This is a genomic window from Halomonas sp. hl-4 (assembly GCF_900215475.1).
GTDB lineage: Bacteria > Pseudomonadota > Gammaproteobacteria > Pseudomonadales > Halomonadaceae > Vreelandella.
The window spans coordinates 224186-338232 of the sequence record NZ_LT907845.1; the positions used below are offsets into that span (position 1 = coordinate 224186).

Annotated in this window: 110 protein-coding genes and 1 riboswitch (1 of these 111 cut by a window edge); of the genes, 63 read left to right on the forward strand and 47 right to left on the reverse strand. The window is 55.5% G+C overall.

What is annotated here, in order from left to right; genetic code table 11:
• Positions 1-960: the 3' portion of a hypothetical protein gene (locus CPH17_RS01170; RefSeq protein WP_096297916.1), read on the forward strand. The gene continues 216 nt to the left of window position 1, outside the view; 960 of the gene's 1176 nt are visible here — the last part of the coding sequence; its start codon lies off the left edge, out of view; its stop codon occupies positions 958-960.
• A gap of 84 nt (positions 961-1044) precedes the next feature.
• On the opposite strand, the gene CPH17_RS01175 is transcribed toward CPH17_RS01170, so the two are convergent.
• From CPH17_RS01175 to CPH17_RS01195, 5 genes are all read right to left on the reverse strand, one after another.
• Positions 1045-1662 (reverse strand): hypothetical protein, encoded by a 618-nt coding sequence (locus tag CPH17_RS01175; RefSeq protein WP_096297918.1) that lies wholly within the window; start codon positions 1660-1662, stop codon positions 1045-1047.
• A gap of 42 nt (positions 1663-1704) precedes the next feature.
• Positions 1705-2595 (reverse strand): NAD-dependent epimerase/dehydratase family protein, encoded by an 891-nt coding sequence (locus CPH17_RS01180; RefSeq protein ID WP_096297920.1) that lies wholly within the window; start codon positions 2593-2595, stop codon positions 1705-1707.
• Positions 2596-2707: 112 nt separating this feature from the next.
• Positions 2708-3472: an ABC transporter ATP-binding protein gene (locus CPH17_RS01185; RefSeq protein ID WP_096297922.1), complete on the reverse strand. Its 765-nt coding sequence runs from the start codon at positions 3470-3472 to the stop codon at positions 2708-2710.
• Positions 3469-4536 carry a FecCD family ABC transporter permease gene (locus CPH17_RS01190; RefSeq protein ID WP_096297924.1) on the reverse strand — a complete coding sequence of 356 codons (1068 nt, stop codon included), beginning with the start codon at positions 4534-4536 and terminating at the stop codon, positions 3469-3471. Before CPH17_RS01190 ends, CPH17_RS01185 begins: the two co-directional genes overlap by 4 nt.
• A gap of 37 nt (positions 4537-4573) precedes the next feature.
• Positions 4574-5587, reverse strand: coding sequence for an ABC transporter substrate-binding protein (locus CPH17_RS01195; RefSeq protein ID WP_096297926.1), 1014 nt, complete (start codon positions 5585-5587; stop codon positions 4574-4576).
• A 62-nt stretch (positions 5588-5649) separates the two neighbouring features.
• Positions 5650-5841, reverse strand: a riboswitch (cobalamin riboswitch).
• Positions 5842-6195: 354 nt separating this feature from the next.
• On the opposite strand from CPH17_RS01195, the gene CPH17_RS01200 reads away from it, so the two are divergent.
• The 9 genes from CPH17_RS01200 to cobJ all read left to right on the forward strand — a co-directional run bounded on the left by CPH17_RS01200 (position 6196) and on the right by cobJ (position 18339).
• A complete protein-coding gene (locus CPH17_RS01200) occupies positions 6196-7917 on the forward strand; it encodes an AAA family ATPase (protein WP_096297928.1) in 1722 nt (573 codons plus the stop codon).
• Positions 7914-8507, forward strand: a complete 594-nt coding sequence (cobO, locus tag CPH17_RS01205; protein ID WP_074396058.1) for a cob(I)yrinic acid a,c-diamide adenosyltransferase — start codon at positions 7914-7916, stop codon at positions 8505-8507. The genes CPH17_RS01200 and cobO overlap by 4 nt, the downstream gene beginning before the upstream one ends.
• The gene (locus CPH17_RS01210; RefSeq protein WP_074396059.1) at positions 8507-9880 is read left to right on the forward strand and encodes a cobyrinate a,c-diamide synthase; all 1374 of its coding nucleotides are present in this window, start codon (positions 8507-8509) and stop codon (positions 9878-9880) included. Before cobO ends, CPH17_RS01210 begins: the two co-directional genes overlap by 1 nt.
• A complete protein-coding gene (cobW, locus tag CPH17_RS01215; RefSeq protein WP_074396060.1) occupies positions 9867-10964 on the forward strand; it encodes a cobalamin biosynthesis protein CobW in 1098 nt (365 codons plus the stop codon). Before CPH17_RS01210 ends, cobW begins: the two co-directional genes overlap by 14 nt.
• On the forward strand, positions 10964-14815 hold the full coding sequence (gene cobN, locus CPH17_RS01220) for a cobaltochelatase subunit CobN (RefSeq protein WP_096297930.1): 3852 nt from the start codon (positions 10964-10966) through the stop codon (positions 14813-14815). The genes cobW and cobN overlap by 1 nt, the downstream gene beginning before the upstream one ends.
• The gene (locus CPH17_RS01225) at positions 14805-15953 is read left to right on the forward strand and encodes a cobalamin biosynthesis protein CobG (RefSeq protein WP_096297932.1); all 1149 of its coding nucleotides are present in this window, start codon (positions 14805-14807) and stop codon (positions 15951-15953) included. Before cobN ends, CPH17_RS01225 begins: the two co-directional genes overlap by 11 nt.
• A gap of 243 nt (positions 15954-16196) precedes the next feature.
• The gene (locus CPH17_RS01230) at positions 16197-16826 is read left to right on the forward strand and encodes a precorrin-8X methylmutase (RefSeq protein WP_096297934.1); all 630 of its coding nucleotides are present in this window, start codon (positions 16197-16199) and stop codon (positions 16824-16826) included.
• The gene (locus CPH17_RS01235; protein ID WP_096297936.1) at positions 16823-17548 is read left to right on the forward strand and encodes a precorrin-2 C(20)-methyltransferase; all 726 of its coding nucleotides are present in this window, start codon (positions 16823-16825) and stop codon (positions 17546-17548) included. The genes CPH17_RS01230 and CPH17_RS01235 overlap by 4 nt, the downstream gene beginning before the upstream one ends.
• A complete protein-coding gene (cobJ, locus tag CPH17_RS01240; protein ID WP_096297938.1) occupies positions 17545-18339 on the forward strand; it encodes a precorrin-3B C(17)-methyltransferase in 795 nt (264 codons plus the stop codon). Before CPH17_RS01235 ends, cobJ begins: the two co-directional genes overlap by 4 nt.
• Here the strand turns inward: cobJ and CPH17_RS01245 are convergent.
• Positions 18282-19028 (reverse strand): cobalt-precorrin-6A reductase, encoded by a 747-nt coding sequence (locus CPH17_RS01245; RefSeq protein ID WP_096297940.1) that lies wholly within the window; start codon positions 19026-19028, stop codon positions 18282-18284. The two genes, cobJ and CPH17_RS01245, sit on opposite strands and share 58 nt — an antisense overlap.
• Here CPH17_RS01245 and cbiE point away from each other — a divergent pair.
• The 7 genes from cbiE to rho all read left to right on the forward strand — a co-directional run bounded on the left by cbiE (position 19021) and on the right by rho (position 28576).
• Positions 19021-20250, forward strand: a complete 1230-nt coding sequence (gene cbiE / locus CPH17_RS01250) for a precorrin-6y C5,15-methyltransferase (decarboxylating) subunit CbiE (RefSeq protein WP_096297942.1) — start codon at positions 19021-19023, stop codon at positions 20248-20250. The genes CPH17_RS01245 and cbiE overlap by 8 nt on opposite strands.
• Positions 20247-20627, forward strand: a complete 381-nt coding sequence (locus CPH17_RS01255; RefSeq protein ID WP_096297944.1) for a cobalamin biosynthesis protein — start codon at positions 20247-20249, stop codon at positions 20625-20627. The genes cbiE and CPH17_RS01255 overlap by 4 nt, the downstream gene beginning before the upstream one ends.
• Complete coding sequence (gene cobM / locus CPH17_RS01260) at positions 20624-21427, forward strand: precorrin-4 C(11)-methyltransferase (protein ID WP_096297946.1); 804 nt, start codon at positions 20624-20626, stop codon at positions 21425-21427. Before CPH17_RS01255 ends, cobM begins: the two co-directional genes overlap by 4 nt.
• Entirely contained in the window at positions 21424-22188 is a 765-nt protein-coding gene (cobF, locus tag CPH17_RS01265) for a precorrin-6A synthase (deacetylating) (RefSeq protein ID WP_096297948.1), read from the forward strand. Before cobM ends, cobF begins: the two co-directional genes overlap by 4 nt.
• 73 nt (positions 22189-22261) lie before the next feature.
• Positions 22262-22702: a YtoQ family protein gene (locus CPH17_RS01270; RefSeq protein ID WP_096297950.1), complete on the forward strand. Its 441-nt coding sequence runs from the start codon at positions 22262-22264 to the stop codon at positions 22700-22702.
• Between the two features lie 650 nt (positions 22703-23352).
• Positions 23353-27261: a hypothetical protein gene (locus CPH17_RS01275; RefSeq protein ID WP_157742934.1), complete on the forward strand. Its 3909-nt coding sequence runs from the start codon at positions 23353-23355 to the stop codon at positions 27259-27261.
• A gap of 358 nt (positions 27262-27619) precedes the next feature.
• Positions 27620-28576, forward strand: a complete 957-nt coding sequence (gene rho, locus CPH17_RS01280; protein WP_096297954.1) for a transcription termination factor Rho — start codon at positions 27620-27622, stop codon at positions 28574-28576.
• A 55-nt stretch (positions 28577-28631) separates the two neighbouring features.
• Here the strand turns inward: rho and CPH17_RS01285 are convergent, their stop codons facing one another.
• Positions 28632-29828, reverse strand: a complete 1197-nt coding sequence (locus CPH17_RS01285; protein ID WP_096297956.1) for a DEAD/DEAH box helicase — start codon at positions 29826-29828, stop codon at positions 28632-28634.
• A 576-nt stretch (positions 29829-30404) separates the two neighbouring features.
• Between CPH17_RS01285 and CPH17_RS01290 the strand changes: the two genes are divergently transcribed.
• The 3 genes from CPH17_RS01290 (at position 30405) to CPH17_RS01300 (ending at position 31406) form a co-directional block, all read left to right on the forward strand.
• Complete coding sequence (locus CPH17_RS01290) at positions 30405-30647, forward strand: type II toxin-antitoxin system Phd/YefM family antitoxin (protein ID WP_027336017.1); 243 nt, start codon at positions 30405-30407, stop codon at positions 30645-30647.
• Entirely contained in the window at positions 30644-30907 is a 264-nt protein-coding gene (locus CPH17_RS01295) for a Txe/YoeB family addiction module toxin (protein ID WP_027336016.1), read from the forward strand. Before CPH17_RS01290 ends, CPH17_RS01295 begins: the two co-directional genes overlap by 4 nt.
• 82 nt (positions 30908-30989) lie before the next feature.
• Positions 30990-31406, forward strand: a complete 417-nt coding sequence (locus CPH17_RS01300) for a hypothetical protein (RefSeq protein ID WP_096297958.1) — start codon at positions 30990-30992, stop codon at positions 31404-31406.
• Positions 31407-31442: 36 nt separating this feature from the next.
• On the opposite strand, the gene soxR is transcribed toward CPH17_RS01300, so the two are convergent.
• The gene (soxR, locus tag CPH17_RS01305) at positions 31443-31925 is read right to left on the reverse strand and encodes a redox-sensitive transcriptional activator SoxR (RefSeq protein WP_096297960.1); all 483 of its coding nucleotides are present in this window, start codon (positions 31923-31925) and stop codon (positions 31443-31445) included.
• A gap of 104 nt (positions 31926-32029) precedes the next feature.
• On the opposite strand from soxR, the gene CPH17_RS01310 reads away from it, so the two are divergent.
• The 10 genes from CPH17_RS01310 to CPH17_RS01360 all read left to right on the forward strand — a co-directional run bounded on the left by CPH17_RS01310 (position 32030) and on the right by CPH17_RS01360 (position 38226).
• The gene (locus CPH17_RS01310) at positions 32030-32455 is read left to right on the forward strand and encodes a VOC family protein (RefSeq protein ID WP_096297962.1); all 426 of its coding nucleotides are present in this window, start codon (positions 32030-32032) and stop codon (positions 32453-32455) included.
• Between the two features lie 304 nt (positions 32456-32759).
• Positions 32760-33185, forward strand: a complete 426-nt coding sequence (locus CPH17_RS01315) for an N-acetyltransferase (RefSeq protein WP_096297964.1) — start codon at positions 32760-32762, stop codon at positions 33183-33185.
• Between the two features lie 282 nt (positions 33186-33467).
• Complete coding sequence (locus tag CPH17_RS01320) at positions 33468-33911, forward strand: Replicative DNA helicase (RefSeq protein ID WP_096297966.1); 444 nt, start codon at positions 33468-33470, stop codon at positions 33909-33911.
• Entirely contained in the window at positions 33901-34386 is a 486-nt protein-coding gene (locus CPH17_RS01325; protein ID WP_096297968.1) for a DUF1456 family protein, read from the forward strand. Before CPH17_RS01320 ends, CPH17_RS01325 begins: the two co-directional genes overlap by 11 nt.
• A gap of 52 nt (positions 34387-34438) precedes the next feature.
• On the forward strand, positions 34439-34957 hold the full coding sequence (locus CPH17_RS01330; RefSeq protein WP_074396084.1) for a class IV adenylate cyclase: 519 nt from the start codon (positions 34439-34441) through the stop codon (positions 34955-34957).
• A gap of 69 nt (positions 34958-35026) precedes the next feature.
• On the forward strand, positions 35027-35404 hold the full coding sequence (locus CPH17_RS01335) for a nuclear transport factor 2 family protein (protein ID WP_082934220.1): 378 nt from the start codon (positions 35027-35029) through the stop codon (positions 35402-35404).
• Between the two features lie 59 nt (positions 35405-35463).
• A complete protein-coding gene (locus CPH17_RS01340; protein WP_074396086.1) occupies positions 35464-35910 on the forward strand; it encodes a hypothetical protein in 447 nt (148 codons plus the stop codon).
• A 29-nt stretch (positions 35911-35939) separates the two neighbouring features.
• Entirely contained in the window at positions 35940-36356 is a 417-nt protein-coding gene (locus CPH17_RS01345; RefSeq protein ID WP_157742935.1) for a RidA family protein, read from the forward strand.
• Positions 36290-37306, forward strand: coding sequence for an IS30 family transposase (locus CPH17_RS01350; protein ID WP_027336024.1), 1017 nt, complete (start codon positions 36290-36292; stop codon positions 37304-37306). Before CPH17_RS01345 ends, CPH17_RS01350 begins: the two co-directional genes overlap by 67 nt.
• 371 nt (positions 37307-37677) lie before the next feature.
• Positions 37678-38226 carry a GNAT family N-acetyltransferase gene (locus tag CPH17_RS01360; protein ID WP_231898063.1) on the forward strand — a complete coding sequence of 183 codons (549 nt, stop codon included), beginning with the start codon at positions 37678-37680 and terminating at the stop codon, positions 38224-38226.
• A 6-nt stretch (positions 38227-38232) separates the two neighbouring features.
• On the opposite strand, the gene CPH17_RS01365 is transcribed toward CPH17_RS01360, so the two are convergent.
• The 8 genes from CPH17_RS01365 to CPH17_RS01400 form a co-directional block, all read right to left on the reverse strand.
• Positions 38233-38544, reverse strand: coding sequence for a type II toxin-antitoxin system RelE/ParE family toxin (locus tag CPH17_RS01365; RefSeq protein WP_096297972.1), 312 nt, complete (start codon positions 38542-38544; stop codon positions 38233-38235).
• A 2-nt stretch (positions 38545-38546) separates the two neighbouring features.
• Positions 38547-38783 carry an addiction module protein gene (locus tag CPH17_RS01370; RefSeq protein WP_096297974.1) on the reverse strand — a complete coding sequence of 79 codons (237 nt, stop codon included), beginning with the start codon at positions 38781-38783 and terminating at the stop codon, positions 38547-38549.
• Between the two features lie 163 nt (positions 38784-38946).
• Complete coding sequence (locus tag CPH17_RS01375; RefSeq protein ID WP_231898065.1) at positions 38947-39891, reverse strand: GlxA family transcriptional regulator; 945 nt, start codon at positions 39889-39891, stop codon at positions 38947-38949.
• 43 nt (positions 39892-39934) lie between these two features.
• Positions 39935-40501, reverse strand: coding sequence for an isochorismatase family protein (locus tag CPH17_RS01380; RefSeq protein ID WP_074396088.1), 567 nt, complete (start codon positions 40499-40501; stop codon positions 39935-39937).
• Between the two features lie 159 nt (positions 40502-40660).
• Positions 40661-41404: a class I SAM-dependent DNA methyltransferase gene (locus tag CPH17_RS01385; protein ID WP_074396089.1), complete on the reverse strand. Its 744-nt coding sequence runs from the start codon at positions 41402-41404 to the stop codon at positions 40661-40663.
• Positions 41405-41583: 179 nt separating this feature from the next.
• On the reverse strand, positions 41584-41772 hold the full coding sequence (locus CPH17_RS20345; protein ID WP_082934225.1) for a YrhK family protein: 189 nt from the start codon (positions 41770-41772) through the stop codon (positions 41584-41586).
• Complete coding sequence (locus CPH17_RS01395; RefSeq protein ID WP_074396090.1) at positions 41772-42224, reverse strand: carboxymuconolactone decarboxylase family protein; 453 nt, start codon at positions 42222-42224, stop codon at positions 41772-41774. The genes CPH17_RS20345 and CPH17_RS01395 overlap by 1 nt, the downstream gene beginning before the upstream one ends.
• Positions 42225-42275: 51 nt before the next feature.
• Complete coding sequence (locus CPH17_RS01400) at positions 42276-43082, reverse strand: helix-turn-helix domain-containing protein (protein ID WP_074396091.1); 807 nt, start codon at positions 43080-43082, stop codon at positions 42276-42278.
• 220 nt (positions 43083-43302) lie between these two features.
• Between CPH17_RS01400 and CPH17_RS01405 the strand changes: the two genes are divergently transcribed.
• Positions 43303-43710: a DUF4019 domain-containing protein gene (locus tag CPH17_RS01405; protein WP_074396092.1), complete on the forward strand. Its 408-nt coding sequence runs from the start codon at positions 43303-43305 to the stop codon at positions 43708-43710.
• A gap of 14 nt (positions 43711-43724) precedes the next feature.
• Here the strand turns inward: CPH17_RS01405 and CPH17_RS01410 are convergent, their stop codons facing one another.
• Positions 43725-43925: a hypothetical protein gene (locus tag CPH17_RS01410; protein ID WP_096297978.1), complete on the reverse strand. Its 201-nt coding sequence runs from the start codon at positions 43923-43925 to the stop codon at positions 43725-43727.
• Between the two features lie 352 nt (positions 43926-44277).
• Between CPH17_RS01410 and CPH17_RS01420 the strand changes: the two genes are divergently transcribed.
• Both CPH17_RS01420 and CPH17_RS01425 read left to right on the forward strand, forming a co-directional pair.
• Positions 44278-45651 (forward strand): NfeD family protein, encoded by a 1374-nt coding sequence (locus CPH17_RS01420; RefSeq protein ID WP_074398477.1) that lies wholly within the window; start codon positions 44278-44280, stop codon positions 45649-45651.
• A gap of 54 nt (positions 45652-45705) precedes the next feature.
• Positions 45706-46494 carry a slipin family protein gene (locus tag CPH17_RS01425; RefSeq protein WP_074396095.1) on the forward strand — a complete coding sequence of 263 codons (789 nt, stop codon included), beginning with the start codon at positions 45706-45708 and terminating at the stop codon, positions 46492-46494.
• A gap of 26 nt (positions 46495-46520) precedes the next feature.
• Here the strand turns inward: CPH17_RS01425 and CPH17_RS01430 are convergent, their stop codons facing one another.
• Together CPH17_RS01430 and CPH17_RS01435 are read right to left on the reverse strand one after the other, a co-directional pair.
• Positions 46521-47126 (reverse strand): YqaA family protein, encoded by a 606-nt coding sequence (locus CPH17_RS01430; RefSeq protein WP_074396096.1) that lies wholly within the window; start codon positions 47124-47126, stop codon positions 46521-46523.
• Between the two features lie 13 nt (positions 47127-47139).
• Positions 47140-47955, reverse strand: a complete 816-nt coding sequence (locus CPH17_RS01435) for a DUF1206 domain-containing protein (RefSeq protein ID WP_074396097.1) — start codon at positions 47953-47955, stop codon at positions 47140-47142.
• Positions 47956-48127: 172 nt separating this feature from the next.
• Between CPH17_RS01435 and CPH17_RS01440 the strand changes: the two genes are divergently transcribed.
• Positions 48128-48958: an AraC family transcriptional regulator gene (locus tag CPH17_RS01440; protein ID WP_074396098.1), complete on the forward strand. Its 831-nt coding sequence runs from the start codon at positions 48128-48130 to the stop codon at positions 48956-48958.
• Between the two features lie 10 nt (positions 48959-48968).
• Here CPH17_RS01440 and CPH17_RS01445 read toward each other — a convergent pair whose 3' ends face one another.
• The gene (locus CPH17_RS01445) at positions 48969-49568 is read right to left on the reverse strand and encodes a LysE family translocator (RefSeq protein WP_074396099.1); all 600 of its coding nucleotides are present in this window, start codon (positions 49566-49568) and stop codon (positions 48969-48971) included.
• Between the two features lie 150 nt (positions 49569-49718).
• On the opposite strand from CPH17_RS01445, the gene CPH17_RS01450 reads away from it, so the two are divergent.
• Positions 49719-50423: an aspartate/glutamate racemase family protein gene (locus CPH17_RS01450; RefSeq protein ID WP_096297980.1), complete on the forward strand. Its 705-nt coding sequence runs from the start codon at positions 49719-49721 to the stop codon at positions 50421-50423.
• Positions 50424-50437: 14 nt separating this feature from the next.
• Here CPH17_RS01450 and CPH17_RS01455 read toward each other — a convergent pair whose 3' ends face one another.
• Entirely contained in the window at positions 50438-51358 is a 921-nt protein-coding gene (locus tag CPH17_RS01455) for a glutaminase (protein ID WP_074396101.1), read from the reverse strand.
• 166 nt (positions 51359-51524) lie between these two features.
• Here CPH17_RS01455 and CPH17_RS01460 point away from each other — a divergent pair, with 166 nt between their 5' ends.
• Complete coding sequence (locus CPH17_RS01460) at positions 51525-52382, forward strand: bifunctional transcriptional activator/DNA repair enzyme AdaA (protein ID WP_074396102.1); 858 nt, start codon at positions 51525-51527, stop codon at positions 52380-52382.
• Here the strand turns inward: CPH17_RS01460 and CPH17_RS01465 are convergent.
• Genes CPH17_RS01465 through CPH17_RS01490 form a run of 6 tightly spaced genes read right to left on the reverse strand, consistent with a single transcriptional unit; the run spans position 52379 to position 58093 of the window.
• Entirely contained in the window at positions 52379-53245 is an 867-nt protein-coding gene (locus tag CPH17_RS01465) for a phosphodiesterase (RefSeq protein WP_074396103.1), read from the reverse strand. The genes CPH17_RS01460 and CPH17_RS01465 overlap by 4 nt on opposite strands.
• Complete coding sequence (locus tag CPH17_RS01470) at positions 53238-54320, reverse strand: ABC transporter ATP-binding protein (RefSeq protein WP_074396104.1); 1083 nt, start codon at positions 54318-54320, stop codon at positions 53238-53240. Before CPH17_RS01470 ends, CPH17_RS01465 begins: the two co-directional genes overlap by 8 nt.
• Positions 54321-54343: 23 nt before the next feature.
• The gene (locus CPH17_RS01475) at positions 54344-55132 is read right to left on the reverse strand and encodes an ABC transporter permease (RefSeq protein WP_074396105.1); all 789 of its coding nucleotides are present in this window, start codon (positions 55130-55132) and stop codon (positions 54344-54346) included.
• Entirely contained in the window at positions 55129-56025 is an 897-nt protein-coding gene (locus tag CPH17_RS01480) for an ABC transporter permease (protein ID WP_074396106.1), read from the reverse strand. Before CPH17_RS01480 ends, CPH17_RS01475 begins: the two co-directional genes overlap by 4 nt.
• Before the next feature lie 2 nt (positions 56026-56027).
• Positions 56028-57059, reverse strand: coding sequence for an ABC transporter substrate-binding protein (locus tag CPH17_RS01485; protein WP_096297983.1), 1032 nt, complete (start codon positions 57057-57059; stop codon positions 56028-56030).
• A 32-nt stretch (positions 57060-57091) separates the two neighbouring features.
• Positions 57092-58093 (reverse strand): substrate-binding domain-containing protein, encoded by a 1002-nt coding sequence (locus CPH17_RS01490; protein WP_074396108.1) that lies wholly within the window; start codon positions 58091-58093, stop codon positions 57092-57094.
• Positions 58094-58335: 242 nt separating this feature from the next.
• On the opposite strand from CPH17_RS01490, the gene CPH17_RS01495 reads away from it, so the two are divergent.
• Positions 58336-59802, forward strand: coding sequence for a cobyric acid synthase (locus CPH17_RS01495; RefSeq protein WP_096297985.1), 1467 nt, complete (start codon positions 58336-58338; stop codon positions 59800-59802).
• Here the strand turns inward: CPH17_RS01495 and CPH17_RS01500 are convergent.
• The gene (locus tag CPH17_RS01500; RefSeq protein ID WP_074396110.1) at positions 59762-60160 is read right to left on the reverse strand and encodes a RidA family protein; all 399 of its coding nucleotides are present in this window, start codon (positions 60158-60160) and stop codon (positions 59762-59764) included. The genes CPH17_RS01495 and CPH17_RS01500 overlap by 41 nt on opposite strands.
• A gap of 127 nt (positions 60161-60287) precedes the next feature.
• Between CPH17_RS01500 and CPH17_RS01505 the strand changes: the two genes are divergently transcribed.
• On the forward strand, positions 60288-60851 hold the full coding sequence (locus CPH17_RS01505; protein ID WP_074396111.1) for a hypothetical protein: 564 nt from the start codon (positions 60288-60290) through the stop codon (positions 60849-60851).
• 26 nt (positions 60852-60877) lie between these two features.
• Here the strand turns inward: CPH17_RS01505 and CPH17_RS01510 are convergent, their stop codons facing one another.
• Together CPH17_RS01510 and CPH17_RS01515 are read right to left on the reverse strand one after the other, a co-directional pair.
• The gene (locus CPH17_RS01510) at positions 60878-62059 is read right to left on the reverse strand and encodes a vWA domain-containing protein (protein WP_074396112.1); all 1182 of its coding nucleotides are present in this window, start codon (positions 62057-62059) and stop codon (positions 60878-60880) included.
• Between the two features lie 3 nt (positions 62060-62062).
• Positions 62063-62917 (reverse strand): AAA family ATPase, encoded by an 855-nt coding sequence (locus tag CPH17_RS01515; RefSeq protein ID WP_074396113.1) that lies wholly within the window; start codon positions 62915-62917, stop codon positions 62063-62065.
• A 200-nt stretch (positions 62918-63117) separates the two neighbouring features.
• Between CPH17_RS01515 and CPH17_RS01520 the strand changes: the two genes are divergently transcribed.
• The gene (locus CPH17_RS01520; RefSeq protein WP_066319191.1) at positions 63118-63378 is read left to right on the forward strand and encodes a type II toxin-antitoxin system Phd/YefM family antitoxin; all 261 of its coding nucleotides are present in this window, start codon (positions 63118-63120) and stop codon (positions 63376-63378) included.
• On the forward strand, positions 63378-63758 hold the full coding sequence (locus CPH17_RS01525; protein ID WP_074396114.1) for a type II toxin-antitoxin system VapC family toxin: 381 nt from the start codon (positions 63378-63380) through the stop codon (positions 63756-63758). The genes CPH17_RS01520 and CPH17_RS01525 overlap by 1 nt, the downstream gene beginning before the upstream one ends.
• Before the next feature lie 29 nt (positions 63759-63787).
• On the opposite strand, the gene CPH17_RS01530 is transcribed toward CPH17_RS01525, so the two are convergent.
• A complete protein-coding gene (locus tag CPH17_RS01530; RefSeq protein ID WP_074396115.1) occupies positions 63788-65767 on the reverse strand; it encodes a sigma-54-dependent Fis family transcriptional regulator in 1980 nt (659 codons plus the stop codon).
• Between the two features lie 290 nt (positions 65768-66057).
• Here CPH17_RS01530 and CPH17_RS01535 point away from each other — a divergent pair, with 290 nt between their 5' ends.
• The 3 genes from CPH17_RS01535 to CPH17_RS01545 all read left to right on the forward strand — a co-directional run bounded on the left by CPH17_RS01535 (position 66058) and on the right by CPH17_RS01545 (position 70087).
• Complete coding sequence (locus tag CPH17_RS01535) at positions 66058-67866, forward strand: NAD(P)/FAD-dependent oxidoreductase (RefSeq protein ID WP_074396116.1); 1809 nt, start codon at positions 66058-66060, stop codon at positions 67864-67866.
• Between the two features lie 16 nt (positions 67867-67882).
• A complete protein-coding gene (locus CPH17_RS01540; protein WP_269457720.1) occupies positions 67883-68953 on the forward strand; it encodes a 2,3-butanediol dehydrogenase in 1071 nt (356 codons plus the stop codon).
• A gap of 522 nt (positions 68954-69475) precedes the next feature.
• A complete protein-coding gene (locus tag CPH17_RS01545; RefSeq protein WP_172822096.1) occupies positions 69476-70087 on the forward strand; it encodes an OmpW/AlkL family protein in 612 nt (203 codons plus the stop codon).
• Between the two features lie 78 nt (positions 70088-70165).
• Here the strand turns inward: CPH17_RS01545 and pepQ are convergent, their stop codons facing one another.
• From pepQ to CPH17_RS01600, 11 genes are all read right to left on the reverse strand, one after another.
• Positions 70166-71470, reverse strand: a complete 1305-nt coding sequence (gene pepQ / locus CPH17_RS01550; RefSeq protein ID WP_096297987.1) for a Xaa-Pro dipeptidase — start codon at positions 71468-71470, stop codon at positions 70166-70168.
• A 9-nt stretch (positions 71471-71479) separates the two neighbouring features.
• The gene (locus CPH17_RS01555) at positions 71480-72394 is read right to left on the reverse strand and encodes a LysR family transcriptional regulator (protein ID WP_096297990.1); all 915 of its coding nucleotides are present in this window, start codon (positions 72392-72394) and stop codon (positions 71480-71482) included.
• 34 nt (positions 72395-72428) lie between these two features.
• Positions 72429-73508, reverse strand: coding sequence for an ABC transporter ATP-binding protein (locus CPH17_RS01560; RefSeq protein ID WP_096297992.1), 1080 nt, complete (start codon positions 73506-73508; stop codon positions 72429-72431).
• On the reverse strand, positions 73505-74521 hold the full coding sequence (locus tag CPH17_RS01565) for an ABC transporter ATP-binding protein (protein ID WP_096297994.1): 1017 nt from the start codon (positions 74519-74521) through the stop codon (positions 73505-73507). Before CPH17_RS01565 ends, CPH17_RS01560 begins: the two co-directional genes overlap by 4 nt.
• A gap of 7 nt (positions 74522-74528) precedes the next feature.
• On the reverse strand, positions 74529-75470 hold the full coding sequence (locus CPH17_RS01570) for an ABC transporter permease (protein ID WP_074396122.1): 942 nt from the start codon (positions 75468-75470) through the stop codon (positions 74529-74531).
• Positions 75467-76516 carry an ABC transporter permease gene (locus CPH17_RS01575; RefSeq protein WP_074396123.1) on the reverse strand — a complete coding sequence of 350 codons (1050 nt, stop codon included), beginning with the start codon at positions 76514-76516 and terminating at the stop codon, positions 75467-75469. Before CPH17_RS01575 ends, CPH17_RS01570 begins: the two co-directional genes overlap by 4 nt.
• Positions 76517-76687: 171 nt before the next feature.
• Entirely contained in the window at positions 76688-78271 is a 1584-nt protein-coding gene (locus tag CPH17_RS01580) for an ABC transporter substrate-binding protein (RefSeq protein WP_096297996.1), read from the reverse strand.
• 247 nt (positions 78272-78518) lie between these two features.
• Positions 78519-78905 carry a glutaredoxin family protein gene (locus tag CPH17_RS01585; RefSeq protein ID WP_096297998.1) on the reverse strand — a complete coding sequence of 129 codons (387 nt, stop codon included), beginning with the start codon at positions 78903-78905 and terminating at the stop codon, positions 78519-78521.
• Positions 78906-79063: 158 nt separating this feature from the next.
• Positions 79064-81259 (reverse strand): DEAD/DEAH box helicase, encoded by a 2196-nt coding sequence (locus CPH17_RS01590; RefSeq protein ID WP_231898066.1) that lies wholly within the window; start codon positions 81257-81259, stop codon positions 79064-79066.
• Entirely contained in the window at positions 81259-82602 is a 1344-nt protein-coding gene (locus tag CPH17_RS01595) for an ATP-binding protein (protein ID WP_096298002.1), read from the reverse strand. The genes CPH17_RS01590 and CPH17_RS01595 overlap by 1 nt, the downstream gene beginning before the upstream one ends.
• A gap of 6 nt (positions 82603-82608) precedes the next feature.
• Positions 82609-84927, reverse strand: coding sequence for a TerB N-terminal domain-containing protein (locus tag CPH17_RS01600; protein WP_096298004.1), 2319 nt, complete (start codon positions 84925-84927; stop codon positions 82609-82611).
• A 231-nt stretch (positions 84928-85158) separates the two neighbouring features.
• On the opposite strand from CPH17_RS01600, the gene mpl reads away from it, so the two are divergent.
• Genes mpl through CPH17_RS01615 form a run of 3 tightly spaced genes read left to right on the forward strand, consistent with a single transcriptional unit; the run spans position 85159 to position 87830 of the window.
• The gene (gene mpl / locus CPH17_RS01605) at positions 85159-86544 is read left to right on the forward strand and encodes a UDP-N-acetylmuramate:L-alanyl-gamma-D-glutamyl-meso-diaminopimelate ligase (RefSeq protein ID WP_096298006.1); all 1386 of its coding nucleotides are present in this window, start codon (positions 85159-85161) and stop codon (positions 86542-86544) included.
• On the forward strand, positions 86544-87203 hold the full coding sequence (locus tag CPH17_RS01610; RefSeq protein ID WP_096298008.1) for a flavin prenyltransferase UbiX: 660 nt from the start codon (positions 86544-86546) through the stop codon (positions 87201-87203). The genes mpl and CPH17_RS01610 overlap by 1 nt, the downstream gene beginning before the upstream one ends.
• A gap of 3 nt (positions 87204-87206) precedes the next feature.
• A complete protein-coding gene (locus CPH17_RS01615; protein WP_172898682.1) occupies positions 87207-87830 on the forward strand; it encodes a LysE family translocator in 624 nt (207 codons plus the stop codon).
• Here the strand turns inward: CPH17_RS01615 and CPH17_RS01620 are convergent.
• Positions 87816-88748, reverse strand: coding sequence for a diguanylate cyclase domain-containing protein (locus tag CPH17_RS01620; protein ID WP_096298010.1), 933 nt, complete (start codon positions 88746-88748; stop codon positions 87816-87818). The two genes, CPH17_RS01615 and CPH17_RS01620, sit on opposite strands and share 15 nt — an antisense overlap.
• Positions 88745-89599 carry a hypothetical protein gene (locus CPH17_RS01625; RefSeq protein WP_096298012.1) on the reverse strand — a complete coding sequence of 285 codons (855 nt, stop codon included), beginning with the start codon at positions 89597-89599 and terminating at the stop codon, positions 88745-88747. Before CPH17_RS01625 ends, CPH17_RS01620 begins: the two co-directional genes overlap by 4 nt.
• Before the next feature lie 192 nt (positions 89600-89791).
• Between CPH17_RS01625 and CPH17_RS01630 the strand changes: the two genes are divergently transcribed.
• From CPH17_RS01630 to lipB, 11 genes are all read left to right on the forward strand, one after another.
• Positions 89792-91099: a glutamate-5-semialdehyde dehydrogenase gene (locus tag CPH17_RS01630; protein WP_096298014.1), complete on the forward strand. Its 1308-nt coding sequence runs from the start codon at positions 89792-89794 to the stop codon at positions 91097-91099.
• Entirely contained in the window at positions 91096-91749 is a 654-nt protein-coding gene (gene nadD / locus CPH17_RS01635; protein WP_096298016.1) for a nicotinate-nucleotide adenylyltransferase, read from the forward strand. Before CPH17_RS01630 ends, nadD begins: the two co-directional genes overlap by 4 nt.
• Positions 91750-91816: 67 nt before the next feature.
• Positions 91817-92197, forward strand: a complete 381-nt coding sequence (rsfS, locus tag CPH17_RS01640) for a ribosome silencing factor (RefSeq protein ID WP_074396132.1) — start codon at positions 91817-91819, stop codon at positions 92195-92197.
• On the forward strand, positions 92194-92661 hold the full coding sequence (rlmH, locus tag CPH17_RS01645; protein ID WP_096298018.1) for a 23S rRNA (pseudouridine(1915)-N(3))-methyltransferase RlmH: 468 nt from the start codon (positions 92194-92196) through the stop codon (positions 92659-92661). Before rsfS ends, rlmH begins: the two co-directional genes overlap by 4 nt.
• A 63-nt stretch (positions 92662-92724) precedes the next feature.
• Positions 92725-94632, forward strand: coding sequence for a penicillin-binding protein 2 (gene mrdA, locus CPH17_RS01650; RefSeq protein ID WP_096298021.1), 1908 nt, complete (start codon positions 92725-92727; stop codon positions 94630-94632).
• 2 nt (positions 94633-94634) lie between these two features.
• Entirely contained in the window at positions 94635-95792 is a 1158-nt protein-coding gene (gene rodA, locus CPH17_RS01655) for a rod shape-determining protein RodA (RefSeq protein WP_096298023.1), read from the forward strand.
• Positions 95793-95839: 47 nt separating this feature from the next.
• The gene (gene mltB / locus CPH17_RS01660; RefSeq protein ID WP_096298025.1) at positions 95840-96892 is read left to right on the forward strand and encodes a lytic murein transglycosylase B; all 1053 of its coding nucleotides are present in this window, start codon (positions 95840-95842) and stop codon (positions 96890-96892) included.
• Positions 96892-97842 carry a septal ring lytic transglycosylase RlpA family protein gene (locus CPH17_RS01665; protein ID WP_096298027.1) on the forward strand — a complete coding sequence of 317 codons (951 nt, stop codon included), beginning with the start codon at positions 96892-96894 and terminating at the stop codon, positions 97840-97842. The genes mltB and CPH17_RS01665 overlap by 1 nt, the downstream gene beginning before the upstream one ends.
• Positions 97843-97909: 67 nt before the next feature.
• Positions 97910-99109 carry a D-alanyl-D-alanine carboxypeptidase family protein gene (locus CPH17_RS01670; protein ID WP_074398479.1) on the forward strand — a complete coding sequence of 400 codons (1200 nt, stop codon included), beginning with the start codon at positions 97910-97912 and terminating at the stop codon, positions 99107-99109.
• A gap of 58 nt (positions 99110-99167) precedes the next feature.
• Positions 99168-99479, forward strand: a complete 312-nt coding sequence (locus tag CPH17_RS01675; RefSeq protein WP_074396138.1) for an HP0495 family protein — start codon at positions 99168-99170, stop codon at positions 99477-99479.
• Complete coding sequence (gene lipB, locus CPH17_RS01680; RefSeq protein ID WP_074396139.1) at positions 99479-100147, forward strand: lipoyl(octanoyl) transferase LipB; 669 nt, start codon at positions 99479-99481, stop codon at positions 100145-100147. Before CPH17_RS01675 ends, lipB begins: the two co-directional genes overlap by 1 nt.
• 21 nt (positions 100148-100168) lie before the next feature.
• Here the strand turns inward: lipB and lipA are convergent, their stop codons facing one another.
• A complete protein-coding gene (gene lipA, locus CPH17_RS01685; RefSeq protein ID WP_074396140.1) occupies positions 100169-101224 on the reverse strand; it encodes a lipoyl synthase in 1056 nt (351 codons plus the stop codon).
• A 445-nt stretch (positions 101225-101669) separates the two neighbouring features.
• Between lipA and CPH17_RS01690 the strand changes: the two genes are divergently transcribed.
• The 6 genes from CPH17_RS01690 to CPH17_RS01715 all read left to right on the forward strand — a co-directional run bounded on the left by CPH17_RS01690 (position 101670) and on the right by CPH17_RS01715 (position 109068).
• Positions 101670-103967 carry a DUF3141 domain-containing protein gene (locus tag CPH17_RS01690; RefSeq protein WP_074398480.1) on the forward strand — a complete coding sequence of 766 codons (2298 nt, stop codon included), beginning with the start codon at positions 101670-101672 and terminating at the stop codon, positions 103965-103967.
• 291 nt (positions 103968-104258) lie between these two features.
• The gene (gene topA, locus CPH17_RS01695) at positions 104259-106889 is read left to right on the forward strand and encodes a type I DNA topoisomerase (protein WP_074396141.1); all 2631 of its coding nucleotides are present in this window, start codon (positions 104259-104261) and stop codon (positions 106887-106889) included.
• Positions 106886-107347: a DUF6586 family protein gene (locus CPH17_RS01700; RefSeq protein WP_096298029.1), complete on the forward strand. Its 462-nt coding sequence runs from the start codon at positions 106886-106888 to the stop codon at positions 107345-107347. The genes topA and CPH17_RS01700 overlap by 4 nt, the downstream gene beginning before the upstream one ends.
• A gap of 55 nt (positions 107348-107402) precedes the next feature.
• The gene (locus CPH17_RS01705) at positions 107403-107867 is read left to right on the forward strand and encodes a hypothetical protein (RefSeq protein WP_074396143.1); all 465 of its coding nucleotides are present in this window, start codon (positions 107403-107405) and stop codon (positions 107865-107867) included.
• Positions 107868-107959: 92 nt separating this feature from the next.
• Positions 107960-108592 (forward strand): L,D-transpeptidase family protein, encoded by a 633-nt coding sequence (locus tag CPH17_RS01710; protein ID WP_074396144.1) that lies wholly within the window; start codon positions 107960-107962, stop codon positions 108590-108592.
• 212 nt (positions 108593-108804) lie between these two features.
• The gene (locus CPH17_RS01715) at positions 108805-109068 is read left to right on the forward strand and encodes an Lpp/OprI family alanine-zipper lipoprotein (protein ID WP_074396145.1); all 264 of its coding nucleotides are present in this window, start codon (positions 108805-108807) and stop codon (positions 109066-109068) included.
• Between the two features lie 113 nt (positions 109069-109181).
• On the opposite strand, the gene CPH17_RS01720 is transcribed toward CPH17_RS01715, so the two are convergent.
• Positions 109182-110390 carry a L,D-transpeptidase family protein gene (locus tag CPH17_RS01720; RefSeq protein ID WP_096298031.1) on the reverse strand — a complete coding sequence of 403 codons (1209 nt, stop codon included), beginning with the start codon at positions 110388-110390 and terminating at the stop codon, positions 109182-109184.
• A 68-nt stretch (positions 110391-110458) separates the two neighbouring features.
• Complete coding sequence (gene mfd / locus CPH17_RS01725; protein ID WP_096298033.1) at positions 110459-113908, reverse strand: transcription-repair coupling factor; 3450 nt, start codon at positions 113906-113908, stop codon at positions 110459-110461.
• Between the last annotated feature and the right edge of the window lie 139 nt (positions 113909-114047).

Genomic DNA, 114047 nt, shown 5'->3' on the forward strand with positions numbered 1-114047 from the left:
GACTATTATGACTACGCCATGATTAATGAAGCGCGCTGGTCAAAGTTCGTTGATGAAGATATTAGCCTTCTTTACCGTTTTTTGCGCTTTTGGTTTGTGGTCATTTCTCACGGGTTTAGTTTTATAGGTGGGGGTGGGTACTTTGTTTTCGCTCTAGCCGTTATAACCTCGGTCGTTGGAGTGATCGCTCAATTCTTTTCTGCCACACCAGAATATCCACCGCTTATTTTGACATTTCCGCTTGGAGTGGCTGCATTCTGCGGAGCAGCTACCATACTTCGAAGACTTTACGAGAAATACAGCATCCGCTTTTACAAAAGCAATAAAAACTGGTCAGATGATATCGCTTTTTGTCGGTGCACGGGTATGGTGAAGTCCTTCCGTGGTGAGTTCCCTTTTTATGAGTTCGATGCTTTTATCGAAATGCGCGCTGATATGAAAGGCAACCAGTTCCATAGCCTCAAGGTACGTCATCGCTATCCGCAGCACAGTAAAGACGAGCGCAACGGTCTACCGCTTGATTTCGATTTTCCGGCCGACGGAAGTATTGCCCAGTTATATGCCATGTGGGACATGCTGGGCCGCTATATGGACGTCAGCCAGCCATTGCCGGACATTCCCCGCCTGGAGCCGTTCCGTCATCTCGACCCCACCACCAAGGCCTTCGATGAGGCGGGTAAACGTGGTCGTCCGGCCACCTACTGGCGTGATCTCTATGCCAAGGCCAGCGAAAAAGAACTGAAACAACTCCGCGAAGAGCACCGCCAAGTGGTCGACGCCGCCCCTTGGGGCAGCCGCCCGGACCTAATGGCCCAATCAGTGCCCGGCTATGGCGACAGCTATACCGCAGAACCCGAAGACGTCAACGCCTACGGCCGCTTCCCCAACAAGTCGGACCGCTTCGTCGAGCGCGGTGAAGCAAAAGACGCATCCCCGCAGAACAATCCCGACAATCATTAACGGCACTGGGCTAGCCGTTATCTACCTATTCATTAAAAGGCCGTGAGGGACAGGCGGTTGCAAGGCTATAGTTGATGTATCTCATCAGTAGCGACGCCGCCAACGCTGCCAGCCAATCATCAGCAGATGCACAGGCAGGTAGACCACTACCGGCCACAGCAGCGTCAGCAGGAACAGATACAGCAACGGGTCCAGGCTATCCTGGGATTGGCCGAAGGGGCCGTGTACCCAGTTGATATTGCGCTCGGCTTCGGTGAGCAGATAGCTCAATGGCACCACGATCCAGGTCAGCAGGGTCTGCCATAGAAGGGCGCGACGCGAGTAGCCCAGTTTCGCCACACCGATGCCCGCCACCAGCGGCAATACCACGTGGTAGAGCGACATGGCCCGCGCCAGGGGCGGATGCTCGGGGTCGAACATATACTCAGTGCCGCCGATGGGGTGCACGCCAGTGAGCGCTGCCGTCGCCACATCCAGGCTCCATGTGCTGCCCACCAGCGCCACCGCCAGCCATTGCATCGACATCAGGGTGCGGTGTTCCGTCCACAACGCCACCAGCAGCAGGAAGCTTGCCACGTTGCACAGCCAGAAGAAGTTCTGGGCGCCCAACAGCACTACATAGCTCGGTGCCCAGATCAGAATCCACAGTGTAAACGCCAGCTTAAGCCAACGCGGCACACCGCCTACCGGGGAATCGGCCATGGTCGTCTCCTTATCGGTGCGGTGTTTTTACTCTAGCACTCCTTACTTCTTCAGCTCATCCCGCCAGGAATGGCGCGGTGCGAAACCGACCAGACGGCGCGCTTTCTCGATGCTATAGAAGGTCTCGAACTCGCCCATTTCGCGTTTGATTGGCACCTCTGGGTAGAAACGTTCGATGACCTGGGGATTGGTCAAGCCCACCGATAGGTCGTCATTGGCGACGTTGAACACCTGGTAGCCCAGGCCATCGGTTTTAAGACAGCAATCCACCATTTGGCCCAGGTCGCGGGCGTCGATGTAGGCGAAAATATTGCGACGACGCAGGGCCGGGTCATCCATATAAGCCGGGAAGTTCTCGCGATACTCGTGGGGCTCGATGACGTTGTTGATACGCAGGCCGTAGATGTCGATGCCTGAACGTGCTTGGAAGGAGCGGGCGGTGACTTCGTTGACCACCTTGCTCATCGCATAGCTGTCCTGGGGCACGGTGGGATGTTCTTCGTCGACCGGCAGATACTCGGGCTGCACCTCACCGTCGGCAAAACAGACGCCATAGGTGGTCTCGCTGGAGGCAAAAATCACCTTGGGAATGCCCAGCTTGGTGGCGGCATCCAGCACGTTGTATGTGCTCAGTGTATTGATGCGGTAGGTCTCGTTATCCGGCCGGTGCAGGATGGCAGGTATCGCCGCGAAGTGAACAATCGCATCGTAGCGTGGCACCCCGGTGCCCGGTTCCAGCTCGTCTATCCCGGCGTAGGCATGGCAGGCGTTGAACACCTGGCCTGCATCGGTGAGGTCTGTCTTCAGTGTGGTAATGCCGGGCACGTCGGACGCTACCCAGTCCAGGTTGGTAACGCGGTGGCCCTGGTCGCGCAGATAGGCAGTCGCATGGCGGCCAGCTTTTCCGCTGCCTCCGGTGAATAAAAGGCGCATAGGCAATCCTTAATGAGTGCAAGGTAACGGTTAATGACATTCAACGTATCATGTCACCATAGCAAACAATGCCTTAGCCCGCTGATTGCCATTGGGCGATGCCCCTCAATGCTTAAATTGCGTTGCGGAAACGCATCACCTGGCTGCCGTCGATGGGGTCGGCGAAGATGTCGGCGTAGACACCAAAGGTCTGGCGTAGCCGGAATGCCGTCAGCACCTCTTTAGGCGGGCCGCAATCGACCAGGCGGCCGCCGTCCATCACGCCGATGCGGTCGCACTCCATGGCGTGGTTCAGATCGTGCAAAGAGATAATCACCGTAACGGGAAGCTGCCTGACCAGCTCAAGGATCGACAGCTGGTGGCGTATATCCAGATGGTTGGTCGGCTCGTCGAGCAGCAAGATTTTGGGCTGCTGCGCCAGTGCGCGGCCGATGTGCACACGCTGACGTTCACCGCCGGACAGCGTGTGCCATAGCCTATCGGCCATATGGTGCATGTCCACATCATGCAGTGCCCGGGTGACGATCGCTTCGTCCTGCTCGGACCAGGGGCGTAGCGCTGAAAGAAAGGGCGTCCGGCCCAGGGCCACGACGTCATGCACCGTGATGCGGTCGGTGGTTTCCGCCTGCTGCTCCACCAGCGTCACCGAGCGGGCGATATCGCGCTGACGCATGCGCTCCATCGGGCTGTCATCCATCAGCACACGGCCCTGTTTCGGCTTACGCAGCCCGGCAAGCAGCCTGAGCAGGGTGGTTTTGCCCGAGCCGTTGGGGCCAATCAGGCCAAAGGTCTGGCGGGGTGGGATCGACAGCGACACGTCCGTCAGCAGTTGCGTGCCGTGCACGGCCCAGTTGAGGTGTTCGGCGGTCAGTTTCATCGTGCCCTCGTACCGCGGATCAGGATAAGGGCAAAGGCGGGCGCGCCGATCAGCGAGGTAATCACGCCGATGGGCAGCACCTGCCCGGCGACCAGAATGCGCGAGAGAATATCGGAGAAAATCAGAAATACCGCACCGGCCAGCGCCGTGGCGGGCACCAGTCGTGTGTGACGACTGCCGACAATAAAGCGCATGGCGTGCGGGATCACCAGGCCGACAAAGCCGATCGCCCCGACCATCGAGACCATGACCGCGGTGACCAGCGCCATGGCGGTGATCAAGATACCGCGCACCGGGCGCACCGAAATACCCATGGAGGCGGCGCTGTCGGCACCAAAGGTAAAAGCGTCCAGCGCCCGCCGGTGCCAAAAGCAGATGGTCAACCCCATCAGCGCAGCGGGGATGGCCAACACCACATCGTCCCAGCGCACGCCGGATAGATTGCCCATTAGCCAAAACATAATGCCTCGCGCCTGCTCGGCGCTGGCCGATTTGGCGATAATAAAGGCAGTGAGCGCGTTGAACAGCTGCGACCCGGCAATCCCCGCCAGGATGATCGAGCCTGCGGCCTGTACGCCGCGCTCGCCACCGGTGCCGCTGCTGGCGGCATGAGCGAGCAGAATCACCAGACCAAACGCCAAGACTGCCCCAGCAAAAGCCCCGGCCGAGAGCGAAAGGGCGCCCGCGCCAAGCCCAGCCACGGACACCGACACGGCGCCCGTCGACGCCCCGGCCGAAATCCCCATCAGGTAAGGGTCGGCCAGCGGGTTGCGCAGCAGTGCCTGCAGGACCACACCGGCCAGCGCCAGCCCGGTGCCGCAGCAGGCGGCGACAATGGCGCGGCTGAAGCGGTAATTCCAGATAATCCCTGCGTCGATGCGGTCGACGGCGTAGTCCGCGCCAAACAGCTGGTTGGCGAGTACCTTGAGGATCGTCTCAACCGGAATCGAGGTTTCACCGATGGCGGTGCCCGCAATCAGCGCCGCTACCAGCACCACCGGCGTTATCCAAAGCCAGCGTAACCAATCGCCCGTCGGGAGTGACCGTATAAGCGCGATGCTCATCAGCGAAGGCACATGAACATGTTAGCCAAAAGAGCCATTAGTCAAAGGTCATCTCTGATAGTGCCTCGGCCAGGGTTTCAAGGCCGTACAGGGTCCGCATGGTGGCGCTCATGGCATGGGCATCCATTTCCACGATGCGGTCGTTTTTGACCGCCGACATTTCCCGGGTCACCGGGTCGTTTTGTAGAAACTCGCGCTTGGTCTCGACATCGTCGGCAGGAAACCGGCGGCGATCCATGGTGGCGATAACCAGTACATCGGGGTCCGCCTGGGCGACCGTTTCCCAGCCAATGGTGGGCCATTCTTCATCGGAGTCAACCACGTTACGAATGCCCAGTTTATCCATCATATAGCCCGGTGCACCCAATCGGCCTGCGATGAACGGGTCGGCTTCGAGCTCGGTGGAGGAGAACCAGAAGGCGGCGGAGAGATCGTCCGGAAGATCCAGGCTACCGGCAAGTTCGATAGCCTCTGCTTCACGGGTCTTGAGGTCGTCTACCAGGGTGTCGCCAGCGTCCTGAACGTCATAGATCACGGCCAGTTCGGTCACTCCTTTATAGATGGAGTCGGACGAAAAGGCCGCTGTTCGCGTGCCGTCGCCGCCGGTGGAGTTATCTTTGGTGTCGCAGTCGGCGGGCATCACGTAGGTGTCGATGCCCAGCTCATGAAACTGATCGCGGGTGGCCACGCTGCCGCTGGGGCCGATATGCCACTCGTACTGAATGGCCACCAGGTCCGGGCGTTTATTCACCACCGATTCAAAACTCGGATCATCATCGGCAAGCCGCTCGATTTTCGCGTTGGCGTCCTCAAACTCAGGCAATACGGGATTGAACCAGACCGAGGTGCCGTTGACCTTGTCGGCCAGCCCAAGCGAGTAGAGAATTTCGGTGGCCGATTGCCCGACGGTGATGGTCCGCTCCGGGGGCGAGGCCACGCTGATCTCTACGCCGCAGTTGGTTAGCGTAAGGGGGTAGTCGGTGGAGGCGTAAGACGCCTGTGCAAAGCCAACAGCGCTCGCGGCGATGGCCGTGGTCAATCTCAACATCATGTACACTCCCGTGCATGATGAGCTCCGCATCCGGACAGACAACACTGACCGAGCCACTTCGCTCAATGTAAGTTATGTCGGCAGTTCTCCTGACTGACGGGTCTTGGCTAGCTCGCCTTCCCAGACGCTATGTCCAGTGGCATCAAAGAGCATCGCTCGCCGCCTACAGTTGCGGGGGCAGTTCCGTTTCGCGGCAAGCCGCGGCGGATTCTCTATTAAGTTCCGTAGGGAACACCGGCACTGGCCATTCTAGATGGCAGGGGGATAGCGAACAACACAAAGCCTAAGGATCTTATGAAACTCCGTCATAAAAGCAATGTTATAACATAATACTTCGAGAGCGTGTAAAAAATCCAGGGGCATTCTTAGCGTCAGCTGATATACGCCTTCGCTAAGTTAATAGCTTGTAACAAATTGGCCTCGCCGCCCTGCCTTCCTCTATACTGAACCCCTTTTATAGTCCCACTTCTTTATGAATGGTTTTATTATCACTCAGCTAGCTACCATGAATCATATTCAAGTCCCAAGCTCCCCTGATCAGTTGGCTAATAGTGGTCAGTTGGCTCATGGTGACCGGTTAGTGGGCTTGGCCAGCACGGGAGGTGCCGGTGAGTGAGTTTCCCTTTGCGGCGGTGGTTGGCCAGGAAGCGCTGAAAACTGCGCTGATTCTTAATGCCATTAATCCGCGTATCGGCGGGGTGCTGGTTAGTGGGCCAAGAGGCAGCGCCAAGTCGACCTTGGCGCGGGCTCTGGCCGCTATTTTACCTGGCGATAGCGACGGGCAGCGTGCTCCTTTTGTGACTCTGCCGCTGGGGGCCAGCGAAGACAGGCTGGTCGGCAGTCTGGATCTACAGAAGGTGCTGGCAAATGGCGAAGCCACCTTTCATGCCGGGCTGCTCGCTAAAGCTGACGGTGGGGTGCTTTACGTGGACGAGGTCAATCTACTGCCGGACACCCTGGTTGATTTGCTGCTGGATGTGGCCGCCAGCGGAACGAACATCGTCGAGCGCGACGGCATCAGCCATGCCCATCCGGCGCGCTTTAGCCTGATCGGCACCATGAACCCGGACGAAGGCGAGCTTCGCCCTCAGCTGCTCGACCGCTTTGGGCTGTGCATCGAGCAGGCCGCGACCATCAGCGTTGAGGAACGTATCGCCATCGTCCAGCAGCGCGAAGCCTTTGACAGCGACCCTGCTGGGGCGGCCCGTGGCTTTGAGGAGGCCCAGGCTGCACTGACCGAGCAGATTCATCAGGCGCAGCGTCAGCTCGCCGAGGTCACAACCCCGTCTTGGGTGTACCAGACCATCGCCTCACGCTGCGAAGCGGCCGGGGTGGAAGGGCTGCGCGCGGATGTCACCTGGCACCGCGCCGCTCGTGCCCACGCCGCCTGGCGCGGCGCTGGCGAGGTGACGCAACAGGATATCGATACCGTTGAACCCTGGGTGCTGGACCATCGGCGTACCCAACCGCCCGAGCAAACCCCGCCGTCTTCGCCGCCGCCGAAGGCACCGCCTTCGAGAGGCGAGGGTGGTTCGTCATCAACGACTACTGCGTCGACCGGCGGATCATCCGAGCAGCGCAGCGAACAGGGGCAGTGGGGCGCGATGCCGCCCCAGGCTCAGTCAACCATCCAGCAGGCGGCGCCTGAACTGGCGAATACGCCAAACGGTTTTGGTCAGGCGAAAACGGCGATGACTTCGGCGTCCGGTGAAAAAGGGCAGGTATCAGGCAAGGGGCGCTCGCGGACTGAAACGTCTCGCCTGGACGGCTTTGCCACCCTGATCGCCAACCGCGGCCAGTGGCCCTGGCGAACGCTTAAAATGCGCAAGACACAGGCCGGGCAGCCAAGGGCGCATCTGGTGTTGCTGGATACCTCCGGCTCTACCCTGGGGCAGCGCCTGCTGGGCCAGGCTAAGGGGCTAGTAGAATCGCTGGTGCGCCAGGCCTACGCGGCACGCGAACAGGTCGCCGTCGTCGGGTTCGGCAACGGCGGCGTGGTGCCGCTGCTCTCCCGGCAACGTGCGCCCAAGCGCGTACAGGCGGCCCTGGAGGCCGCCACCGGTGGTGGCGGCACACCGCTGCGCGAGGCGGTGATCGAGGCCAAACGCCTGATCCATCAGTGGCAGCGACGCGAGCCCGGGCTGCATATTCGTACCTATCTGATTACCGACGGCCGTACCCGCGAATCCGTCGCCGACCTTGGCCCGCTGGGCGACTGTGTCCTGCTGGATACCGAGTCATCGAAAATCAAGCGCGGCCAGGGCGCTCGCATCGCCCAGCAACTTGGGGCGCGCTACGCGACACCTTTTTCTGGACAGGAAACGCCATGACTGACGATCGCCATACCCACCGCATGCAGCGTAAAAAGGACGTGGTCGACGAGCGCATCAGCCGCGCCACGGAAGAGCGCGGGGTGTTGATCCTGCTGAAAGGCAACGGCAAGGGCAAAAGCAGCTCGGCGCTTGGTACCATGGCGCGGGCGCTGGGCCACGGGCAGCGCTGCGCGGTGATCCAATTTATCAAGGGGCGCCGTGAAACCGGCGAGTATTTGTTTTTCCGCGATCAGCCCAACCTTGACTGGCACATCATGGGCCAGGGGTTTACCTGGGAAACCCAGGACCGCGAGCGCGATATTGAAGCCGCTCAGTCGGCATGGGCGGTGGCCAAGGGGCTGCTCGAGAACCCTGATTACCACCTGATCGTCCTCGATGAAATGAGCTACATGTTTAAGTACGGCTACCTCGACCCGCTGCCGGTGGTCGAAGCGCTTAACCAACGCCCCGCGCATCAAAACGTGATCATTACCGGGCGCACCATGGCGACGCCGCTTCAGGAAATCGCCGACACCATCAGCACGGTGCAGGACGAGCGTCACGCCTTTCGTGGCGGTGTTAAAGCCCAGGCGGGGATCGAATACTGATGAGCACACCCACTGCAAGCTGCCCGGCGCTATTTATTACCGCGCCTTCTTCAGGGCAGGGCAAGACCACCTTTACCGCCGCGCTGGCCCGGGCGCTTCGCAACCAGGGCAAGGTGGTGCGCGTGTTTAAAACCGGCCCCGACTACCTGGACCCCCAGGTGCTGGCGCAAGCCGCCGGCCAGCCGGTGGATCAGCTTGACCTCTGGATGGCGGGCGACGCCTACTGCCGCCAGCGCTTTTACGAAGCCGCCCAGACGGCGGACATGATCTTGGTCGAAGGCGCCATGGGGCTGTTTGACGGCGAGCCTTCCAGTGCCGACCTGGCCGCGCGGTTTGGCTTGCCCATGGTGGTAGTGATGGACGTCAAGGGCATGGCGCAAACCGCGGGCGCGCTGCTGGCGGGGCTGGCGGGCTTTCGTGACGATATCCGCATTGTCGGGCTTATTGCCAACAGCTGTGGCTCCGAGCGCCACCGCGAACTGATCGAGACCACCCTGCCGCAGGGTATTCCGTTACTCGCTGCCATCGCGCGCAATCCTGAGCTGTCGCTGCCCGAGCGCCATTTAGGCCTGGTGCAGGCCGACGAGATTCGTGACGACCTGGAAGTGCGCTTTGAGAAGGGCGCAAGTGTTATCGAGGCGGAAAACCTGCCTCAAACGCTGCTTGCGCTGCCGCCGGTGACCTTTACTGCCCCGGCAGACGTCGTGACCGCCGACTTGCCTTCGCTTGCCGGGTGCGCCATCGGCGTGGCCAAAGACGCCGCGTTCAGTTTCATTTACCAGGCCAATCTGGACCTGCTCGAGCAGATGGGCGCGCAGCTGCGCTTTTTCTCGCCGCTCACCGACAGCGCCTTGCCCAGCTGCGATGCGCTGTGGCTCCCCGGGGGCTACCCGGAAATTCATGCCGCGACCCTGGCGGCCAATGCGGCCATGCACGCGGCGATCAGGCAGTTTTTTGCCGACGACAAGCCGATTCTTGCCGAGTGCGGCGGGCTGCTTTACTGCCTGGAAAGCCTGACCGACTACGACGACACCACCCACAGCATGCTCGGCCTGCTGCCGGGTCACGGTGCCATGCGCGGGCGACGGGGCTGCCAGGGGATGCAAACCGCCGCGTTGCCCGAAGGCCCGGTGCGCGGCCATGCCCACCACCGTTCGATGGCCGAGGGAACGCCTGAGCCCATTGCCCATTGCGAACGCCAGCGCCACCCTGCGCCGGGGGAAGCCATTTTTCGTGAGCGTGGATTGACGGCCACCTACTTGCACCTGTTTTTTGCCAACAACCCTGCCGCGATCGCGCTGCTGTTTAGCGGCAAAGCGTCGCCAGCGCGTCAGCCTATCGAATCTGAGGACGAGACCCATGCAGTTAAATAAGATACCCGCCACCGTGGTCACCGGCTTTTTGGGCAGCGGTAAAACCACCCTGCTGGCAAGCATTCTGCGCCAGGTGACCGGCAAGCGAATTGCCGTGATCGTCAATGAATTTGGCGAGCAGGACATCGACTCAAGCCTGCTGCGCGGCTGTGCCCTCGACTGCGAAGATGGCCAGGCGGTGGAAGGCGACGACAGCGGCATTTTCGAACTGGCCAACGGCTGTATCTGCTGCACCGTAGAGGAAGAGTTTCTACCGGTGATGAAAAAGCTGGTCGCCCGCCGCGACGATATCGACCACATTCTGATCGAAACCAGCGGCCTGGCGCTGCCTAAGCCGCTGGTGCAGGCCTTCAACTGGCCGGAGGTGCGCCAGCACTGCACCGTTGATGCCATCATTACCGTGATCGATGGCCCCGCGGTGGCGGCCGGTCGCTATGCCAGCGATGTTGCCAAGGTAGAGGCCCAGCGTCAGGCCGATGAAAGCCTGGATCACGACCCCAGCCTGCAGGAGCTGCTTGACGACCAGCTCAGCGCGGCCGATCTGGTGCTGGTCAGCAAGACCGACCTGTTAAGCCCGGACGAGAAGGCGCGGGTCGAGGCGCTGATCCAGGCGCGTGTGCCGGAATCGGTGAAGTGCCTGTTTATCGATCAAACCCTGGCCACCAATACCGTGCAGCTCGAAGCCTTGATGGGTATTGGCGCGGCCAGCGAAGAGAACATCGACTCGATCACCAATCACCACGACAAGCACCACGCCGAGGGCGCGCATCACGACCACGCCCACGACAACTTTGATTCCTGCGTGATCCGCCTGGGCGAAGTCGACGGCGATCTGCTGGCGTCCAAGCTGCAGCACATTGTCAAAACCCAGGAAATCTACCGCGCCAAAGGCTTCGCGGCGATTCCCGGCAAGCCGATGCGGCGGGTCATTCAAGCCGTGGGTGAACGCCTGGATGGCTACTTCGACCGCCTCTGGGCGGAAGGTGAAACGCGTCAAACCCAACTCGTCATCATTGGCAAAGCGCTGGACAGCGACGCGCTGCGCGACGCGCTTGCCGAAGCAGAGGTCAAAACCGCCGCCTAATGCACCTTTTTGCCGCCAAACCCGGCGGCTTTGTTGATGATGAAGGCATTGTCGATCTTCAACAAAGCCCCGCGGATGTCGTGATTCTCTCGGCCGCCGACAGCAACCTCTCGGCCCTGGCCCAGGCGATCGATCGCCTGGGCGAGCGCTATCCGTCGGTGCGTCTGGCCAACTGGATGAACCTGGTCAAGCCCGCCGCCTACGACCTCTATGAGGATCGGGTGCTGGAAAAGGCGCAGTTGGTGGTCGTGTCGATGCTGGGCGGCCAGGCCTACTGGCAATACGGCTACGAACGCCTGTTGGCCTGGCGGAATGCCAAGCCCGGCCGCCAACTGATTCTGGTGCCGGGCTGCGACGCCCCGGACGATGCGCTGCTGGAAGCCTCGAGCGTCGACTATGACAGCGCCTACCGGGTGTGGCGCTACCTGCGCGAAGGCGGCGTGGATAACGCCGAACAGCTGCTGCGCTACCTGGGCAGCGAATGTCTTGAAATGCCTACCATCTGGAAGGAACCCAAGGTGGTGCCCGCGGCGGTGATCTATGCGCCAAGCGATGCCGCAAGCCAGACGGGGCGCCAAGTGATGAGTCTGAGCGAATGGCGGGCCAACCAGCGGCCGGAGCGGCCAGTGTGTTTGCTGCTGTTCTACCGCAGCCATTTGCAGGGAGCCAATACCCTGGTCGTCGACGGCATGATCGAGGCGCTTAAAGGGCAGGGGCTCGAGCCACTCGCCATCGCCGTTGCCTCCTTGAAAGAGGCCGACTGCATCGCGTTTATCAACCACCTCATCGAGCAGACCGGCGCCATGCTGGTGGTCAATACCACCAGCTTCTCGATCAACCGCAATTCCGATGACACCTACCCGCTGGGCGGCGCGATTCCCGAGAGCGTCTTCGTCGGCCAGCCGGTGATCCTGCAGGCGATCCTTTCCAGCAGCACCGTTGAGGACTGGCAGGCCTCAGCCGCCGGGCTGAGAAGCCGGGATGTGGCGATGCAGATTGTACTGCCCGAAATGGATGGCCGGGTGATCACCCGGGCGGTGGGCTTCAAGGCGGAAGCGCTTTATAACGAGCGCAGCCAGCTATCGGTAACCCACCATGCCCTGCACCCGGAGCGTGCTGAGTTTGTCGCCAAGCTGGCGCGCCGGTTCTGCCACCTGCGCACCATCCCCAATCACGCCAAACGGCTGGCGCTGGTGCTGGCGAATTACCCCAACCGCGATGGCCGGATTGGCAACGGCGTGGGGCTGGATACGCCCGCCTCGACGCTGCAGATATTAACTGCGCTGCAAACCGCGGGTTACCCGGTCAGCGATCTGCCCGACAGTGGCGATGACCTGATTCGCCTGCTGCAGGGGGCGGTGACCAACGACCGCAACGTCATCGACCAGCGCATGTGCTGGCAAAGCATTAGCGTTGACGACTACCTGGCCTGGTTCCAAACTCTGCCCGCCGAACTCCAGGAAACGGTATGGACGCGCTGGGGCGCGCCCGCTGATGACCCCAAATGCCGCCAGGGGCGTCTGATGATCTCGGGGATCCGGCTGGGGGAGACCTTCGTGGGTATCCAGCCCGAGCGCGACTTCATCGAGGACCTGACCCAGTCCTACCACGATATGCAGCTGGCACCGCCGCACAGCTACCTGGCGTTCTACTTTTGGCTGCGCGAGCACTACCAGGTGGAAGCGGTGATTCACGTGGGCAAGCACGGCAACCTTGAGTGGCTGCCGGGCAAAAGCAGCGCCTTGAGCGCCGACTGCTGGCCGGATATCGCGCTGGGCCCGGTGCCGCATTTCTACCCGTTTATCGTCAACGACCCGGGCGAGGGCGCTCAGGCCAAGCGGCGCAGCCAGGCGGTGATTATCGACCACCTGATGCCGCCGCTGGCCCGCGCTGAGCTGTATGGCGATATGGCCCGGCTGGAAGCGCTTACCGACGAATATTACCAGGCGCTGGATATGGATCCCCGGCGCGAGGCGTTAATCCGCGAGCAGATTTTGGCGCACCTGCGCGAGACCGGCATCGACCAGGAACTGACCAAAGCGGTCGACAGCCAGGATGAAGCGCTGATCCTGAACGAGCTGGATACCTTCTTATGCGACATCAAGGAATCGCAGATTCGTCACGGTTTGCACATTCTCGGCACGCTGCCGCCCCAGGATAAAGTGGTCGGTACTTTGGTCGCCCTGCTGCGCTTGCCCAGGGGGGAAAGCATTGCCCAGCGCGGCCTGCTGCATAACCTGGCCGATGACCTGGCCCTGCAGGGCGAAAGCCAGACGCCCTTTGACCCGCTGAAGGCCGACGCCGAGCCCTGGATGGGGCCTCGGCCGAGCGTGCTGCGCGAGCTGGATAGTGCCGCCTGGCGCAGCGGCAACGACACCCGCGAGCGGCTGGAAGCGCTGGCCCACCAACTGGTCGAGGATTACGTGATCGCGCCGGGCAGCCTGGAGACGTTGGCCGCCAATTATCCCGCCACCGCCGAGCAGCTGCGCTACGCCCGGGATCAGCTGTGGGTGGCGCTTCAGCAGAGCGCTAAGCTTGAAATCAGCTCGCTGCTTGACGGGCTTAGCGGCCTGTTTGTGCCGCCGGGGCCCAGCGGCGCGCCCAGCCGTGGGCGGCTGGATACGCTGCCCACCGGGCGCAACTTCTTCAGCGTGGACAACCGCTCGATTCCATCGCCCGCTGCCTGGACGCTGGGCGAAAAATCCGCCCAGGCGTTCGTCGAGCGCTACCTGCAGGACAACGGCGACTACCCCCGCCGCCTGGGGCTTTCCATCTGGGGCACCGCCACCATGCGCACCGGCGGCGATGACATTGCCCAGGCCTTTGCGCTGATGGGCGTGCGCCCCATCTGGTCGCTGGGCTCCCAGCGGGTGATCGATATCGAGGTGATTCCCTCGATGCTGCTCAATCGCCCGCGGGTGGATGTCACGCTGCGGGTCTCCGGCTTCTTCCGCGATGCGTTTCCCAACGTGATCCGGCTGTTCGATGCGGCGGTACAGGCGGTGGCGAGCTACGCCGAACCGGGCAACAGCAATACCATCCGCGATGCGGTAATGGCCCGCCAGCAGGTGCTGGAAAGCCAGGGGCTGAGCCCCGAGATGGCCGCCCAGCAGGCGGGCTATCGGATCTTTGGCAGCAAGCCGGGGGAGTACGGTACCGGCCTGAACCGGCTGATCGACAACGGCGCCTGGGAAAATGCCGATGACCTGGCACAGGCCTACCTGGACAACGGCGCCTACGCCTACGGGCAGTCTGCCGAGTCCGGCACCGCCGCCCCGGATGCCTTCGAGCAGCAGCTGAAAGGCCTGGAAGCGGTGATGCAGAATCAGGATAACCGTGAGCACGATATCCTCGACTCCAACAGCTACTACGCCTTCCAGGGCGGCATGGCCAATGCTAGCCGGTCGCTGAGCGGGCAAACCCCGGCGATCTACCACGCCGACCACGCCAACCCGGCCCAGCCCAAGATTCGCACGCTGAAAGAGGAGCTTGCCAAGGTGATTCGCTCGCGGGTGCTCAACCCCAAGTGGATCAACGCCATGCGCGAGCACGGCTATAAAGGCGGCTTCGAGATGGCTGCCACGGTCGACTATCTATTCGCCTACGATGCCACCACCGACCTGGTCGCCGACTACCAGTACGCCCAGGTCACCGACGCCCTGGTGCTGGACGACGCTAACCAACAGTTCCTGCGCGAGCATAACCCCTCGGCGCTGGAAGAAATGGCCGAACGCCTGCTCGAAGCCGCCCAGCGCGGCATGTGGCAGTCGCCCGGTGAGCAGGGCGAGGCGCTGAAAGACCTGCTGCTGGAAATGGACGAGGCCAAGGAGGTCGCGGCGGATGTCGGCTGAGCCTCGCATCAAAGGCTGGTGCCCCGGTGCCTGGCAACCGATGGCAACCGGCGATGGCTTACTGGTGCGCGTGCGCCCACGGCTGGGCCAGCTCGAACGTGGCCAGGTGCTTACGCTGTGCGATGCGGCGGAGGCCTACGGCAGCGGCTTGATCGAACTGACCAGCCGCGCCAATCTGCAGTTGCGCGGCGTCACCGAGGCGAGTTGGCCTGCGCTGATGGAGACTCTGGTCGCCCGCGACTTGATCGATGCCGACCCGGAAGCGGAGCGTCGCCCGCAAATTCTATTGGCTCCCGGCTGGCAAGCGGGAGACGATACCCATAAAATCGCCAGCGCGCTTAACGACCTCTGGCACGAATTGCCGGTGGTGCCCGCCAAGGTCGGGATCGCCATTGATGCAGGCAAGGCGCCTGTACTGGGCGATGCCTCGGCGGACTTTCGTGTCGAGCGCGCCGAGTCGGGCGGCCTGCTGGTGCGCGCCGACGGTTATTCGTCAGGCACCGCTGTTCACTCGATTGACGCCGCCGTGGCGCAGCTTATCCGCCTGCTGGCGTGGTTTGTCGAAAGTGGCGGGTGGGACAGCAAGCGCATGCGGCGCCATCATGTGCCGCTGCCTGACTGGGCCCCGTCCAACGCACGGCCCGCGGAAACGGGCAGCCAGTTGCCCCTTGGCAAGCACGCCCACGGCGCGGTGTATGGCCTGCCGTTTGGGCGGGTGCCCGCTAGGGTGCTATGCGCTGCGGTGACACCTGCTGACGTCACCGCCCTGCAGGTGACGCCCTGGCGGCGCATCTTGGTCGCAGGCGCCAGCGCCGAGGCCATCGACGGGTTGATCAGTGACGAACAGGACGCCCGCCTGCGCATTGATGCCTGCCCCGGCGCGCCCTATTGCGAGCAGGCAAGCGTCGCCACCCAGCCGCTTGCCGAGCGCCTGCGTGGGGTTGCCCAGGGTGCAGTGCATGTATCCGGCTGCGCTAAGGGCTGTGCGCGCCGCGCATCGGCTGACGTTTGCCTGGTCGGCGAGGCTGGCCGGTTTAATCTGATTGTTAATGGTGGTGCCGATAGAACGCCGTTTAAAACAGGCCTCACCGAGAGTGAGGCGTTGGATTTAGTAAGAAAGCTCAGAGTAAGCAGTTAGGTTTATCGAAGTTAAAATTTTGGCTTACATACTCGGTAGCTGAGTGACAGGGCAGGTTGTAGCGAGGGTCTTTTTCCATGGCTGGAAAATGTTCCAGACATTTCCGGCATTTCCGCCATCCATGGCGGTCAGATGGAAAAAGTAGCGCCCAAGGATGGGTTCACAGCGCCCTCGCGGAAACCTGCACTGGCACGGTTGCCTGGCAGACGACCAACTGCGAATTAGTTAATTTGGAGAATTTGGGTGCCTCATAAGTACGAAACAAGCGGCCCGGCGATTTACCGCGAGTCATTTGCCATTATCCGCAGCGAGGCTGAGCTTGCCCGCTTTTCAGCCGAGGAAGAAGCGGTTGCGGTACGCATGATTCATGCCGCCGGTCTGGTGGAGTTGGCTGCGTATATTCACTTTCAAAACGATGTGGTCAATAAAGCCCGCGCCGCACTGGAGCAGGGTGCCCCGATTCTTTGCGATGCACGGATGGTCTCCGAAGGCATTACCCGTAAGCGGCTGCCTGCGGATAACCAAGTCATCTGCACGCTGAATGACGAGCGCACGCCCGCACTGGCCAAAGAGATGGCCAACACCCGCTCGGCGGCGGCGCTGGAGCTCTGGCGGCCGCACCTGGAAGGCGCGGTGGTGGCGATTGGCAACGCGCCCACGGCGCTGTTTCATCTGCTCAATATGCTCGAAGACCCCGACTGCCCCCGGCCCGCGGCGATTATCGGCTGCCCGGTGGGCTTTGTCGGTGCGGCGGAGTCCAAGCAGGCGCTTTTGGAAAGCCAGGTCAGCCCCTGCTGCACGGTGCAGGGGCGCCTGGGCGGCAGCGCCGTGACCGTCGCCGCCCTCAATGCCATCGCGGACCGCACAGAATGACCCAGGGAACCATCTACGGGGTCGGCCTTGGCCCGGGAAGCCAGGACTTGATGAGCGTGCGCGCCGATCGGCTGATCCGCGGTGCTTCGCATGTCGCCTACTTTCGCAAGAAGGGGCGTACCGGGCACGCGCGCGGCATCGTCGAGGGCATGCTGGCACCCGAGGTCACCGAGCTTGCCATGGAATACCCGGTGACCACGGAAATCCCCTTCGATGACCCAAGATACAACGAATTGCTGGCCAACTTTTATGAGCGCAGCGTGGCGCTGTTGATCGAACTGGCCGAGGCGGGGCGCGATGTGGTGGTGCTCTGTGAAGGCGACCCGTTCTTCTACGGTTCCTTCATGCATCTTTATACCCGGCTGCTGGACCGCGTGCCGGTCTCCGTGGTGCCGGGGATCACCGGGATGTCGGCGGCCTGGACCGCCACCGGCCAGCCGATCACCTGGGGCGACGATATCCTCACGGTGGTGATGGCGACGCTGCCGGAGGCAACGCTTGCGGCGCGCATCGCCGAGACCGATGCCCTGGTGGTGATGAAAATCGGCCGCAACCTGGACAAACTGCGCCGGGCGCTGGCCCACGCCGGGCGTGAGGACGACGCCTGGCTGATCGAATACGCCGCCATGCGCCAGGAACGGGTCCAGCCCTTCAATGACGTGGGCGAGAGCGTGCCCTACTTTTCTATTGTGCTGATTCACGGCCACGGGAGACGCCCATGAACGGCTGGCTGAAAATCGTTGGCTTGGGGCCGGGCAGCGAGCAGCTGATGACCCCCGAGGCCTCGGCGGTGCTCGCCGAGGCCACCGATGTGGTGGGCTACGTGCCCTACGTGGAACGGGTCGCGCCCAGAGCCGGGCTTATTCGCCACGGCTCGGACAACCGGGAAGAAATCCAGCGGGCCGAGCAGGCGCTGACGATGGCCGCCGACGGCTGCCGCGTGGCGGTGGTATCCTCCGGCGACCCGGGCGTGTTTGCTATGGCCTCGGCGGTGTTTGAAGCCTTGGAAGCAGGCGATGCCCATTGGCGCTCGCTGGACGTTCAGGTGCTGCCGGGGATTTCCGCCATGCTGGCCGCTAGTGCCAGCGTCGGCGCGCCGCTAGGGCACGACTTCTGCTGCATTAATCTATCCGACAACCTCAAGCCCTGGGCGCTGATCGAAAAGCGCCTGCGCCTGGCCGCCGAGGCCGACTTCGCCATGGCGTTCTACAACCCGCGCTCCAGGGCGCGGCCGGAAGGCTTTGCGCGTACCTTGGATGTTTTGCGTGAAGTCTGCGTTCCGGACCGGCTGATCATTTTCGCGCGGGCCGTCTCGACTCCGGATGAGTCGATTCGCGTGACCACCCTGGGTGAGGCGACGCCGGAGATGGCGGATATGCGCACCCTGGTCATCGTGGGTTCCAGCCAGACGCGGCTCATTGAAAGAAGCGGCCCTGAACAGAGCGAACCGTGGGTTTATACCCCCCGTTCGGTGGGCGCAATCAGCCAGGCCAGCACGTCATCCAAGGCGTGACACTCCCGGCGTGAGGGAAGCGTGGGCCGCTCGATCATCACCACCGGCAGGCCGAGCGTGCGGGCGGCGGTGAGTTTGGACACCGCGCCGTCGCCGCCGGCGTTTTTGCACACCAGGCGCTCAACGGCGTGGTCTTTGAGCAAGGCCAGATCGCCCGCCGTGGTAAACGGGCCGCGTGCGACGGTGATCGTCTGGTGGGGCAGCGGTATCGGCTGCTCGGGGTGATCGACCAGCCGCAATACATAGTGATGCTGCGGCATGGCGGCAAAGGCCTCCAGGTGCTGACGCCCGATGGCCAGCATGATGCGCTGGGGCGGGCCGTCCAACTGGTTCACTGCCTCGTCGATGCTGGTAGCACTCGTCCAGTGATCGCCGGGTTGGGGTTGCCAGGCCGGGCGGGTGAACGCCATCAGCGGGACGTTACACTGTTCGGCTGCGGCCAGCGCGTGGCGGCTCATCTGCTCGGCGAAGGGGTGGGTCGCGTCAATCAGGTGGGTAATGCCCGCTTGCTGAAGGTACGCGACTAGGCCAGCCACGCCGCCAAAACCGCCAATACGCGTCGGCAAGGGTTGCGGCTTGGGGGTGCTAACACGCCCCGCATAACTATAGATGGCCGGGATCGAACGCTCGGCCAGCAGGCTGGCCAGGGCGCTGGCCTCTGAGGTTCCGCCAAGAATCAGGATGTTCATAGTGGTTAACGGTAACGAGGTTCCCTGGCTGACGATAATAGGCTGGGGGGAGAGTGGCACACAGGGTCTCACGGCGGCAAGCCGGGAGGCGCTTGCGCGTGCCGAGGTGGTGTTTGGCGCGCGCCGACACCTGCGCCTGCTCGAACCCCTGAGTGCTGATCCGACAACTGAATTTCGTGAATGGCTGGTGCCGTTTGCCGACGGCATCCCCCAACTGCTCGCCGAGCGCGGCCGCCGCGTGGTGATGCTGGCCTCCGGCGATCCCTTCTGGTTTGGCGCGGGCACCTCCCTCGTCGGCCACCTTGAGCCGCAGGAATGGCAGGCGCTGCCGTCGCCCTCCACGTTCAGCCTGGCGGCTTCCCGCCTGGGCTGGCCGATTCAGGATTGCACCTGCCTGGGCCTGCACGCCAAGCCGTTAACCCGCGTACGGCCCTATCTGCATCCCGGCAGGCGCGTGCTGGTGCTGGTGCGCGACGGCGACGCGGTAGCGGAGCTTGCCCGGTGGGTCTGCCAATTCGGCTTTGCGGATTCAATACTAACGGTGCTGGAAGCCCTGGGTGGCGAGCACGAACGGGTGCGTGCCTTTCCGACATCGGCGACGCTTCCCGATGACATCGCGCATCCGGTGGCGGTAGCGCTTGAGGTCGCAGGCGAGGGGCCCGCATTGCCGCTGACGCCCGGGCTTGCCGATGACTTTTTTGAGCACGATGGCCAGATCACCAAACAATCCATTCGCGCCATGACCCTGGCCGCGCTGGGCCCCAAGCCCGGCGAACGGCTGTGGGATATCGGCACCGGCTCGGGCTCCATTGCCATCGAGTGGCTGCTGGCCCACCCCGACAATCAGGCAGTAGGCTTTGAGCAGAACGCCAGCCGCGCCGCTCGCGCCGCCCATAACGCCCGGCAGTTGGGCGTCGACTGGCTTGAGGTAAAAGAGGGCAGCGCGATTGAGCGCTTAAACGAAGCACCGCCGCCTGACGCGGTGTTTATCGGCGGTGGGCTATCCCAGGCGCTGTTGGAATCGTTATGGCAAATTCTGCCGAGCGGCGTGCGTATCGTCGCCAATGCGGTGACGCTGGAGTCCGAGGCGCTGCTGGCCCACTGGCACCAGCAGGCAGGCGGAGAACTGCTGCGCCTGGAGCTTGCCAGCGCCGCGCCCTTGGGCACCCGCCGCGGCTGGAAAGCCAGCTACCCCATTGTGCAGTGGCGGGGCGTTCGATGAACGGGCAGGCGCTAAAAGTCGTGGGCTTTGGTTTTCGTCGCGGTGCGTCGCTTGCCTCGCTGGCGGGGTTGCTCGATACGCTGACCCAGCGCTTTGGGGCCATCGACGCCCTGGCGGTCACGCTGTCAATGTACCCGCTGGTGCAAAGCCTCGGTCAGGCGCGCTGCCTGAATGTCATCCTGGTCGCCGATGCGCTCCTTCCAAGCGTCACTACTCTCACGCAATCCGCGCAAAGCCTGCAGGCGCGGGGCACGGGCAGCGTGGCCGAAGCGGTGGCGTTATTGGCCGCCGGGCCTGGTGCGCAGCTGCTCGGCCCACGGCATATTTCCGCTGACCGGCAGGCAACGGCGGCCATCGCCATAGGAAGATCATTATGACCGTTCATTTCATCGGCGCCGGGCCGGGCGCCCCGGACCTGATCACGCTGCGCGGCCGCGACCTGATTGCCGCGAGCCCGGTGTGCCTCTACGCAGGCTCGCTGGTGCCGCAAGAACTGCTAGAGCACTGCCCGCCAGGGGCGCGTATCGTCAACACCGCGCCGCTCTCACTGGACGAGATCATTGAGGAAATCCAGGCCGCCCACGCGGCTGATCAGGATGTCGTGCGGCTGCACTCGGGGGATCTTTCGGTATGGTCGGCGGTGGGCGAGCAGACCCGCCGCCTGCGCGCGCTGGAGATTCCCTATACCATTACCCCCGGCGTACCCGCCTTTGCCGCCGCTGCGGCCAGTTTGGGCCAGGAGCTGACCCTGCCGGGCGTGGCGCAATCGGTAGTGCTGACGCGAACTCCCGGGCGCGCGAGCGCCATGCCGGACAACGAAACCCTGGCCAACTTTGCCCAAACCGGTGCGACGCTGGCGATTCACCTGTCAGTTCATAACCTCGCAAGTGTGGTGGCGTCGCTGGTTCCTTATTACGGCAGTGACTGCCCCGTGGCCATTGTGTGGCGTGCCAGCTGGCCCGATGAAAAAATCATCAGAGGGCACCTATCTACCATTGAGGCGTTGGCCGCCAACACGCTGCAGCGCACGGCGTTGATTCTGGTCGGGCCGGTGCTCGAGAGCCAGGACTTCCAGGAAAGCGCGCTGTACGCCGTGGGCTACGACCGCCGTTTTCGGCCACAGTCCGCGGACTCGCCGTTTGCCAACCTGCCAGACGAGGAGGGCCGCGACGGATGACGACGCTTTCGCTGATCGGCATCGGCACGGGCAACCCTGACCACGTCACGCTCGCCGCCGTGCGCGCCCTCAATGACGCCGACCTGATCCTGCTGCCGCGCAAAGGCGAAGCCAAAAGCGACCTGGTCGACCTGCGCCGCCTGCTCTGCCAAACCCTGCTGCGCGAGCCCGAACAGGCCCAAATCGTCGAGTTCGACCTGCCCAAGCGAGGCGAGCGGGGCGATTACCTGGGCGCCGTCGATGAATGGCACCACGCCATCGCTGAGGTGTGGGCATCATTGATGGCACACCACCTGCCCGAAGGCGGGCGGGTCGGCATGCTCATCTGGGGCGATCCCTCGCTATACGACAGCAGCCTGCGCATCGCCAAACGCCTGGACGCCGCCGGGGGACAGGTCGACGTCGAGGTGGTGCCGGGCATCACCAGCCTACAGGTGCTCACCGCCGAACACCGCATACCGCTGAATGCGCTCGCCGAGCCCATCCAGATCACCACCGGCCGCCGCCTGCGCGAACGCGGCTGGCCCAGCGACGCCGCCACCGTCGCCGTCATGCTCGACAGCGGCGGGGCCTTTACCGCGTTGCCCGCCGACGATACCTACATCTGGTGGGGCGCCTACCTTGGCATGGAAAAACAATGCCTGATCAAAGGCTGGCTGAGCGAGGTCAGCGACGACATCATCCAACGCCGCGCCAGCCTGCGAGAACAGCACGGCTGGATTATGGATATCTATCTACTGGCCAAGCAGTCGCTGATATGACGCCGTATCAATATGGAATGTTTTTCCATAAAATAGCTGTATCGACTAAATGACTGCGTTATCAGGAGTGACCATGAGCTTTTACGTATATCTATCAGGCGAGATCCACACCGACTGGCGCGACGAAATCCAACGCGGCGCCGACGCGGCAGGCCTGGATATCGTCTTCACCGCCCCGGTAACCGACCACGACGCCTCGGACGCCGCCGGTGACCACCTAGGCAAACCCGAAAATGGCTTCTGGCGCGACCACCAGTCCTCCAAGGTCAACGCCATCCGCACCCGCACCATGATCGAACAGGCCGACCTGGTCGTCGTACGCTTCGGCGACAAATACAAACAGTGGAACGCCGCCTTCGACGCAGGCTACTGCGCCGCCCTCGCCAAGCCCTACATCACCCTGCACAGCCAAGACATCGTCCACCCGCTAAAAGAAGTCGACGCAGGTGCCCAAGCCTGGTGCACCACCACCGAACAAGTGGTTGAAACCCTCAGCTACGTCCTAAAAGCCTAATACGCCCACCCAGCGAAGGGACGGTGCACTGTAAGGGCCATCGTGCCACCAAACCCGCAATACGGGGTCTGTAGGAGCCCAATTCATTGGGCGATCAGCGTGTAATCAGCCACCAAAAATGATCGCCCGACGAAGTCGGGCTCTTACAGAAGCCCATTGCAATGGGGTTGCAACGGGCCATCCATTGCCATTCTAGAAATCATCACGTCATCAGTGCCTGCGTTGAGGGGTTGTAGGAGCCCAATTCATTGGGCGATCATCATTAAATAAGCCAACGAAAACAGTTGCTTGTAAAAATTTTCCTTCTTCCAAATTGCACCCTATCAACATAGTCCCGCCAAAACTTTACCTTCCCGAAGCGTGACCTAAGCCAAAATTATGAATAGAGTATGAATGATCTGAGCATAACGAGCGTGCCCTCGAATTTTGGGCATACTGCCAGACAGTCAGGCTGCTAGCATATAAATCAGTGGGTTATGGCAAATAAATTGTCGAGATAATATCAATAAACGCGCAGGCACGTTTATCAGTGTTATGTATCAGACTATATGATCGTTGTTATATAATCTTAGCCTCATTGACAGCATGTTGGGCTTCTTTCCTACAGGGCAAAAGATTAGAGTCCTTACTTACTCTAGCGATTTTTAGGATTGAAATTTAAAATGGCCAAAAAAATCATACTAATTCATGGGTTGGGTGGAACTGCGAATAACACTTGGGGACAATTTCCTGATTTTTTAAGCCAAGACAAAGATCTTGGATATGATGTTATTTCTTGCGGATATGAATCGCCTGGCCTATGGAAAATATGGAGACGAGCTCCAAGTGTTTTAAATATCGCAAATGGAGTACTTACAGATATCAAAGCACGCTGCGATATAGCAAATGACGACATTATATTGGCCGGTCACAGCTTGGGAGGCGTTGTTTTAAAGAAAGTTCTACTCCTGCTGGAAAATAAAAATATCGACCACAAGATCGTAAAAGTTTGTTTTTTTGATGTTCCGCATGATGGTTCCGGTTACGCAAATGCAGGGAAGTATTTAGCTTTTAGAAATCGCCATTTGAAGAGTTTAACACGAGACTCGAGTGAGTTAGATGATTTAAATGATCAATGGGTGAACAGTGAGCTAAATAGAAAACTAGAAATATTGAGCATCATTTCGGCAAATGATGATATTGTTTCCTCTTCCAGCTCTAAAAGTATTTTTCGAGAGCATGCGATAGAAACAATTAATGACGTTAATCATCGAACAATTGTAAAGCCTGAGAGCATAGAGTCTTCCTCATATATTGTATTCAAACGTTTCATCTTAGAAAAAAGAAAAGTTGCTAGATACAAAAATTCCGCTTCTCGTGATCTTGAGGATTGGAAGAGTGTAGAGAGAAACCATAGTTACCACTATGCAAGCGATGAAAAGCGGACAAGTGATCTGGAAGCGCTAGTTTCTGCATTGGAGTTAGAGCGGGCTGTAGTAAGACTGACAGGAGCATCTGGATTAGGTAAAACACGCTTATTATTAAAGGCTATTGATGCATCGCCTTTTATTGATGAACAACATGTGCTTGTCTTTGATGCGCCAGGATACGATACAGTCATCAAAGACAGTGTTAGAGCAATGGTTGAAGATTGTATTCATGGTTTGGTAGTAATAGAGAGTTGCAATATTAGCTTACACAATCACTTGGCTAAGGAAGTCAATAAAACTGAGTGCAACCTTAAAGTGGTTACTATTGGTTACTCAGACGAGCAAGTGGATGAGTCTATTCATATTAAGCTCTCTCCTTTGTCAGATGAGGCGATAAAGCAACTTTTGTCACCTATTTTGATTGGTATGGATTCTAGTGATGTTGAGCGTGTAGCTCGATTTGCTCAGGGTTACCCTCTAATGGCAACTCTTATCGCGGAGCAATACCAAAAAGAGGGGCGGTTGCTTGGTTCGATTGAAAGTAGCTCCGTTGTAAGGAAGTTGATTGATGGTGACGGTGGTATTAAGGCTGACGAAAAAGAAGTACTATCTGCTTGCTCATTATTTGATGTCTTCGGCACTGCTGAGGGGGCAGCCGGTGAAGAGGCCAAGTTTATCGCAGAAAACGTTGCAGGGGCTGATCTAAAGGTCTTTGATCGCGTGCTTAGAATATTTACCGGCCGTCAGATCATAAATCGTGCGGGGAGATACGCTAGGCTGGTTCCTAAACCACTTGCTTTGACGTTAGCTTCTGAGTGGTGGGAGGAGGCATCCTATGATCGCCAACAGCAAATAATTGATAGCATGCCTGATTCTCTTATGCAGAGCTTTTGCACTCAGGCGTCATACCTTGATAGCCAACCAAGCGTTCAACGATTTTCAGACCGATTATTTGGAGGAGCTGGCCCTTTTGTCCAAGCGGAAGCGTTACTTACAGAGAAGGGTTCGAAACTCTTCCGCGCATTTGTTGAAGTGAACCCTGAGTCGACTAGCAATGCCCTTTACCATATTTTATCTACATGCAGTCACGGGGAGCTTAATGCTATAGATGGAGACACTCGAAGAAACTTAGTTTGGGGGTTAGAGAAACTGTGCTTTCATGCTGATGTGTTTGATAAGTCGGCTTGGTGCATGTTGTTACTTGCGTCAGCTGAAAACGAAAGCTGGAGCAATAATGCAACAGGTATGTTTGCTCAACTGTTTAGAGTAAATCTTTCGGGAACACAAACGAAACCAAAAATTCGCTTCGATTTGTTAAAGCGCGCCATTGATGTCAATCAGCTCAATATTGACATGATTGTAATTGAAGCTCTAAATCAAGCAATTAATACTTATGGTGGTGCACGAACTGTTGGTGCTGAGTATCAGGGGACTAAAGCTCCTCTAGAGGAATGGCGGCCGGAACAGTGGCATGAGGTTTTCGAATTCTGGCAACAGGCTATCGATCTGATGCTAGTCCTACTAGAGCGGGGTGATGCTCAAAAAGAAAAGGTTCTTTCGGATATAGGTTATTCCATTAGAGGTTTTGTAGCTTATAGCCGAATAAATATGTTAGACGCGGCGATTAAGAAAGTTGTGTCCACCAATGGTCGCTTTTGGCCGGCGGCTTTAAGCAGCATCAAAGACGCATTGGAGTATGATTCCAAAGGAATGAGTCAAGAAAAATTTGATGCGCTGCATAGTTGGTTAGATATCTTAAGTCCTGACCATGCTGAATTGCCCGAAAAGCTGAAAATACTCATAACTAATCCCCCTTGGGAACATCATAAAGATGAAAATGGACATTATATCGATGTGGCAGCTGAAAATGCAAAAGCACTGGCCACAGAACTATCCCGTAATGTTGGTGATCTAATTCCACATCTCGGATCTTTATTGCAGGGAGATCAAAAGCAGTCTTATGTCTTTGGTTACCAGTTGTCTAGAGAAACTTCTGAAATTCATACATTAATTGAAACATCTTTAGATTGTTTGAAAGATATAGAACACCCTGATTACCGACTAATTCTTGGTTTATATCGTGGCCTGTTCGAGAAGTTCCCCGAACTTTGGCAAAATAAAATAGATCTATTGCTTTCTGATGAAAAACTTGTTCGTCTTTATCCTGAGTTTATACGTACTGGAAATATTCAAAAGAAGCATTTAGATAAACTTCTGGAACTCATTCAGCGTGGTGAGTTGTCGCCAAACAGCGCAAATTCGCTGAGCTATGGCAGTGTTACCGCTGAGATTGAGCCTGACGTGATAGCCGAGTTTTGCCTTCATCTGGCCGAGTTGGGTGCCCAAGCAAGTTGGTCAGCACTCAATGTGATATATATGTATTGCTTTGGTAATAAAGGCAGTATCGAAATACTACAAGATCAACTTAAGCTGCTAGTGATTGCCGTTCCTCTAAATAAAGACCAGCAGGATACTTTTATAGATGTACACCATTGGCATGATATGGCTGAAAAGCTATTAAAAGTGCCAGATAAAGACTTTGCGGCTGCACTAACCAAACAGTTAATTGCCGCCTGCAAGTACGGCTTCAACCATGGAGATATCTGGTCTCATATTAAACCTTTAATGCTAGATCTAATGAATAATTACGGTGAAACGCTATGGCCAATATTTGGTAACGCTATTGTTCAAGCAGAAGGAATTGAACGTTATTGGTTGCAACAACTTTTAGACCGCGAGAAAAGTTTATCAGTTAATATGCCAAGCGTGTTTTCAGTTGTTCCAGTTGAGAGCGTCATTAAATGGTGTTCTGAGCTGCCAGACCTTGGGCCTGTTTTTGTTGCTCGTTGCTTGAACGTGTTTGAAACAGTTGATGAGCAGCAACAACCTTCGGTATTGTTTATCGCCTTGCTTGAGAACTTTGGAGATGATCCACGGGTAGCCAATGAACTGAGCGCTAATATGGGAACCCGCGGGTGGTCTGGGTCTCTTGTGCCTTACCTAGAGTCAGACAAATTGGCACTAAGCCCCCTGATAAACCATGAAAATGCTAATGTAAGACTCTGGGTTAAAGACCATATCAATTATATAGAGCGGCAGATAAGTGAAGAATCGAAGCGAGATGAAGAGCATGGTTTTGGACTTTATTAGTGGGTGAATGTCCATCTGTTGTATAACAAGTTGCTGCACATTGACAAATTGCTCGCTGGGCTCCTAATTTCCCAGTGAGCAAGGCATTGAGGTTGTAGAAGGATCCCTTTGGTGGCTGGGTTTTGGTAGGGTTGGAAAAACAGATAAGGAGCGGCCAGCATGTAGCACTTCAAGCCCTATAACCAAGATCAGGCTGCCACGGTGGTGATCAACTACTAAGATCAGTTCCAACCCGGTGCGTTTGAGCACAAGTTAGACTTATCCGTTTTCCGCGCCAAGTGCCGCAATGATGTTCCCAGTCGGCTGGCTATGATTCAATTATTCTTTTAATTCAAGTTTTCAAGGCGCTATCGATATTATGATGAGAAAAACACTAGGTTTGAAGGTGAAAAGACAGGCAGACGCCAAGCCCGCCGACGAAGCTGAAGATCAATTCCCTAATGATCCCGAAAAACGTTTTTTAAATGGCGTCGCTATTCATCCTTCCCCACGTATTGTTTTAGCGCCTGGCTCTCAACAGCGTACGGTGCGAGCGATGGATTTGATTACGCCCATAGGGATGGGGCAACGTGGGTTGATTGTGGCGCCGCCAGGCTCTGGCAAAACGACGATGTTAAAACATATCTGTCAGGCCGTGGCCGAGGCTCATCCTGACATAAAGCTGTATGCCTTGCTGATTGATGAGCGTCCTGAAGAAGTAACCGATTTTAAGCGCAGTGTGTCGGCAGAGGTACATGCCTCGTCGTCAGACGAAACCTACACACACCATGTGCGTATGGCCGATAAGCTGCTTGAGACGGCGCGTAAGCAAGCAGGCGAGGGGCATGATGTGATGATCGTGATCGATTCGCTTACCAGGCTCTCGCGCGTTCATAATGCCGAGCAGCGGGGCAACGGTCGCACCATGTCAGGTGGGCTGGATTCCCGCGCGATGGAAATACCACGAAAACTGTTTGGCGCCGCGAGAAAGATCGAAAACGGTGGATCGCTGACCATTCTGGCCACCGTGCTGGTGGATACGGGAAGCCGTATGGATCAGGTGATCTTCGAGGAGTTCAAGGGCACGGGCAATATGGAGCTGGTGTTATCCCGCGACGTGGCCAATCAACGGATCTTCCCTGCAATAGATATTGCCAAAAGCAGCACACGTCGAGAAGAGCTTTTGATTGATGAAGGAGATATTGAAAAGGTAAGGACATTGCGTAGAGCGTTGACAACCCTTAAGCCAGTAGAAGGCGCGCAGAAGTTACTTGGGTTATTAGAGAAGTATCCCACTAATGCCGAGCTATTGGATGCGTTTTTACCCGCCTCGTGACATGTCTATAATCAACAAGCCCACCTCTTAAAAAGGTGGGCTTGTTTGGTAAGTATTAACGGTTACGTTGTTTGCTATAGTTCAAGTGTGACGCGGGTACTGTTTTTTTAACCGGAAAGCCTGCAATTTCTTTGCGCTCAATCGTGTTTTTCAATCGCCTTTCAATAGCACAAAGGTTTTTAAAGTCACTGATGTCTACAAGCGAGATGGCTTCACCTGAGGCACCCGCACGGCCGGTTCGGCCAATGCGGTGGATGTACTCTTCGGGCTGGAAAGGTAAATCGTAATTCACCACACGGCTCAGCTCTCCAATATCCAAACCCCGTGCGGCCACCCCCGTGGCGACTAGGTACTTGAGCTCGCCCGTTTTGAACTGAGTTAACACCTGTTCGCGCATGGCCTGGCTTCTGCCGCCATGAATGGAATCCGCTGTAATACCGCGTTTTTCCAGTTGGGCAACCAGCTTGGCCGCACTGTGTTTTTTCTCGACAAAAATAAGCGCCTGATCCCACGCTTGCTCGTTGATCAAATGGCTCAATAACGCGGACTTGGTGTCTTTGTCTACCGTGATCAGCCACTGTTTGATCGTGGCGGCGGCGCGGACGTTGGGCGTAATGGCGATGTCAGCCGCCAGGTCGGTCATCTTGCTGTCTGAAAAAGCGTGGGCGATGGCGCGAACGTCATTGGTCATGGTGGCCGTGAACAACAGGTTTTGACGGTTTTCAGGCAGGCGAACGATGATTTTGTGGATATCATCGACAAAACCCATGTCGACCATTCTGTCCGCTTCGTCCAACACCATCACTTGCAGCTCATCAAAGTGCAGCGCTCGCTGATGCGCCAAATCGAGCAGTCTCCCCGGTGTCGCGACCAGAATATCCACGCCTTCGATTAAGCGCTCTTTTTGCGGCGCGGTATCCACGCCGCCATAAGCTGCCATCGAGGTTAAGGGCGTGTGCTTAGCGTATTGAGCCACACTGGCTTCGACTTGAACCGCTAGTTCGCGGGTTGGTACCAGGATCAGCGCACGAATGCGTTTGCCCCGCAAGGTTTCCGCGTTACTGAAGCGTTCCAGAAGCGGCAGCACAAAGGCAGCGGTTTTGCCTGTGCCGGTTTGTGCGGTGGCGATCAAGTCGTTACCTGAAAGAATGGCAGGAATCGCTTGTTCCTGGATGGGCGTTGGCGTTTTGTAACCGAGCTCGGTAATCGCTTGAACAAGAGGACTGGATAATCCTAGTTTTGCAAATGGCATAAGGCGCTCTGACAGACAGTCGTGAGGGGTGTCGAAAATAAAAAGTGGTGCAGTATAGCGCGAGAGCCGCCGTTCGTTTCTGGAATTATCCAATCAGCGCCGTAGTGTTGCGACCTCACCCCCTGATTGCGGCGTTAGAGGCCCATCTTTGGCTTCACACTTCTAACATGAAGCAGTACAAGGCCGACTTATGCGCATTAACCGGTCTATCGATCCATCCGAGCCCGCTGCTCTGCCTGATCCAGAAGGACTGGGCCGCATTGGCCTAACCTCGCTCGCATCTTGGTTCGAAATTCTTCGCGGCTAAGCAGCTTGGCCTTTCCTTTTTTGACCTTGGTCGCACGGCGAACAATTTCATCGTTCGAGGCTTCGGCTATAGGCCCAGATGGATGTCGAGTCAGAAAGATTGGTTGTGCTAGACACCGCTAGCGAACGTGCGAGTGTGAAGCACTTGGCTTAAAAACGCTTTAGCTAACGCTTCCTCGAATAATGCCGCGGGTCTTTTAACGTCCGTCTTGACGTACGTACCTAAAGGCGTACACTTCAATCGAAAGTTAGACACTCAAGAGGTGCGTCATGACCGGAATCACAGCCACTGAGGCGCGCAGCAACCTATACCGGCTGATTGATGAAACGGCCGAATCTCACCAGCCAATCGTCATCATGGGTAAGCGGAACAAAGCCGTCCTGGTATCCGAAGAAGATTGGTCAGCCATTCAGGAAACACTTTATCTGCTCTCAGTACCCGGTATGCGGGAGTCTATTCGCGAGGGGATGAATACCCCCGTGGACGAATGCGATGAGGAACTGGACTGGTGACATGGAAGCTGGTTTACACCAAACAAGCCCAGAAAGATGCAAAGAAACTGGCCTCCAGCGGCCTCAAGCCAAAAGCCCAGGAATTACTGGCACTGATTGCAGAGGATCCCTACCGTAAGCCGCCTCCGTTTGAGAAGCTCATTGGTGATCTTGCCGGTGCCTATTCACGCCGCATCAATATACAACATCGTCTGGTCTACCAAGTGCTTGAGGATGAGCGATTGGTGAAAGTGCTCAGGCTCTGGAGCCACTACGAATAAAACGTAAACAGCTGTTGTTGCCTTATCTGTCGATTTTTACTTGGACAGCGTTGCCAAACCCGCTGGAGAGCTTGCAAAAGCCATGGCACATTATGAACCCGTCATTCAAGATGAGATATCCGGCTGTGGCATCGCATCATGCGCGGTGCTAGCGGGTATTACCTATGCTCAGGCGAAAGAAACAGCAAACGCCTTGGGTATCTATGCCGAAGACACAGCGCTTTGGTCAGACACCGAGTATGTCCGTAAACTCTTACGTGCGTTCGATATAAAGGCTGCACCCACGGAGACGCCATTCGATACCTGGGAGAGCCTGCCGGACAAGGCGCTGTTGGCCATTAAATGGCGCATGGAACAGGGCAAGCCTTTCTGGCATTGGGTGGTGTTTGTCAGAAATGAGCGGGATGCAGTGGTGCTGGATTCCAAAAGAGCCTTGAAAACAAACACCCGCCGCGATTTTGGGCGCATCAAACCCAAGTGGTTCATCCGTATAGATTGAGGCTTGATGGTGATTATTCACGGTTGCTATTAATGGTTACGAGCTAGCGTTAGGTTGCTGTTCGGCTCTCGCTTTTTGCTCAGCCTGATCCAGAAGCACCGCACCGCTACCCGATTCGGCCAGTATGTCGTCTGGGTTATAGAGCGGGCAACGGGTCATGCTCAGGCAGCCACAGCCGATGCAGCCCGCCAGGTTATCGCGCAGCTTCTGCAGATAAGCAATCCGGCCATCAAGCATCTGCTGCCAGTTTTTTGAGAGCTGCTGCCAGTCCTCAACCGTCGGTGTGCGGTTGTTGGGCAGTGATTCAAAGGCTTGCTTAATCTCTTCCAGGCTTACGCCGACTTTCTGCGCGGCTTTGATCACCGAAATCCGCCTCAGCACTTCTGGTTCATAGCGGCGCTGATTGCCCGCATTGCGCCAGCTATGAATGAGCCCCTGCTGCTCGTAAAAGTGCAGGGTACTGACGTTAATCCCGCAACGCTTGGCGACCTTGCCGACACTCCAGACAGTTTCTGCCATCACTCACCCCTGAATATTTTTTACTATTTTTCAGCAAAAATCGCTTTACCTCAAGTTAAGTTGAGGTTCTATCCTTTCATTTCACTTAACGAAAGGAGACGCTTATGTACTTGGAACACGTTAATTTGGTGGTGGCTGATATGGATGCCATGCTGAAATTTTACCGCGCCGTCTTCCCGCACTGGCGGATACGCGATGAGGGTCATGGCGAGTGGTATGGCAAGCCACGCAAATGGATCCACTTTGGAGACGATGATCACTACCTGGCGCTAAGCGATCATGGGGAAGGGGAGAACCGTGATCTGAAAGGCCACAGCGTTGGGTTGGCCCACTTTGCTTATGTGACCGATAACCTCGATGCCGTTGTCACTCGATTAAATGAAGCGGGTTATGCCGTTGCCAAACCCGGCGCCCCAGAGCCGTTTCGTAAAAATGTCTATTTTGTCGATCCGGCTGGGTTTGAAGTGGAATTCGTCGAGTATCTGAGCGATATACCAGCTGAACGAAATTTAAACCAAGATGCCCAGTAATAAGCAGGCCAGCACCTCCGCAGGTGCTGGCCCAGGATAGGTTTAGATCTTAAGCGCCATACAATACCCTCTGAATAATCTGCTAAAATTCTTGAGCTTCCGGTGTGGTGGAAGCAAAAAAGGCTATGAGTAAGTGACGGGAGGCCTTAATCCTGGGGAAGGGTCAGATCTACCCTGACGAGGGCAAGACATTCCAGCCTTATTTTTATGCAGCTAACAGCCTTGGGGGTACCAACCTATCCCAGGGTTCGCCAGCTTTTCAGTAACGTCTTTGGCGCAGTTGACCATCAGTAGGTACATCTAGATGATTCGCAAATACCGGGAGGCCGATATTGATCAAGTGTTGGATATCTGGCTTTCAGCATCGATTAAAGCTCACGCCTTTGTTGGACCAGCGTATTGGAAGTCAAAAGTTAGCGAAATGCGTGATGTCTACATTCCTGCGTCGGAGACTTATGTATATGAATCTGACGGGCAAGTCGCTGGATTTTATAGCCTCTATGGAAATACGTTAGCTGCGATTTTTGTGTCTCCAAGTTTACAGGGGACGGGGATAGGCTCTGAGTTGATGGATGATGCCAAGAGCAGACGGGAGTGTTTGCAGCTCAGTGTCTACAGCCAGAACGCTCCCGGTATCAATTTTTATAAGCAGCATGGCTTTATTTCACTGGGTGAGCAGATTGATGAACAAACTGGCCACCCTGAGTTCATCATGGAGCATTACTGCTAACAACGCATAGAGAACAAGCGGTTGATTGTGAGCAGATTTGCACTGTGTACCCATGGAGCGCTTGGTGAAAAGTGAATGTCGCTGCGGAGACGGCTAAAGACTACCACTCAAGAAAAACATACCAACACCTCCTCACACAAACCGTGAAATGAGCACCCGTCGAGCCTTTCCCAAGAGGGTACAATGTCATCTGTTACGGTGGGGTGGCTGCTTTACAAATATGGATTTTCAGTAGGTTTGTTTACTTGTCACTATTATTAAATAGATAAAAGGTAGCCACTCATGATTAACACCAAAATATACAAGGCCGTCTATGAACTGGCGGAAAAGCTGATGAAGGCCGCCGCTAAGGACGATAGAGAAACATTTGAGGCGCTGTATGCCGAGCTGCGGGCGATTTGCACTGAGAACGAAAACACTGATAAAGACCACCCGGAACAATGGGAGACGCTGGCTGATTTTACCGAAGAGCTGGAAGACGCGCTGCCGATTTACCAAAAGGCGCTCGATAAGGCCATTGCCAAGCCATCGAATGACCATATAGCATCAATCGGCTTTTCCATGGCGACGTTGCAAGTTGAAGCGGGCCGAACGGACGCGGCTATCGCCAATTTGCAGCGTGCCCAAACCAGTGCCCAGGGCATTGAAGATGACGAGATGAAAGCAGAAATCGACGAGTTTCTTGAAACACTAACTACCGGCCAGGAACCCCATTTTGACCAATAACGATATTTTTCGCCGCATCCGTTATACCTTTGATTTAAAAGATAACACCATCGTGGATATCTTCGCCTTGGCAGAGGTCAGCGTGAGCCAGCCACAGGTAACCGTCTGGCTGAAAAAGGATGACGATGATGCCTTTGTTGCTATGAAGAACAAAGAGTTGGCGGCGTTTTTGAATGGGTTTATCAGCTTTAAGCGTGGCAAGCGTGAAGGCCCGCCGCCCGCGCCGGAAGCCCAGTTGAACAACAATATGGTGTTCCAGAAGCTGCGCATTGCGCTGAACATGAAGGCCGAGGATGTGTTAGCGGTTTTTGAGCGGGTCGGGCTGCCATTGAGCAACCATGAACTCAGCGCCTTTTTCCGTAAGCCAAGCCACAAGAATTACCGTGAGTGCAAAGACCAGATGCTGCGCAATTTCTTGCTTGGCATTCAGCGCCAGTTGCGGCCAAACCCTAACGGTTCAGACTCAGATGTCTGACTTTCGCTACGTCAAAGTCGCCAGCGTGCTTTAGGGTTAAAAGGTTCACCATATGGCCAGAAATATTGAGATCAAAGCTCGTATCGGCAATATCGAAGTGCTCGAATCTAAGGTGGCTAAGATCGCTGATAATGGGCCAACCGAGATATTGCAAGACGATATGTTCTTCCAATGTGAGGCCGGGCGACTGAAGCTTCGGGTGTTTTCAGAAAAGCACGGAGAACTGATTTTTTACCGGCGCGAGAATCAGGCTGGGCCGAAAGAATCGTTTTATGTTCGCTCGCCAACTGATGAACCTGAAACATTGAGAGAGACGCTTTCGCTGGCCTATGGTGTAGCTGGTCGTGTTCGGAAACATCGCACGCTGTATCTTGTTGACAGGACACGTATACATCTCGATAGGGTGGAGGCCCTTGGGCACTTTCTTGAACTTGAAGTGGTACTTGCCTCCAGTGAGTCATCACAGGTCGGTGTTGAGATCGCACACCGCCTATTGAACCAGCTCGGTATCGAGTCATCCCAGCTCATCGAAGCCGCTTATGTCGATTTGCTCGAGGAAAAGGGGAGCTAAGTATTCAGTCTAAGGCTCTAAACAAGGAGCCGCGCAGGTCGGTGAGTTCAGACGTTAAGGTAATTGGCTATGGAGATCGAAGCGGATCTGATAGAAAAAGAAAGAGCCTTGCTCAGCTTTGAGGTGCGCAGTTCACCGGCGAAACTGCGTTCTTTGTTGTCCCCAGATTTTTTGGAGATCGGAGCATCAGGCGATTTTTTCGGGTTAAACAGTGTTCTTGATAGTTTGCCGCACGAGTCCGCGTGGTCGGCTGTATCTCAGGACTTTGAACACAGGAGATTGAGCTCTGATCTCATTCAGCTCTTTTACCGGGTTGCGATCAGTCGTCAAAACGGCTTAATGACAAGCTATTCTCGGCGAACGTCAATATGGAGGAAAGAGGGAAACGAGTGGAAAATGGTTTACAACCAGGGTACGGCTATTTCTCCTTTTGACTTTCATTCTTAATTCGTCGATCCAGCGGGCGTTACACACTTCAATTTTTAAAATTGATAGGAAATAAATCTATGGAACTTGCTAACGTAAATAAAGGAAATATCGATGATCTTTATGACTTAAATGCCAAGCTTGCCGAATCTGAAAAGCAGAGGCATCTTTTTACTGCTGATAGAGAAAGCTATGCCGACGCTTTTTTAGCTACTACGCCTGCTTGTTTTGGGTCTTTAGCTTATCAAGACGAACAGCCCGTTGGTTTCTATATATATAATTTTAAGTTTGCCAGTTACATCGCTTCACGTGTTCTTTATGTTGAAGATATGTACTTAGTCGATGGATTTGATACTGATGAAAATAAAAAGTTGCTTCTGCAACATGCGGTGAGAAGATCACAATCTGAAAAGTGCTGTAGAGTCGAGATGCGCGTTCTTAAAGCGTTTAATCCTGGATATGGTCTTATAAAAAGCGTTGGCTTCAGTGAGATTACAAAATGGGATGTCTATCGTCTAGATCTTTAACCCTCAATAGCATAGATGTGGAGTCTGTAATGAAATCAACCGTAGAAGAGTGTATCCGCTCATTGGGCTTGGAACTACCCGTCGTTACCACGCCAAGGGGCAACTTTCGTTCCTATATAATTTCGAACAATATGCTCTATCTGTCAGGTAAGGGCGCTCCGTTGCGAGAAGAGGGAGTGGCTGTCCCAAAAGTGGGGCAGGAAGTGACTATTGAGCAGGCCCGAGCCTACGCTCAAGAGGTTGGCCTGTATCTCCTCGCACTCATCAAAGAAGCTCTAGGAGACTTTGATCGGGTTCAACGTGTTGTGAAGATGTTTGGTATGGCTTGGCCGCAAATTCTGAGTGCAACACCTGACCAAACCGGTAGGGTGTTGTATCCATGTCATATTCTGAACTCTGCACTGAAGAACGTGCCACGATCCATGTCAGCTTCGCGCAAGGCTTGAGCATCAGGAAGGTAGCGGCCCTGCTCGAGCGCTCCCCGGCAACGATTAGCCGAGAAATACGGCGCAATAGATCGTCCGATGGCAGCTATCGTGCGCCACATGCGCAACAATGCCGTGATCACCGTCGAGACGGTTGTCGACCAAGGCGCAAACTGCTTCCTGGCAGCCCTCGGTTCGCCCTGATTCAGCACATGCTGCGTCGGCGCTTGTCTCCCGAACAGATCAGCGGCAAGCTCAAGCATATGAATATCCCTGACCTTCGAGACGCCTACGTCTGCCGAGAAACGATCTACAGTGCCATCTACGCGTTGCCCGTCGGTGAACTGAGAAAGGAGCTGATCCATTGTTTGCGGCAAGGCAAGCCAACCCGTAAGCCGCGCCGTGGCCAGGTCGACCGGCGCAACCAGATCCCGGACATGGTCAGCATCCATCTCCGCCCTCCAGAGGTGGAAAAACGTGAATTTCCTGGCCACTGGGAAGGCGACCTGATCAAGGGCAAGAACAATGCATCGGCTGTCGGCACCCTTGTCGAACTCAAAAGCGGTTACCTGATCCTAGCGAAGATGAACGATGCGACTGCTACCTCTGCTGTAGAAGGCTTCAGCGCAGCGCTGAATCGCATGCCGTTGGCCGCACGGAAGAGCATGACGTATGACCAAGGACGTGAGATGACGCAGCACGCCAAGGTCACCCAGAATACTGGTGTCGCTATCTACTTCTGTGACCCACACAGCCCATGGCAGAGGGGCGCCAACGAAAATATCAATGGGCTCATACGACAGTACTTGCCCAAGGGAACGGATCTATCGATCTATAGCCAGCAAGAACTGGATGAGATCGCGCTTGAGCTGAACATGCGCCCGCGAAAGCGCTTCGACTTCAAGTGCCCTATTGAGGTGATGAGCGAGGAGCTGGCGAAGTACCATGAGGTTCCGTCATCGACACATTGACGGTGTTGCACTCAGAGCCTGCATCCGCCTGGTTAACGCTGATCCCAACTTTACTTCTCACACTGAAGTCATCAACGGTTGTTCCGACCTGTTTGTTACTGTGCTTGGTGAGCGCGGTGAGCATGCACGCTCTGCCATTGGTGTTGGATCACTGCCGAAGGGGTTTGCTGTGGAGATTGAAGCCATCATTGAGTTTTCTTCGCCACACGATCGCCATGCTTAACCTCTTCATTGAAATGCACCCACGTCTGGTAACTGCTTAACCAAACGTCGAGGGCTTAGGCGCAGTAAAGGCACACTCCTCACGACAATCAATTGTGTTCGGAGCTAGCACGTACCGAAGCATCATCAACAAGGAGGAAATGGTGCAGATGTGCGAAACGGAAAGACTATTTATACGGACATTATCCCTAGATGATGTTCCTGAGTTGACCGCTATCCTCAGCGATCCTGAGGTGATGAAATACTCGATCCGAGGCGTTTGCGATGAAGCGGCGACGCGACGGTTTATTGAATGGTGCTTGGAAATCTATGCAGCTCACAGTATCGGGCCGTGGGCCTTAGTAGAGAAGGTTTCCGGTAAGCTTGTCGGCTTTTGCGGTGTCAGCCCCGAAAAGGTAAATGATGTTGAGGAAAGCGGGCTAGGGTATCGGCTAGCCAAACAGTACTGGAGCAAAGGCCTAGCGTCGGAAGCAGTGCAAGCGGTACTCCATGTGGCATTTAATCAAAAGCAGCTATCGTCGGTGGTTGTTATTATTGAGCCTGAGAATATTGGGTCACTAAAAGTGGCAGAGAAAGCAGGGTTTTCTACTTTCGACACTATGGAATTTCATGGTCGCCTAGTGAGGCTGTACCGGTTAACGTCAAAGCAGTGGAGTGCACTTGATACTCATGAGATGAAAGCAACAATTGCGCGATGAGTAGCATTAAGGGCTGACCCGATTATGCCAGTAACCCGGCTTTCTCGAATGATGGGCGAAGGCAACAATAGTAATTGCTTGGTTATTAACAACAGTCACAAGGGAAAAAGGAAATTGTTGAAGGATCAAACGCTTTGCGCCAAGTTTGCTTGCTTGACCTAAAACAGGAACTATTGGTGGGTTGGGTGCGCTTAGCTTTTTGGTCGCTTGTTCAAAGGTATCAATAAGTTGTTCACCAAGCCCAGGCGATTCAAGTTCATACCAAGCTGTGGCTTCCATCAGTTCTTCAGCAGCCTCTGGGCTAACCTTCACCCTCAAAATTAGTTCCTTATCCGAGCTCGGGCACGTTCAAGAGCTTCGCTTACTTCTAACGACTTGGTTTTGCCAGATTCAAGATTATTGACTCTGCGACATATTTCCTCGTCCCAGGCTTCCGATACACTGATTTCAGCTATGCCGTCCAAGCTTGCGACCAAATCATGAGCGAGTTTGGCCCGTTCCCTCTCCGATAGGGTCATTGCTTCACTCGTGATAGTCTCAAGTTGCGCTGTATTCATTTATGTACCAAGCCTTGTGAAACGGCAATATCAAAATCATGCAGTAAATTACATCTGATGACAAGGCCATCAAGCTACAGTGAAATCAGCCGTCTGGGGTACATTTTCAACTAATGTTAAACGGCATAAAGAGATTCTGGAGTAACGCTGGATAAACCATTTCTCAAAGTAGCTGGGAGCGCCGCCACACGCTAGGCGGTGCTTTTTCCTGGCGAACCCAACTGCGCCTTAGCTGACGCTCATCACCGAATCCGGAGGCTTCGGCTATACGTGCTAGCGTCCAGGTCGTTTCGGTCATTAACGCTTTGGCTCGCTGGAGGCGCAATCCCATGATGTAGTCGCCTACCAGCATGCCGGTAAGACGTTTGAATTGGCGCCGGAAATGACGCTCGCTCATGGCGGCCTGAGCCGCCAGCGTTTCGATAGGCCACCTTTGAGAGGGCGCGGCGCAGATGGCATCTTGAACGCGATGCAGCCGTTCATCTACATGATTACGACCCTCAAGCCAGGCCCCCAACTGAGGCTCCTGACCACTACGGCGAAGATACAGCACCATTTCCCGTGCTATTGCCAGAGCCAGCGAGTGACCACAAGTCCGGGTAAGCCAGTACAGCATGGTATCGATCCCGGTTGAGATCCCAGCGCTGGTTAAATAGCGGCCATCTTCGATAAAAATACAATCGCTTTGCACCTTGGCCTTTGGAGCTTTGGTCTGTAACTGTTCGATTAGCGCGTGGTGGGTGGTACAGCGTCGTCCTTCTAATAGGCCCGCGTCTGCCAGCAATAATGTACCCGAGCAAACGGTCATCAGCGTACCCGCATAGCAGGCATTCATCTTGAGCCAAGCGACGCACTCTTGCTGCGCCAATGGCTCAAGGCTATTGCGATACTGCCCTGGAATCAGCAGTAGATGTTGAGGCGGTAGCTGCTCCGGTAACGGGTCAATGCCGCTAAGGGTTAGTGGCCCTAACCACTGCATGGCTGCTTTGGGGCCGATATAGCGCACCTGAACGTCTATCGAGAGCCGGTCTGCACACTGCAAAACCTGAAGCGGGCCAATCAGATCAAGCGGCACCTGGCCGGGCATCATCAGTACTGCAATCCGCAAGGTTGTGACTCTTTCCGATTGCAGCTGGCTATGTCGTTGCTCTTCACTCACACGTATTTTGCCATTCGTTGATCATGTCTTGTGTATTGATAATACGCGCAAAGCGGTCTTCCAGTACCAGTTCGGTGCGCGCCTTAATATCATCGGCTGACCAGGTGATACCGTGGCGCGTCATGGGAAAGGCTAGGGTAGCATCGCTGATAAAGTCGACGCTAAACCCTAAATCCGACGCCACTCGGGCGGTGGTTTCACAGCACTGCTCGGTACGAATACCGCTAATGGCCAGCCGTTCAATGCCGCGCTGCCGTAACCAGCCTTCAAGCGAGGTGTCGGTGAAGGCGTTATGAACCCGCTTATGAAAGCTCACCGCCGCTTCATCATCAAAATCGTCGAGCGGACGAATCAGGCCATTCTCAGGGTCAAAAGTTCCTTGGCTGCCAGGCTCTTCATGCAGAATACGGACAACGGGAATTTTGTTTGCCTGTGCGGCGTTCAGCACTGCACGCTGCTTGGGACGCCATGCCTGAGCCAGCGATTCTACCCAGTAATCGCGGGCGGGGAAGGAGGCTTGGACATCAATTAATAACAAGGCGGTTTTAGGCTGGGTCATGGCTAATCTCATCGTGTTGACGTGAGGCTATAGATTAGCGTTTATATATTTTGCTAACGATGCGTTGCTCGGTCACAAAGGGGACAATTTCGGCCATATGCAGACAATGTCTTCTACTAATAGCACGATAAAGGGGTGATTCTCAGGACCAAGTGAGGTCTATTTCTTCACACAGACAAAAATAGCGTTTCCGGAGGTAGTGTCCCAGGGAATGATTTTGTCGTAATTGTGTTCGAATATATGAACCTCGAAGTAGGGTTCTAAAAGCGTAACTAACTGCGCAAAGCTCACTGCCACCATGGTGTGTTCATCGTTCCAAACCTGCGTGGCGGCGGCGTTGGTTTTTTCAATGCTCAATCTCAATGACTGTTTTTCACCCTGGCCGCTGTAGTGCCAGCCGGAGCGGAAGGTAAACGTATCGTCTGCCCGCTTGGCGGTGTGCTTAACAAACAGGTCGTTATCGATCTGCTGCTTATCTACCCCGTTAAAGTAGAAAACGCCGCCCGTTGTTAAGGCGCGGTGGGCGCTGGCAATGCACGCTTTAAGCTTTTCAATACCGTCGTTGTAGTGGATCGAGTATAAAAAACAGGTGATTAAATCGAGCGGTTCGCTAACCTCGAATGCGCTCATGTCTTGCAGGGTGAACTGAGCTTCCGGGCATCGGCTGGCAGCCATGTCCAGCATTGGTTGATTGATATCCAGTCCGCGGCTGGCGTAGCCAAAATCCATGAAATGGCGCACGTGGGGGCCAGTGCCACAGGCGAGGTCAAGGTGGCGTGAGCCTTCATTACCGAAAAGCTGGTGCAGCCGCCGGATGGCGTTGCTTTGGGCGTGATAGTCGATGTCAGCGCACATCAAATCGTAGTAGCCGGAAAGGTCGGTATAGAGTGCATTGACGGACATGGTCGCCTGAACGGTGGGGAACTTGGGTGGCGCATAGTAAACGAGCGGGGTGGGTTTGAGAAGTAACCCGCTCTATTGGCTGGTGCGTCATGTTTAGAAAAAACGCATAGCGAATCGACGTTATGCGTTTTTTCAGTATTGCGCCCTACCTTGGGATGCCGCACCCTGTGTGTGCGAAGTTATTGTCTGTTTTTTATATTTATTAGATAAATAATAAACATGATCAACGACCCCGCTATAAAGCACCAGACGCCGAGTGTTGCGTAGACCGCAAACATTGGCAGGAACAGGAAACTACCGAAGAAAAAGCACAAGCTGGACAAGATGCCTAGCAGGTTAGGGAGCTGTTGGCGCAGCGTCATTACCATCAATTTATCTCCGGCGTGAACTGAAAACTTACCGATATCCGGTTCCAGCTGTTCATTTCCAGTATGACGCTGGTGAGTTCCATCATACCTTGCTCGCCAAATGCGGTTATTGCGTTTTGATAGTCGTCATCGCTGACCATTTCCTGGCTGATGAGTGTGAGGGCTTCTGCCCAGGCAAGCGCGGCACGCTCTTCTTCATTAAAGCAAGGTGCTTCTCGCCAGGCGGGTAATACGTCCAGGCGCGCCTGGCGTTCGCCATCGTCTCGGGCCTCTTGGCTGTGCATATGCTGGCAGTAACAACAGTGATTGATTTGTGAAACGCGTAAGTTAACCAGGTGAATTATCGTTTTATGAACGGCTGAATCTGACGCGACTTTGCCTAAGGCATGAAGATGCTTAGGTAGGCGAGGGCACAGACGGTAAACGGATTCAGGGGATAGGCGTTGCAGCATGAGAATGCTCCGGTTAATAAGTTGAGAAGCCAGCTTAAAACCGGAAAACCTTCACGCCTTGTAAATTTGCGACAATTTGCGCTTTCGATAAGCTGCTGGGGTTTCATAGGTGAATTTATGAAAGGCGTGAGAAAAATGCGCTTGGTCGAAGTAGCCGCACTGTAGGCCTATTTCCGCGAGGGGAAGGTGGGGATTGTTAACTAACAGCTGGCGGGCATTATACATTCGGGCATAACCCACTAAATGGCCGGGTGAAACGCCTACTTCTTTCTTTAATTTGCGTTCCAGCGTGCGCCGAGTAAATCCCAGGTTGGCCATTAGCTGCTTCGGGGGCAGTTGTAGCCTGCCAATTTCTTCAACCAGGTTTTGAGTACGGCTAGTGCTGGGTGATTGGCATTCCAACTGGCTAAGCAGCCAAGCCTCTAGTAAGGCAAGGCCCTTGGCTGCATTAACCTGGTAAAGACGCTCGACCAGCGGCATCAGGCTATCCAACCAGGGCGGTTTATCATCAATGCCCAATGAGTGATGGGTATCTGAAAACTGTTGTGGCTCCAAGCCCAGCAGAGCAAAGGCACCTGCCGCTTTGAATCGAATGCTTAAACAGGTTTCCGCTGGGTTAAACGTCTCAACCAGGGTGCTTTTATTAAAGCAAAACGTAATAATTGGCTGGGTGCTGGCAAGTTTGATTGTAAGGCTGGAGCCGGCGTCGGGATAGAGCTTTCCTGTTTGGAGTGGAACAACGCTGCCTTGCCCGGCCATAGACCAAAGGCATTGCACCCAAGGGCGAAGGCGTTCGTCGGGTAAGCGCTGCTGCAAATTCAAACAGGCGGCGTTGCTGGGCAGGATAAATAAAGCCATGGCTTCAACACGCTATCGTTGATGAAAAAAGCTTCATCGCATAGCCCTTATTAAACCTTAAAGCCATAAGCTGGGGAAGTGCAGCTACGTTCGCATGAGTAAATAGACCGAACTGATATTGGCAGATCTTACAAATTCCCTAAAGAAACCCCGCCCATTTCCGATAACTCTCTATAGGACGAATTTACACGATCGTTACCCAACGTCATGAGAGCCTGCCATGCCCAACATCTTGCGCTTTATCATTTCGGCGGCGCTGCTGTCTCTCAGCTCGCATGCCTTAGCCAATACCGACGCGGCGGAAGCTGCAGCGCTTGCCTGGTTAGAAGCGATCGATAACGGTAATTTCGAACAAGCCTGGGAAGCGGCGTCGCCGATATTAAAAGCGCCGCTGTCTCAAGGTATGCTGGCCCGCACCATTGAGCTTGTACGCCGGGATTTTGGCAAGGTGTCGTCTCGCCAGAGGATGCGTGCCAGCCGCGAAACGTCTATGCCCGGCGCGCCGAGTGGCGACTATATCGTGTTTACCTTTCAAACCGGCTTCGAGAATAACGAGCGTCGGGTTGAGACCGTTACCCCTCATCTTGAAGACGGTACCTGGCGGGTGAGCGGCTATTACGTGGAGTAGTCTTAATCTGCCAGCTACCAGCGCTGTGCTTTTTTGCACTGCCTGACGATATGCTGCCGCTGTTGCTGAAGGCTTGCCCAGCGATTGGCAGGTAAACCCGCGCGCTCAAGTGCAAGTTGAAGGTCGACGCTTTCAGCAAGTTCGCTGATGGCGTCGCACAGTCGCGTAATTTCTCGTTTTATAAACGGGTAGCTGAGTTTGCCCATGGCCGCCATGGCTTGCCCGTCGCGCGGCAAAAGCTGTTGAGCAAGGTTTATTTCCCGATAGGGATAAAAATGCCAAGTTGTCGACCAATTGAGATTATTTTCCCTATAAGGAAAATAATGGTATGGCAACTAGTGGTATGAACTTCATTCGTGCATCAAGGTTACTGCCCGGCGCGTCTTTCTTCGCCCTAATCATTACGAAACCCACTACAAATGCTACGTTGAAAGTGGAACCTAATGGCGATATCGGTTGTTCAAAAAATATACAAAGGGTCATTTTTGTAAACAGAAATGATGGCGCAATGGTTGCTTGAAAAAGCGGCTCGATAAGGGTTTCAAGGTGCTAGCGCGGGGTGCTGATATGCGAAGCCTTTCATACAAATCCCCTTGGCTGTGGCTATTGCTGGCAGGCGTGCTGATGCTGGCACTGTCGTTCACCTGGCAGGCCATGGCACAAACGTCATCGCGTAACGCCTTGGTTATGAAGGTTGAAGGTGCCATTGGCCCCACCACGAAAGATTATCTTGAGCGCGGCTTGCGCCAGGCCCGCGAGCAGGGCAGCGAAGTGGTCGTGGTTGAATTAGATACGCCTGGCGGCTTGGTTGATACGACCCGCGATATGATCCGTGAAATGCTCAATGCCGATATCCCGGTGGTAATGTATGTCTCCCCTAACGGTGCGCGGGCGGCAAGCGCGGGCACTTACCTGATGTACGGTAGCCACGTGGCGGCGATGTCGCCTTCTACGCATTTAGGCTCTGCCACGCCGGTGCAGATGGGTGGCTCTGGCTTTCCAGGCAGCGCTGATGAAGAAAACGAAGATGCCGATGGCCAGCGTGAAGGCGAGAGTGGCAGCGCAGGCAGCGCCATGGAACGCAAGGTTATGGAAGATGCGGTGAGCTTTATCCGCAGCCTGGCCGAGCGCCACGACCGCAACGCCGATTGGGCCGAAGCGGCGGTGCGCGAGGCGGTAAACCTCACCGCCAGTGAAGCGCTGGAGCAAAACGTTATCGACGTGGTGGCAAGCGATATCGATGACCTGCTGAGGCAAATTGACGGTATGAGCGTGGTCATGGAGCGCGGCGACCATACGCTTGAAACGGCTGACCTCGCCATTGAGCGCTTTGACCCGGATTGGCGCACCCAAATGCTCTCGCTGATTACCAATCCCACCATCGCTTACTTCTTGTTGATCATTGGCTTTTACGGGCTGATCTTCGAGCTTTCAAGTCCTGGAAGCCTATTCCCGGGCACTATCGGTGTTATTTCGTTGCTACTGGCGTTGTTTGCCTTTCAGATGCTACCGATCAATTATGCCGGCCTGGCTCTCGTCCTGGTGGGCTTGGCATTAATGGTGGGCGAGGCGCTAATGCCCAGCTTTGGTGTGCTGGGAGCGGGCGGTATTGCCGCCTTTGTACTGGGCTCGATCATGCTGATGGATGCCGAATATCTCCCCATTTCGCTAACGTTAATCGGTGGCGTGGCGCTGGTGTCCGGCGGGTTGATGTTGTGGACGCTGACGCGCTTTGCAACGCTGCGCAAACGTCCCGCACACACAGGGATGGAGCAGTTGATTGGCGCAAGTGCCATTGCCTTGGAAGACTTTGAGACTCACGGCCATGTGCGCCTGCACGGTGAGCGCTGGAATGCGGTGAGTAATGTACCGATCAAGCAAGGCGATGAGGTGAAAGTGGAGCGCCTTAAGGGCTTGACGGTCTTCGTGTCGCCCCCGTAGCGCCTGCCTGCCGCGGGTTGTATATCACAGACCAATTGCTAGATGAGGTGCTCTATGTTGCTTTCATATTTAGTCCCTGTCGTGCTGGTGGTGTTGCTGGTCGCTGCCTCCATTCGCATTTTGCCGGAATACAAACGCGGCGTGGTGTTCTTCCTGGGCCGTTTCCAGACGGTGAAGGGGCCTGGTCTGGTCATCGTGATCCCCGCCATTCAAAAGATGCAGGTGGTCGATCTGCGGGTGATCACCATGGATGTGCCCGAGCAGGATGTGATCTCTCAGGATAACGTCACGGTGAAGGTCAACGCCGTGCTTTACTTCCGCGTGATTGACCCGGAAAAAGCAATTATTCAGGTCGAGAATTACACCCAGGCGACCAGCCAACTGGCGCAGACCACGCTGCGTTCGGTGCTAGGCAAGCACGACCTGGATGAAATGCTCTCCGAGCGCGATAAGCTCAACGACGATATCCAGGAAATTATCGATACCCAAACCGATGCCTGGGGCATCAAGGTGGCGAATGTCGAGATCAAACACGTGGATCTGGATGAGAGCATGATTCGGGCGATTGCCCGCCAGGCCGAGGCAGAGCGCGAGCGGCGTGCCAAGGTGATTCACGCCGAAGGCGAACTACAGGCTTCCAAGAAGCTGGTTGAGGCAGCCAACGTGATGCAAGAAAACTCCGCCGCGTTGCAGCTACGCTACCTGCAAACCATGAGCGATATGAGCAACAAGAACGCCTCGACGATCTTCTTCCCGCTGCCCATGGACATCATGGAGGCCTTCAAGGATATGAAGGCTAAGCACATGCCGCCCACATCGGGCACAAAACAAGACGACGCGTAAAGGCTCTTTGCGGGTGGAGTAGGGGATTATGACATCACCAAGCCCGCCAGTGCTTGCATGCCTAATGCCACCGCAAGCACTGCCAAACCGGCCACTAAGCTGGTGATAAAGGCATGGCGCTTCCATAGGTGGATGACGCGGCTACCAAAGCGGTAGACCAGCCAAGCCAGCCCGAAGTAGCGAATGCCGCGCGCGATCAGGGCCGCGAGGGCAAACAGAAGAATAGGGTAGCCGGATAGCCCTGCGGTAATCATCGCAACCTGAAAGGGAATAGGCAAAATCCCCAGGGTGAGAATAGCCACAAACCCATATTGGTCAAAAAAGTCTTGGAACGAGGCGTAAGTGTTCTGCATGCCCATGGTCTCGATAAACCAGCTACCTATCGATTGAAACAGCACCATGCCAACGCCATAGCCAATCAGCGATGCCGTAAGGCACCCGACGGTGGCCGCCGTAGCGATTGCCCAAAGGCGTGATTTATTGATTGCCATCAGCGGGATTAATACCAGCTCAATGGGGATGGGCAGAATGATGGTTTCCAGAAAGGAAAGTATTCCCAGCAGCCAGAGCATATGCCGGGAATGGTTTAAGCGAACCACCCATTGCTTAACGCGTGTTGATGCAAAAGCCATACTGGACGCTCTATTAGGAAGGGTCGACGCGGCGATAAATAGCCGCCAGTAAGCTATAGCAACCAAACGCCAGTAGGCCAATCGCAACAAACCCAAACAGCCATTGCCCGTAGGCTTGGTCCCGTAATGTGCCTAACGCCTCTGCCGTTCCGCCTGCTTCGTTGGGGTCAAATCGATAGGCGGCGATGATAAAGAAGCTACCCACGATCACAAATACGAGCCCACGGACCACCAGGCCGAAACGACATATCGGATAGGCCCATTTTTGGGTTCGCGAGGGCATGGCGAAGTGCTTGTCAAACTTGGCTTTGTAGCCTTTAAACGCGTGGGCGATGCCCGCGCCGATGATGGCGATGCCTACGGCAGCCACCAACCAGCGGCCAAAGGGTTGTTGCATAAGCCAACTGGCAACGCCTTCCGACCCACCGTTGGAGCCTCCTGAAGAACCCGAGGATAGAAAGCGGAAGATGAGGCTGGCGGCAAAAAATGCCAATAATATATGGGTCACGGCACTGACCAATAAGCCTGAGCGAATCACCACGCCTTTGACGCTGGTGCCGTGCTGGTCAGGGTCTTTGAAGGCTTGTATGCAGCGCCACATGGCGTACCCGAGCAGGCCGACGGCGATAATGCCCAACATCACCTTGCCGAACGGGGCGCTCAGCACCGTTTCCAGTGCGCCGCGGCTACCTTCCGCCTGGCCACCCTGACCAAAAGCGGCGAGCGCCGCTAGGCCGCCAACAAGAACGTAAACTAACCCGCGGGAAGCGTAGCCCATGCGGGCAAAGGCGCTAATAGCGTCGTGGTGGTCGGGCGAGCTGCTTGCCATGGTGTCCTCCTGACAAATAAGGCGGTTGCCAATCATCCATAAGCAACTTAAACGAGCGGCGACTATACTGAGTCTGCGTCGTGCTATTGTCTAGCGTAGATTAAGCACGACATGCTGACTAATTAAACGGGTTAAGCCTCTGTATTTTCTTTTATCACTGTTTGAGTAGTGCATGAATCCACCGTCTTCTCCTCTTTTCTGGCGCGATAAGCGCATGCCCCATGTGGAACTGCGTAAAATTTGCGACGCACGGCAAGTCTGCTATGCGCCTCACAGCCATGTGCATTGGTCGCTTGGCGCCGTTACCACTGGCAGAAGCACCTTTAGCTACCAAGGTACGACGTATCAGATTAGCGCAGGTGACTTGGTGATGATGAATCCCCATTGGGTACATGCCTGTAACCCCATTGAGAATCAGCCGTGGGCATACCTGATGCTCTACGTTGATACCGCATGGTTGAGTGAGCTGCGATATCAGATGGGTTTGCTTGAAGCACCTTGCTGGCAGGATATTGCCACCGCTGTGATTACTCAGCCCGAGCTTTTTGCACAATATTGCGATATGGCGTCATGTCTGCTGGACGAGCGTCGTGCTATTGAGGATAAGCAAGTGGTACTAACCGGGTACCTGTCTAGAATTATGCAGATCCTTGCCCAAGAATCTCCCGCGGCATGGCCAACATCTTCCGACACGCTAGAGCAGGTTGCCGTCTATTTACGTAATAATTGTACCGCAGACATTTCGCTTGAAAGTTTATGTCAGCAGTCTGGTTATAGTGCAGGCTACCTGATTCGCGCATTTAAACATCAATACGGGCTAACGCCCCGTGCCTATTTGATCAATCAACGCATCCAGTTAGGGCAACAAGCCCTCAAGCACGGTCAACCTATCGTTGAGGTAGCCCTTAATGCGGGCTTTAATGATCAACCCCACTTTCAACGAACGTTCAAGAAACTAGTGGCGGCCACGCCAAATCAGTATCGCTTTCCGCTGCTCGAATAATATAAGTAACTCAAAATAATAGAAATATTGCGCTGGCGGCCAGGCAAAGAGCCAGCGTGCGGTTAATCGTTAGCAGGATGAACGGGCGGTGAATATAGCGTTTGAGAAAGGCGCCTGCGTATACCCAACTGGCAAGCGATAGCCAACAAATAGGCAGGTAAAGGCCAGCGAATAGCCAAAGCTGGTAGGGTTCGTTGCCGCTGGTATAAGCACCAATGCCAGCGGCAGACGCCAGCCATGCTTTGGGATTAAGCCACTGCATCATGGCGCCTGCCATAAACCCGGGTGCTTTATCGGTGCCTTGCTCATGCAAGCGCCCATCGTGCTGCAAAAGTTGATAGCTGAGGTAAAGCAAAAACAGGACGCCCGCCAAGCGTAAGGTCTCATCCAGCATGGGTACCATATCCAGCAGCGAGTAAAGCCCTGCGCCAATGCCTAAAAAAAGCGCAACAAACCCCAGCGTGGCACCGGTTACAAATATAAGGCCCTGACTAATGGGGTGGTTCGTGCCGCTACTCAAGCAAACGATGTTGACCGGCCCAGGCGAAATCGACGCAGCAAGGGCAAATGCGGACATGGGTAAAAGCAAGGGCAGTTGTAAAGCGTTCATTGTGGTCCTCCTTGGTAGTGCAAGAAGTTTGCAGTGGTATGTGGCTAGTAGATTGAACAAAATTGATCTGCGAATAGATTTTTAGCTAATGTTAAGTATCTTTAATGCTGGCAATGGCGCTTTGAATTTATCGCAAGGAGGCAAAGGGTTATGAAAACTATCGGCTTGCTCGGAGGGATGAGCTGGGAGTCCACGCAGACCTATTATCGTTTGCTCAATCAAGGGGTTGCGGAGAAACTGGGGGGCTTTCACTCGGCGAAGCTAGTGCTCTATAGCGTGGATTTTGCCGAGATAGAAACGCTTCAACGCGAAGGCGACTGGGAGGCCATGGCGAGCATTCTGGCCAATGCCGCCTGCTCGCTGGCGGCAGCGGGCGCTGATTTTCTGGTGATCGGCACGAATACCATGCATAAGGTGGCCGCTGAGGTGGAGGCAGCGTCAGGTTTGCCGCTTTTGCATATTGCCGAGGCAACCGCCGATATTCTGGCCCAGCAGGGATTGGACCGCGTTGGCCTGTTAGGCACCCAGTTCACCATGGAGCAGCCCTTCTACCGGCAGCGACTGGAAGCGCGGGGGATAGAGGTTATCGTGCCTGAGACCGAACAGCGTGAGGCGATTCATCGCGTGATTTATCAGGAGCTCTGCCGGGGAACGATCAACCCCACCTCGAAAGCAGCTTATCTGGACGTAGTGGCGACGCTTGCAGCGCGTGGCGCGCAAGGCGTGATTTTAGGCTGCACCGAGATTGGCTTGTTGATTAACCAGAGCGATACGCCGGTCGCGCTTTTTGACACCACCGAGATCCACGCCCAGCGTGCGGTGGCCTGGGCGCTGGCTGATGAGGTGGCGTCTTAAGCCTCGCTGTTAGTTTAGTGGCCAAACACCGACCAGCCGGTTCGCTGCACAAACATTTCGAGCGCTTGGGTGCCTAGCAAACTGTTGCCGTAGGCATCCAGCCCCGGTGACCATACGGCAATAGAGCCCTGGCCTGGCGCGATGGCCAGTATGCCGCCGCCCACACCGCTTTTACCGGGCAAGCCTACGCGAAAGGCGAATTCACCAGAGGCGTCGTAGTGGCCACACATCATCATCAGCGAGTTGATCCGGCGAGCGCGCTGAGGCGCGACCACTCGGATACCGCTGGGCTTGTTGATGCCATCCGAAGCCAAAAATAATCCCGCATGGGCGAGCTGCTCACAACTCATGGCGATGGCGCACTGGTGAAAGTAGGTGCCCAGCACCTTATCGACATCATGACGTAAATGCCCAAAGGCTTTCATGAAATGCGCTAACGAGGCGTTTCGGTCGCGGTGTGCCATTTCCGACGCCGCGACGGCGTGGTCAAAGTAGATGCTTTCATCGTCGGCGATATAGCGTACAAAGTTAAGGATCTCAGCCAGTGTTTCTTTGGGCTCATGCCCCATCATGATCGCATCGACCACCGCAATGGCCCCGGCATTGATAAACGGATTTCGCGGTTTGCCGCTTTCATGCTCTAGCTGAACGATCGAGTTGAAAGGGTCACCCGAGGGCTCGCGACCCACTTTTGACCACAGTGAGTCACCCGCTTGCCCCAGCGCAATGGTTAACGTAAATACCTTGGAAATGCTCTGGATGGAGAAGGGCGTGGTGGCACAGCCCGCCGAATACACCTTGCCATCCACGGTGGCGAGCGAAATGGCAAACTGCTGCGGGTCAACGTGACCCAGTTCGGGGATATAGTCGGCTACTGTGCCACGCTCCTCTGCTTTCGCCATGGTGGCTGCAATGTCGTCGATTAAGGCTTGCATGGGGGGATCGTTACCGTCAGTTGAGGCGGAGCCACACCCTAGCCGAAAATATTTGTGCTGTCTGCTATAGCAGTCAGCAAGATTCGGGTCGGCAAGGAGCCCGTGAGCACTTAGGCTGTGAAGGTAACGCTTGGCAGTCAATAATGTGACGATGTGAGAGACGACAATGAACGACTATGAACGAATCGAGAAAGCCATGGCTTATATGGTGGCCCAAGCCGCAGCACAGCCTAAGTTGGAAGCGGTGGCCGCGCACGTTCATTTAAGCGCCTTTCACTTCCAGCGCTTGTTCTGCCGCTATGTGGGGATCAGCCCCAAACGCTTTTTGCAGGCGCTGACATTAGAGCGCGGCAAGCAACTGATGCAATCCTCCGCCTCGCTGCTGGATATAGCGCATAGCCTGGGGCTTAGCGGTGGCTCGCGGCTTTACGATCATTTTGTGCAGCTAGACGCCGTCACGCCGGGGGAGCACAAGAGTCAGGGGCAGGGTGTCGAGATTGCTTACGGCGTTCATGCCACGCCCCTGGGCAGTGTGTTCGTGGCGGTCACGCCCCGCGGGATTTGCCGCATGGGGTTTGTGGATACCACCAGCGCTGAATCGCTGCTGGCACAACTTGCCAAGGAATGGCCGCTTAGCACGATTCACCACCATCCTGATGCTACGCGCTATGCGGTGGAGGCGCTTTTCGACAAGCCAGGCGATGACTCAGCTTCTTTGTCGCTGCACGTGACGGGGACTAACTTCCAAATAGCGGTTTGGCGAGCGCTGCTGACCATTCCGGAAGGCCAGTTGGCCAGCTACTCGCATATTGCCCAGGCGCTGGGCACGCCAAAATCTTCCCGCGCGGTGGGAAATGCGGTGGGTGCCAACCCCATTGCACTGTGGATTCCCTGTCATCGGGTGATTCAGCAAAGCGGTGCGCTTGGGGGCTACCGCTGGGGTTTAGAGAAAAAGCAGATGGTGCAGGCCTGGGAGTTGGCAAAGGTCAACAACGAGTCGCTTTCTCCCATGGCCACATCTTAATCAATTAACCCACTGGCATCATAAAACGGAAAAGGGCCGGGGTAGTGCTCGATAAAGCCTTGGTGAGTCACCATGCCGCTAGTCGCCGACCAGTGGTGTAGCAGGTAACCGGGGGGCTCAAGCTGAAAGTGGGCGGGGCCGTCTGGGGTGAGATCCAAACTCACCTGGTGGGAAACTCCAGGGCAGCTGATCGCCAGGGTGTTAGCAAAGCGGGCCTGAATCGAGCGGTGCAGATGCCCGCAGAGCATGCGCTCGACCTGGGGGTGCTGGCCAATGACGTCAGCTAGCGCGTCGGGTCGCTTAAGCGGCTGGCGATCCATATGGTCGATGCCACTCATAAACGGGTGGTGATGCACCATGACCAGCGTCGGTTTATCGGGCTGCTCTGAAAGCGTTGTATCCAGCCACTGCAGGCTTTCATCGCTTAATTCACCGTGGGGTTTGCCCGGCACCGATGAGTCGAGCCCCACTAAGCGCACTGGGTAGTCATCCACGACCCACTGCAGGTAGTCGCGGTGCTGAAACAGGTAGCGATGCTCCGGAAATGCATTACGCAGATGGTGGCGGTCGTCGTGATTGCCAGGGATCAAGTACACCGGAAGCGTCAGGTCGGCCAGGATGTGCTTAAAGGTGGCGTACTCGTCGGGGTGGCCAAAATCAACCAGGTCGCCGCTAATCAGCACCAGGTCGGGCCGTGGGGCTAGCTGATTGAGCGTGCTGAACGCTTGATGCAGCGCATTGGCGGTATCCACCTGGCGGTAAGAGCGTTTACCGCCCGCCTTGATATGCGGATCGCTAATCTGGGCGATAAGGCATTGCTGGGCATGAGGATCTTTCTGAATGTTTAAACTTTGATCAGCCATTGGCCATCTCCTTGGCATCAACTGGGGCAGTGGGCTTATCCGGGTGAAAAAGCACGTGGGAGGGGAGTGCAAGGCCAATCGCGCTGCCGTTGGGCCAGCGCTGGCGGGAGGGTGCCTCAATCTGCAGCGGTATAGCGCCACCGGTATCGACCATTAGACGTTGGCTTTGGCCCAGGAAAATACTCTGCACCACTTCTCCCGTTACATCGGCTTGGTCAAGGGGCACTACCTGAATATCCTCTGGCCGGCAGTAGACCGTGGGTACGCCCTGCAAATGTGAACCTCGGAGCTCACCGCCATGTACCACCAAACCACCATCGGCGCGGGTGCTGATGACGTCCAGGCAGTTAACCGCACCAATAAAGTCTGCGACAAACGCATTGGCTGGCTGATGGTAAATCTCTTGAGGTGTGCCTAATTGGGCAATGCGCCCAGCTTGCATCACCGCGATGCGGTCACCCAAGGCCATCGCCTCGTCCTGGTCGTGGGTGACGTAGACGGCCGTGGTGCCCAGCTCGCGCAGTAGCAGGCCGATCTCGATACGTAAGCGGTCGCGCAGCTTGGCATCAAGAGCCGCCAACGGCTCATCAAACAGCAGTACCTTGGGGCGCACGGCAATCGCCCGGGCAAGCGCCACGCGCTGTTTTTGGCCACCGGAGAGTGCTTCGATTCTCCGCTCACCAAAGCCCTGTAAGTCGACCATGGTCATGACTTCGTCAAGCCGTTGGGCAATTTCTGCCTGCGGCAAGCGCTGTATTTTTAGCCCGTAGGCAATGTTGTCGGCAACGTTCATGTTGGGAAACAGCGCATAGTTTTGAAACACCATCCCCACGTCACGCTTCTCGATCGGCAGGGCAGTGACATCGCGCTCGCCAAACAGTACTTGCCCGCCTTTGTCGGGGCTTTCCAGGCCGCTGATAATACGCAAAGTGGTGGTTTTGCCGCAGCCGGAAGGGCCCAGCAGTACCAGGGTTTCGCCCGCGTTAACGTGCAAATCAAGCGGCTGTAGCGCGGTAGTGCCACCGGCGAAGGTGCGGCTGCACTGGTGTAGGGTAATGCTGACAGATGAACTCATAGCGGATTCTCAAATAATAAAACTTAGCGACGCTGCCCGGTGAGGTGGCCTGCCCACTGAATCGCCACCAGTAAGGGCACCACCATCACCAGAAATATCAGCGTGTAGGCTGAGCCCACTTCAAGGCGCATGGAGGCGTAGCTGTCCGCCAAGCCGACCGGGAGCGTTTTGGTCGATGGGGTATGCAGCATCCAGGTGATGTTGAACTCCCCAATAGAGAGAGTGACTACCATCAGTGCGCCCGCCAGAATGCCACTCATGCAGTTGGGAACGACTACGCCGAAAAAGCGTTGCCGGAAGCTGGCGCCCAGGCTGGCGGCGGCTTCTTCAAGCTGGGGAAGCTTGGCGGTCTGCATCACGGAGAGCACCGCTCGCACCATAAAGGGCAGCGTAAACAGCACGTGTCCGACAAGAATAAACAGCCAACTGCCGCGAAATTCACGGTAGCTGCCATAGGCGAGCAGCAGGGCAAGTGCGGTGGCCAGTCCAGGCACAGCAACCGGTAACAGCAGCAGTTCTTCAATGGCGTTGGCCCACCGGCGGCGGCTGCGCAGCAAACCATAAGCGGCGGGGACGCCGATCAGAATAGTGATCAGTAAGCAGGCGAGCGCTAGTTTAATGGAGAGCCAGATGGTATCAGCGTAGAGGTGCCACACCTCATTGACCCAGCGCAGGGTCAGCCCGCTTTCAATGCCAATAAAGTAGTTCTCGGTCAGTCCCGCCATCACCGACATGGCGACGGGCACGATCATAAATAAGCACACCAGCAGGGTGAAACTGAGTTGCAGCGTGAAGCGTAGGCGCGATTTCATACCGAAGCTCCCAGATTGCCGCCTGCCAACCTACGGGCGAGGCTTAATGCCGTCCAGGTTATCACGCCCAGTACCACCGAAAGCGCAGCCGCCATGGCAAAGTTGGCGTAGTTGGTGAATTCGCCGTAGATATTGAGTGGCAGGATGCTTAGCCGCGTGCCCAAAGTAAACGCCGTGCCAAAGGCGCCCATGCTGGTAGCAAAGCAGATAGCCCCGGTTGAGAGCAGTGCGGGCGCAATGCCTGGAATAATCACGTCTTTGGTGACCTGCCAGGTGTTAGCCCCTAACGAGCGGGCTGCCTCTTCAAGGCTTTGATCCAGGTTGTCGCAAGCCGCCATTACTGTGGTGATCACACGAGGGATGGAGAAATAGAGATAGCCAATAAAAAGTCCTGCCAGTGAGTAGGCGAACATCCAGCGTTCGCCAAACAGCCAAAGGCTGGTTTGCGCCAGGGCCCCCTGGCGGCCGCCCAGCATAATGACCAGAAAGCCCACCACGACGCCAGGAAAGGCCAGCGGAAAGGTGAGGATGGCGACCAGTACGGACTTGCCAAAAAAACGCTGACGGGCGAGGAAAAAACCGGCAACCCCGGCAATGGCCACCGCTACCAGTGACACTACCAGCGAGAGACCAACGGTGGTCGCCAGACTGATCAAGTACTGCCGATGGGTGAGAATAGTCAGATAAGCACTGATGCCACTACCCGGGTCTGCCTCGGTGCCCATTATGATCAGTCGTGAAAAAGGCAGTAGCCAAAAGGCGCAGAAAACCACCAGTGCAGGCAGCAGCGCGCACAGCGCAATCAGGCGTTTACGCCGGGCTGGCCCTGCCATCGCAGGCGGTCGGCTGAGATAAGAAGCAGCCCCGGAGGGCTGCTTGGCTGCCGCTGTCATGATTAACGCACCTCCGAGAGATACCGCTCAGAAAAGCGCCGCTGAGCAGACGCCATGGCGTTATAGTCGACGGCTTCGGCGCGGGCGTAGTCGCTGTCGGGGAGGAAGACTTCGCTTGCCTCTTCGGAGATGGCGCTGTCGCGCACCGGGCGCAGGTAGGCGTCTGCCCATACCGCCTGGCCTTGGTCAGAGAGCACAAAATCGAGTACCTGCTGGCCGTTCTCGGCGTTGGGGCCATCTTTCACCAGACTCATGACGTAAGGCACCACCACGCTGCCTTCCTCGGGAATCACGAACTCCACGTTGGCGCCGTCGCTGTGGCGTGCGCGGTAAGCATTGAAGTCGTAATCAAGCAGGATCGGGATCTCGCCAGAAAGCACCCGTGCGTAGCTGGTCTGCTTGGGCACGATCGGGTCGTTGGCGGCGAGCTCATTGAAGTAGTCGATGGCCGGGGTGAAGTCATTAAGATCGCCGCCCATGGCTTGGTTGACCGCCACGGCACCGACGTAGCCGACAAAGGCGCTAGCCGGGTCAAGGTAGCCCACCATGCCGCGATACTCGGGCTTGAGCAGGTCTTCCCAGGAGGTGGGCACCGGGGCGCCATCCAGGGCATCCACGTTGACCATAAAACCGAGGCTGCCGGAGTGAATGGCAAACCAGTTGCCTTCGGGGTCTTTCAGGCTGTCGGGGATCTCGTCCCAGTTTTCAGGCTGGTAAGGCGTTACCACGTCCTCTTCCATGGCCTGAATGCCGAAGGTCACCCCGTAGTAGACGACATCCGCCACTGGGCTATCCGCTTCGGCGACCAGTTGGGCTAATGACTGGCCGGAGTTTTTGTTGTCTTGGGGCACGCGGATGCCGGTCTCCTGCTCAATCAAACGCAGCTGAGTACCCCAGTCCGCCCATTCGGGCGGGCAGTTGTAACAGATCGCGTTGTTATCTGATTGCGCCAACACGCTCCCCGACGTACTGATGATCGCCGTGGCCAATACCGCTTGATAAAGACGCTTAAGGTTCATGCGTTTAAGACTCATACCAAGTTCCTCTCTAACGTACCGAACGTGGACTAACGGGATGCCGGGGTTCCGGCACTTTCGCCCTTACGCATTGCGTGGGGCAGTGGGGCGGGCGTGCAGCGCTCCCCCCGAATCATGGCTAACAGAGTGTGGACGGCACTGCGCCCGATCTCGGCGCGAGGCTGCTCAATGGTGCATAGCGACGGGTAGAGGTGCTTGCCCAGGGCGATCCCATCGAAGCCCATGACGGAAAGGTCATCAGGCACCCTAAATCCGGCGCGCTGAAGTTCGCCCATCAGGCTGATGGCGAGCAGGTCGTTGGTGCAGATGACTCCCGTAAGAGCGTTAGCCCCTTTCAGCGCTGGCGTGAGGCTGACCAGGTCTGCTTGGGTATGGCGGGTCATCTCTACTAGTGGGCGAGGCATCAGCCCCGCTTCGTCCATCGCGTGGCAGTAACCTTCAAAGCGTTGTTGGGCGCGGTCTGACTGCAGTAGCGGGCCAGCGACCATGCCAATTCGCTTATGGCCCAGGGCGATCAAGTGGCGAGTGGCGTCGGCGCTGGCGGCACGGTTGTCGACGCCTACCGAGGGGAAATCGCTGTTGCCCGGCGGGTTGTAGACCAGCAAGCAGGGGGTGGTTTCCAAGCGCAGCTTGTCCAGCACGGCGCTGTTATCTGCTTCCGCCACGGTAAGCACCAGGCCGTCGACGCGCTGGCGCAGCATCTCCTCGACAATGTCACCCTCGCGGCTGGGCGAGTATTCGCTGGTGGTAACGATCAGTGAGTAACCCGACGCACGGGCAGCCACTTCCATGGCTTGAAGCTGCTCGGCAAACACCGGATTATCGAGACTGGGTACCATCACGCCAATCATCTGCGTGGCCTGCGAGCGTAGCTGTTGGGCAACTTTATTGGGTCTGAACGCCAGTTGCTGTGCCGCGTTTAAAACGCGTTCCCGGGTCGCTGGGCGTACCAGATCGGGGCTTGAAAAAGCCCGTGCTGCAGTTGCCCGAGAGACGCCGGCGAATTTGGCCACGCTGAGTAAATCTGCCATGCGAATACCCTGTTATCGACAAAATGAGATCGATCTCATTTATGGGGTATCAGCCTAGGATGAGGGCGTGACGAATTAATGGCGGTTAAAAGTATTTTTAAAGTGATTATGATGACAGCGCGATTAACAGCTAACTCAGGATCAGCTGTTATTAAAAGTAAGCTCGTTTCGCTGTCGCACATTGCGCTGCTTCCTGGGGCTCGCTACAGTCGCGCTCTTATCCACCTGGGCGAGAAGTCACTATGGCCACTTTGATGATTCAGGGCACCACCTCGGATGCGGGGAAAAGCACCGTTGTGGCGGGGTTGTGCCGTGTGTTGCAGCGCCGTGGTGTCTCGGTGGCCCCGTTCAAGCCTCAGAACATGGCGCTTAACAGTGCGGTCACGGTGGATGGCGGTGAAATTGGCCGTTCAACGGCACTACAGGCTCAGGCTGCGGGCGTTGAGCCGCATAGCGATATGAACCCGGTGCTGCTCAAACCGGAAACCGACCGCGGTTCGCAGGTCATTTTGCGCGGCAGGGTCCACGGCCATATGGATGCCATGGATTACCACGCTTTTAAACGTACGGCCAAAGAGAGTGTGATGGCCGCGTGGCAGGCCCTGGAAAGCCGCTTTGACGTGATTATTGCCGAAGGCGCGGGCAGCCCTGCCGAGATCAACCTGCGCCAAGGCGATATTGCCAATATGGGCTTTGCTGAAGCCGCCGACTGCCCGGTGATATTGGTGGGCGATATTGACCGAGGCGGGGTGTTTGCTCAGTTGGTGGGGACGCTTTCACTGCTAAGCGAAAGCGAGCAGGCACGTATGAAAGGGTTTGTGATCAACCGCTTTCGTGGCGATATCAGCCTGCTAAACCCAGGCATTGAGTGGCTAACGGCGCGCACCAGCAAGCCGGTATTCGGCACGCTGCCGTACCTTCAAGGGTTATTGCTGGATGCCGAAGACAGCATTGGCCTGACCCACGCCCCAACGCAAGGGGGCACTCTCAATGTCGTCGTTCCGGCGCTGCCGCGCATCAGTAACCACACAGATTTTGATCCATTACGTTTGCACCCCCAGGTAAAGCTGACCTTTGTGGGCGCGGACCAGCCGATCCCGGCCGCCGATGTGATTATCCTGCCGGGCAGTAAAAGCACCGCGAGCGATTTGGCTTGGCTAAAGCGCCAGGGATGGGTTGATGCTATTCAGCGCCACCTTCGCTATGGCGGCAAGCTGCTGGGCATTTGCGGTGGTTTTCAAATGCTAGGCGAGTGGGTGGAGGATCCAGATGGTCTGGAGGGTAAGCCTGAACGCGTCGAAGGGTTGGGGCTATTGCCACTGACCACGCGCATGGTGGCGGGTAAACAGCTACGCAACGTCAGCGGTGCGCTGTTCGGCGATGGCGCGGCGGTAACCGGGTACGAAATTCACAACGGCGTCAGCGTGGGCAGAGCGCTTGAACGGCCGCTGTTTGACCTAAGCACGCACCGTGATGGCGCCATTAGTGACGATGGGCAGGTGATGGGTACTTACCTGCACGGTTTGTTTGATCACCCCGAGGCGTGCCAAACGCTGCTAACCCGTTTGGGGTTGGAGTCGGCCCAGCCGGTCGACTATCGCGCTCATCGCGAGCGCGAGTTAGACCGCTTGGCGGATACGTTCGAGGCACATTTAGATATCGATGCCCTTATGAATCTTCTGGGAGTTGCCGTGTCGCCATCACGGTAATCTCGACGTTACTGCCACCGCAGAGGTTGGGCGATTCGGTGCAGGTGCGGGCAGGATAGCGACCAGGTTCAAAAAACTCGGCATAGACACTGTCCATATCGTTAATGGTATGCAGGTCGGTGAGGTGAACATCAACACGCAACACATCAACAAGGCTGCCGCCTTCCATCTCTAGCATCCGCGAAATTGCACGCATGACCAAGCGCGTTTCTTCCTTGATGTCGCCTTGTGCAGCATGGCCGTTAGATAGATCAGAGACGGTGAGTCCGGAAATAAACACATAGCGATCATCGATCACCATATGGCTGCCGGGGAAACTCGGGGTGGGCATGGTGGGGTCGTTAGTAAACGTCGTCATAGTCATCCTTGTATGGCTTTACGTACACGCTTCGACATGTTGTCGCTCGCTAGGTTCATGTTGTTTATCACTGTTAAAATAATCGCGATTACACTAGGCTTGCCGCTTTTGGTGAGCGGGGGATCCCATGAAAATCATGCAAATAAACCAGACAGCACAGCAAGATGCTTGTTTGGCACGGCTGTGTGCGGAGGTCTATGGCCAAACCGCCGGGCTGACGCCGCTCGTGGTATTTACCGGTACGCGCAATGTGCTTTTAGCCGAAGAAGCGGCGCGATTGCTCGCAGCCGTTGATGGTGAAGGCGCGCCCCAGGCGCTGGCATTGCTAGTGTTGGATGAGCAAGGCGAGGGGATGTCGCTCACCCACGCCTGCGATCTGGATGATCTGGAAGCCAAGGCGTGGCTGGTAGGCGAGCTGGCGCTTAAGGCGCCGCTTCGCGTTGATGCTTGCGATGCTAAACAAGAAGCGTTTTATCAGCAGTGTGGCATGAAGCGTTGGCTAGACGGCGCAGAGGGGCAGCGTATTGGATTAAGCACACGCCACCCCGCGCAAACGGTTGATGAGCTGGCAGAGACGGTCACCATCGACGAGGCGCTGATTTTGCGTCGCTTCAAGCATGACCCGGCGGCGTTTGAGCAAGCTAAACAGTTATTTATTGATGGCTTGGCGCATTTCCCTAAGGCTTTTTAAAGGCTAACTACACAGCTACCACGCGGCTACTTTTTTGCTAGCTCGCGCATAGCGGTTTCCAGGCCTTCCATGGTCATGGGGTACATGCGGTCCTCAATGATCTCGCGGATCAACTGTGTCGAGTAGGTGTATTCCCAGGCTCGGGGAGGCATTGGGTTGAGCCACGCCAAGCGCGGGAAGGTGTCACACAGACGCTTGAGCCATAAACCACCCGCTTCGTCGTTGAAGTGCTCAACGCTACCGCCCGGATGGGTCACCTCATAAGGCGACATAGCCGCGTCGCCGACGATCACCACCTGATAATCCGCGCCGTAGGTATGCAGGACGTCCATGGTCGAGATACGCTCGTTACCCCGGCGCATGTTATTGCGCCATACGCCTTCATACAGGCAGTTATGGAAGTAGTAGTGCTCCAGATGCTTGAACTCAGAGCGGGCGGCAGAAAACAGCTCCTCGCAAACGCGAATGTGGTCGTCCATCGAGCCACCTACATCCAAAAACAGCAGCACTTTAACTGCGTTATGGCGCTCCGGGCGCATCTGCACGTTGAGTAGCCCGGCGTCCTTGGCGGTTTCGCGGATGGTGCTATCCACGTCGAATTCTTCAAGCGCCCCTTGGCGGGCAAACTTGCGCAGACGGCGCAGCGCCATCTTAATGTTGCGCGTACCAAGTTCCAGCGAATCATCGTAATCGCGAAAGCGCCGCTCGTCCCACACTTTGGTGGCGCGACGGTGGCGCGAGCCATCCTGGCCGATACGAATACCTTCCGGGTTGTAGCCGTAGGCGCCAAACGGGCTGGTGCCGCCGGTACCAATCCATTTGTTGCCGCCGGCGTGGCGCTCTTTCTGCTCCTCCAGGCGTTTTTTAAACGTCTCAATGAGCTCTTCGAGGCCGCCCAGGGATTCGATCTTGGCTTTCTCTTCGTCGGTAAGCTGCTTCTCAAACTCACGGCGTAGCCAGTCGTCAGGGATTAGCGCTTCAATGGCAGCGTCCATATCCTCGAGGCCTTTAAACCAGGCGGCGAAGGCGCGATCAAAGCGGTCGAAGTGGCGTTCATCCTTGACCATGACCGTGCGCGCCACCTGATAGAAGGCTTCCATGTCGGCAAACACCACGCCGCGTTCCACCACCGCGTGAAGGTCGAGCAACTCACGCAGTGAAACGGGTACCCCTGCGCGCTTGAGGGTTTCAAACAGGCCAATAAACATGGCTTAGCGGCCTGTGCCTTTTTGGCGGCGCATCATAAACGCCAGGCGCTCAAGCAACTGGGTGTCCTGTTCATTTTTGACCAGGGCACCGGCCATCGGCGGCAAGGCTTTGACTGGGTCACGGTTGTAAAGCGCTTCCTGGGCAATATTGTCAGCCATCAGCAGTTTGAGCCAATCCACCAGTTCCGAGGTGGAGGGTTTCTTCTTCAGGCCGGGGGCTTGGCGTAAATCGAAAAATACCTCTAAGGCCTCGCTGACCAGCCGGGGGGCGATATCCGGGAAGTGCACATCGACAATCGCCTGCATGGTCTCGCGATCAGGGAACTCGATATAGTGGAAAAAGCAGCGGCGCAGGAACGCATCCGGCAGCTCTTTTTCGTTGTTTGAGGTGATAACGATGATCGGACGCTGCTCGGCGCGGATGGTTTCGCCGGTTTCGTAAACGTGAAACTCCATACGATCCAGCTCTTGTAGCAGGTCGTTGGGAAATTCGATATCGGCCTTGTCGATCTCGTCGATCAGCAGCACCACGCGCTGATTGGCGGTAAACGCTTCCCACAGTTTGCCGGGCTTGATGTAGTTGGCGACGTTTTCCACGCCTTCAACGCCAAGCTGAGAGTCACGCAGACGGCTGACAGCATCGTACTCGTATAAACCCTGGGCCGCCTTGGTGCTGGATTTGATATGCCAAGTGATCAGTTGGGTGCCCAGTGACTCGGCGAGTTCTTCGGCCAGCAGGGTTTTGCCGGTGCCCGGTTCGCCCTTGATCAACAGCGGCCGCTCTAGCACCACGGCAGCATTGACCGCCTGCTTTAGAGCATCAGTGGCAATATAGGAAGAGGTAGAGTCAAACGCCATGGGAGAGCCTCGGCTTGTCGAAAGCGGGGTTATAAAAGGGTAAACGGATTCAAACAAGTGTACGTGAGGGTCGCCTTCGAGGCCAACAGGTGGTCTAGCGTTATTGGTAAAGTTACACTTGCTTGAGTAACTTAGTTGGTCGGCAACTGTCATAGTTGCCATAATAGGGACAATGACAGCGTATAACGAGAGGTTACGCCATGCATGCCAACGTAAAGCAACTGCGTTTACAAACCAAGGCGCTCTTAGCGGCGACACAGCGTGGAGAAACCGTCGATATCACTTATCGCGGCAAGCCTTGTGCACGGCTGGTGGGTCTCGATGAGAGTGGTCTGGAAACGCGTCCAGCCCGTAACCCTGCCTTCGGGTTATGGGCTGATCAGGACTCCTCGAACGGCAACGATGTTGAGTCACAGGTTCGGCGACTACGAGCGCCGCGTACGTTCGAGGTGGGTGAATAATGCTGGCAGACACCGACGTACTGATCTGGAATTTGCGCGGTAATACTGCGGCGGCGGAGCGCCTGGATGATCTACCGGGCTTTTCGCTGTCCGCAGTGAGTTATATGGAGTTGGTGCAGGGCATGCGCAACAAGCAGGAACTCAATCAACTGCGTCAAGCGCTGCATTATTGGCAGGCAAAAATAGTCCATTTGGACGAAGGTACCTCGTCGCGTGCCACCTTCCTGGTCGAAAGTTATGCGCTTAGCCATAACATGCAAATGGCGGATGCGCTCATCGCCGCGACGGCTATGGAACTGGGCGTGCCCTTACTAACCGCTAATGATCGCCATTACCGCCATATCGATGGTTTGGCGTTAGACATCTTTCGTCCAGCTTAAATGGCTTAACTCTCATCTAACTCTATCGGTCACCCCTGCCAATTCGGGGGCACGATGCCTTGGCGCTGCATTTGCCGGTATACGGTAGGCCGCGAAACCCCTAGCGTGCGAGCCACGGCGCTTATATTCCAGTGCTGTGCCTTGAGCATTTCCAGCAATGTGTGATCGGTGTCGCCATGGGCGTCTGCAGGGTTGAGGGGGCTCTGCTGGGTAATGCGTTGGCTCAGGCATTGCTCGGGCAGATCGTGAACGGTAATTTCGTCGCTTTCCGAGGTGGCCATGGCAAATGCCAGCGCATTTTTTAGCTGGCGGATATTGCCGGGCCAGGCGTAGGCGAGCAGGGCGCTAATGGCATCGGCGCGCAGGCGGGGCGAAAGGTGACCGCCGCGTTCGTTGACCACATCGTTAAACACCTGACGAATCACGTAGAGCTTATCGGCCCGTTCACGCAGCGCGGGCAGGCGCAGTTGAGCCCCATTAAGGCGATAGTAGAGGTCTTCGCGGAACTCGCCCTGCTCGATCATTGCATCGATATTGCGGTGGGTGGCGGTAATGACCCGAATATCGACCTTCACGGGCGTATTGGCACCCAGCGGCATGACCTCCCGTTCCGCCAGTACGCGTAGCAGGCGGGTTTGCAGTGACAACGGCATATCGCCGATTTCATCGAGAAACAGCGTGCCGCCATGGGCCTGGGGAATTAGCCCGCGCATGCCTTTGGAACGGCCACCGGTAAAGGCGCCTGGCTCGTAACCAAACAGCTCGCTTTCGATCAGCGCTTCGGGGATAGCAGCGCAGTTCACTGCGATAAAGGGCCCTTTGGCGCGTTGACCGCTGTCATGTAGTGCTCGGGCAACCACCTCTTTCCCCGTGCCGGTTTCACCACTAATCAGCACATTAACGCTGGCTTCGTTGCACAGCCTCTCCGCTAGCTTCTGCACCTTGCGCATAGCAGGGTCGTCAGCGCCCAGCCGAACCAGTGGCTCCGGAAGGCCGGAGGGAGCCGGATGCGCTTGAGCCGGGCGTGGGCGGCGCGGTTCCAGCAGGCTAATAAAGTAAATGGTGTTGTCGACTCTGGCACGAAAAGCGCGCAGTTGATCGTCGGTGGCGCTATTGATGCTAAGCACATCGGCGATATCGCACTCGAATAATTCTCCTAGCATGGGCGTTGGGTCTAGCGACCAGGGTGGCCAGCGGCGCTGGTGCTCGGCGATCAATTCACGCCCTACGGCATTGGCAGCAATTACTTGCCCGTTCTCTTCAATGGCGATGAGCCCCCGTCCGTTAACGTGTACAAACTCCCGCGAGGTATCCAGGCGCACCATCAGGCAGTCGCGATAGCGCTGCAGGAAATAAGCATCCTCAATCATGCGTGCGTAAAGCGTTACCAGCGAGAGGCTGAAATTTTGGCTCTCATGCTGAGTAGGCGATTGCAGCGCGGAGATATCCAGCACCGCTATGACATTGCCCTGAGGGTCAGCGATAGGTGCGGCGGTGCAGGTGAGCGAAATATGCGAGGCGTCGAAGTGCTCCTGGCGGTGACAGATAATCGCTTGGCGATCGTGCAGGCAGGTGCCTACGGCACAGGTACCCGCAAAGCGTTCGTCCCAATCGGCTCCCAGGTAAAGGCCCGCTCTGCGCAGCTGCTGGTCTTGGTTAGGGTCGCCGCGAAACTCGACGGTAATGCCGCGGTGGTCGGTGAGCAGCAGCACATAGCCTAGCTGGGCGATTTGCTGATAGAGCTGGTCAACCCCTGCGCGTGCTACATGCAAAAGCTCATCGACAGATTCCCGGTGCTCAATCAGGGTCTGCTGGGGTACGACGCGGGCAGGGCGAGGCCGGGTGGGGTCGAGCTGGTACTCGTTTAGGCAGCGCAGCCAGGAGCGCCGAATGGTCGCTTGCGCCGGTAGTTGCGGAACGTCCAAGCCTTCGCCGAGCTGGAAAACATGCTCGATATGCTGGCGCTGAACGGATTGCAGCCGTGCAGGCAGGGGCGATTGAGTGGGCATGGCGTGATTCACCCTGGGGCTTGTTATTGTCCTTCCAGCCTATGCGCTCTGGCGTGGGTGTCAACGACGTGCCATTACGCCGTTAGTCGTGTGTTACACCTGTAACGCCAGAGTGTAAACGGTGTGACAGGTATACGCTCTACATGACGCCCAATTGCTAACAGGTTTTTTATTTTTTATTTATATTTTTCAATATATTGAGTTTAATTTTAAGTGATTGGCATAGCGGGTGCTTAGGGTTGTGTGTCACAAGACAGTCAACAATAACAAACCTGCATGGAGTACCCGCTATGTCAGAGACACAAGCCCAACAAACCGCCACAGCTACTGTTCAAGGCTGGCTGAGTGATTTTGATCAGGCGCTACAGGCCCAGGATATCCAAGGTGTGCTCGCACTGTTTAATGACGAGTGCTACTGGCGCGATTTCCTTACTTTCACCTGGAATTTAAAAACCTGTGAAGGTAAAGACGCGATTCAAGCCATGCTCAATGCCACTTTGGAGAACGTGCGGCCTTCGAACTGGCAACTAGAGGGCGAAGCAACCCAAAATGGCGATGTTGCTGAGGCGTGGTTCACCTTTGAGACCTCGGTCGCCAGCGGCAAAGGCTATTTGCGACTTAAAGACGGCAAATGCTGGACGCTGCTCACCACGATGCAGTCACTGCATGACTTCCCAGAGCCGCGTAATCACCACCGTCCTAAAGGTGCTGAGCACGGCGCCAATAAGCAGCGCGAAACCTGGCTGGAAGCACGACAGCGCGAAGAAGCGGAACTTGGTTACACGCAGCAGCCTTACTGCGTGGTCATCGGCGGAGGCCAAGGTGGGATTGGTCTTGGGGCACGACTAAAGCAGATGGGCGTGCCGACCATTATTATCGAGCGCAACGAGCGTGCAGGGGACTCCTGGCGAAATCGCTATAAGTCGCTCTGCCTCCACGATCCGGTCTGGTACGACCACCTTCCCTATATTCCTTTCCCTGAAAACTGGCCGGTGTTTGCCCCCAAAGACAAGGTGGGCGATTGGCTGGAGATGTACACAAAGGTGATGGAGCTCAATTACTGGAGCTCCACCGAGTGTCAAAATGCACATTTCGACGAAGCCGCAGGTGAGTGGGTGGTAAACGTCAAGCGTAACGGCGAAGCGATCACTTTACGGCCCAAGCAACTGGTGATGGCCACTGGGATGTCGGGAATGCCCAATATGCCGCAATTTCCAGGGGCGGAAAGCTTTGCAGGCGAGCAGCAGCACTCCAGCCAGCACCCTGGGCCGGATGCTTATGCTGGCAAGAAGTGTGTGATTGTAGGCTCGAATAACTCTGCTCACGATATTGCCGCGGCACTATGGGAACACGATGCCGATGTGACCATGCTGCAGCGCTCGTCGACGCATATTGTGAAGTCGGATTCGTTGATGGAAGAGGTGTTGGGGCCACTCTACTCCGAAGAGGCGGTGGCCAGTGGCTTAACCCATGACAAGGCTGATCTGATTTTTGCATCGATCCCCTACAAGGTGCTGCCAGACTTCCAACGCCCGGCGTTTGAGGCGATCAAACAGCGCGACGCCGCGTTCTATCAGAAGCTCGAAGATGCAGGCTTTCTGCTCGACTTCGGTGACGACGACTCTGGGCTGTTCTTGAAGTATCTACGCCGGGGCTCGGGTTACTACATCGATGTGGGCGCCTGCGATCTGGTCGCCAGTGGCGATATCAAGCTACGCAGCGGCGTAGGCATTGAGCGTATTAACCCGCACTCCATCACGCTGACCGATGGCAGCGAGCTAGAAGCAGACTTGATCGTTTATGCCACTGGCTATGGTTCCATGAACGGCTGGGCGGCCAGGCTTATCTCCCAGGAGGTGGCGGATAAAGTGGGTAAATGTTGGGGCTTGGGTTCTGACACTACCAAAGACCCCGGCCCTTGGGAGGGCGAGCTGCGCAATATGTGGAAACCCACCCAGCAAGAGGCGCTGTGGTTCCACGGCGGCAACCTGCACCAGTCGCGGCACTACTCGCACTATTTGGCGCTGCAGTTGAAAGCACGCATGGAGGGGCTGGAAACGCCTGTCTACGGTCTGCAGCCGGTTCACCATACGTCTTAACAAGGAAGGGCAACCCATGAATCAGTCAAGCATGCAGGCAGCGGTTTGGTACGCGGCAAGAGATATTCGCGTCGAGCAGGTGCCGGTTCCCACTATCAGCGGCCCCCATGAAGTGAAGGTGAAAGTAGCTGCATGTGGCATTTGCGGCAGTGATCTGCACGAGTATGCCGCCGGGCCTATTTTTATTCCGGTAGGTAAGCCGCACCCGATCAGTGGCGAGCAGGCGCCGATCATTATGGGCCATGAGTTCGCTGGAGAAGTGGTAGAGGTCGGCGAGAAAGTCACGCGGGTGAAGGTAGGCGACCGCGTGGCGATTGAGCCGATCCTTTCCCCCAACAAGGATGGCGCTTATCAGATGGAGCGCTATAACCTCACGCCTTTACTGGGCTTTCATGGCCTCTCGGGCGGTGGTGGTGGCTTTTCCGAGTTCACCGTGATGGGTGAGCATATGGTGCATAAGCTGCCGGATGAGCTGAGCTACGAACAAGGCGCTCTGGTAGAGCCCGCGGCGGTCGCACTGCATGCGGTGCGTCAAAGCTGCCTGAAAGCTGGTGATAGCGCAGCTGTATTCGGCGCGGGACCGATTGGTCTGATGACCATCGAAGCACTTAAAGCCGCCGGTGCTGCTAAAATTTACGCCGTTGAGGTGGCGCCTTCTCGCAAAGCCAAGGCCGAAGCATTGGGGGCCATTGCAGTTGATCCGCAGCAGGAGGATGCGGTGGCAAAAATTCAATCGCTGAGCGATGGCGGCGTGGACGTGGTGTTTGAGGTAACTGGCATTCCTGCCGTACTGAATCAGGCGCTGCATAGCACCCACGAAGGCGGGGAGGTGGTAGTGGTCAGTATCTGGGAAGGAGAGGCCAGCTTTCAGCCTAACGACCTCGTCATCAAAGAGCGCACCATGAAGGGCATTATCGCCTATCGCCATGTGTACCCAGCGGTGATGGCGCTGATGCAGCGGGGCTACTTTCGCGCAGAAGATATGGTCACCCAGCGCATTCCCCTGGCAGATATCGTGGAAGAGGGCTTTGAAGCGTTGCTAAGCGACAAAGCCCAGGTGAAAATCATCGTGACACCTAATCACTAATGTGAGGATTTTTAAGCGCAAACGAACTTACATGATACTTTGTGATGCACGAGAGCTGAAAATTGCGCAGTGCTGGTGCAGCTTACTTGCTGCAATGCGAGAGAAATGACGACAGATCAAGCAGTTGTTTTATAAATAATTGTTTTGTATATGTTTTTAAAAAAGTGGCACACAGTTCGCTACATAGTATGGCAAAGGGTGAGTGAATAGAGATACAACGGCTTAAATAAGTTGCTTCTCTCCCTTCTTCACCTACATCGCGACCGCTTGGTTAGCGATACACAGAGTGAGCTGGCGTGCTCCACCTGGGTCCCCTTCGGGGGACTTTTTTTATGCGTGGCATTTGGTGAATCACTGCATATTTTGTGCTTAATTCTATAACAAAATTTTACGTGACGTTTGGAAACAGTGTTCGTATACTCATTACTGTACAAGTTATTGAGCGTCGCTGCCGTGACAGATGCAGAGTAATACGTGACGCTTGATAACGGATCCCAAGCGAAAGGCAAGAGGATGACCCAGATGAACCAATTTAAAATTTTATCTGCCGCTGTGATTACCGCTGGCTTTGCATTGGCAAGCCAAGCTGCATTGGCATACACCGCGGGCGATGTCTTTGTTCGCGGTGGGGTCGCTAAAACAGACATTGCTTCCGACGACAGCAACGTGGCGGGAGCGGACGTAGACGTTGAAAGCGAAAACGGTTTGACTTATGGCGTTGGTTATCTGTTCCATGACAAATTCGGCGTTGAGCTAAACAGCAGCGAAGGTTTTGAGCATGACCTCACGACTGACGCTGGTGATGCAGGTAGCGTAGAACGTTTGCCGGTTAATGCGCTTTTCAACTACTACCCGATGGGCGGGGTCGACTCGCGTATTCAGCCATATGTTGGCGTGGGCCTTAACTACACCAATTTCTATAGTGAAGACACAGCCGCTGACATTAGCGTCGATGACAGCTATGGTGCTATTGGCCAAGCAGGTCTCGACCTAGCGGTGACTGATAACATCCTGCTTAACGGCTACGTCAGCTATGCCGATGTAGACGCCGATATCGAATCCGGTGGCGCTAACGTTGGTGCGGTGGATATTGATCCGGTGACCGTTGGTGGTGGTGTTACGTACCGCTTCTAATCAGCACTATTGAACGCACACCGTGGCGTGAGCCAAGCTTGAACAAACGCCCAGCCTAGCTGGGCGTTTTTGTGGGTGCTATTTGAATATCGTTAAAGGCGTTAAGTTATCGGGCCCCTGGTCGTTCACGGCAATATTGTCTTCAATACGGATGCCGCCGCAGGGCAGGCAGTGGTCCACCAACGTCCAGTTGATGGGTAGCGAGTGTTGGCGAAGCGGTGCCAACAGCATAGGAATAAAATATAGCCCAGGCTCGATGGTCACGACCATGCCCTGCTCAAGCCTGCGGGTGAGCCGCAATGCCGGATGCTTGCTGGGGGCTGGGGCAGGGGTGCCGTCTGGGTGGCGCAAACCGGCTACGTCATGTACCTGTAAGCCGAGCGAGTGGCCGAGTCCATGGGGGCAAAAGGCGCGCGTGACGCCCTCGGCTACGGCCTGCTCACTGCTGCCCCGGAATAAATCATGAGCGACTAATATATTGCCTAAACGCTGGTGCATTTGCTCGTGCAGCGCAATGAAATCTGTACCCGTCGTAACCTCTTTGACCAGCTCGTCTTTTAGGTCGTTTAAGGCGCCCACCAGTTCACCGAAAAGCGCCGGTGCGTCTGGGCCAGCGTAGGTGCGGGTAATATCCGCGCAGTAGCCGCGGAAGCGTCTCCCTGCATCCACCAGTAGGCTGAAGCGCTGCTTGGGTGGAGTTGTGTCGTAGTGCTGGTAGTGAAGCACGCCCGCGTGGTCGTTTAGGCCCATAATATTTTGGTAGGGAACCGCTGACTCGCGCTGTCGGCTACCGGCTAAGTAGGCGAGTTGGATATCCAACTCGCCGGAAGCACCAAGAAAAGCAGCTTGCGCGGCTTCGTGCCCGGCAACGGCGATCCGGTTAGCTTCCCGCAGGCAGGCGATCTCGTAGGCAGACTTGATGATGCGACGTTCGTCCAGGCGATTAATCAGCGCGGTGGGATTGAGTTGTGCATTCAAACTGGACGTGGGCAACTGTGCCACATCACCGATAATCGCGGCGTTGCCCTCCAGAGCGGGGGTAACCTTGTCGCTGCAGAGACGGATATCAAACTCGTCCACCCAGGGTTCTTCGGGTAAGCGGGTCGGCAGGTGCCAAAAATCAGCCGGCGCATAGAGATAAAGTTGCGGCCGTTGGTGAGGGCGTATCACCAGCCAGCTGTGCTGTACGTCGGCCAGCGGCACCCAATGCATAAAGTGGCCGTAGGTCTGAAAGGCGGGGGCCTGATCATCGGCAAAGTAAGCATTGGCGTGCCCGCTATAAATGGCCAAGCTGTCGAGATGGTGTTCTTCGAGCAAGGCCGCATAGTCGCGCTGCAGGTGTATCAGATGCTCTTGCTGTAACCGATAAAGTTGCGTTGACATGCAGGGTCTCTAATAAGTACGAAGGAGGGGGAGCTCGCTCCAAAAGGCATCAAGCTCTCCATGGTGCTGACCTTGGTGGCGATACAGGCGAAGCTCCATTGGCACATCCCAACGGCTATCGCCCGCGCGGACCAGACTGCCCTGGCGAAGCTCTGCTGCGACGTTGCGTTCGGGCAACCAGCTCATTCCGTAGCCTAGCAGTACCAGTTCTTTGATACCCGCTGCATACAGGTTTTCACTTTGTGCCGTGAGGTAGCTGCTTTGCGGCAAACGCCCCAGATGGGCTTTAACCGCTGATCCCAAAAGCCCGCGTTTTGGATAGGCCAGCCACGGGATCGGCTGCTGCCGGCTGCCCGGCAGTAGGGCTCTGGGCGCCGAGTGCTCATCAATACCGGTGACCGGGATTAACCGTTCATGGCCGATGACACGGTAGGTACAGGCGCTGGTGTCGATATCCAAATCACAGCGTCCAATGGGCCAATAGCAAATCGCTAGGTCGCATTCGCCGCGCTGGAGTGCCTGAAAGTAATCGCTGGCCACCCAGCCGGTCGCGCGCAGGTAGGGTTGCACGCGTTCCTGCCAGCCGGTAGAAGCCAACCATTCGGGCAGAAACTGGCCAAGTAAGCTTTGCGGTGCGGCCACCATGATGCGCCTTTTTTGCCCGGCGCTAATCTCGCGAACACGGTCTCGGGTTAAGCGAACGCGGTCGGTGACCTGTTCGCAAAGCGTCAAAAACTCTTCTCCCGCTGGGGTGAGCGACAAAGGCAGCGTTTGCCGGTTGATCAGCGTCACGCCCATTTCTTCCTCAAGCAGCTTAATACGACGGGAAAACGTCGGCTGAGTGACGTGCTGCTCGTCAGCGGCGCGGGAGAAGTGTCGTGTTCTGGCCAGGGCGATAAAGTCTTCTAGCCAGCGAATTTCCATGCCTTAGCTCTCCATACAGGAACGAGCGACCGCCTCATAGGCGGCCTTCTTCAACAGCGTGGCACGCCACACGCGTACCGTCACCCTGGGTTTGCAGCAGCGGAATTTCCTCGCGGCAACGTGCATTGGCATAAGGGCAGCGACCATGGAACACGCAGCCACTCGGCAGATTCACCGGCGTGGGCACTTCGCCGGAAAGCCGGATATGCTGCGGGCGATCATCCTCCAAACGAGGAATCGCCGACAGCAGCGCCTGGGTGTAGGGATGGCGAGGCTTGGCAAATAGCGTCCTGGTGGAGGCGATTTCACACACAGTACCCAGGTACATCACTGCGACGCGCGTGCCAAAATGCTCCACCACGGCCAAGTCATGGGTGATAAACAGATAGGTGAGATTGCGCTCGTGCTGGGCCTCCATCAGCAGGTTAAGGACCTGCGCCTGAATCGATACGTCCAGCGCGGAGATGGGTTCGTCGGCGACAATGAATTCTGGGTCGACCGCTAGCGCTCGGGCAATGGCGATACGCTGACGCTGGCCGCCGGAAAATTCGTGGCCGAAGCGTTTGCCCCAGTCTGGGTCAATGCCCACCGACTGCATTACCTCTTCGACTTTTGTTTCGATTTGGGGGCGATTCCAGTCTGGATGGTGTAGGCGAATCGGTTCTTCCAGCGTCTGCTGAATGGTCATGCGCGGGTTCAGCGATGCATAGGGGTTTTGAAAAATCATCTGCATGCGCTTGCGATAGGGCAGTAGCTGACGCGAACTCAGATTGTCGATCCGTTCGCCGTCGTAGCGGATCTCGCCTTCGGAAGGTGAAAGCAAACCCATTACCGTGCGCGCAACGGTGGACTTGCCGCAGCCGGACTCGCCCACCACGCATAGTGCTTCGCCGCGCTTTATATCGAGGTCAACGCCGTTGATAGCATGTACGTATTCTTGATGGCGGATCAGCTTACCACCCTTGAAGCGTAGTTGCTCAAGGAAGTCTCCTGACAGCGAAAAGCGCTTCTTTAAGCCGCGAACTTGCAGCAGTGAATCGGCACTTTTTTCGTTTTGACTGGGCGGATCAACGGGGGGGCGGTCGGTCGCTAAGGCCTCAGTAGACGCGGTCATGAGGTTTCCTCCTTTTGGCGGCGGTCTTCAAGCATTTCGGCCACCATATGGCACGCCACGCGGCAGTTGCCGGACTCAACAAAGCCAGGAACTTGTTGGGTGCAGGCAGGGCGAGGATGACCATCAGCGCGATTGATAAAGTCACAGCGAGGGTGAAACGCACAGCCGCTAGGCAGATTCGACAGCGACGGCATGGTGCCGCGAATCTGATTGAGCTTTTCGCCAGGGGTGGCCATTTGCGGCAGTGCGTTGATCAGCCCCTGGGTGTAAGGATGCTGCGGATCGTTGATAATTTCCCTCGTAGGGCCTTGTTCAATCACGCGGCCGGCGTACATGACCAGCATGCGTTGGGTCACTTGGCTGACCACGCCAAGGTCGTGGGTAATCAAAATCAAGCCGACGTTGTGCTGCTCGCAGAGCTCCAGCAGCAACGCCATGATTTCTGCCTGAATGGTGACGTCCAGTGCCGTGGTCGGTTCGTCGGCAATGATGATATCCGGGTCCAGCAGCAGCGCGATGGCGATGATGACCCGCTGGCGCATGCCGCCGGAAAGCTCGTGGGGGTACTGATCCAGACGCGTTTCGGGTGAAGGAATCTGTACCTGACGCAATTTGTCCAGCGCGATGGCGCGTGACTCTTTGCTGGAAATGCGGCGGTGGGCTTTGAGACATTCGACCATTTGCTCGCCGATAGAGAGCACAGGGTTCAGCGTCATCATCGGGTCTTGGAAAATCATCGAGATACGGTTGCCGCGCACTTTACGCAAGCCGCGCTCGGACATCGTGTTGAGCGTTTTACCTTCAAAGGTAATACTGCCGCCAGCAATAAAACCGGGTTTGGCAATCAAGTTAAGCAGCGAAAAAGCGGCGACGGATTTACCTGCCCCGGACTCACCGACAATACCTAACCGCTCACCACGCTCTAGCGTAAAATTGACGTCGCGCAGCGCGCGTACCTCGCCTTGGCGCAGGCCGAAGCGCACGTCTAAATTTGTTACTTCTAGTAGTGCCATGTTGTCCTCAGCCTTTGTAGAGTCGCGGATTCATAACGTCACGTAGCCAATCGCCGAGCAGGTTGATGGACAGTACGAGCACCACCAGCACTGCACCGGGGATCATCGTGATCCACCAGGACCCGGATTGGATGTAGTCAAACCCAGACTTAATCAGCGAGCCCAGCGAGGGGTGGGTTTCGGGCATCCCTAGGCCAAGAAATGACAGCGCGGCTTCTGAAATAATCGCGTTGGCAATTTGTACCGTCGAAATAACGAAGATCGGTGAAAGCGTATTGGGTAGCACGTGACGGAACATGATGCGCTTGCTACGTAGACCCATTACACGGGCCGCATCGACGTATTCTTTGTTTTTTTCGGCGAGCACAGACGCTCGCACGGTGCGCGCGTACTGTGGCCATTCCGCGAGGCCAATAATCAAAATCAGCATCAGCACGGCGTAGCTGCTGTAAAACGAGCTGCCAAAAGAGGCCTTGACCACGGCCCCGACCACGATGGCGACCATCAGCGTTGAGAACGACAGTTGGATGTCGGCCAAACGCATCAGGAAGGCATCCACACGGCCGCCCAGGTAACCCGCCATCAGGCCAAAGGTGACCCCCAGGAGTGCTTGCAGGGCAACGGCACCAAAACCGATAAGCAGGGATACCCGTGTACCGTAAAGAATCACCGATAATAGATCACGGCCCTGAGCGTCGGTACCCAAACTGTAGCGTTCGTCAGCTCCGTCAACCCAAAAGGGGGGTAGCTCGGAGGCGAGAATATCAATCTGGCCCAAATCGTAAGGGTCAGTGGGGGCAAGTAGCGGTGCTGAAAAGGCGGCAAATACCAAGCAGACAAATATCGCCAAACATAGCTGCGCGGTGTAATCGCGCTTGAAGCTGTACCACAGATAAGAGTCACGGAAGCGCTGCCAGCGGCTAGGAACAGAGTGTGTTGTCGTTGTCATGCGGGCTTCCCGGTTAGTTTGACAGTGGGATTCACCAAGCCATAGATCAAATCGACGAGGGTGTTGGTGACCACGAAAATGATCCCGACAATCATTAAGTAAGAGATGATCAGCGGAATATCGGCGCGGTTAATCGCATCGAGGAACATCAGGCCCATGCCCGGCCATTGGAAGACTGTTTCAGTCAAAATGGTGTAAGCCACCATCGTGCCAATTTGTACGCCCCCCACGGTAATGACCGGTAGCATGGTGTTTTTAAGCGCGTGAACAAAATACACACGGCGCATGGAAATGCCTTTGGCGCGGGCATATTTTACGTAGTCCGACTGCAGCACTTCCAACATTTCCGCGCGGATTAAGCGGATAAACAGCGGCAGCATAATAGAAGCGAGGGAAACCGCCGGTAATACGATATTGCGAAGCCCATCCCACGAGGCAAAGTTGGTTTCCCAGTGACCAAACACCTGCACGATGCCGTCGCCACGCCCAAATGAAGGCATATTGCCCTGGGTAGAGAAAAAATTGTTTAACCAACTGCCCCATGCCGTGCCTTCAGGGAAAAGCGTGACGGTCACGCCAATGGCGAAAATTTGAATAAGGACAATAGCGGTTAAAAATACCGGTATCGAGATGCCAACAATCGACACGCCCATGAAAAATTTCGAAATAGGCGAGCGAGGTTTAATCGCGCTGTATACCCCAATGGGGACTGAAAGCAGCACAATGATAAGCGTAGAGGCAAACACCAGCTCCAGTGTGGCAGGCAAATGGCGGGCAATAACCTCCAGTGCGGGCTCACGGTAGAAATAGGAGTAGCCGAAATCACCTTGTACGGCATTTTTAGCAAAGCGTGCGTACTGGACCAAGAACGGATCGTTAAGGCCGAAGCGCTCGCGAAGTTCTTCGCGCTCGCTTTCGGGCACTGACTGCCCCACCATCTGTTGGATGGGGTCACCCAGGTTGTCCTGGATGGCGAAGGCTAGCAAGCTGATGACAAACATCACCAATATCGCGTGCATTAGCCGTTTGATTAAAAAGGCAATCATGGCGTACGCCACCTATGTGAAAGGGTTCAACGTGGGAATCGGCAAGGAGGTTATCGCGAATCGCCTAATAAAAGGCTTCGCCCCCTGGGGCAAGCCTAGGGAGCGAAGCGTCCTTGCAATAAGGTAAAGACGTTTATATTAAACGCTTACTCAGTACCTTATATATGCGGTTTATTCGTCATCTTCACGGTCAATGACGAGGTCACCAAGGTAGGGGAAGTCGATGGCGTTGACCACCGGCTCAACATTGACCCCTTCAGCGGCGGCATAGGCAAGGTTTTGCCAATGTAGCGTAATGAAGCCAACGTCTTCGTAAAGCATTGCTTCGGCTTCCTGGAGCATCTCGTCACGCTTTTCCAGGTCGTTTTCGCTGTCGGCGTCGGTCACCAGCTTGTCAATCTCTTCGTTGCAGTAACCGCCATAGTTGTACTGGCCAGCGCCGGACTCTTCATCACGGCAGAATGTCAGGTACTGGAAAAAGTTGGCGGTGTCTTCGGTATCGGCGTGCCAGCCAATCATTGCCATGTCTGACTCACGGTCGTCGTATTCCGGCCAGTACTGGGCAAGCGGCATGGTGCGCAGGTCCACATCGATATTAATGCGTGCCAGCATGTTGGAAACCGCTTGGGCAATTTGCGCATCATTCACATAGCGGTTGTTCGGCGCGATCATTTCGATTTCAAAGCCGTCCTCATAGCCTGCTTCGGCCATAAGCTCCTGGGCACGTTCCAGGTCATAACGCGGAGTAAGGTCTGGATTGTAGCCTGAATACCCTTCTGGCGAGAGCTGGCCAGCTGGGTTGGCGAAGCCACGCATTAAACGGTCGGCGATGCCTTCCTGGTTAATCGCCAGATCCACGGCCTGGCGCACGCGTGGGTCCTGGAAAGCCTCAACGCGCTCTTCGTTCATTTGGAAACCGATAATGCGTGTGCCATCGATTTCGATCAGGTTGACGTCATCTGCATCACGAACACGGTCTAAATCGTTGGGTGGTACCGCATCAATGAAATCCACGTCGTCGGACAGTAGGGCGGCAACCCGCGAGGCATTTTCAGAAATCGGGGTCAGTTCAATGCGCGATACGTTACCTTCGGTTTCGGTATCCCAATAGTCGTCGAAACGCTCAAACTCAACGCGAACGCCCTGGCGGCGGTCAGTTACCTGGAACGGCCCGGTACCCGAGACGTTGCGCGAGGCGTATGAGTTGCCGGATTTTTCGATTTCACCTTTATCTTTGCCGTCATCGGTTTCGCCGCTGTAGTACTCGCGGTCCATCGGGAAGATATAGGTGGCGATGTTGATCAGCAGCGGGTAGGGCTCGCTGGTTTTAATTTCGACGGTATAGTCGTCTACCGCTTCAGCGCTTTCTACCGGTTCGAAAATACCGCGGTAGTCGGGGCTTTCTTTCAAACGCTCCACGGTCCACACCACATCGTCGGCGGTGAACGCATTGCCGGAGTGAAACTTCACGCCTTCGCGCAGCGTGAGGCGCATGGTGGTGTCGTCAACCTGTTCCCATTCGGTGGCCAGGCGTGGCTCGAACTCAAAATCCTTGGTCCAGCGCACCAGCGGGTCAAAGGCCATGTGCGAGAAGCGCAGTACGCCGCCTGAAAGCTGTTCGTGAATATCCAGCGTCTCGAAGTCGGCCGAGTAGCCAATGCGCAGGGTTTCTGCACTTGCGATCGTAGGTAGTAGTGCGGTGCCGGTTAGCGTTGCACCAATAACAGAAGCCAATAGCGTTTTTTTAAACGTCATAGTCGTTCCCTGAAAGGAATATTTATTGTTCGCTTTGCTGCTTTTTCTCCGGGGCTTGTGACCCTAAGGAAAGACTATTAAAGCAGCAAAACAGACACGGTCAGCTCGAAAGCCATGCCATTAACATAGAGAGTAGTGGTTGCATCCTACAATCGAAATAATGACTGACCTCATTCATCTACTGAATGAGGTGGGCCGTGTTCAGGGATTTAAAGGCGGGAATGCGACGAAAGAAGGGACTGTAGGTTTAACCAAATTGCTTGTGTAGCCAAGCGTTAATGGCGTCGGATTCATACAGCCATTCGTCGTGACCGTCGTCGTGGGTAATCTTTAGGCAGGGGACTTTGACTTTGCCACCGCCTTCTTGCAGTTCCTTGCGATAGTCAGGATCAAGCTGAGCATCGCGTTTTTCGATAGACAGGCCGAGGCGGGCCATTTCCTTGCGTACTTTGATACAAAACGGGCAACTGCGGAATTGATAAAGCGCAAGCTTTTGACACTCAGCGTCGACCTGGGCCTGTTCCTCAGGCGTGCGCGTTACCGATTGTGGCGTTGAGAGTTTCTCGGACACCAGCATGATGGGCGCGAGCACCACGCGGAGGCCGCGGAAAAAGTAGCGTACCAATGTGCGCATAAAGTAACCCTCGTCGTCTCAATGCTTACCGTCTGGGTAGAGCAATGCAATGCGTAAGCGTGTTGGCTGAGCGGGCATCGTGCAATATCTAAACGACGTTGTCACTGAACGATGGTTCCACAAGCTCTTGTTCCTAGGAAAATATGAGTGCGTGCATATTATAGAAATTCATTGTGAAGCCATGCTTCCGCGCCAGGAACGTCAAACATGCGGCGACCAAAACCCTCGGTAAGTAATTCCTCGGGTAAAAATTCATCAAATTTCTCTAGATGTTTTTCTGGAACCATTTCTGCAAGTTCGTATTGTGAAGGTAAGCCGTCCTGAAGCGCTTTATTAAAGCAAGTCGCAACTTCTTTGGAAGAGGCCTTTTGTACCTCGATTACCCCCGCATAGTGGCTTGCGCGAAAACCCTTCATTAACAGAACAGCAGTCAGGGTATTAACAGCCTTGTCTCCCCGCCAAGGAAAGACATAAACATGTTCGTCTTGTTCAATCACCGATCTGTTTTGCAGGTTTGCGTGTTCAAAAAATTCGATGCCTTCCCGAAACAAGTCCCGTGCCTCACTATCAGCAAAGTCTACCTTTCCGTTTGAAGTGGTGATCCGATAGTCACCGGATTTGTAAATAGAGAGCATTTCTTTTCTAACAAGGTCGTGGATGAGGAGGCCTTCACCGCCAAATTTAGGCGGCTTACCACCTGTTGTTTTCTCGACATAAATGACCTTGCTATCGGTATCCACGTCGATGACTTTCCAGCGTCTGCCAGCGAATATAATGTGTTGATCGGGGATAATCATGGCATCAACCGGAAGTTGTCCAAGGGTCTTTGCACCATTGACCACTCGGAACTCCTCCGGCGTCTTGAATACAGCGTAGAACGTGTATTGATTGACCAGCCGCTCACCCTCTATACCTAGCACCAGCTCGCCACTGCCTAGCTGAGTGATACTTTCCTCCGATCCAAGATGGCGCAATAGTGTTACGAATTGTGCAGTAGTAACTTGCTGAAACGGCCCTTGGCGGCAGAGCAGGGCATACAGTTGATCGGCGCGAATGCCACCCCACTGAGCGATTGTCGCAAGGATTTGATGCACGAGGGTCGAAAAATGGAATTGAGTGGTGTCCGCTGGTTCAAACCATTTGTCTGCGATCAATAATCGAATCATCGCTAGAGACTGAACTAGCTCCGTACGCAATTTATCGTTAGGATTTGATTTCGAGTTAATGTCGTTTTCAGAAATGAGCATACGTAAAATTGCCGGACCGCCTCTTCTTCCCGAGCGTCCCATGCGTTGGCGCAAACTTGATACAGAGTGTGGGGCAGTGACTTGAATGACTGAGTTGACCTTTCCAATGTCGATCCCCAATTCTAGGGTCATCGTGCAAATCGCTGTGGTCGGCAAGGTGTCTTTCTGAAGCCGTGACTCAAGCCCTTCTCGAAGCCCTTTAGACAACGAGCCATGATGCGGAAAGAACTCATTGGGTACCACCGCGCTTTCGCAGAAGTCGCTCAATTGTGCCGCAATGGCCTCTGTTCGTTTGCGACTATTTGCAAAGACCAGATGAGAACCACCCCGACAAAGAGTGTAAAGCTCCTCGCAGATTCGGTATTCGGCAGGCACCCTAGGGTCATTTGGCTTGAGATCTATTGGGTCACGATATCCCTTAACCTGTATTTTGAGTGTCGCCTGGCCTTGTGAGTTTGTGATTGTGGTACAAGGCATGGTGCCATTCGGGCGCAATGAAGACGGCACTGATTCTAGGTTTCCAAGGGTCGCACTGAGGGCAATCCGGGGGATCGGGCGTTCCATACACCCAATCATGTGATCTAGACGGTTGAGTACGGACAACAACTGCTGGCCTCGTTCGGAACCAATGAAAGCGTGAAATTCATCAATCACAATATATTGAGTGTGAGCAAACGCTTGGCGAACCCATCCAGCATTTTTAATCAGCATCGCTTCTAAGGATTCAGGCGTGATCAACAGGATCCCAGATGGAGCCGTCCTGGCTCGATTCTTCAAACTCTGGGGAGCGTCTCCATGCCATGGTGTTACTTGCATCCCCATCATTTCACAAAGATTGTCCAGTCGACGGTACTGGTCGTTGATCAGCGCTTTGAGGGGGCTTAAATATAGAATGCCAAAGCCGTCTTCCTGATCAGCAATAGCTGTCATCGCGGGGAGGAAGAAGGCTTCTGTCTTACCAGCGGCTGTTGAAGCGCTGATTAAAACGTCAGTTTTTCCTGCCAGAATCGGATCTATGGCTTTTTTTTGGATCTCTCTTAGATCCGGCCAGCCTTGCTTGAAAATCCATTTCTGGATTCGTCTGTCAAGTTTCTGATATTCACTCATCAAATTTTGACTTCAGCTAGCCAATCATCATCTGATTTACGGCCTTCCGGCGGCTGCGTACCCTCGTTGACATCGATCTCAGTATTCACCTCACTTGGGCGGTCAGGCTCAAGCTCTACATTTGCAACCAAATCAGACCACTGAATCTTCGGGTTCTGATCCACGATTGATAGCATGTCCAGGAACGCTTTTATGATGCTTCGTGGTGTCCTGAAATATGACTCACCTATGTTTTGATAACAGTGATTAAGAAACGATTTCAGAGAGTCGTCCGGAACGAGATAATGCTCTTGGTCACCACTGGCGAATACATGCCTTAGATTTCGGAGAAGGATGTATAGCTCCTCCGGTGTAAGGTTTGCGAGGTGCAGGGCAGGGGATGAATAATCGGTCACGCCTGCGCGCTGAGCGAAGCTGTTTTCAGCCAACCTCGATTGAAGAGCCTCGTAACTGTAGAGACCTTTTCGTGGATCCAGAAGGAATTCTGGCGTCCCCCCGAGTAGAAAGCCAAGGCCTTCAACAGAACCTTGCAAACAATCATTTAGTATCCTGAGAATCTGCTCGTAATTTGAAGTTCGAGCTTGCGTCGAATTCAGTTTGTAGAGATTGATCATTTCATCAAGATTTACCAAGAGACCGCTATATCCCGCCTGTTGTACAAATAGGCTCATTAATTTCAGTGAGTCATAGAAACCAGAGTCATCAATTATTGTGCGGACGCCGAGATCGCGGCGGGCATCTGTTTTGGTGGAGTATTCAGCGCGTAGCCACCGAATGGCATTAGCTTTGAGGTTGTCGTTACCTTGTTCATGACCATTCCAATACGCTTCGATGACAGAGGCAAAGTCATAGCCACCCACCATCTCAGATAGTTTAGCGAGCTTTTCATGGATTACGGCATTCACCGATTCATTCGCGTTGTTAGCTTCTTTGCGAGCTTGAGTGACGAAGCGCTCAACGACACTTGTCAGTGCGTTTCCGTCTGGCTTATTACGGGTCGACATGTTCCGCATGAGTTCTGAGTAAAGATTACGGGCCTGGCCAGAAGATGCCTGGATTCTACGCTCAGGAGCCAGATCCGCATGCACAGTAACCATTTTTCGCTCTAACGCTATGCTCCGCACAACGCTTAGAAAGAACGTTTTGCCTGAGCCGTACTCTCCAATGATTAACCGGAAAGCAGATCCTCCATCAGCAACCCGCTCAATATCGCGGTAAAGTGCCTTTATCTCGTTAACTCGTCCCACCTGAATATGCTGAATTCCAACCTTAGGCGTGACACCGGATTTGAGAGACTGGATGATCGAATCTCGCTCCTTGGGTCTGATGCGCTTCTCACTCATGAGTTATTATTCCTTAGCGGTTTGTGCAATGTTTTCGGCTACATCAAGCATCACATAAATGTCGCCATCGTCTTCCAGAACGGCCTCATCTAATAGCTCAAACGACCAGTTGTTAATCGTCTCAACGGCCCCGTCTACCATCAACCCCAGCCCGTTACACATGGACTCAACATCAGTGCGACTCCATTTCTCCCGAGTAATCAGCCTCTCAAGGAGCTTTCGATGCTCGGGGTCGAGGCCATCATCCTCTTCTTCATCCAACAGTCCTTCATCATTTGGCATTGATTCATCTATCAGTGATTCCTCTTCGTCAGACTCTGCGAAGATGGAGCTCAGAATGGTCTGTACATGCTTGGTTTCTGATTCATGCAGTGCCAGAACACTCTCATCTAGCTGGAAGCCCGCAGTGCCGACAGATTTGGAAGAACCAGCATCTTGTGGGTTCTCTGAAGCTTTGGATGTTGTTAAGCCATGAATATCACTAGATACCAATGACTTATCCAGCCCAAGATTGGTGTAAAGCTTCTCCATTTGTTTAATCTCATCCGGACTGATTTTGCCATCCGCCAAAGCTACACTGACCAGAATTTTGCTGATGCCGTGCTTTCCGTCAGCACTAAGATTTTCAATCTGCTTTTTGAGGCTTGCGCTATTTTGCGGTGAATTTAAACGCCATGTAAGATACGCTCTCAGACTCGCCTTGGCTGGCTCTGTTAAATCCTGGTTGTCGTTAATCAGGTTCTCTAGAACATTAACCTCAGCCTCATGCACATGATCGTCAATCTTTGCCACCATCGCACCAAGTCGCAGAGCCATACCTACTTCATTGAAGGTATGAGATGGCTCATTAAGGTCTTTGTGACCACCAGGGAACAACACCACGTTACCGGTAGGTGAGGGTTTAGCATGATGAAACCGTGGATCTGGAGCCATCCCAAAGCCGGTTCTATCGAGAATCCCTTGGAGTACCTCAACTTCTTTTTTGTTAACTTTTTCTACCTGTGTGTCCGATAGCTGTGACCAGAAGTCCTGGAAAGATACCAAACCCTTTGTATCTTCTATGATCTTCTCAGCCCAATCTGAAAAAGTTGACATTAGGGGGGAACCTGAAGAATCTGCGATCTCCTCAGGTAACAGGAGTACAGCTTCAATATCATCTCGGGAATTCCCCTCCTTACCTAAATAGCGACTATAAGAATTAAGCATCTCGGATGCTTGATCAGCTAATTCGATGATTTTATTTGCTACGGATTTGAGGACGGTAGGGTCGGGCACGCCACCCCCGTCGATTGTGACAGGAGACAATGATCCACTCGCTGGGTGATATGCAGGCTTTACAAAAGTTTTGTTGGGTTTGATCTTCAGGCCGTTGGCATGCTGGGTAGTATATAGTTTACAGAAAAGATTTTTGAACTCTTCAGGGCAACGTCGGGCAGGCGTTCTCGGCACGAAATCTGTAAACTTTAACCAAACGTAAGCCATTTCTGCAGGTATTGGTTGGCCAGTCTCGACTAGCTTGCCGGCATTTATCGAGAATAGAACCCGTAGGTTATGCTGCGCTATCTCATCATTTGAAATTGAGATGAGCTTCGGACGTAACAACTGCATCCATTCAAGAAGACGAAATGCGTAGCTGTTGAAAGCAGGGTTTTTCCCATAAACGGTCAGCAAGCGACGTATTTCTGTAGCTATATTAGTAAATACTTCATCGCTAACTTCACCACACTCAACTGAATCCACTGTAATCCGGCGCTCAAGGCCGTAGAAGTAGAGGAATACATAACCAACTGGAGTATCAGGATCCGCGCGTTGTGATGATAGCCAGTGTAGGTATGCTCCTCGACATTTCGGAGACAAAACACTGTATTTAGGCCAATATCCGAGCGAGGAATCCAGCTCTCGATAACTTACGTTTTCAACTTTTAATGTCTCATCTATCAGAGATGCTTCCGAACCGAACTGGTTCGTTGAACTTAACCTACCACCAAAATAGAAATTGCCTCCGTTGATTGAATAGTCATCAATTTTTATCGATTCTCCAGGCGCAACCCATCTGCCAGGATTTTTATTTCGGCTCTTCTCTTCTGGTTGTCCGATCGAGATAGTGAAGGTTGCTAGCCCGTCGTCATCGTCAAAATGTGATGGGCCCCGAACGTCACGATTATGTGGGTGGGAGCCTGTTCTCCGGTGCTGTTTAGTATCATACGAGGCTTTAGGAGGCGTGTGGGGGCTAGCAGAAGGCTGTTTCGATGTTCGTCGCTTTCGAAAAGCTGATAGAAGCATCCCGGTGAAAACCAGTATCCCTAAAACAATGATCACTTCCATTCGATGCTCCCCAAACTATTTTTCGAAAAAATGTTAATAGTGTTTATATTGGAGGCTAACAAACTTGCAATGTTGCGTCAGTGTTTTGTCGCTTTAAACACTTGTGCGAGGTTTGAGTGTTTTGTGTCGGGTATACATTAGTGTAAGTACCCCAGTCATTAAGACAGGTGAGCCATAAGGCTTGGCGTGCTAGGCTTGCGAGCTGTTTGGGGGTTGTTGAGAGGCGTAGCGATGCATCTGCATATTATCGGAATTTGCGGCACCTTTATGGGCAGTTTGGCACTGCTGGCCCGAGAACTTGGCCACCAAGTGAGCGGTTCTGACGGCAATGTCTATCCGCCGATGAGTACCCAGCTTGAGGAAGCGGGTATCAGCCTGATGGAGGGCTACCAGGCGGCGAATTTACAGCCTGCCCCCGACCTGGTGGTGGTGGGTAACGCGCTTTCCCGGGGCAATGATGAAGTGGAGGCGTTGCTGAACAGCGGCGTGCCCTATACCTCGGGAGCCCAGTGGCTGGCAGAACATGTGTTGCCCGGTCGGCGCGTGATTGCGGTGGCAGGCACGCATGGCAAAACGACTACGGCGAGTTTATTAGCCTGGCTTTTAGAAAGTGCTGGGTTGTCGCCGGGGTTCTTAATCGGCGGCGTGCCGCGTAATTTTAACGTATCGGCTCGGCTGGGCGCGCCCGATGCGCCTTTTGTGGTTGAAGCCGATGAGTACGATACGGCGTTTTTCGATAAGCGCTCTAAATTCGTTCACTATCGCCCGCATATCGCCGTGCTCAATAATTTGGAGTTTGACCACGCGGATATTTTTCCCGATCTCGCCGCTATTGAGCGCCAGTTCCATCATTTGGTACGTACCGTGCCCAGCCATGGCCGCTTGCTGGTGGCTGATCGGCAGCCCGCGCTTGAGCGAGTACTGTCTCAGGGAGTGTGGACTCCGGTGGATTATCTGGGTGACCACCCGGATAGCGCTTGGCAACTGCGACTGGAGCGCCCGGATGCCAGCCGATTTCAGGTGATTTATCGCGATTCTGCAACGGCACGTGAAGAAGATGGTGTCGTGGAATGGGTGCTAACCGGCGAATATAACGCTCGCAATGCGTTAGCCGCTTTGGCTGCAGCCAGACTGTGTGGCGTGGACCTGGCGCGTGGCTGTGCGGCGCTGGCGCGATTTGAGACGCCACGCCGCCGCCAAGAAGTACGCGGTGAGGTCAGCGGTATTCAGGTCATTGATGACTTTGCCCACCATCCAACCGCTATTGCGGCAACGCTTCAGGGCCTAAGGGCAGCCACGCCCAAAGGGCGCCTGCTGGCGGTGATAGAGCCCCGCTCCAACACCATGCGGTTAGGGGCGCTGCGTGATCGGTTGAGTGAAAGCGTGGCCGAGGCCGACGCAGTCTTCTGGTTTCAACCGCCGACGGTGGCATGGTCGATGGAGACGCTAGTGGATAACCTGGCGCACTCGACACTTTACGATGACATCGATGCCTTGGTGAATGCCGTCGTCACTCAAGCGTCACCTCAAGATCGTATTGTGGTGATGTCCAACGGCAGCTTTGAAGGCGTTCACGAGCGTTTATTGACTGCACTAATGGCCAAGGAGGGGGCGTAATGACAAACGCGCCTACATCGCCGTTTAAACCCCCGGTAACCGTCGCGCTTACCGGTGCCTCCGGCGCGCAGTATGGGCTTCGCTTAATTGATGTGCTGGTGGCGGCCGAGCATGAAGTCTGGGTAATGATCTCCAAAGCGGCCCATATGGTCATTGCTACCGAAACCGAGATTACCTTACCGGCTCAGCCCGAACGGTTGGCGCAGGCGCTAAGTGAGCGGAGCGGGGCGGCGGCAGGTCAAATACGTTGTTTTGGCCGTGAGGACTGGATGGCGCCTGTCGCGTCGGGGTCGGGGGCTGCCTCTGCCATGGTGATTTGCCCGTGTTCAACGGGCACGCTGTCGGCCGTAGCGACTGGCGCGAGTAACAACCTGATTGAACGGGCGGCTGACGTAGCGGTGAAGGAGCGGCGCACGCTGGTGATAGTGCCTAGGGAAAGCCCGTTTTCACCCATCCACCTGGAGCATATGCTAACGCTGAGTCGGCTTGGAGTCGTCATCCTGCCAGCCGCACCGGGTTTTTATCATCGCCCCCAGTCTATCGATGACTTAATCGACTTTATCGTGGCGCGCATTCTCAATCAGTTGGGTATTACGCATCAGTTGATGCCCCGTTGGGGAGAAGACCCATCGCCTACTTCAAGTTTCAAGGATGAATAACGCATGATGTCATGGGCCACGCTTTCGGTGTTTGTCCCCACCTTTTTGTTTGTCTCTTTAACGCCGGGAATGTGTATGACGCTGGCAATGGTCTTAGGTATGACCCAAGGCGTTAAGCGAACCCTGTGGATGATGATTGGCGAGCTACTGGGGGTAGGGTTAGTGGCTGCCGCGGCGGGCGTCGGGGTGGCTGCGCTCATGCTTCGCCAGCCAGCGCTATTCATGGCGTTCAAATGGGTGGGCGGTGCGTACTTGGCCTACATCGGGATTATGATGTGGCGCTCTCGTGGGCGCATGGCCATTCCCAACGAGCTTGAAGCAGGGCCACCTGCAGGGCACTGGCAGTTGGCTCTCCAAGGATTTTTAACGGCGGTAGCCAACCCCAAAGGGTGGGCGTTTTTTATGGTACTGTTGCCGCCTTTTTTGGATAGTAGCCGCCCACTGAGCTATCAACTGGCCATGCTGATTGCGGTGATATTGATCATCGAGTTTGCCAGTATGCTGGTCTATGCCACCGGCGGTAAAACACTGCGCCGTGTGCTGGGTAGAAGCGACAATGTCCGTTTACTTAATCGTATCGCGGGGACGCTGATGATTGGCGTTGGCGCTTGGCTAGCGCTTGGCTAATGCGCTACCGCGACCTTCGAGTCGCTGAAGATAGTGCTCAAAGTCCTCTTTAGGGCAAGGCAGGCAAGCGGCGATGCGAACTTCAACCTGCCCGGTTTCAACCAGCACGCGTCGAGACAGAGCGCGCTGAAGGCGATCTCGAACCAGCAGCGCTCCGCTTTCGCTGGTGTCGGGCAGTACCAGCCAAAAGGTCGCACTGTCAGCGCGCCCCAATAGGTCATGATCTCGGCAGCAGCTGTAAACCTCAGTACATAAGGCGCTGAGTAGGGCTTCGGCGGCACGCGGGCCGAACTGTTCCTCTGCCATGTCTCGCTGGGGTAAGTGAATAACCAGCACGGCCAATCGCTGATTGAGCATATCGGAACGCTGGTATTCACTGTGCAGGCGCTCTTTTAAGGTGTCGATGTGGTAAGCGTCGCACTCGCTGTCATTGGGGTCGGTGGCCCTTAGTAGCGCTCGGCGCCGTGCATGCTCCCAGCGCGGCAACGCCAGTAAAAGCCCTAGCGCCACGTAGCCCATCATCAACGTTGGCGATGCTTGGCTTAGTGCAGGCATAAACCACCAGAGCGGGAGTAGGGTCATGTGCAACACCACTGCACCGGCCAGCGGAAGCAGCAAAAAGGCGGCGGTCATCGGTAAGCCGAACCAGATCAGCGGCGTATTGGGCTGATAGTAAAGCGCGGCGATGACGCTTGCGTAAGTGCAAACCAGTAGCACAAGCCTAGGCAAATGGGCGCGTATATCCTGGCCTAAGTGAAGCAAAAAGGCGGCCAGCAAAAGCAGTACCATAAAACTGGGCACGACCAGATCGCGATATTCACCCATGGCATATAGCCAAACGGCATAGCTGATCATTAAGACGGCGCTGGCCATATAGGCCAGCGTCATTAATTGCCTAGGGAATTGATGTTGTGTCATAGCTGGCCCCGAAGTGCGCCAGCCGGTTGTCGGGTGAGAGTGGTTAATGTCGACGCGTTTGGTGCTACATCCATCAACTCGATGGGGTCGATGGCAGTGTTGTCGGGTAAGGCGGTGCTGATCGTCTGAGAGCGGTCTTGTGCTTCAAGGGCGGAGCGCGACAGCATTAATGTTGCCAGTGTAGTGCCGTTGAGACGGTAGACATTCTCGAAGTCATGGGTAAGTTCGCAGAGTTTCTTGGCCGTTGGCCATAGTTGATGGCGTTTTACATGTACCACCAGCAGCTCTCCATAAATACCTTCACGGGCACAGCGGGTCTGCTCGCGGTGAATGTCGCGTATCAACTGTTCGCCGGCCCATAGGTTTAAGCCAGGAATCAGTCGCAGCCGTTGGCGAATAGCCCCATTCATATCAATAAGTTGTTGGGCGCGTGCGAGCGCTAGCAAGCACAAAATCGTCAATGAAACGACCATCAAGAGCCATGCGGGTGACGAGAGCTGTGGGGCGATCAACACCGCGCTTAGCAGACCAGCGCTGATGTTAAACGCAGCCACCCAGCTCATTTGAGGCAACATAAACAGCGCTGCCCAAGCCCAAATTAACAACCCATGGCGTTCAGGCGCGACCGCAATCAGCCCCAGAAGAAGCGCGCCGGGCAACAACTGCCACGGCCGCCCACGCGAATAGCGATGGCTGAAATCAAGCAGCAGCGCGGTGATAAATAACCAGCCCACCGATAGCCATAATACAAGCGCCGCAGAAGGCGGCGCAGCAGGTGTCCATAAGGCAAGCGCCACGGCAGCCGCCAGTAAGTTGGCCCTTAAGAGACGTATTTTGTATTTATTTTGCATGGTGGCTTACTATCAACCTTGATAGAGGCGCGTGATGGTGAGCGCGATATGCGTAAACTCGTCATCATTAACGTGGCGAAAAGTGCTAAATAAGCCCTTAGTATAGCCCTAAAATAGCTTAGTATACTGCCTTGTTCGCAAGCCAAATACCACCAAGTGGTTTACGTCCACTGAGGAATCCATGGAGATCGCATGAGCGTTTCAACATCGTTCGAAAACGATGCAAAGCTATCCCTAGAGGCCGGTGATGTCACGGCCTACATGCAGGCGCTAGGCAAAGCCGCTCGTCAGGCGGCGAGCGAATTGCGGCGTGCTGACTCAGGCCAAAAGAATCGTGCCCTGGCGGCCATGGCGGGTCGCTTGGATAGCGCCCGGGCAGATGTGCTGGCGGCTAATGCCCGTGACTTGGCCAGAGGTCAAGAAAACGGGTTAGACGCGGCGTTATTAGACCGTCTAGCATTAACCGATGCACGCATTGACGCTATGATCGAAGGCCTGAATCAAGTAGCCGCTTTGCCCGACCCAGTGGGTGAGATTAATGATATGCGCTATCGCCCCAGCGGTATTCAAGTGGGCAAAATGCGCGTTCCTCTGGGCGTTATCGGCATTATTTACGAGTCGCGTCCTAACGTCACCATGGAAGCCGCCAGCCTATGCCTTAAAGCCGGCAATGCCTGCGTGCTGCGGGGCGGCTCTGAGGCCCGTGAGTCCAACGCGGCCATCAGTGCTTGTATACAGGCAGGCCTTAGTGACGTGGGGCTACCCTTGGGGAGTGTCCAGGTAGTGGCGACGAGCGACCGCGCAGCGGTTGGGGCGATGATCACCATGCCCGATTACATCGATGTGATTATTCCACGTGGCGGCAAGTCGCTTATTGAGCGTATTTCCCGTGAGGCGAAGGTGCCGGTTATCAAACACTTGGACGGTGTTTGCCATGTTTATATCCATACCCTGGCGGACCCTGCCAAAGCATTAGCCATTGCGGTTAATGCTAAAACCCATCGCTATGGCACCTGTAATACGATGGAAACCTTGCTGGTGGATGCAGCGATTGCTGACCTGCTGTTGCCTGAGTTAGCCCGCAGCTATGCCCAGCACGACGTTGAACTGCGCGGCTGTGAGCAAACCCTAGCGCTGTTGCCCCAAGCACTGCCCGCCAGCGAAGATGACTGGAGTGCCGAGTATCTAGCCCCCATCCTTGCTATCAAAGTCGTTAACGACATTGATGAAGCGATGGCCCACATTGAGCGCTACGGATCGCATCATACTGACGCGATTGTGACCGAAGACTATTCACTGGCGCGCCGATTTATGGCCGAGGTGGATTCAAGCTCGGTGGTCGTGAACGCCTCGACCCGTTTTGCCGATGGGTTTGAATACGGCTTAGGGGCGGAAATTGGTATTTCGACGGATAAGTTGCATGCCCGCGGCCCGGTGGGGCTGGAAGGTCTTACTACCCAGAAGTACGTGGTCATGGGCAACGGTCAGGTGCGTGAATGACCCAGCCTGCACGGATCGCTATGCTCGGTGGCACTTTTGACCCGGTGCATATTGGTCATCTGCGTAGCGCAGTAGAACTCCGCGATAGCCTAGGCTTGGACACGGTGCATATGATACCAGCACCGCAGCCACCGCTGCGCGGCGCGCCACAGGTATCGCCGCACCAGCGTCTGGCGCTTTTGGAGGCGGCTATTGGCGACACGCCAGGCCTCAAAGCTGACGCTCGTGAGCTTGAGCGAGAGGGGCCTTCGTTTAGCGTGGACACGCTGCGCTCGCTGCGCCAGGAATACGGCGACCAGGCACGTCTGGTCATGGCAATTGGCTGGGACGCGTTTTTGCGCCTTGCGCAATGGCACAAGCCTGAGCAGCTGTTTGCGTTTGCCCATCTGGTGGTCATCGCACGCCCGGGCCATACTGAAGAACCATCGGCATCGCTTTTGGAACTGCTGGGCGAGCGTGAAGTCGATAGCGTGTCCCGGTTAATGGCTGCACCTCACGGGCGCATGTTACGCGTGACGCTACCCACCTCCATGGCCATTTCGGCGACTCAAATCCGCCAGTGGCTGAGCGAAGGTAAAAGCGTTCGCTATTTAGTGCCAGAAGCGGTGGAAAGCACCATTTTAAACGAAGGGCTGTATCAACGCTGGTAGTACGCTCATTAGCCGTTACAATGGCCCGCTTTAAAAGGCGCATTACACGGGGTTATCGTTAGGAGATATGCACATCGACACATTAAAGAGCTTAGCGCTTGATGCGCTTGAAGAATTGAAGGCTCGCGATATCGCTCAGTTAGACGTCGCTGAACTGACCGACGTGGCCGACATCATGTTAATCGCCAGCGGGACGTCCACTCGTCATGTCGCGGCACTGGCTCAAAACGTGGTGGAAAAAGCCAAAGCGGCAGGCTTGGCACCGCGCGGTGTCGAGGGTGGCGACAACGCTGATTGGGTGCTTGTCGACCTAAGCGACGTCATTGTTCACATCATGCTACCTGAAGCGCGTGCGCTGTATGACCTGGAGCGCTTATGGGCGGACTTGCCCAGTGACATCTCGCGGCGAGAGCTTCCAGTCGGGGAAGAGCAGGCCAGCATGTCATGAAGATCCGCCTGTTGGCGGTGGGCAGCAAAATGCCCGCCTGGGTGGAAGAGGGTGTTGAAACTTACCGAAAGCGCATGCCTAAAGAGTTTAGCCTGGATATCGAAGAGATAGCCTTGGGGCAGCGTGGTAAGAATGCGGACATCGCACGGGCGCGTGAGCAAGAGGCGGAGCGTATTCGCAGCAAGCTACGGGGCAACGAACATCTGGTTGCACTGGAGGTTAGCGGCAAGGCCTGGACGACCGAGCAGCTTGCAGAGCAAGCCGACCACTGGCGGCTGCAAGGCCAGGATGTGGTGCTGCTTGTGGGTGGCCCCGACGGGCTTGATCCGCACGTGTCTGCGATGGCTCACCAGCAATGGTCGTTATCACCGCTTACCTTACCCCACCCGCTGGTGCGTATTATGCTCGCCGAGCAGCTTTATCGTGCCTGGACGCTGCTGGTGGGACATCCCTACCACCGATAATACTTCAAGCCGCCGGATGCTACGGGATGCCCGTCATCGATCGAATGAGAGTTAGTCATCGCTATGCCACAGCGCTCCGACAAGCTTAAAAACACCGAGCAAGAACTGCGGATTTTCCGTTCAAGAGCGCTACTGGCCATGGTGGTCGTGGTGGCCTTGACGAGCCTTTTGGTTGGTCGGTTGGCCTATTTGCAGGTAGTGCAGCACGACGTCTACAGCACGCGCTCTGAGAAAAACCGTGTCCGCGTTGAACCCTTGCCGCCCAATCGTGGCTTGATATATGACCGCAACGGTGTGTTGCTGGCGGAAAATCGACCCACCTACAACCTGACACTGGTGCGCGAGCGCGCGAAGGATGTCGATGAAACATTGGACTTGCTGGTTGAGATATTAGCGCTCAACGACGAAGAAACCGACACGTTTTTTGAGCGCTCGCAGCAATGGCAGCGGCCTTTCCAGCCGGTCTTGCTGGCCAGCGACCTCAGCGAAGAGCAAATTGCCCGTTTGGCGATTAACCGCCATCAGCTTCCTGGGGTTGAAGTGGAAGCGCAACTGCTGCGTTATTACCCCGATGCAGAAGTCATGGCCCATGCCCTGGGCTTTGTGGGACGCATTAATGCCGAAGAGGTAGAAAACCTCGACGCTAGCCGTTATGCGGGCACCCACTTTATTGGTAAAACGGGCGTTGAGCGTTTTTACGAAGATGAATTGCATGGGCAAGCGGGGCTGCGCAAGGTCGAAACCAATGCGCGAGGCCGCGTGCTACGCGAGCTTGGTCGTACCGATCCGGTACCCGGCAAGGATTTGACGCTGACGCTGGATAAATCCCTCCAGATGCTGGCCTACGAGCTAATGGATGGTCGCAGGGGGTCCATTGTCGCGATTGAACCCGGCAGTGGCGAAATACTTGCTATGGTGTCGACGCCTGGCTTCGACAGTAATCGGTTTGTTACCGGCATCGATAGAGGCTCTTACCAAGCGCTTCAGGAAAACCTCGATTTGCCGCTTTACAACCGGGCGATTCGCGGCCATTACCCTCCGGGCTCCACCATCAAACCCTTTTTGGCGCTTGGCGGGCTTGTTGAAGGCGCTATCACACCGGATACCACCATCAACGATCCTGGCTATTACCAATTGCCCAATGATTCACGTCGTTACCGTAATTGGCTGCGCTGGGGGCACGGACGGGTGGATTTGGAACGTTCGTTGGCAGTATCCAATAACACCTTTTATTACTCATTGGCCCATGAGCTAGGCATCGATAAACTTCATGAACAAATGAGCAACTTTGGTTTTGGCCGACGTGTAGCGCACGATGTGCAAAGCGAAAGTCCAGGTTTGATGCCCTCGAGGGAGTGGAAACGCGAACGCTTTGACCAGTCTTGGTACCCAGGCGAGACCCTTTCCGCGGGGATTGGTCAAGGCTACTGGCAAATCACCCCGCTGCAGTTAGCTAGCGCCACGGCGACGCTGGCTAATCGAGGGCAATGGGTTAAGCCGCGCATGGCCCGCAAAATTGGCGATACGCCGCTGGAACGCGACCTTCCCGATACGCCGGACAATATCAATCTGGCGCAAGACGATTGGTGGGATAGCGTATTCAGCGGTATGGAAAAGGTGGTTAGCGGTACAGAAGGGACCGCCCGCCGTACCGGCGAAGGCCTGGAGTATCGTATGGGCGGTAAGTCGGGGACTGCTCAGGTCTTCTCGCTTGGCCAAGACCAGCGTTATGAGGCCGATGAGTTGGAAGAGCGCCTGCGTGACCATGCGCTGTTCATGGCGTTTGCCCCCGTTGAAGACCCTGAAATTGCGGTGGCGGTGATCGTCGAAAACGCCGGTGGTGGTAGTACCCATGCGGCGCACTTGGCTCGGGCAATGACCGATGAATGGTTGTTGGATGACGACGCCCCTGAAGTCGATCAAGTGCGCGAGACTCTGGAAACCGATACCAGTAACGTGGAGGGGAACTAATCATGCCATGGCAGGCAATAAGTCGTTCAATGCGCGGCCGCCCGGTGCGCCCTAGCGGTGGGATCCCCAAGCGCCAAAGTATATGGGAGCGTATTCACCTAGACCCTTGGCTGTTGGGTTTATTGCTGATCCTGATGGGCAGTGGTCTGTTGGTAATCTATAGCGCCTCAGGCCAGAACATGAATGTGGTTATTGCCCAAGCCATCCGCTTTGGCGTCGCCTTGATGGCGATGTTGGTGGTAGCCCAGTTTTCGCCGATTTTCTTCTTGCGCTGGGCGCCGGTGGCTTATGGGGTCGGCGTGCTAATGCTGTTCGCGGTAGAAATTGTTGGCGATATTGGCATGGGCGCACAGCGCTGGCTGGTGATCCCCGGCGTCATACGTTTTCAACCCTCGGAAATGATGAAGCTTGCCGTGCCAATGATGGTCGCAGCGTATCTTTATCGGTGTGAACTGCCCCCCAGATTGAGAGACATTGCGGTCTGCGCGCTGATTATTGGTCTACCAGTGGCGTTGATTGCCGCCCAGCCAGATTTGGGCACCTCGTTACTGGTGGCCAGTGCCGCGATCATTGTCGTTCTGTTAGCCGGCTTGTCGTGGTGGTTGATCGGCTTGGTCTGTGCGTTACTGGCGGCAGGTTTCCCCTTGTTGTGGATGAACCTGCACAACTATCAGCGTCAGCGTGTGTTGACCTTCCTTAACCCTGATACCGACCCGCTAGGGTCAGGCTGGAATATTATCCAGTCGACCACCGCGATTGGTAGCGGCGGGGTGTTCGGCAAGGGCTGGCTGCAGGGGACCCAGTCACAGCTCGAATTTTTACCCGAGCCCCACACTGACTTTATTGTGGCCGTGCTGGGCGAGGAATTAGGCCTTATCGGCTTGGTGGTATTTATCTTTCTGTATCTACTGATTGTCGGGCGAGGTCTCTGGTTGGCCAGCGAATCTCAAAATACCTTTGGCCGTTTAATCGCGGGCAGTATTATCCTGACGTTTTTTATCTATGTGTTTGTCAATGTCGGCATGGTGAGCGGTATTTTGCCGGTGGTTGGGGTTCCTTTGCCATTAGTCAGTTATGGCGGCACCTCAAGCGTGACCTTGCTGGTAGGCTTCGGTATTCTCATGTCGATCCACGCGCATCGTCGGCTTCTTCCACGCTAGCAGGGCGAGAGGCAAAGCAGAATGCATTCCACAGGAGCAGTGAGTGAATGAGTAAAGCCAGAAGGATGGCAAGTGTCGGCATTGTGAGCTTCGCGCTCGGCAGCATAGCGCTGCCCCTCTTGGCGGAGGACGCGACAGATTTTGACCCGCAGCACCATGAAGGCGCACGCTCGCTTGTGGAAAGCCTTGAGGAAGACGGGTTGCCAGGTGACTGGTTAACCCGCCAACTGCGCCATGCCAAGCTGCGCCAGTCGGTGTTAGATGCCATGGAGGGAGCGGCTGAACGTAACCTGGAATGGCATGAGTATCGAGATATTTTTATTACCCAACGGCGTATTGAAGAAGGCGTTGCGTTCCAGCAAACTCATGGTGATGCGCTAGCTAAAGCGGAAGACGTTTACGGCGTTCCCCGCAACATTATTACTGCGATTATTGGTGTCGAAACCTATTATGGACGACATCGTGGCCAACATCCGGTGCTGGATTCATTGGCAACACTGGCGTTTGAACACCCTTCGCGGGGCGATTTTTTCTACCGTGAGCTGGCGGCTTTTTTGCAGATTGCCTACGAGCAGCAGGTTGACCCTACAACGCTGATGGGTTCCTACGCCGGGGCAATGGGTTACCCACAGTTTATTCCGACAAGCTATCAGGCCTACGCCGTTGACTTCGACGATGACGGTCAGCGAGATTTGTGGAACAACCCGGTGGACGCAATTGGTAGCGTTGCCAACTATTTTGCGGAACACGGCTGGCAGGCAGGCGGTGATGTCTATTATCCCGCTGAAGGGCCTGATAAAGCGCCTGCTGATCTTTCCGTGAATCAAACAACACCACCCGATACGTCGTTGGGTACGCTGGAAGCGGCGGGTATAACAACCAGCATAGCGCTAGATGATAGTGCTGCAGTATCACCGCTAGTGCTGACCCGTAGTGATGGTCAATTGACGTATCGACTTGGCGATCACAATTTTTACGTGATTACCCGCTACAATCATAGCCATTTATATGCCATGGCCGTGACTGAGCTGGCCGAGGCCATTGAAGCTGAAATGACAGGTTCGCAAACGACGGGGAGTCAGGGCGAGGGTGATACATAATGGATCAAGTTAAGGGCTATCAGCGGTTAGCAGGCACGGCTGTCGTGCTGGCATTGTTAAGTGGCTGTGCCAGCCATGAGCCAAGCACGTCAGGCCCTGCGTCGGAAAAACGCTCGAGCACCACTTCCGAGCCACCTGCCGACCGTGAGACCTCAGGTGGCCGATATGCTATGAGTGGTGATGCCTATCCGCTTGAACCACCGGATGTCTCCGAAGTGCCCGATGCCGAGCCCCGCAATGAACCGCGTTCAACAGCGGGTAACCGTTCAACCTACGAAGTGTGGGGCAAGACCTATCAGGTTTTGTCTGATGCCAAGGGATACAGCAAGCGTGGTCGCGCTTCCTGGTACGGCGAAAAATTCCATGGCTACGCCACCTCAAATGGCGAAATTTACGACATGTATAAAATGTCGGCGGCACACCGATCATTACCGCTGCCGTCTTTTGTTCGAGTTACCAGCGAAGAAACCGGAGAGTCGGTGATCGTGCGGGTGAATGACCGTGGCCCTTTCCATAGTGATCGTGAAATTGACCTTTCTTACGCGGCGGCGTCCAAGCTGGATATCTTGGACGAAGGTACTGGCGCGGTGAAGGTCGAGGCGATTGACCCAGAGCAATGGCAGGCGGAGCGCTCAGGTAACTCATCAACGCAAGCAACTGCTTCAAGCGATGTTTCCGAAGAACCGCCGGCTCCGCCATCGAGTGAACCGGCTGAAGAGAAAACGCCCAGTGACGATGCGCTTTACCTGCAGATAGCCGCGTTAGGCAATCCTCAGACAGCTCAGCAAATGCAGGCGCAACTGAGCGATAGGTTACCCCACGATGTGCGTGTAAAAGAAGACGATGACGTTTTCCGGGTGCAGGTAGGTCCGGTTGCTGCTGACCAAGAAAGTGACGCTCGCAAAGCGTTACAAGATGCGGGCTTTACCGACGTATTTATCGTGCGATAATTGCGCACCATTATTATCCAGGCGCGTGCCGTTGGCCGCGTTTTTTCAAGTCAATGAGAATGTCATCATGAATGTGTTTCACGCTTTGTTTTCTTCCGCGCGGCTATGTGTATTAGCCGCCGCGATTGTGGTTACCCCGTCTGTCAGCGCTCAAGATGTGCCAGAGCCTCAAACGATTATTCCAGCACCGCCGCAACTGGCTGCCAGTTCGTGGATACTGATGGATGCGGATAGTGGCGAAATCCTGGCGGAGAAGAATTCTGATGAGCGTCTGCCGCCCGCTAGTTTGACCAAATTAATGACCGCCTACCTGGTTGAGCGTGAGCTAGATCGGGGCAGCATTAACCTTGAGGACCAAGTGAGCATCAGTGAAAATGCGTGGCGCACTGGCGGTTCCAAGATGTTTGTTGAAGTCGGCGAACAAGTCGCCGTTGAAGATCTGTTGCATGGCATTGTGATTGTTTCCGGTAACGACGCCAGCGTCGCCATGGCCGAGCATCTGGCCGGCGGCGAAGCCCCGTTTGCTGATTTGATGAATCAGCATGCTTCGCGGTTGGGCATGAAGAACTCTAACTTTGAAAACCCTACCGGACTGCCGGGGGAAAACCACTATTCATCCGCCCATGATATGGCGTTGCTGACCCAGCATATCGTCAACGATTACCCAGAGCATTACGCAATTTATTCACAGCGCAACTTTACTTATGGCGGTATTGAGCAACCTAACCGTAACCGTCTGCTATGGCGTGACCCTTCCGTTGACGGTTTAAAAACCGGCTGGACCTCCGAGGCGGGGTATGGGTTGGTTTCATCCGCCAAACGTGACGATATGCGTCTGATTTCTGTGGTCATGGGAACGGAGTCTGAAGAGGCCCGTGCTCAGGAAACCCAAAAACTGCTTAGCTACGGTTTCCGTTTTTTTGAAACCATGAACCTCTATGAGCGTGGAGCTGTGCTGGCTAAACCACGTATATGGGGCGGTGATATAAACGAAGTTCGCGTAGGGGTTGATGAGGACGTGACCATGACGTTGCCCCGTAACCGTAACGACGAACTGCGCGCGCGCCTAAATCTCAACTCTGAACTCCAGGCACCGCTCGCCGTAGGTGATGAAGTGGGAACGCTAGAGATTCATATGGGCGACGACGTTGTCGGTGAAAGGCAGCTAGTGGCGCTGGAAGACGTTGAGGAAGGCGGCTTTTTCAAGCAATTGCTTGATCAGGTACGTCGCTTTTTCTCCAACCTAATCAGCAATTTTACTGACTAGTAGCGAGCCGCCCCGTATGCGTGGGCGGGACATTATTTGCTAAATCATTGGGTTTGTTATGTCAAAAGGTGGACAAAAAAGCTTCCGTGATATGCGCCAGCCAGCGCCTCAAGCATCGCCGACAATCAGCTTTCCGTGCCAATATCCGCTAAAAGTGGTGGGCGATGCGACAGAAGATTTTCCGGCGCGGGTTTGTCAGGTGATTGTCCGCCATGCGCCGGACTTTGATGAAACGACCATGCACGTCGTCGATAGCCGCAACGGTCGTTTTCAGTCGGTGCGGGTCACCATCACGGCAACCGGTGAGCAGCAGTTGAGCCAATTATTCGACGAGCTTAAAGCCACTGGCCTTGTGCATATGGTGGTGTAATGGCCATGCCGCCCATCGAGCTACATGTGCTTGGGCGCAAGCCTTATCTGCCAGTTTGGCAAGCCATGCGCTCGTTGACCGATAACCGAGACGCACAAACGGCTGACCAGTTTTGGCTGGTAGAGCACGACCCGGTTTTCACCCAAGGTCAGGCCGGTAAGCCTGAGCATGTATTAATGCCGGGCGACATTCCTGTTGTGCAAACCGACCGAGGCGGGCAGGTGACCTACCATGGCCCAGGGCAGGTGGTGCTGTATCCGCTGCTTGATGTGCGCCGTGGCCAATTAGGTGTACGCACGCTGGTGACCGCATTGGAAAATGCCGTGATTAGCGTGCTGGCCGCTTATGGCGTGCCGGCGAGGGCGCGGCCCGATGCGCCAGGCGTGTATGTGGCGGGCGATGCGGGGGAGGCCAAGATTGCTTCTCTAGGGCTGCGTATTCGTCGCGGGGCAAGCTTTCACGGTGTTGCACTAAACGTGGACGGTGATCTGACGCCTTTCTCGTACATTAACCCCTGCGGCTATGCGGGTATGCCGATGACCCGCTTAGCCGATTGGGTGACGTTACCCAGCGATCATCGGGTAGGCGAGCAATTGGCCAAGGCACTGGCGAAGCAGCTAGATCGTTCTCTGGTGGCGGGCGCTGAGCCGCCAACACTAACCGAGTAGCGGTGGCGGCAAGCGGATTGCTTAACCGACGTTAAGTGCCGGAATTAGGTTGGGGTCTGGCGCTTCTTGTCCGGGTACCTTTGCTGGTGAGGCCAACCCAAGGTTGTTCTTTTCAAACACGCGGTCGGCACGGTAGCTTGAGCGAACAAGCGGTCCCGACGGCACTTCCATAAAGCCTTTCTCAAGTCCGATTTCGCGATAACGATCAAATTCTTCGGGGGTGACCCAGCGCTCCACCGGCAGGTGGTTTTTGGTTGGGCGTAGATATTGCCCCAACGTGACGATATCGACGCCTATCTCGCGAAGATCATCGAACGTCTGAAGTATCTCTTCGTCGGTTTCGCCCAGGCCAAGCATTAGGCTGGTTTTGGTAATCACGTCGGGACGATACCGTTTTGCGTGAGCCAGGACATCCAGCGTCTTACGGTAACCAGCCCGCGGATCACGCACGCGACTGGTCAGGCGTTCAACTGTTTCAACGTTTTGCGCAAAAACTTCTAGCCCCGAGTCGGCGACTTGTTCAATGGCCGCAGGAACCCCGTCGAAATCCGGCGTTAAAGCTTCAACAACTACTTCTGGGGTGCGCGCTTTAATGGCGCGGATACAGTTGGCGTAGTGGCTGGCACCACCGTCGTCCAAGTCATCGCGGTCAACCGAGGTGAGTACGATGTAGCGCAAACCCATCAACTCGACAGATTTTGCCGTGTTGTCAGGCTCTTCAGCGTCGAGCCAGCCTTGCGGGTTGCCTGTATCAACGGCACAAAACCGGCAGGCGCGTGTGCACACCGACCCCATTAGCATGATCGTTGCAGTGCCGTTGCTCCAACACTCGCCCATGTTAGGGCAATGGGATTCAGCGCATACGGTACTTAGCCGATGGGTGGCGACGTTCTTTTTCACTGCCTCAAAGCGCTCGCCGCCCGGGATCTGAGCGCGCAGCCACTTGGGCTTACGATCTAAAGAAGGGGCATCAATCTCAACTTTACGCTGCTTCATGCCATCTTTAATCACCGTCATACCGTGTTCATTGCGGAATTTTTCACCGCTGGGGACACGTGGCGAGGTGTTATTGCTCATAGCGAGAGAGCCTCTCTACTGGGCGGCAAGCAATGTCATGCGGCGAGGTAAGCCATGTTCGACTGCGTGCCGATTGATACGTAGGTAGTAGGGCATAATGTAACATACCTTGCCTTTTGCACGACACCGCTGGCTAGACGTTGCTATGGGTATGCAGGCTACGTCGTGGCAGTGTAGTGGCCGATAATGCACTGGCTTTCAAACCCTGGGTAATAGGTTATACCAATGAGTCGTCGGTAGGCATCGACCTTTCGCGGTGATTGTCCTAAACTATATTGCATTGCAGCATCATTGCTTTCGGGTTCGATGCTTCCGCATTAACCCAATGGGAGACTCTATGAACTTCTTCGCTAACCCTCTAATGCCAACTCAAGCTCGCCCATCAGCCAGCCAAGAGAAAGCGACGGCATCTGTTACTGATGCGACGGCATCTGTTACTGATGCGATGGCGTCGCTGTTTGACCCTTTCGGGTTTGGGCGTGCCGCCTTTGACTACTGGCGAGACAGCGTTGAACGTAGCGTGCTTTACATTGATGTGATGCGCGAGCGTGGCAATCAATACCTGGAGCACATGGAGCAAACCAAGCCCAACGTGCTGGGCTTTGACACCGAAGTATTGGTGGATGGGCGCACCTTGCCGCAGCCCACCAATTACGAGTTATTACGTGTGCTGCCACCCAAGGGTATCGAGATTGACCCTCTGAAACGCCCCTTTGTGGTGGTTGATCCGCGTGCTGGGCATGGGCCAGGTATCGGCGGCTTTAAGCCCGACAGCGAGCTCGGCGTGGCATTAAAAGCAGGGCACCCCTGCTATTTTATCGGCTTCTTGCCGTTTCCCGAGCCTGGCCAGACGGTAGAGGACGTGGTCGAGTCTGAGGTAGCGTTTCTCCGTCACGTGATTGAGCGTCACCCTGAAACCACTGAAAAGCCCATGGTGGTTGGCAATTGCCAGGCTGGCTGGCAGATCATGATGGCCGCTGCCCTCGAGCCTGACGTTTTCGGCCCGATTCTGATCGCCGGCGCGCCGCTCTCGTATTGGGCAGGCGAGCATGGCAAGGCGCCGATGCGCTATACCGGCGGAATGACTGGCGGCAGCTGGATAACCGCAATGACCAGCGATCTGGGGAATGGCCTGTTCGATGGTGCCTGGCTGGTGCAGAATTTTGAACGTCTCAATCCGGCGAATACCTACTGGAAAAAGCAGTACCATCTGTTTGCCAACGTGGATACCGAGTCAAACCGCTATCTCGAGTTCGAGCGCTGGTGGGGCGGCCATGTGGTGCTGGGTGGCGAAGAGATCCAGTACATCGTCGATAACCTGTTTGTCGGCAATCGCTTGTCGACTGCGCAACTGGTAACCCGCGACGGTCGCCGGATCGATCTACGCAACGTGCGCTCGCCGGTCGTGGTGTTCTGTTCGCGCGGCGACGATATTACTCCGCCGCCCCAGGCGCTGGGCTGGATTCGTGATCTCTACGAAGACGAAAGCGATATCATCGCCAACGAGCAGACCATCGTTTACTGTCAGCATGATACCACCGGTCACCTGGGTATCTTCGTGTCGAGCAGCGTGTCGCGCAAGGAACATACCGAGTTCACGGCTAACATGGATTATATCGATGTGATGCCGCCGGGGCTCTACGAAACCACGATCACCCATGCTGATGATCACGACGAAGGCGAGCTGATCGAGCGCGACTACCTGCTCGAGTTTGCCCCGCGCGATTTCGACGAGCTGGACCGCGAGGTCATGCACAAGCCGGAGGACGACCGCCGGTTTGCCACGGTGGCGCGGATTTCTGAAATCAATCTTGGCCTTTACCGTTTGTACATGCAGCCCTGGTTGCAGGCGGTCATGACGCCGGAAGCCGCCCGCTGGATTCGTCGCATGCATCCCATTCGGCTGGGCTACAAGCTGCTTTCGGATCGTAACCCCCTGACCGTGCCGTTGCCGGTAATGGCCGAACAGGTGCGTCAGTCGCGTCACCCGGTGGGTGAAGACAACCTGTTCAAGGCGGTGGAAACCATGGCGTCGGATCAGATCGTCACCGGGCTCAACGCTTTTCGCGATGCGCGGGATAGCGCCACCGAACGGTTGTTCATGGATATCTACGGCCAACCCCTCCTGCAAGCGGCTGTCGGTCTCTACGGCGACGCGCATGTGCACCGCCGCCGTCCCGGCGCCGAGCCCGAGCACCGTCGCTTTATAGAGCAGCGCCAGGACGAACTGCGCGCCAAGATTGCCAAGGGTGGCTCTCACGAAGCCGTCATGCGCGCCCTGATCTATATTCTGGGTGGGGCGCCGGCCACCGACGAGCGCAATTTCAAGCGGCTACGCGCATCACGGGCGGCTCTTGAGCCCAACGCCAAGCTGTGCGACTTCAAGCAGTTGGTGCGTGAACAGTTCTTTATCCTGAAGCTGGACCGCGAGCAGGCGCTCAATGCCTTGCCGGCCCTGTTGAAGGGGCAAAGCAACGACGAGATCGACGCGCATATGTCGCATCTGGAAGATGTGCTGTCGGCGAGCGGTGAGCTGTCTGAGCATGTCGCATCACGCCTGTCCCAGGTCAGCGAGCTGTTCGACCAGGCCCGCCCGCCTGTCCAGAAGCAGGTGGCGTCAACTCCGCAAGCCCCGCAGCAGGCTGCCAAGGAAGTGGCTAAGACGCCTGCGGCCAAGCCGGCGACGGCGAGTGCCAAAAAAGCCACGCCAACGAAACGCAAGACCCCGCCTAAAGACGAGTAATGACGTTGAATGCGCGCTGCGCCCCTGCCCATTGGCAGGGGCGTTTGCGTTTAAAGCTCAGGATTTTTGGGTTGCCGTTGCGCTAACGGCAGTCTAGTGTCTAGCTACGCTTTGATTGAAAAGGGCGATGCTCGTCACCATCAACACGACTGTATCCTCGTGCTCACCACTGGCGCTTCGCAATGGGCTGGGGTAGGGTAGGCGCATTTTTCCGACCGCGCGGCCTCTGAGGGCTGTGGCGGCAACGTTTTCATCGCACCGTCTGCGTGTGCACTAAGAAAGTGGAGCACTATGGGCAAGTCACTGGTCATCGTCGAGTCGCCAGCTAAAGCGAAGACGATCAATAAATACCTCGGCAACGATTTCATCGTAAAGTCGAGCGTGGGTCATATCCGTGACCTGCCGACCAGCGGCTCGGGCAAGGCGGCCTCTGACCCTAAAGAGCGCGCGCGCCAAGCCGCGGCAACTCGCAAAATGTCGGCGGAAGATAAGGCCGAATACAAAAAGCGCAAGGCCCAGGATCAGCTGATACGGCGTATGGGTATCGACCCGAATAACGGCTGGGAAGCGCACTATGAAGTGTTGCCAGGTAAGGAAAAAGTCGTTGCTGAACTCAAGAAACTAGCCGAAAAGGCCGACGCCGTTTATCTGGCGACGGATTTGGACCGCGAGGGTGAGGCGATTGCCTGGCACTTGCGCGAAACGATTGGCGGTGATGATAGTCGCTACAAGCGGGTGGTGTTCAACGAGATTACCAAAAACGCCATCCAGGATGCTTTCAAAGCCCCGGGCGCGCTAAATATTCCGCGCGTTGAAGCCCAGCAGGCCAGACGGTTTCTCGACCGTGTGGTGGGTTTTATGCTATCGCCGCTGCTGTGGGCTAAAATCGCCCGTGGGCTTTCGGCAGGCCGTGTGCAGTCCGTTGCTGTTCGCTTGATCGTCGAGCGCGAGCGCGAAATACGCGCCTTTATCCCCGAAGAGTTTTGGGATGTTCATGCGGACCTCGCCTCGCCGGAAGGCGAGCAGGTACGCTTTGCGCTGGTACGCCAGGACGGCAAGGCCTTTCGCCCAACGTCTGAAAAAGACACCCTGGCGCGCATTGAACAGCTCAAAAAAGCCAAGCTGTCGATCACCTCGCGGGAAGATAAGCCCACCAGCTCCAAGCCCACGGCGCCTTTTATCACTTCTACGCTTCAGCAAGCGGCGAGCGGGCGGTTAGGTTTCTCAGTTAAAAAGACCATGACAATGGCCCAGCGGCTCTATGAGGCGGGCTACATCACCTATATGCGTACTGATTCCACCAATCTTTCCAAAGATGCGGTGGAAAGCGTGCGTACCTTTATCGGTGAAGAATATGGGCCACGTTATTTGCCCGAGGACGCCAATCGCTACAGCAGCAAAGAAAGCGCCCAGGAGGCGCACGAAGCGATTCGTCCTTCCAGCGTTGATCGCCTGGCGACCGACTTGGCGGGTATGGAGCGCGACGCCGAGCGGCTGTACGAGCTTATTTGGCGGCAGTTTGTGGCGTGCCAGATGACGCCTGCGGAATACCTATCCAGTACGCTGAGCGTTGAGGTAGACGGCTACGAGCTACGCGCTAAAGGTCGTGTGCTGAAGTTCGACGGTTATACGCGGGTAATGAAACCCAGTGGTAAAAACGAAGACCAGCGTCTGCCTGACCTGCCGACCGGTACACCAATGGCACTTGATGCGCTTGATCCTCAGCAGCATTTCACCAAGCCGCCGGCTCGCTACACTGAGGCGAGCTTGGTTAAAGAGCTTGAAAAGCAGGGCATTGGGCGTCCATCGACTTACGCTTCGATTATTTCGACGATTCAAGATCGCGGCTATGTTCAGCTCCAAAATCGTCGCTTTTACGCCGAAAAGCTTGGCGATATTGTGACAGAGCGCCTGAAGGAATCCTTCCCTGATTTGATGGATTTCTCGTTTACCGCCCGTATGGAAGACAGTCTTGACGAAGTAGCCGAAGGGGAGCGTAACTGGCAGGCGTTGCTGGATGCCTTTTATGAAGAGTTTCGTGAGGAACTGGCCCAGGCCGAAAGCGAAGACGGCATGCGCCCCAATCAGCCAGTACCCACCGATATTGACTGCCCGAGTTGCGGTCGAAAAATGCAGATACGAACGGCTTCGACGGGCGTTTTCCTCGGTTGCAGCGGATATAATCTGCCGCCCAAGGAACGCTGCAAAACCACCATTGATCTAATTCCTGGCGAAGAAGCCGTAGCCGCCGATGCTGATGAAGAGGCGGAAACTAACGCTCTGCGTGCCAAGCGTCGTTGCCCGATTTGCAGCACGGCGATGGATAATTATTTGATCGATGAAACCCGCAAACTGCATATCTGTGGTAATAGCCCGGATTGCGAAGGGTACGAGGTCGAAACCGGCAAATTTAAGATCAAGGGCTACGATGGTCCGCTTATTGAATGCGATAAGTGTGGCGCGGATATGCAGTTGAAATCGGGCCGCTTTGGTAAATATTTCGGGTGTACTAACAGCGAATGTAAAAACACCCGGAAGCTGTTGAGAAGTGGCGAAGTGGCACCGCCTAAGATGGATCCTATTCCGATGCCTGAACTTGCCTGTCAAAAAGTCGACGACCATTATGTGCTTCGTGACGGCGCAAGTGGGCTGTTTTTGGCCGCCAGCAAGTTTCCTAAAAATCGCGAAACGCGTCCGCCACTGGTCAAAGAGCTCAAAGCTCATGCCGACGAGCTGCCCGAAAAATATCACTTTATTCTCAACGCACCCAGCGAAGATCCAGACGGTCGCCCCACGCAGATTCGTTACTCGCGTAAGTTTAAAGAGCAGTATGTGATGACCGATGAGGACGGTAAGGCCACGGGCTGGAAAGCGACCTTTGAAGGTGGTAAATGGCACGTCGAGGATAAGCGCAAAAAATGAGTGATCGTTCGCGCACCAATCAACTGCTCTATCAAGCTGAGCTTTTGGCGTTGTCTTCGAGCGAAGAAGACGAGCATGCCATCGCGCGGGGCATGGCGCAGGAAGAAGGTGCGCTTGCCCTGTTTGAGTTGGCGCTTACATCGTTGCTGCGTGAAGTCACGGAGCATGCCCGTTTAACACAGCACGAATGGCGTTATCTGTTGTCCGACGAGGGGCCGGCGATGGCGGAGCTCCAGCGACTGCGTGATCTTGCTCACGATCAAGATAGCTGGCTGTGTTGGCTGGTGATGCAGCTCGACAAATTGCATAGCAGCGACGGGGCAGCCAAGCGTCGTGCTCCCCATCCGGGGATGATTGCGGTAGGTGATCAGGCCAGCTTTCGTGAGCAGCTTATAACCCATCTCAATGCGGCTAAGCGTGAAGTCGCCGCCCTTCGTGAAACCAGCCAGGAGTGGTAGAGGGCGGCTCAGTGGGTCGCATGGGTGAACGATGCGATGGAAAATGGGAGATTTAATGCGCTACAACCAAGTGAAAGATCTAATCGCCTGGGTAGAGGGTTACCATGGGCAGTTAGCTGATCAGTACCGTGCCAAGGCAGCCGCTGCTGAAAGCGAACGACTGCAGATGGTGCTCACCTACCTAGCAGATCATGAAACGCGTATGCAGGCAGGCTTGCGCGCTGTTTTCGATGAAGAACATGAAAAACGCGATGTGCTTGAGACGTGGTTTGACGACCCCAGCGATTTTCCTCAACCACCACAATTGGAACATTTAGCCGATAAGCCTCTGGGTAACTCAATCGACGCCGTGATGAAAACGGCCATCGAAGCGAATCGTAGCCTGGAAGCGCTTTATCGTCATCGTGCCAATCGGGCGGTAATTGAACCAGAAGCCGAATTTTTTAACGCCTTGGCGGAAGGGCACAATGCTGAGCTAAGGCGCATTGTGGCAAGCATTGAAGAGCTGCAAGGTGTCTAGCGCCTAGCCTATTGGTAATAACCTCTAGGTAAGGTATAAAGCTGCTGAAAGTGGCATCTCGTCATTATCCACGTCCTGTGTGAGAGTATTGAATGAAGCCGGTCACCCGCCGCCGTTTCCTAGCATTAGCCGTAAGCTGGCCTGTTGCCGCAAGTGCGGCTGCCAGCGTTACTTTGGCATCCGAAGTCTATCCCGATCTGGTTGCCGCGGAGCTTGAAAACGCCGCTGTGCCCCGCGAGCCTGGTGAGCTATGGGTGCTGGTCGATGATAAGGCAGTAACGCTATCAATTTACCGTGGCCACCAAGTGGTCGAGGAGTTCAGGCCTATATCATTAGGACGCGGGGGCGCGAGTACCCAGCGGGTGCGCGGAGATAAAGCTACGCCACTAGGCGAATTTCGCATCAATCGCTTCAACCACGATAGCAAATGGCATATTTTTATGGGGGTCAATTATCCGACGCCTACCCATGCGCGTATGGCGCTGCAAAATGGCATTTATTCTCAGGCAGATTATGATGCCTATTTCGATTATTATCGTCGCCACCGTGAGCCGCCGCAGGATACAGTACTGGGCGGTGCCATTGGTATTCATGGGCTTGGCGAAGCGGATCCAGATATTCATGGCCGTTATCATTGGACACAAGGCTGCGTAGCGGTAAGCAATTCGCAAATTGAGCGCCTGACTGAGTTAGTCGAGGTTGGCACTCGCGTAGTGATCCGCTAAGCTGGTGTTGTTGAAGGAAGTTCGAGGTTTTAAACTCGTGGCTATAGACAACCACTGTGGACTATAATAAAACAGTGTTTGACTTACGTGCTTCGCGGCACAAGTCACTGTTAAGAACCTGCACCGCAGGTAGACAAATCTAGGCTCACCTCGTAGGCTTACGTTTGTCATACCCCTAACGTTGTACCCAAGGAAGATTCAAGGAGAACATTATGACTTTTAAGACAACTCTGAAGATGTCTGCTGCCGCCGCTTCACTGGCCATTCTGGCTGGTTGTGCATCTACTGGTGCACTGGAAGAAGTCCGCATGACAGCTGAATCAGCACAAGCTGACGCCTCTGAAGCACGTAGCAATTCTTCACAAGCTCTGAACACTGCAAACCAAGCTCAGCGCGACGCGCAAGCTGCCCTGCAGATGTCTGAGCAGAACCGTGAAGAAATGGAGCGCATGTTCGAGCGTTCTATGCAGAAATAATATGATTTAGCGGTTGTGGGAGCTTGGCTCTTTGCAATCACTAGGCATGCAAAAAACCCCGCCTCGGCGGGGTTTTTTGTATTTAGTGGTTGTGGATGAAGATAAACAGAGGCTTACGCATCATCATCCTCGTCGCGTCGGTCAGTTAGTTCAATTCGTTCAAAAATACCCTGCTCTAGAAGATCGGTTTCTTCGTCCTCAGCGGCAGGCTCTTCTGGTTCGACGGGTGCTTGGGGGCCATACAGAGCCACAAAGCGGCCGTTGGGCGATTCTACGGCGCGCCGTACCTGGGCGTAGTCAACTGGGATGTTGTCATCTTCGGTAAGCTCGGAAACGCGTTTGATGGCTTCCAACAGCGGTTCAAAATTCTCAAGGTTCTCTTCAAGCTGCGGATACGACTGGACAAAGAGAGTGCCATCCGAGGCCCAGCCAGCTTTAAACGGCGCGTCAATCAAATTAACCTTCGTGCCGCTGGGGACGCGCTCATAAAGAGACTTGATATCTTCTGGGTACATGCGAATGCAGCCACGGCTGACCCGCATTCCAACGCCGTCCGGCCGATTAGTACCGTGGATCAAGTAGCTAGGAAGACCCAGCAGAATCGCATGTTCGCCCAGCGGGTTATCCGGACCAGGGGGCACTACCGAGGGTGCTGGATCACCACGTTCGGCTGCTTCCCGGCGCATAGACTCGGGCGGTGACCAGGCGGGATCTTTCACCTTAACGGTGGTCTTGGTTTCTCCTACTGGAGTCGCAAATTCCTCGCGACCTACGCTCACCGGGTATGTTTCAACAATGCCGGGCTTATCGGCGGGATAGTAGTAAAGCCTGAGCTCTGAAAGGTTAACCACAATACCTTCACGCTCGCCCGGTGGCAGAATGTACTGCGCTGGAATCACCACCTCGGTGCCTTCGCCGGGCACCCATAGGCTCACGTCAGGGTTCGCCATGCGGATTTCTTCAAAGCCGATATTATGGCGTCGTGCGACATCAACCAGGGTGTCTTCCTGGTCTTCGATAGTGACGGTATAACGCTCGCCGATCACATCACCTTCCTCGGGGAGATAAAAATGCCCGCGGGGAAGGTCATTCGGCGATTTCAGTGCGATTTGTTCAGCGGCTTGAATGGCGATGTCGCTCAGTTCAGGCGTATCTTGATTAGACTGCTCCTGCTCCTGCTCCTGCTCCTGCTCCTGCTCCTGCTCCTGCTCCTGCTCCTGCTCGTCTGCAGATTGAGCCATGACAGGAATAGATAAACTTGCCGCGAGCAGAACCGCTAAGCTGGTCGGTCCCCAGCGCAAAAAGGTATGACGAATGTTCATGGGTCTTCCTAATCAGTGAATACATCGCTAACGCAGGCGATGGCAACAGGTGCAGTTTGCCGCAACCGTTACGCTGCCGCCACTTTTTGGTTGAGCGTGGTTAACAGTGACTCAATACATTCAAATCGCTGATCGATTTTTTCCATGGGAAATTCAAAGCGTAATGTATCGGAGCCGTCCAAACGGTAGTGCTGGGGTGACGTTTGAATGAGCGTCACTAACGTATAGGGGTCTACCTGAGTGTGGGCATCAAAGATAATGCGTCCGCGCTGCTCACCCGCTTCCAGTCGTTTAATGCCAAGCTGCTCGGCGCGATGGCGAAGCCGCGTTTGGCGTATCAAGTGCTTTAGCGGTTCAGGTAGAAGCCCAAAGCGATCAATCAGTTCAACCTGTAGTTCTTTAAGTTCGGCGTCGCTTTGCGTATTGGCGATCCGCTTGTACATGACCAGCCGCTGTTGTACATCATGGATGTAGTCATCGGGAATTAACGCAGGCAGATTAAGGCTGATTTCAACGCCGCTATCAAAGGGCGCGTCGATATTCGGGGTTTTGCCCGCGCGTATGGCTTTCACTGCGCGGTCGAGCATTTCCATATAAAGGGTATAGCCGATGGTTTCCATTTGACCGCTTTGCTCGTCACCCAGCAGCTCGCCCGCACCACGAATTTCCATATCGTGACTCGCCAGCGTAAAGCCCGCACCCAAATCATCCGAGGCGCTGATCGCTTCCAGACGTTTCACGGCATCCCGGGTCATGGCCTTGGGAGTAGGAGTCAGCAAATAGGCATAGGCTTGGTGGTGGCTGCGGCCTACGCGCCCACGAAGCTGGTGCAGCTGGGCCAAGCCAAACTTATCGGCCCGCTCGATGATAATCGTATTGGCGCTGGGCACATCGATGCCCGTCTCAATAATGGTTGAGCAGACCAGGACGTTAAAGCGGCGATGGTAAAAGTCGGACATTACGCGCTCTAGACTGCGCTCGGGTAGCTGGCCGTGGGCGACCGCCACGCGTGCTTCCGGAACCAAGGAGCGAATGCGCTCGGCGGCATTCTCGATGGTCTTGACTTCGTTATGTAGAAAATAAACTTGGCCGCCGCGTAAAATCTCGCGCAACAGAGCTTCTTTAATAACGCCGTCCTGGTGCTGCTGGACAAAGGTTTTGACTGAGAGGCGTCGCGCCGGTGGCGTGGCGATGATCGATAGATCACGGATGCCGCTCATCGCCATGTTAAGGGTCCGCGGGATCGGTGTGGCCGTCAGCGTAAGGATGTCGACTTCAGCGCGTAAGGTTTTGAGTTTCTCTTTCTGAGAAACACCAAAGCGGTGTTCCTCATCGATAATCAATAAACCCATTTTAGGTAGTTCAACGCTGTTGGCGAGCAGCTTATGCGTGCCAATGACGATGTCGGTTTGGCCGTTTTTGATGCTTTCCAGCGTTTTGCTCATCTCTTTGCCATGCGTAAAGCGCGAGATAAGGCCGATATTGACCGCAGTGTCGGCAAAGCGGTCACGGAAGTTCTCGAAGTGCTGGCGGGCCAGCAGGGTGGTGGGTACGAGCACGACGACCTGCCGGCCCGACTGCACGGCCAGGAAGGCGGCGCGCATGGCGACTTCGGTCTTGCCGAAACCCACGTCGCCACAGACAACGCGGTCCATGGGTTGTGGCGAGGTCATGTCGCTAATCACAGCCTCAATAGCGGCTTGCTGATCGGGGGTTTCTTCAAATGGAAAGCTCCCTGCGAATCGCGCGTATTCATCGCTTGGCGCTTCGTAGACTACGCCCTCTTGGGCTTCGCGACGGGCATAGATATCGAGCAATTCCGCGGCGGTGTCGCGAATTTTCTCGGCGGCTTTTTTGCGCGCTTTTTCCCACTGGTCAGAGCCTAATCTATGCAGTGGAGCCAGCTCGTCGTCGGCGCCGCTGTAGCGTGAAATCAGGTGGAGGCTATCCACCGGCACGTAAAGCTTGGCGCCGTCGGCATATTCCAGCGCCAGAAACTCATTGGCCTGGCCGCCGGCCTCCAGCGCTTCAAGGCCAATGTAGCGGCCCACACCATGGGCTTGATGCACCACCGGGGAGCCGCGGCGCAATTCTGAAAGGTGGCGAACGGCAAACTCATTATCGTCGGTTGCCTTTTCCCGGCGCCGGCTTTGGCGTACCACATCGCCGAAAAGCTCCGTTTCACTGATCACCGCAAGCGATGGGTCGGTCAGCCAGAGACCACTGTCGATCAGCCCTTCAGTAATGGCGATGGGCTGGTCACCGGCGAGAAACGCTTGAAAGCCGTCGACATGCGGCAGTTTCAGCGAAAGCGGTGCTAACACTTCTTCCAGAGCTTCCCGCCGGCCGCGTGACTCAGCCACCAGTAGCACGCGGGAAGCGTCCTCGCGCTCAAGAAAGTCGGTCAGCTCGCCGAGCGGGCGTTTGGCGCGAGGATTAACCGCCACGGGGGGGAGGGCCTGGGCCTTGGGGGTTAGCGCATGGCGCTGCTCAAGGTCGTCGGTAAGCTCCACCCTCGGGCGCTGTTTGATCGCTGCGAACACGTCGCTGACGGGGAAAAAGGCGCGGTGCGGCGGCAATAGTGGCCGCGTGGGGTCAACGCCCAGGTTAGCGTAACGGCTTTCAATCGCCTGCCAGTGCTGTTCGGCCGCCTGATAGACCTCGGGCAGCAACGCGACCCGTGTATCTTGGGTCAAGTGGTCAAACAGTGACGCCGTTTGCTCGAAAAATAGCGGTAAATAATGTTCAAGCCCAGGTGAAGGAATGCCTTTGAGGGCATCGTTGTACAGCGGGCATTGGCGCGGGTCGACATCAAAAAGCGTCTCAAATTGTTCTCTAAAGCAAGCGATCGACGAGCGACTGAGCGAATATTCGTGGGCCGGCAGCAGCTCGATCCTGTCGAGCTTGTCGGTTGAGCGTTGGTTGCCAGGGTCAAAGTGGCGCAGGGTATCGATCTCATCATCGAACAAGTCGATCCGTATGGGCGCGTTCATCCCCATAGCAAACAAGTCAATCAATGCGCCGCGCATGGCATATTCGCCAGGTTCGTAAACGGTTTCCACCGCCCGGTAACCTGCCCTGGAAAGCGCTTCGCGAAACGGCTCGCGGTCGAGCTTGTCGCCGACGTTCAGCGTCAGGACGCGCCCGGCAATGTAATCAACCGGCGGCAAGCGCTGCATCAGTGTGTTGATGGGGACCAGTACAAGTCCTCGTACGCCGTCCTGCAATTGCCTCAACGTGCGCAGACGCGCTGAGACAATATCCTGGTGCGGCGAAAAACTGTCGTAGGGCAGCGTTTCCCAGTCGGGGAAGGGCAACACTGGCACATCGCTATAAAACGACAGGTCTTGCTCCAGGCGCTGGGCGCTTGCCGTGCTTGGGGTAATTACCAGCAGAGGGGCGTCGGCCGCAAGGCGAGCTAGGGCTAACGCCGACGCGCTACCGGGTGGCGATGTCCAATAAAGTGTATCGCGCGCCCTTTGGGGCTGGGGCGGAGCAAGTAGAGAAAACGTGGGCATAGTAAGCAAGTCGTTCTGCGCTGAAAACGGAACCTAGATCATACACGATCAACGCTTTTAGGCAGAACCGACCGGCTTGTAGTCAATAGGCCGTTTGTGTAATCCCCCTACATCGTCTGCGACTATCCAGGCATTGCGG

Bases quoted from the DNA above. Each gene is read 5' to 3' on its own strand.
- topA (WP_074396141.1), top strand. From the start codon at position 104,259: ATGGGCAAGTCACTGGTCATCGTCGAGTCGCCAGCTAAAGCGAAGACG.
- cobO (WP_074396058.1), top strand. From the start codon at position 7,914: ATGACTGACGATCGCCATACCCACCGCATGCAGCGTAAAAAGGACGTG.
- nadD (WP_096298016.1), top strand. From the start codon at position 91,096: ATGACCCAGCCTGCACGGATCGCTATGCTCGGTGGCACTTTTGACCCG.
- CPH17_RS01620 (WP_096298010.1), bottom strand. From the start codon at position 88,748: ATGACACAACATCAATTCCCTAGGCAATTAATGACGCTGGCCTATATG.
- CPH17_RS01555 (WP_096297990.1), bottom strand. From the start codon at position 72,394: ATGGAAATTCGCTGGCTAGAAGACTTTATCGCCCTGGCCAGAACACGA.
- CPH17_RS01670 (WP_074398479.1), top strand. From the start codon at position 97,910: ATGAATGTGTTTCACGCTTTGTTTTCTTCCGCGCGGCTATGTGTATTA.
- CPH17_RS01445 (WP_074396099.1), bottom strand. From the start codon at position 49,568: ATGAACGCTTTACAACTGCCCTTGCTTTTACCCATGTCCGCATTTGCC.
- CPH17_RS01330 (WP_074396084.1), top strand. From the start codon at position 34,439: ATGGCCAGAAATATTGAGATCAAAGCTCGTATCGGCAATATCGAAGTG.
- mfd (WP_096298033.1), bottom strand. From the start codon at position 113,908: ATGCCCACGTTTTCTCTACTTGCTCCGCCCCAGCCCCAAAGGGCGCGC.
- CPH17_RS01465 (WP_074396103.1), bottom strand. From the start codon at position 53,245: ATGGCTGATCAAAGTTTAAACATTCAGAAAGATCCTCATGCCCAGCAA.
- CPH17_RS01335 (WP_082934220.1), top strand. From the start codon at position 35,027: ATGGAGATCGAAGCGGATCTGATAGAAAAAGAAAGAGCCTTGCTCAGC.
- CPH17_RS01395 (WP_074396090.1), bottom strand. From the start codon at position 42,224: ATGCTGCAACGCCTATCCCCTGAATCCGTTTACCGTCTGTGCCCTCGC.
- CPH17_RS01610 (WP_096298008.1), top strand. From the start codon at position 86,544: ATGACAAACGCGCCTACATCGCCGTTTAAACCCCCGGTAACCGTCGCG.
- CPH17_RS01185 (WP_096297922.1), bottom strand. From the start codon at position 3,472: ATGAAACTGACCGCCGAACACCTCAACTGGGCCGTGCACGGCACGCAA.
- CPH17_RS01175 (WP_096297918.1), bottom strand. From the start codon at position 1,662: ATGGCCGATTCCCCGGTAGGCGGTGTGCCGCGTTGGCTTAAGCTGGCG.
- CPH17_RS01360 (WP_231898063.1), top strand. From the start codon at position 37,678: ATGTGCGAAACGGAAAGACTATTTATACGGACATTATCCCTAGATGAT.
- CPH17_RS01430 (WP_074396096.1), bottom strand. From the start codon at position 47,126: ATGGCTTTTGCATCAACACGCGTTAAGCAATGGGTGGTTCGCTTAAAC.
- CPH17_RS01600 (WP_096298004.1), bottom strand. From the start codon at position 84,927: ATGGAAGTGATCATTGTTTTAGGGATACTGGTTTTCACCGGGATGCTT.
- cobF (WP_096297948.1), top strand. From the start codon at position 21,424: ATGACGACGCTTTCGCTGATCGGCATCGGCACGGGCAACCCTGACCAC.
- CPH17_RS01190 (WP_096297924.1), bottom strand. From the start codon at position 4,536: ATGAGCATCGCGCTTATACGGTCACTCCCGACGGGCGATTGGTTACGC.
- CPH17_RS01520 (WP_066319191.1), top strand. From the start codon at position 63,118: ATGCATGCCAACGTAAAGCAACTGCGTTTACAAACCAAGGCGCTCTTA.
- mrdA (WP_096298021.1), top strand. From the start codon at position 92,725: ATGCCACAGCGCTCCGACAAGCTTAAAAACACCGAGCAAGAACTGCGG.
- CPH17_RS01625 (WP_096298012.1), bottom strand. From the start codon at position 89,599: ATGCAAAATAAATACAAAATACGTCTCTTAAGGGCCAACTTACTGGCG.
- CPH17_RS01255 (WP_096297944.1), top strand. From the start codon at position 20,247: ATGAACGGGCAGGCGCTAAAAGTCGTGGGCTTTGGTTTTCGTCGCGGT.
- CPH17_RS01405 (WP_074396092.1), top strand. From the start codon at position 43,303: ATGCCCAACATCTTGCGCTTTATCATTTCGGCGGCGCTGCTGTCTCTC.
- CPH17_RS01455 (WP_074396101.1), bottom strand. From the start codon at position 51,358: ATGCAAGCCTTAATCGACGACATTGCAGCCACCATGGCGAAAGCAGAG.
- CPH17_RS01290 (WP_027336017.1), top strand. From the start codon at position 30,405: ATGACCGGAATCACAGCCACTGAGGCGCGCAGCAACCTATACCGGCTG.
- CPH17_RS01720 (WP_096298031.1), bottom strand. From the start codon at position 110,390: ATGAACATTCGTCATACCTTTTTGCGCTGGGGACCGACCAGCTTAGCG.
- lipB (WP_074396139.1), top strand. From the start codon at position 99,479: ATGGCCATGCCGCCCATCGAGCTACATGTGCTTGGGCGCAAGCCTTAT.
- rlmH (WP_096298018.1), top strand. From the start codon at position 92,194: ATGAAGATCCGCCTGTTGGCGGTGGGCAGCAAAATGCCCGCCTGGGTG.
- CPH17_RS01615 (WP_172898682.1), top strand. From the start codon at position 87,207: ATGATGTCATGGGCCACGCTTTCGGTGTTTGTCCCCACCTTTTTGTTT.
- CPH17_RS01370 (WP_096297974.1), bottom strand. From the start codon at position 38,783: ATGAATACAGCGCAACTTGAGACTATCACGAGTGAAGCAATGACCCTA.
- CPH17_RS01505 (WP_074396111.1), top strand. From the start codon at position 60,288: ATGAAAATCATGCAAATAAACCAGACAGCACAGCAAGATGCTTGTTTG.
- CPH17_RS01490 (WP_074396108.1), bottom strand. From the start codon at position 58,093: ATGGCAGATTTACTCAGCGTGGCCAAATTCGCCGGCGTCTCTCGGGCA.
- CPH17_RS01380 (WP_074396088.1), bottom strand. From the start codon at position 40,501: ATGACCCAGCCTAAAACCGCCTTGTTATTAATTGATGTCCAAGCCTCC.
- CPH17_RS20345 (WP_082934225.1), bottom strand. From the start codon at position 41,772: ATGGTAATGACGCTGCGCCAACAGCTCCCTAACCTGCTAGGCATCTTG.
- CPH17_RS01690 (WP_074398480.1), top strand. From the start codon at position 101,670: ATGGCGTCGCTGTTTGACCCTTTCGGGTTTGGGCGTGCCGCCTTTGAC.
- CPH17_RS01340 (WP_074396086.1), top strand. From the start codon at position 35,464: ATGGAACTTGCTAACGTAAATAAAGGAAATATCGATGATCTTTATGAC.
- soxR (WP_096297960.1), bottom strand. From the start codon at position 31,925: ATGGCAGAAACTGTCTGGAGTGTCGGCAAGGTCGCCAAGCGTTGCGGG.
- mltB (WP_096298025.1), top strand. From the start codon at position 95,840: ATGAGTAAAGCCAGAAGGATGGCAAGTGTCGGCATTGTGAGCTTCGCG.
- CPH17_RS01595 (WP_096298002.1), bottom strand. From the start codon at position 82,602: ATGAGTGAGAAGCGCATCAGACCCAAGGAGCGAGATTCGATCATCCAG.
- cobJ (WP_096297938.1), top strand. From the start codon at position 17,545: ATGAACGGCTGGCTGAAAATCGTTGGCTTGGGGCCGGGCAGCGAGCAG.
- CPH17_RS01630 (WP_096298014.1), top strand. From the start codon at position 89,792: ATGAGCGTTTCAACATCGTTCGAAAACGATGCAAAGCTATCCCTAGAG.
- CPH17_RS01570 (WP_074396122.1), bottom strand. From the start codon at position 75,470: ATGACAACGACAACACACTCTGTTCCTAGCCGCTGGCAGCGCTTCCGT.
- CPH17_RS01310 (WP_096297962.1), top strand. From the start codon at position 32,030: ATGTACTTGGAACACGTTAATTTGGTGGTGGCTGATATGGATGCCATG.
- CPH17_RS01350 (WP_027336024.1), top strand. From the start codon at position 36,290: ATGTCATATTCTGAACTCTGCACTGAAGAACGTGCCACGATCCATGTC.
- CPH17_RS01225 (WP_096297932.1), top strand. From the start codon at position 14,805: ATGTCGGCTGAGCCTCGCATCAAAGGCTGGTGCCCCGGTGCCTGGCAA.
- CPH17_RS01530 (WP_074396115.1), bottom strand. From the start codon at position 65,767: ATGCCCACTCAATCGCCCCTGCCTGCACGGCTGCAATCCGTTCAGCGC.
- lipA (WP_074396140.1), bottom strand. From the start codon at position 101,224: ATGAGCAATAACACCTCGCCACGTGTCCCCAGCGGTGAAAAATTCCGC.
- CPH17_RS01385 (WP_074396089.1), bottom strand. From the start codon at position 41,404: ATGTCCGTCAATGCACTCTATACCGACCTTTCCGGCTACTACGATTTG.
- CPH17_RS01705 (WP_074396143.1), top strand. From the start codon at position 107,403: ATGCGCTACAACCAAGTGAAAGATCTAATCGCCTGGGTAGAGGGTTAC.
- CPH17_RS01485 (WP_096297983.1), bottom strand. From the start codon at position 57,059: ATGAGTCTTAAACGCATGAACCTTAAGCGTCTTTATCAAGCGGTATTG.
- CPH17_RS01270 (WP_096297950.1), top strand. From the start codon at position 22,262: ATGAGCTTTTACGTATATCTATCAGGCGAGATCCACACCGACTGGCGC.
- CPH17_RS01665 (WP_096298027.1), top strand. From the start codon at position 96,892: ATGGATCAAGTTAAGGGCTATCAGCGGTTAGCAGGCACGGCTGTCGTG.
- CPH17_RS01450 (WP_096297980.1), top strand. From the start codon at position 49,719: ATGAAAACTATCGGCTTGCTCGGAGGGATGAGCTGGGAGTCCACGCAG.
- CPH17_RS01525 (WP_074396114.1), top strand. From the start codon at position 63,378: ATGCTGGCAGACACCGACGTACTGATCTGGAATTTGCGCGGTAATACT.
- CPH17_RS01470 (WP_074396104.1), bottom strand. From the start codon at position 54,320: ATGAGTTCATCTGTCAGCATTACCCTACACCAGTGCAGCCGCACCTTC.
- CPH17_RS01560 (WP_096297992.1), bottom strand. From the start codon at position 73,508: ATGACCGCGTCTACTGAGGCCTTAGCGACCGACCGCCCCCCCGTTGAT.
- pepQ (WP_096297987.1), bottom strand. From the start codon at position 71,470: ATGTCAACGCAACTTTATCGGTTACAGCAAGAGCATCTGATACACCTG.
- CPH17_RS01590 (WP_231898066.1), bottom strand. From the start codon at position 81,259: ATGAGTGAATATCAGAAACTTGACAGACGAATCCAGAAATGGATTTTC.
- rodA (WP_096298023.1), top strand. From the start codon at position 94,635: ATGCCATGGCAGGCAATAAGTCGTTCAATGCGCGGCCGCCCGGTGCGC.
- mpl (WP_096298006.1), top strand. From the start codon at position 85,159: ATGCATCTGCATATTATCGGAATTTGCGGCACCTTTATGGGCAGTTTG.
- CPH17_RS01300 (WP_096297958.1), top strand. From the start codon at position 30,990: ATGGCACATTATGAACCCGTCATTCAAGATGAGATATCCGGCTGTGGC.
- cobN (WP_096297930.1), top strand. From the start codon at position 10,964: ATGCACCTTTTTGCCGCCAAACCCGGCGGCTTTGTTGATGATGAAGGC.
- CPH17_RS01515 (WP_074396113.1), bottom strand. From the start codon at position 62,917: ATGGCGTTTGACTCTACCTCTTCCTATATTGCCACTGATGCTCTAAAG.
- CPH17_RS01715 (WP_074396145.1), top strand. From the start codon at position 108,805: ATGACTTTTAAGACAACTCTGAAGATGTCTGCTGCCGCCGCTTCACTG.
- CPH17_RS01245 (WP_096297940.1), bottom strand. From the start codon at position 19,028: ATGAACATCCTGATTCTTGGCGGAACCTCAGAGGCCAGCGCCCTGGCC.
- CPH17_RS01700 (WP_096298029.1), top strand. From the start codon at position 106,886: ATGAGTGATCGTTCGCGCACCAATCAACTGCTCTATCAAGCTGAGCTT.
- CPH17_RS01460 (WP_074396102.1), top strand. From the start codon at position 51,525: ATGAACGACTATGAACGAATCGAGAAAGCCATGGCTTATATGGTGGCC.
- CPH17_RS01585 (WP_096297998.1), bottom strand. From the start codon at position 78,905: ATGCGCACATTGGTACGCTACTTTTTCCGCGGCCTCCGCGTGGTGCTC.
- CPH17_RS01420 (WP_074398477.1), top strand. From the start codon at position 44,278: ATGCGAAGCCTTTCATACAAATCCCCTTGGCTGTGGCTATTGCTGGCA.
- rho (WP_096297954.1), top strand. From the start codon at position 27,620: ATGATGAGAAAAACACTAGGTTTGAAGGTGAAAAGACAGGCAGACGCC.
- CPH17_RS01320 (WP_096297966.1), top strand. From the start codon at position 33,468: ATGATTAACACCAAAATATACAAGGCCGTCTATGAACTGGCGGAAAAG.
- CPH17_RS01435 (WP_074396097.1), bottom strand. From the start codon at position 47,955: ATGGCAAGCAGCTCGCCCGACCACCACGACGCTATTAGCGCCTTTGCC.
- CPH17_RS01545 (WP_172822096.1), top strand. From the start codon at position 69,476: ATGAACCAATTTAAAATTTTATCTGCCGCTGTGATTACCGCTGGCTTT.
- CPH17_RS01410 (WP_096297978.1), bottom strand. From the start codon at position 43,925: ATGGCGGCCATGGGCAAACTCAGCTACCCGTTTATAAAACGAGAAATT.
- CPH17_RS01575 (WP_074396123.1), bottom strand. From the start codon at position 76,516: ATGATTGCCTTTTTAATCAAACGGCTAATGCACGCGATATTGGTGATG.
- CPH17_RS01710 (WP_074396144.1), top strand. From the start codon at position 107,960: ATGAAGCCGGTCACCCGCCGCCGTTTCCTAGCATTAGCCGTAAGCTGG.
- CPH17_RS01540 (WP_269457720.1), top strand. From the start codon at position 67,883: ATGAATCAGTCAAGCATGCAGGCAGCGGTTTGGTACGCGGCAAGAGAT.
- CPH17_RS01195 (WP_096297926.1), bottom strand. From the start codon at position 5,587: ATGATGTTGAGATTGACCACGGCCATCGCCGCGAGCGCTGTTGGCTTT.
- CPH17_RS01180 (WP_096297920.1), bottom strand. From the start codon at position 2,595: ATGCGCCTTTTATTCACCGGAGGCAGCGGAAAAGCTGGCCGCCATGCG.
- CPH17_RS01475 (WP_074396105.1), bottom strand. From the start codon at position 55,132: ATGAAATCGCGCCTACGCTTCACGCTGCAACTCAGTTTCACCCTGCTG.
- cobM (WP_096297946.1), top strand. From the start codon at position 20,624: ATGACCGTTCATTTCATCGGCGCCGGGCCGGGCGCCCCGGACCTGATC.
- CPH17_RS01535 (WP_074396116.1), top strand. From the start codon at position 66,058: ATGTCAGAGACACAAGCCCAACAAACCGCCACAGCTACTGTTCAAGGC.
- CPH17_RS01495 (WP_096297985.1), top strand. From the start codon at position 58,336: ATGGCCACTTTGATGATTCAGGGCACCACCTCGGATGCGGGGAAAAGC.
- CPH17_RS01235 (WP_096297936.1), top strand. From the start codon at position 16,823: ATGACCCAGGGAACCATCTACGGGGTCGGCCTTGGCCCGGGAAGCCAG.
- CPH17_RS01315 (WP_096297964.1), top strand. From the start codon at position 32,760: ATGATTCGCAAATACCGGGAGGCCGATATTGATCAAGTGTTGGATATC.
- CPH17_RS01675 (WP_074396138.1), top strand. From the start codon at position 99,168: ATGTCAAAAGGTGGACAAAAAAGCTTCCGTGATATGCGCCAGCCAGCG.
- CPH17_RS01210 (WP_074396059.1), top strand. From the start codon at position 8,507: ATGAGCACACCCACTGCAAGCTGCCCGGCGCTATTTATTACCGCGCCT.
- CPH17_RS01440 (WP_074396098.1), top strand. From the start codon at position 48,128: ATGAATCCACCGTCTTCTCCTCTTTTCTGGCGCGATAAGCGCATGCCC.
- cbiE (WP_096297942.1), top strand. From the start codon at position 19,021: ATGTTCATAGTGGTTAACGGTAACGAGGTTCCCTGGCTGACGATAATA.
- CPH17_RS01285 (WP_096297956.1), bottom strand. From the start codon at position 29,828: ATGCCATTTGCAAAACTAGGATTATCCAGTCCTCTTGTTCAAGCGATT.
- CPH17_RS01580 (WP_096297996.1), bottom strand. From the start codon at position 78,271: ATGACGTTTAAAAAAACGCTATTGGCTTCTGTTATTGGTGCAACGCTA.
- CPH17_RS01480 (WP_074396106.1), bottom strand. From the start codon at position 56,025: ATGACAGCGGCAGCCAAGCAGCCCTCCGGGGCTGCTTCTTATCTCAGC.
- CPH17_RS01565 (WP_096297994.1), bottom strand. From the start codon at position 74,521: ATGGCACTACTAGAAGTAACAAATTTAGACGTGCGCTTCGGCCTGCGC.
- CPH17_RS01345 (WP_157742935.1), top strand. From the start codon at position 35,940: ATGAAATCAACCGTAGAAGAGTGTATCCGCTCATTGGGCTTGGAACTA.
- cobW (WP_074396060.1), top strand. From the start codon at position 9,867: ATGCAGTTAAATAAGATACCCGCCACCGTGGTCACCGGCTTTTTGGGC.
- CPH17_RS01510 (WP_074396112.1), bottom strand. From the start codon at position 62,059: ATGTTTATTGGCCTGTTTGAAACCCTCAAGCGCGCAGGGGTACCCGTT.
- CPH17_RS01425 (WP_074396095.1), top strand. From the start codon at position 45,706: ATGTTGCTTTCATATTTAGTCCCTGTCGTGCTGGTGGTGTTGCTGGTC.
- CPH17_RS01500 (WP_074396110.1), bottom strand. From the start codon at position 60,160: ATGACGACGTTTACTAACGACCCCACCATGCCCACCCCGAGTTTCCCC.
- rsfS (WP_074396132.1), top strand. From the start codon at position 91,817: ATGCACATCGACACATTAAAGAGCTTAGCGCTTGATGCGCTTGAAGAA.
- CPH17_RS01400 (WP_074396091.1), bottom strand. From the start codon at position 43,082: ATGGCTTTATTTATCCTGCCCAGCAACGCCGCCTGTTTGAATTTGCAG.